The sequence below is a fragment of the Kitasatospora sp. NPDC008050 genome (assembly GCF_042957465.1).
Classification (GTDB): Bacteria; Actinomycetota; Actinomycetes; order Streptomycetales; family Streptomycetaceae; genus Kitasatospora.
Genome location: NZ_JBIBIJ010000003.1, coordinates 400907 through 516249 on the forward strand (window position 1 = coordinate 400907; position 115343 = coordinate 516249).

66 protein-coding genes and 1 pseudogene (1 of these 67 cut by a window edge) are annotated in these 115343 nt (G+C 73.9%); 32 read left to right on the forward strand and 35 right to left on the reverse strand.

Translation table 11 applies throughout. From position 1 onward, the window contains the following. Nucleotides 1-2164: CHAP domain-containing protein (locus ACFZB9_RS08695; protein WP_391444953.1), on the reverse strand; the 2164-nt coding region annotated here is incomplete at its 3' end. A 158-nt stretch (nt 2165-2322) separates the two neighbouring features. After that, complete coding sequence (locus ACFZB9_RS08700) at nt 2323-2694, reverse strand: hypothetical protein (RefSeq protein ID WP_391444955.1); 372 nt, start codon at nt 2692-2694, stop codon at nt 2323-2325. A gap of 977 nt (nt 2695-3671) precedes the next feature. Between ACFZB9_RS08700 and ACFZB9_RS08705 the strand changes: the two genes are divergently transcribed. Together ACFZB9_RS08705 and ACFZB9_RS08710 are read left to right on the forward strand one after the other, a co-directional pair. Beyond that, complete coding sequence (locus ACFZB9_RS08705; protein WP_391444957.1) at nt 3672-5081, forward strand: hypothetical protein; 1410 nt, start codon at nt 3672-3674, stop codon at nt 5079-5081. Nucleotides 5082-6282: 1201 nt separating this feature from the next. Beyond that, nucleotides 6283-7293: a quinone oxidoreductase family protein gene (locus ACFZB9_RS08710; RefSeq protein ID WP_391444959.1), complete on the forward strand. Its 1011-nt coding sequence runs from the start codon at nt 6283-6285 to the stop codon at nt 7291-7293. Between the two features lie 341 nt (nt 7294-7634). On the opposite strand, the gene ACFZB9_RS08715 is transcribed toward ACFZB9_RS08710, so the two are convergent. Then, nucleotides 7635-7913 (reverse strand): DUF4193 domain-containing protein, encoded by a 279-nt coding sequence (locus ACFZB9_RS08715; RefSeq protein ID WP_391444961.1) that lies wholly within the window; start codon nt 7911-7913, stop codon nt 7635-7637. 413 nt (nt 7914-8326) lie between these two features. On the opposite strand from ACFZB9_RS08715, the gene ACFZB9_RS08720 reads away from it, so the two are divergent. Then, nucleotides 8327-9016, forward strand: coding sequence for an Lrp/AsnC family transcriptional regulator (locus ACFZB9_RS08720; protein ID WP_391444963.1), 690 nt, complete (start codon nt 8327-8329; stop codon nt 9014-9016). 43 nt (nt 9017-9059) lie between these two features. Here ACFZB9_RS08720 and ACFZB9_RS08725 read toward each other — a convergent pair whose 3' ends face one another. Beyond that, nucleotides 9060-9272, reverse strand: coding sequence for a hypothetical protein (locus tag ACFZB9_RS08725; RefSeq protein WP_391444964.1), 213 nt, complete (start codon nt 9270-9272; stop codon nt 9060-9062). 138 nt (nt 9273-9410) lie between these two features. Then, the gene (locus tag ACFZB9_RS08730; RefSeq protein ID WP_391444965.1) at nt 9411-10616 is read right to left on the reverse strand and encodes a CopD family protein; all 1206 of its coding nucleotides are present in this window, start codon (nt 10614-10616) and stop codon (nt 9411-9413) included. Nucleotides 10617-10884: 268 nt separating this feature from the next. On the opposite strand from ACFZB9_RS08730, the gene ACFZB9_RS08735 reads away from it, so the two are divergent. Together ACFZB9_RS08735 and ACFZB9_RS08740 are read left to right on the forward strand one after the other, a co-directional pair. After that, nucleotides 10885-11538 (forward strand): transcriptional regulator, encoded by a 654-nt coding sequence (locus tag ACFZB9_RS08735; RefSeq protein WP_391444967.1) that lies wholly within the window; start codon nt 10885-10887, stop codon nt 11536-11538. Next, a complete protein-coding gene (locus ACFZB9_RS08740) occupies nt 11535-12668 on the forward strand; it encodes an aminotransferase class I/II-fold pyridoxal phosphate-dependent enzyme (protein ID WP_391444969.1) in 1134 nt (377 codons plus the stop codon). The genes ACFZB9_RS08735 and ACFZB9_RS08740 overlap by 4 nt, the downstream gene beginning before the upstream one ends. Before the next feature lie 72 nt (nt 12669-12740). Here ACFZB9_RS08740 and ACFZB9_RS08745 read toward each other — a convergent pair whose 3' ends face one another. Then, entirely contained in the window at nt 12741-13352 is a 612-nt protein-coding gene (locus ACFZB9_RS08745; protein WP_391444970.1) for a TetR/AcrR family transcriptional regulator, read from the reverse strand. 259 nt (nt 13353-13611) lie between these two features. Here ACFZB9_RS08745 and helR point away from each other — a divergent pair, with 259 nt between their 5' ends. The 3 genes and pseudogenes from helR to ACFZB9_RS08760 all read left to right on the forward strand — a co-directional run bounded on the left by helR (nt 13612) and on the right by ACFZB9_RS08760 (nt 17965). Beyond that, on the forward strand, nt 13612-15840 hold the full coding sequence (gene helR / locus ACFZB9_RS08750) for an RNA polymerase recycling motor ATPase HelR (protein WP_391444972.1): 2229 nt from the start codon (nt 13612-13614) through the stop codon (nt 15838-15840). 107 nt (nt 15841-15947) lie between these two features. Continuing rightward, nucleotides 15948-16499: pseudogene (locus tag ACFZB9_RS08755) on the forward strand (TerD family protein); the annotation flags it as partial. 887 nt (nt 16500-17386) lie between these two features. Further along, nucleotides 17387-17965, forward strand: a complete 579-nt coding sequence (locus ACFZB9_RS08760) for a hypothetical protein (RefSeq protein ID WP_391444973.1) — start codon at nt 17387-17389, stop codon at nt 17963-17965. 47 nt (nt 17966-18012) lie between these two features. Here ACFZB9_RS08760 and ACFZB9_RS08765 read toward each other — a convergent pair whose 3' ends face one another. After that, complete coding sequence (locus ACFZB9_RS08765) at nt 18013-19008, reverse strand: aldo/keto reductase (RefSeq protein ID WP_391444975.1); 996 nt, start codon at nt 19006-19008, stop codon at nt 18013-18015. Nucleotides 19009-19516: 508 nt separating this feature from the next. Here ACFZB9_RS08765 and ACFZB9_RS08770 point away from each other — a divergent pair. Further along, nucleotides 19517-20308 (forward strand): DUF3050 domain-containing protein, encoded by a 792-nt coding sequence (locus tag ACFZB9_RS08770; protein ID WP_391444976.1) that lies wholly within the window; start codon nt 19517-19519, stop codon nt 20306-20308. Between the two features lie 25 nt (nt 20309-20333). Here the strand turns inward: ACFZB9_RS08770 and ACFZB9_RS08775 are convergent, their stop codons facing one another. After that, nucleotides 20334-21722: a SulP family inorganic anion transporter gene (locus ACFZB9_RS08775; protein WP_391444978.1), complete on the reverse strand. Its 1389-nt coding sequence runs from the start codon at nt 21720-21722 to the stop codon at nt 20334-20336. A gap of 314 nt (nt 21723-22036) precedes the next feature. Next, the gene (locus ACFZB9_RS08780) at nt 22037-24100 is read right to left on the reverse strand and encodes a heavy metal translocating P-type ATPase (protein ID WP_391444980.1); all 2064 of its coding nucleotides are present in this window, start codon (nt 24098-24100) and stop codon (nt 22037-22039) included. Between the two features lie 185 nt (nt 24101-24285). Here ACFZB9_RS08780 and ACFZB9_RS08785 point away from each other — a divergent pair, with 185 nt between their 5' ends. Further along, nucleotides 24286-24894, forward strand: a complete 609-nt coding sequence (locus ACFZB9_RS08785) for a cation transporter (RefSeq protein WP_391444982.1) — start codon at nt 24286-24288, stop codon at nt 24892-24894. Nucleotides 24895-25080: 186 nt separating this feature from the next. Here the strand turns inward: ACFZB9_RS08785 and ACFZB9_RS08790 are convergent, their stop codons facing one another. Continuing rightward, nucleotides 25081-26337 carry a GNAT family N-acetyltransferase gene (locus ACFZB9_RS08790; protein WP_391444983.1) on the reverse strand — a complete coding sequence of 419 codons (1257 nt, stop codon included), beginning with the start codon at nt 26335-26337 and terminating at the stop codon, nt 25081-25083. 276 nt (nt 26338-26613) lie between these two features. Between ACFZB9_RS08790 and ACFZB9_RS08795 the strand changes: the two genes are divergently transcribed. From ACFZB9_RS08795 to ACFZB9_RS08805, 3 genes are all read left to right on the forward strand, one after another. Beyond that, a complete protein-coding gene (locus ACFZB9_RS08795; protein ID WP_391444985.1) occupies nt 26614-27468 on the forward strand; it encodes a class I SAM-dependent methyltransferase in 855 nt (284 codons plus the stop codon). Nucleotides 27469-27557: 89 nt separating this feature from the next. Beyond that, nucleotides 27558-29627, forward strand: coding sequence for a beta-galactosidase (locus ACFZB9_RS08800; protein WP_391444986.1), 2070 nt, complete (start codon nt 27558-27560; stop codon nt 29625-29627). After that, the gene (locus ACFZB9_RS08805; RefSeq protein ID WP_391444988.1) at nt 29624-31816 is read left to right on the forward strand and encodes a trehalase family glycosidase; all 2193 of its coding nucleotides are present in this window, start codon (nt 29624-29626) and stop codon (nt 31814-31816) included. Before ACFZB9_RS08800 ends, ACFZB9_RS08805 begins: the two co-directional genes overlap by 4 nt. A gap of 87 nt (nt 31817-31903) precedes the next feature. Here ACFZB9_RS08805 and ACFZB9_RS08810 read toward each other — a convergent pair whose 3' ends face one another. The 4 genes from ACFZB9_RS08810 to rfbB all read right to left on the reverse strand — a co-directional run bounded on the left by ACFZB9_RS08810 (nt 31904) and on the right by rfbB (nt 38752). Next, nucleotides 31904-33913, reverse strand: a complete 2010-nt coding sequence (locus ACFZB9_RS08810; protein ID WP_391444990.1) for an RICIN domain-containing protein — start codon at nt 33911-33913, stop codon at nt 31904-31906. Nucleotides 33914-34262: 349 nt separating this feature from the next. Next, nucleotides 34263-35174, reverse strand: a complete 912-nt coding sequence (locus ACFZB9_RS08815) for an alpha/beta hydrolase (RefSeq protein ID WP_391445197.1) — start codon at nt 35172-35174, stop codon at nt 34263-34265. Between the two features lie 1332 nt (nt 35175-36506). Continuing rightward, nucleotides 36507-37571 (reverse strand): carbon-nitrogen hydrolase family protein, encoded by a 1065-nt coding sequence (locus tag ACFZB9_RS08820; protein WP_391444991.1) that lies wholly within the window; start codon nt 37569-37571, stop codon nt 36507-36509. Between the two features lie 203 nt (nt 37572-37774). Beyond that, nucleotides 37775-38752, reverse strand: a complete 978-nt coding sequence (gene rfbB / locus ACFZB9_RS08825) for a dTDP-glucose 4,6-dehydratase (RefSeq protein WP_391444992.1) — start codon at nt 38750-38752, stop codon at nt 37775-37777. 160 nt (nt 38753-38912) lie between these two features. Between rfbB and ACFZB9_RS08830 the strand changes: the two genes are divergently transcribed. Beyond that, nucleotides 38913-39311 carry a VOC family protein gene (locus ACFZB9_RS08830; protein WP_391444994.1) on the forward strand — a complete coding sequence of 133 codons (399 nt, stop codon included), beginning with the start codon at nt 38913-38915 and terminating at the stop codon, nt 39309-39311. A 106-nt stretch (nt 39312-39417) separates the two neighbouring features. On the opposite strand, the gene ACFZB9_RS08835 is transcribed toward ACFZB9_RS08830, so the two are convergent. The 3 genes from ACFZB9_RS08835 to ACFZB9_RS08845 form a co-directional block, all read right to left on the reverse strand. After that, nucleotides 39418-40872, reverse strand: a complete 1455-nt coding sequence (locus ACFZB9_RS08835; RefSeq protein WP_391444996.1) for a DHA2 family efflux MFS transporter permease subunit — start codon at nt 40870-40872, stop codon at nt 39418-39420. A gap of 107 nt (nt 40873-40979) precedes the next feature. Then, nucleotides 40980-41549 carry a TetR/AcrR family transcriptional regulator gene (locus ACFZB9_RS08840; protein ID WP_391444998.1) on the reverse strand — a complete coding sequence of 190 codons (570 nt, stop codon included), beginning with the start codon at nt 41547-41549 and terminating at the stop codon, nt 40980-40982. A gap of 157 nt (nt 41550-41706) precedes the next feature. After that, the gene (locus tag ACFZB9_RS08845; protein WP_391445000.1) at nt 41707-42147 is read right to left on the reverse strand and encodes a hypothetical protein; all 441 of its coding nucleotides are present in this window, start codon (nt 42145-42147) and stop codon (nt 41707-41709) included. Between the two features lie 130 nt (nt 42148-42277). Between ACFZB9_RS08845 and ACFZB9_RS08850 the strand changes: the two genes are divergently transcribed. Next, nucleotides 42278-42658 (forward strand): nuclear transport factor 2 family protein, encoded by a 381-nt coding sequence (locus tag ACFZB9_RS08850; RefSeq protein ID WP_391445002.1) that lies wholly within the window; start codon nt 42278-42280, stop codon nt 42656-42658. An 11-nt stretch (nt 42659-42669) separates the two neighbouring features. On the opposite strand, the gene ACFZB9_RS08855 is transcribed toward ACFZB9_RS08850, so the two are convergent. The 3 genes from ACFZB9_RS08855 to ACFZB9_RS08865 all read right to left on the reverse strand — a co-directional run bounded on the left by ACFZB9_RS08855 (nt 42670) and on the right by ACFZB9_RS08865 (nt 46138). Beyond that, nucleotides 42670-43092 carry a phage tail protein gene (locus ACFZB9_RS08855; RefSeq protein ID WP_391445003.1) on the reverse strand — a complete coding sequence of 141 codons (423 nt, stop codon included), beginning with the start codon at nt 43090-43092 and terminating at the stop codon, nt 42670-42672. A 258-nt stretch (nt 43093-43350) separates the two neighbouring features. Further along, nucleotides 43351-45045, reverse strand: coding sequence for an FAD-binding oxidoreductase (locus ACFZB9_RS08860; RefSeq protein WP_391445005.1), 1695 nt, complete (start codon nt 45043-45045; stop codon nt 43351-43353). 160 nt (nt 45046-45205) lie between these two features. Beyond that, a complete protein-coding gene (locus tag ACFZB9_RS08865) occupies nt 45206-46138 on the reverse strand; it encodes a DUF4232 domain-containing protein (protein WP_391445007.1) in 933 nt (310 codons plus the stop codon). A 219-nt stretch (nt 46139-46357) separates the two neighbouring features. Here ACFZB9_RS08865 and ACFZB9_RS08870 point away from each other — a divergent pair, with 219 nt between their 5' ends. Beyond that, on the forward strand, nt 46358-47218 hold the full coding sequence (locus ACFZB9_RS08870; protein ID WP_391445008.1) for an SDR family oxidoreductase: 861 nt from the start codon (nt 46358-46360) through the stop codon (nt 47216-47218). 141 nt (nt 47219-47359) lie between these two features. Here ACFZB9_RS08870 and ACFZB9_RS08875 read toward each other — a convergent pair whose 3' ends face one another. From ACFZB9_RS08875 to ACFZB9_RS08905, 7 genes are all read right to left on the reverse strand, one after another. Next, entirely contained in the window at nt 47360-48235 is an 876-nt protein-coding gene (locus ACFZB9_RS08875) for a DMT family transporter (protein WP_391445010.1), read from the reverse strand. Between the two features lie 171 nt (nt 48236-48406). Beyond that, entirely contained in the window at nt 48407-49843 is a 1437-nt protein-coding gene (locus tag ACFZB9_RS08880) for a cytochrome P450 (protein ID WP_391445012.1), read from the reverse strand. After that, nucleotides 49840-50721: an esterase/lipase family protein gene (locus ACFZB9_RS08885; RefSeq protein ID WP_391445014.1), complete on the reverse strand. Its 882-nt coding sequence runs from the start codon at nt 50719-50721 to the stop codon at nt 49840-49842. Before ACFZB9_RS08885 ends, ACFZB9_RS08880 begins: the two co-directional genes overlap by 4 nt. Before the next feature lie 198 nt (nt 50722-50919). Then, nucleotides 50920-52068 (reverse strand): FAD-dependent oxidoreductase, encoded by a 1149-nt coding sequence (locus ACFZB9_RS08890; RefSeq protein ID WP_391445016.1) that lies wholly within the window; start codon nt 52066-52068, stop codon nt 50920-50922. Next, nucleotides 52065-52994 carry an SDR family NAD(P)-dependent oxidoreductase gene (locus tag ACFZB9_RS08895; RefSeq protein ID WP_391445019.1) on the reverse strand — a complete coding sequence of 310 codons (930 nt, stop codon included), beginning with the start codon at nt 52992-52994 and terminating at the stop codon, nt 52065-52067. The genes ACFZB9_RS08890 and ACFZB9_RS08895 overlap by 4 nt, the downstream gene beginning before the upstream one ends. Before the next feature lie 2 nt (nt 52995-52996). After that, the gene (locus ACFZB9_RS08900; protein WP_391445020.1) at nt 52997-54385 is read right to left on the reverse strand and encodes a short-chain dehydrogenase; all 1389 of its coding nucleotides are present in this window, start codon (nt 54383-54385) and stop codon (nt 52997-52999) included. Next, nucleotides 54382-68085, reverse strand: coding sequence for an amino acid adenylation domain-containing protein (locus ACFZB9_RS08905; protein WP_391445022.1), 13704 nt, complete (start codon nt 68083-68085; stop codon nt 54382-54384). Before ACFZB9_RS08905 ends, ACFZB9_RS08900 begins: the two co-directional genes overlap by 4 nt. Before the next feature lie 189 nt (nt 68086-68274). Between ACFZB9_RS08905 and ACFZB9_RS08910 the strand changes: the two genes are divergently transcribed. Beyond that, entirely contained in the window at nt 68275-69714 is a 1440-nt protein-coding gene (locus ACFZB9_RS08910) for a cytochrome P450 (RefSeq protein WP_391445024.1), read from the forward strand. A gap of 798 nt (nt 69715-70512) precedes the next feature. Then, entirely contained in the window at nt 70513-71325 is an 813-nt protein-coding gene (locus tag ACFZB9_RS08915) for a BTAD domain-containing putative transcriptional regulator (protein ID WP_391445027.1), read from the forward strand. A 124-nt stretch (nt 71326-71449) separates the two neighbouring features. On the opposite strand, the gene ACFZB9_RS08920 is transcribed toward ACFZB9_RS08915, so the two are convergent. Beyond that, nucleotides 71450-72844, reverse strand: a complete 1395-nt coding sequence (locus ACFZB9_RS08920) for a KamA family radical SAM protein (protein WP_391445029.1) — start codon at nt 72842-72844, stop codon at nt 71450-71452. A gap of 309 nt (nt 72845-73153) precedes the next feature. Here ACFZB9_RS08920 and ACFZB9_RS08925 point away from each other — a divergent pair, with 309 nt between their 5' ends. Genes ACFZB9_RS08925 through ACFZB9_RS08950 form a run of 6 tightly spaced genes read left to right on the forward strand, consistent with a single transcriptional unit; the run spans nt 73154 to nt 97837 of the window. After that, entirely contained in the window at nt 73154-76900 is a 3747-nt protein-coding gene (locus tag ACFZB9_RS08925; protein WP_391445031.1) for an amino acid adenylation domain-containing protein, read from the forward strand. Beyond that, entirely contained in the window at nt 76897-85209 is an 8313-nt protein-coding gene (locus tag ACFZB9_RS08930) for an amino acid adenylation domain-containing protein (protein ID WP_391445033.1), read from the forward strand. The genes ACFZB9_RS08925 and ACFZB9_RS08930 overlap by 4 nt, the downstream gene beginning before the upstream one ends. A 6-nt stretch (nt 85210-85215) precedes the next feature. Further along, nucleotides 85216-91638 (forward strand): amino acid adenylation domain-containing protein, encoded by a 6423-nt coding sequence (locus ACFZB9_RS08935; RefSeq protein ID WP_391445035.1) that lies wholly within the window; start codon nt 85216-85218, stop codon nt 91636-91638. After that, nucleotides 91625-96244 (forward strand): amino acid adenylation domain-containing protein, encoded by a 4620-nt coding sequence (locus ACFZB9_RS08940; RefSeq protein WP_391445037.1) that lies wholly within the window; start codon nt 91625-91627, stop codon nt 96242-96244. Before ACFZB9_RS08935 ends, ACFZB9_RS08940 begins: the two co-directional genes overlap by 14 nt. After that, nucleotides 96237-97577 (forward strand): MFS transporter, encoded by a 1341-nt coding sequence (locus ACFZB9_RS08945; protein WP_391445039.1) that lies wholly within the window; start codon nt 96237-96239, stop codon nt 97575-97577. The genes ACFZB9_RS08940 and ACFZB9_RS08945 overlap by 8 nt, the downstream gene beginning before the upstream one ends. 50 nt (nt 97578-97627) lie before the next feature. Beyond that, nucleotides 97628-97837 carry an MbtH family protein gene (locus ACFZB9_RS08950; protein WP_391445041.1) on the forward strand — a complete coding sequence of 70 codons (210 nt, stop codon included), beginning with the start codon at nt 97628-97630 and terminating at the stop codon, nt 97835-97837. Nucleotides 97838-97957: 120 nt separating this feature from the next. On the opposite strand, the gene ACFZB9_RS08955 is transcribed toward ACFZB9_RS08950, so the two are convergent. Further along, on the reverse strand, nt 97958-99859 hold the full coding sequence (locus ACFZB9_RS08955) for a BTAD domain-containing putative transcriptional regulator (protein WP_391445043.1): 1902 nt from the start codon (nt 99857-99859) through the stop codon (nt 97958-97960). A 679-nt stretch (nt 99860-100538) separates the two neighbouring features. Beyond that, complete coding sequence (locus ACFZB9_RS08960; RefSeq protein WP_391445045.1) at nt 100539-100946, reverse strand: PPOX class F420-dependent oxidoreductase; 408 nt, start codon at nt 100944-100946, stop codon at nt 100539-100541. A gap of 248 nt (nt 100947-101194) precedes the next feature. Here ACFZB9_RS08960 and ACFZB9_RS08965 point away from each other — a divergent pair, with 248 nt between their 5' ends. The 5 genes from ACFZB9_RS08965 to ACFZB9_RS08985 all read left to right on the forward strand — a co-directional run bounded on the left by ACFZB9_RS08965 (nt 101195) and on the right by ACFZB9_RS08985 (nt 107771). Continuing rightward, nucleotides 101195-102256, forward strand: a complete 1062-nt coding sequence (locus tag ACFZB9_RS08965) for an enolase C-terminal domain-like protein (protein WP_391445047.1) — start codon at nt 101195-101197, stop codon at nt 102254-102256. Beyond that, nucleotides 102253-103020, forward strand: a complete 768-nt coding sequence (locus ACFZB9_RS08970) for an SDR family NAD(P)-dependent oxidoreductase (RefSeq protein WP_391445049.1) — start codon at nt 102253-102255, stop codon at nt 103018-103020. The genes ACFZB9_RS08965 and ACFZB9_RS08970 overlap by 4 nt, the downstream gene beginning before the upstream one ends. A gap of 5 nt (nt 103021-103025) precedes the next feature. Further along, nucleotides 103026-103940 (forward strand): SMP-30/gluconolactonase/LRE family protein, encoded by a 915-nt coding sequence (locus ACFZB9_RS08975; protein WP_391445051.1) that lies wholly within the window; start codon nt 103026-103028, stop codon nt 103938-103940. A 184-nt stretch (nt 103941-104124) separates the two neighbouring features. Then, nucleotides 104125-105576 (forward strand): MFS transporter, encoded by a 1452-nt coding sequence (locus ACFZB9_RS08980; RefSeq protein WP_391445053.1) that lies wholly within the window; start codon nt 104125-104127, stop codon nt 105574-105576. 65 nt (nt 105577-105641) lie between these two features. Further along, complete coding sequence (locus ACFZB9_RS08985; RefSeq protein WP_391445055.1) at nt 105642-107771, forward strand: hypothetical protein; 2130 nt, start codon at nt 105642-105644, stop codon at nt 107769-107771. 165 nt (nt 107772-107936) lie between these two features. On the opposite strand, the gene ACFZB9_RS08990 is transcribed toward ACFZB9_RS08985, so the two are convergent. Together ACFZB9_RS08990 and ACFZB9_RS08995 are read right to left on the reverse strand one after the other, a co-directional pair. Then, the gene (locus ACFZB9_RS08990; protein WP_391445057.1) at nt 107937-108473 is read right to left on the reverse strand and encodes an NUDIX hydrolase family protein; all 537 of its coding nucleotides are present in this window, start codon (nt 108471-108473) and stop codon (nt 107937-107939) included. Nucleotides 108474-108542: 69 nt separating this feature from the next. Continuing rightward, nucleotides 108543-110159 carry an MFS transporter gene (locus tag ACFZB9_RS08995; protein WP_391445059.1) on the reverse strand — a complete coding sequence of 539 codons (1617 nt, stop codon included), beginning with the start codon at nt 110157-110159 and terminating at the stop codon, nt 108543-108545. A 108-nt stretch (nt 110160-110267) separates the two neighbouring features. Here ACFZB9_RS08995 and ACFZB9_RS09000 point away from each other — a divergent pair, with 108 nt between their 5' ends. The 3 genes from ACFZB9_RS09000 to ACFZB9_RS09010 all read left to right on the forward strand — a co-directional run bounded on the left by ACFZB9_RS09000 (nt 110268) and on the right by ACFZB9_RS09010 (nt 111936). Beyond that, nucleotides 110268-111122, forward strand: coding sequence for a helix-turn-helix domain-containing protein (locus tag ACFZB9_RS09000; protein ID WP_391445061.1), 855 nt, complete (start codon nt 110268-110270; stop codon nt 111120-111122). 3 nt (nt 111123-111125) lie between these two features. Further along, on the forward strand, nt 111126-111356 hold the full coding sequence (locus ACFZB9_RS09005) for a DUF397 domain-containing protein (RefSeq protein ID WP_391445062.1): 231 nt from the start codon (nt 111126-111128) through the stop codon (nt 111354-111356). A gap of 259 nt (nt 111357-111615) precedes the next feature. Beyond that, a complete protein-coding gene (locus ACFZB9_RS09010) occupies nt 111616-111936 on the forward strand; it encodes a MazG-like family protein (RefSeq protein WP_391445063.1) in 321 nt (106 codons plus the stop codon). Nucleotides 111937-111970: 34 nt separating this feature from the next. Here ACFZB9_RS09010 and ACFZB9_RS09015 read toward each other — a convergent pair whose 3' ends face one another. The 3 genes from ACFZB9_RS09015 to ACFZB9_RS09025 all read right to left on the reverse strand — a co-directional run. After that, the gene (locus ACFZB9_RS09015) at nt 111971-112678 is read right to left on the reverse strand and encodes a hypothetical protein (RefSeq protein ID WP_391445065.1); all 708 of its coding nucleotides are present in this window, start codon (nt 112676-112678) and stop codon (nt 111971-111973) included. Between the two features lie 380 nt (nt 112679-113058). Next, nucleotides 113059-114480, reverse strand: a complete 1422-nt coding sequence (locus ACFZB9_RS09020; protein ID WP_391445067.1) for an FAD-dependent oxidoreductase — start codon at nt 114478-114480, stop codon at nt 113059-113061. A 190-nt stretch (nt 114481-114670) separates the two neighbouring features. Continuing rightward, on the reverse strand, nt 114671-115343 hold the 3' portion of the coding sequence (locus ACFZB9_RS09025) for an MFS transporter (protein ID WP_391445069.1). 572 nt of this gene lie beyond the right edge of the window; 673 of the gene's 1245 nt are visible here — the last part of the coding sequence; its start codon lies off the right edge, out of view — the gene reads right to left on this strand; the stop codon is at nt 114671-114673.

Sequence of the window (115343 nt, forward strand, 5' to 3'; positions counted from 1 at the left end):
GCCAGCCGCCGTTGGCCAGGCGGATATTGTGGTAGAGCACGTGGTCCAGGCCGTAGGCGACGAGCTGTGTGTCGCCGTTCGGCATGGCCGTGATCGAGGAATGCTCATCCAGGTACGTCCACATATTTGCTGTCTGCCATCCGGTGCAGGTGATTCCTGCCGAGGTCGAGGCGCAGGCCCGGATTGCGGCGGGTTCGTTGTTGTCGGGGTTGATGCTGTTGATCCAACTGGTCGGCCAGCCGCCGCCGGTGGAGGTGGTCTTCTCGATCTGGGAGTCGAAGGCCGAGCGGTCGGTGCTGCCGTCCCAGGAGCGGTCCATCCAGACTTGGTCGCCGTTGCTGGCATTGTCCAGACCGCCACGGACCAGTCCGGTGGAGTTGGACGTGATGACCGTGACGTTCTTGCCGGTGGTTCCGATCGGTACCGATACCGCTTGGGCGGCGTCTGCTGGGGCGTTGCCGGTTCCGTCGCAGGTTCCGTTGCGGCAGATCTGTCCGATCCACGGTGTGCAGGTGATTCCCGCCGAGGTCGAGGCGCAGGTCCGGATTGCGGCGGGTTCGTTGTTGTCGGGGTTGATGCTGTTGATCCAACTGGTCGGCCAGCCGCCGCCGGTGGAGGTGGTCTTCTCGATCTGGGAGTCGAAGGCCGAGCGGTCGGTGCTGCCGTCCCAGGAGCGGTCCATCCAGACTTGGTCGCCGTTGCTGGCGTTGTCCAGACCGCCACGGACTAGTCCGGTGGAGTTGGACGTGATGACCGTGACGTTCTTGCCGGTGGTTCCGATCGGTACCGATACTGCTTGGGCGGCGTCTGCTGGGGCGTTGCCGGTTCCGTCGCAGGTTCCGTTGCGGCAGATCTGTCCGATCCACGGTGTGCAGGTGATTCCTGCCGAGGTCGAGGCGCAGGCCCGAAGAACCCCATGGCGTCCACCTGTCGGATCGTCGAAGTTGTAGTAGGTCGTTGGCCAACCCGAACCGCCTGGAGCTGTCGTCAATCCTAGTTGCGAGTCGCCGACTTGCTGACCGCCGTTCCAGGACCGATCTATCCACACTTGATCGCCAGCTCCGGCGTTGTCCAGACCTGCCCGAGCCATGTCAACAGATGTCGAACTGACGACTGTGACGTTCTTCCCGGTTGTCCCGATCGGCACGGATACGGCTTGAATGGCGTCGGCTGGTGGACCTCCCCAACCGTCGGTTTGTACGTTGTGGATTCCATTGCCGACCGTGATGGTCATGGTCTTGGTGTTGTCGATTTGGTTGGTGCTGGTCGCGTCGAAGGCTGCTGCTGTGATCGTGTGGGTTGAGCCGTTGGCCAAGCTAGTGGTGTTGAACAAGAGCTTGTGGGGCGGGGTTAACCCACCGCCGGAGTCTCCACTGCTTATCGGCGTACTCGAGCCGGTGGGGTTCGTGTTGTCGAGGTAGTACAGGACTCGGGATGCTTTGGTCTCGGTGGCGGTCAGCGTGATCGTGCCGGATACGGACTGCGGAGACGCGGTATTCACCGTGGAGCCGTTCCAGGTACCGACCTGGTCGACGGTCGCAGGCGTCGGCGGTGGCGGGGTACCCGTACCTGGGCTGATGTACCCGCGGACCCACATCTCGTAGTTGGTGTTGGGAAATAGGTGCTTGGTGGGGTCGTATGCGGTGCCGCCGTTGTCCTCGTCGATGTTGACATGGCTCGTAGACCACCAGGGAGGCGGTGGAGTGAGATTGTTCGGGTTCTTTCCGCCACCCTGGTCACCGCCGACGTCTGACAGTAGGCCGTTGGCGTAGCTGGTGACGATGGAGATATGGCTGCCCGGATTACCATTCGAGTCGTTGTAGTTGTCGTCGTTCCATATCACGGCATCGCCGGGCTGTGGAGTGTAAGTGCCGATGTTGTGGTACTGCTTGGACTGCAGCCAATCCGGTACGAAGCTTGACATCCAGGATTCTGCGGGCACGCCCTCCTGAGTCCAAACCCGTTTGACGAAGTCCCCGCACCACAGTTCGTTCCACGGGCCCATCGTATGGTCCTGGCCGATGTAGGACATTGCCTTGGCTGCGATAGCGTCACCGAGTGCGTCGGCATTAGCCGGCGATGGAGCGAGTACGGCCAGACCTGAGGCGAGCAGGGCACCGCAGGACAGGGCGGTGACAAAACTACGTATGTGTTTCAACAGCATGATTCTTCTCTCAAGCTGGGGACGTTTTCCGAGGTTGTCGCAGGCGTTCTTCCGCTGAGGGGCGTGGCTTTGCCCGGGAGGATCCGGCTGGAAAGCGCGTCCGCCGGTCGATGACCAGGAGGCGAGTGGTCTGAGGCGGCTCAGCCGCACTGGCCCCCTTATGTGGACAGGTGGGCTGCAATCGCGTGGAGCACAGCAGCGTCGCCGACCACGTCGTACGGTGCAGTGGAGGCGGAAGCGCTAGGTCCTTCGTTGAAGTCAACGACGGTGAGTACTACGCCGCGTTGCAGCACGTACCCGTGGTCAGTCTGGATTCCGGGTTCGGTTCCACCAGCCGGCGTCTCTACTCCGGTCCAGTGCCGTGACCATGACGCGCCGTCGTTGACAGAAGCAGTCTGGACGATCAATGCGTCCGTGGGGGCACCGAAGCTGGACTGCTCGCTGCGGGTCTGGCCTCGGCAGTTCTGTTCAGAAGTGAGAACAGCCTGATAGGCGTGCTGTGCAGCCTGGGCTGATGCATAGAAGAACATCCATTGGGTTGTGTCAAAGTTCTTCGCTCCTGTGAACCCCATGACCTGCTGTGCGATCGGCTCCGGCAGACCCCTGCACCATGGTGTCGGGCCGCCTCTTGTTGGCACCGCACTCGCCGAGGCGGCGACAGATGTCTGGTCCGAGAGGGAGTTCATTGACGCCGTGTCAGCAGGTATGGCCTGCGTAGCAAGCGTCGAGACCGACGTTGATGCTCCAGTCGCACGTACGTTACTGCCACAACCGCTGAGCAGGCTCAGCGCGACGATAGTGATCGCCGTGATCCCGCGTGGCGTCAGGCGGCTGGTATGGAGACTCGTGAGCATAGGGCTCCGTCTGTCCGGGAGTCGGGTTGCCGCCGACTCGGTTCCGCTGGTAGAGCGCCCGGCTGGCAGTACCAATGCGCACGTACCGCTTTCCGCCGACGGCAAGTCCCCCAGGCCCAGTTGGTCGTCTGGGCTCGACGAGCACACCAGTACCTAGCCCGGTACGCAAGACGTCGCCCATCATCGCCATGGTGAGACAATATTCACAACGTTTTGATGTATCTGGTAAATATGCAGACAAGTCCAGAAAGACTGGGCACCGCTGGTCAGTGCTTGCCACCAGGAATCAGGAAGCTCTGGGTCGGTGGCAACTACGCTGCCGCCGACCGGTTTTCCTGGCAGGAGGATGGTCTCGTCGGCCCGCCACACCGCCGCGTGGGACTCATCCCACCAGGCCAGTCCCGCGCACCAGGTGGGCTTGGCGATTCCCGTCGAACGCCTGCGCACATTCGGTCGCCGGTCCCAGGGGCTGGAGCCGCGGTCCCGTGAGCTCCAGACGGTGATTCCCGACCATGTGGAGGTTGTTCAGATGCCCGAGAAGGTCACTAAGGAGAAGGTGCTCGTCTACGTCGTGCGTCGCCCTGGACGCCGCTGACCAGTAGGGACGATGAGCCCGCTCAGGGACACCGACTTCAGGCTTCAACAGTAATTTGATGACGAATCACTATTTCGGGTGCCGCATCATGAAGTTCTCCCGCTGGGCTGTCACCACTACCACCCTGGCATCCGCCTACCGGCTCACCGGCTCGCAGACCACCACCGCCTCCGGCCGCGGGGTCCGAGAGGACACCGTGCAACCGAACAGCCCGGGGGCGTGGACCCGCCGGGTCGCGGCCGCCGCGCTGGCGCTGGGGCTCGTGGGGGCGCCGCTGCTCGCGGCCGCTCCGGCGACGGCCGCCACGACCGGCAGCCTGTTGTACTCCACGGACAACGGAGCGACCTGGTCGTCCAACCCCACTGTCCCCCCTGGCGCCACGGTGCTGGTGCGCGCTTGGTACAACAACTCCGACCCGGTCGAGCACGCCGGCGCGCAGGTTTCCACGACGCTTCCGCCCGGCTTCACTCTGTCGCCCAACTCCACCACGGTGTGCCTGAACCCGACGACTCCGGCCGGCTCCGAGGCCACGCCCACCCTGACCGAAGCCGACGGCAGGACCTCCTCGCTGATCTGCAACACCGATACGGGGCAGTCCGGAGCGATCAACGAGGCCGCCGTCTGGACCGGTTCGACGCTCACCATCTCCCCGACGGCCGGCCTGTTCGGCCAGCCCGTCGGCGCGACCAGCGGTCCCATGGAGTTCGGCAAGAAGCGCTACTTCAACATGAACAACTGCGACCGCCAGCTCTCCGCCAACGGCCCGCAGCTCATGACGAGCATCACGGCGCCGAGCCTCGGCCCGTACGTTGCGGGGTCGAACGTCTCGAACTCGGCGGATACGGTGCCGTCCTGCCCCGCCGCCCCCGGTTGGCCCGTCAACCTGCAAGGCACCCAGGCATTTGACCTGCTCGGGCGGCGCTACCTCAACATGAACAACTGCGACCGCCAGCTCTTCGCCAACGGCCCGCAGCTCACCACGAGCATCACGTCGCCGAGCCTGGGTCCGTACACGGCGGGCACGAACACGAAGAACACCATCGACACGGCGCCGTCCTGCCCGGCCGCCCCCGGCTGGCCCGTCAACATCTCCGGAACCCAGCCGCTGGACCTGCTCGGGAACCGCTACCTGAATCTGCACAACTGCGTGCGTCAGATCGCCGGTACCGGCAACGGCCCGCAGCTCACCACGACCATCACGTCGCCGAGCCTGGGTCCGTACACGGCGGGCACGAACACGAAGAACAGCATCGACACGGCGCCGTCCTGCCCTGCCGCCCCCGGCTGGCCAGTCAACATCTCCGGGACACAGGCATTCGACACCCTGGACACGGCGCGCGGAGCGGGGTTCGTGCAGTTCGCGATGATCGCCCCCACCTGCCTGGCCGCACAGACCGCGACGGTCACCGGCGCCGGATTCACCGTGCCTCCCTCGACCACCTGCCTGACCGTCGCCCCGACCCCCTGACCACTGACCGTCACCACGATGAAGTGCCAACTACGGGCACACGTAAGGCCCCTGGTGCCCAGGATGCGGCCAGGACCGCGCCCTCCCCGGGCGTCATCCCGTCGACGGCTCCGCGATCTGCACGACCTGCGCCGGCTTCTCCCAGACCTTCGACTGCTCGCGCTGCGGCTTCGAGGGCAAACTGCTGGGCGGAGGGCCCTGCGAACGCTGCACGCTCACCGACCGGCTGACCGCCCTCCTGGACGACGGCACCGGCCGCGTCCGGCCCGCGCTGACACCCTTGTTCAACCTGCTGGTGGCGATGGACGAGCCCAGGAGCGGCCTGGCCTGGCTGGCGATGCGCCGCAACCATCTCGGAAACGCCTCCCAGATGCTGCGGCGGCTCGGCCACGGACAGATCCCCCTGACCCACGACGCCTTCCACGAACTCCAGCCCTGGCGGGCAGCGGCCCATCTGGAAGAACTCCTGATGGCCAGCGGAGTCCTGCCCGCCGTCGACAAGTACATCTGCTCCTTCCAACGATGGCTGCCCGGTCACCTGGCCGGCATCGCAGAACCCGAGCACCTGAAGGCCGAGCCGGCCAGCCGGCCCGCCCCGACCACCTGTCCGCACTCCTGGGTGAGATCGGCATCCCGGTCGCCGCCGCCCGCGGCGCCGCCATCCGACAGCAACTTCTCGAACTGCCCGCCCCCGTCGTCGCGGACGCCCTCGGCTACCACGACAAGACCACCAGCCGCCTCCTCCGAGAGGCCGACGGAAACTGGAGCCGATACGCCGCCGGCGATCACACCCGGTCACCGGCGGGCTGGGCTCCTCGGGGAAGCTGCGACGGTTGAATACGCGAGCCCACCAGTACCGAGGCCGGAGTCCATGACCCGGGCGAGCGGAAGGTAGCTGAGCCGGTCCAGGACGAGCCGGAGGTCCGCGATCCGGGTGTCCACCATCGTGCGGAAGGTTGCCGGGTCCGGGGGTCCGAACAAGACGGTCGTCCGCGGCCCGTTTATGGTGGGTGGCCGTACGGCGGTGCGGAAGCGGCAGGTGGTGCCTTCGTCGACCCTTGACGGCCTCGGTCTCCTGTCCCAGACCCGGGTGCAAAGCAGGCGTCTCAGCTCTCGGCGGGGGCGGCGGGCTGGTCTGCTTGCCGGGAATCGGATCGCCATCAACGGGGTTGGCGGGGGATGAGCCGTTATAGGAGGGGTCATGCGAGCGATTCAGGTGTACGAAGTGGGCGGTCCCGAGGTGCTGCAGGAGGCCGAGGTGGACCAGCCGCGGCCGGGTCCGGGCGAGGCGCTCGTGGAGGTCGCCGCATCCGGGGTCAACTTCCTCGACGTCTACCACCGCGAAGGCCGGTACAGCCTCCCGCTGCCCTTCACCCCGGGCGCTGAGGGCGCCGGCACGGTCGTCGAAGTTGGACCCGGCGTCGCTGACGTCGCAGTCGGGGACCGGGTCGGTTGGGTGGAGGTTCCCGGCACGTATGCCGAGCGGGCCGTCGTGGACTCCTCCCGGCTCGTGCCGCTGCCCGACGATATCGGCTTCGAGACAGCCGCCGCCGTGCTCCTCCAAGGCATGACCGCGCACTACCTCGTCAAGGACGCCTACCCGGTCCAGCCAGGCGACACGGTGCTCGTGCATGCGGCTGCTGGTGGCATGGGGCTGCTTTTGACCCAGCTCATCACCCATCTCGGCGGCAGGGTGATCGGCACGACGTCGACCACGGCGAAGGCCGAGCTGGCGAAGCGTGCCGGGGCCGCTGAGGTGATCCTTTCCTCCGCAGTCGACGATCTCGCAGCCGAGGCGAGGCGGCTCAACGGCGGTCAGGGACTGCCGGTTGTCTTCGACGGCGTCGGCGCGCACACCTTCGATGCGAGCCTCGCCAGCCTGCGAACCCGCGGCCATCTCGTGCTCTTCGGCGCGGCAAGTGGTGCCGTGCCTGCGTTTGATCCGATTCGGCTCGCCCACGGCGGTTCGCTGACCCTGATCCGGCCCAGCCTCGGGGACTTCATCGCCGATCGGTCCGAACTGCTCCGACGGGCCGCCGATGTGTTCGAGTGGGTGCGCTCCAAGGCGCTTGAGGTCACCGTAACGGGCCGCTACGCATTGTCCGAGGCCGCCCAGGCCCACAGCGATCTGGAGGCTCGGCGTACCACCGGCAAGCTGCTCGTCGTACCCGATGCGGCCGCTATTGGACGCCGCGAGGAGACGCAGAGCTGATCGCGGGTGACGAGGTCGGGGATCTTGAAGACTGGGATGTCGAGGGCATGGCCGACCGTCATCGCCAAGATCCCCGACTGTGAGGATGTGCGAGGCACCGCTCAAGGGTCTGACCCGATCCCCGATTGACGCTTCGGCTGTCCTCACTCTGAATCGTCGACCTCCGAGCGATGCCATTGCGCACCGGGCACCACCTGGAGCCAGTACGCCGCCGGCGATCACCTACGGTCACCATCGGGCCGGACTCCACGGCGAACTGGCGACAGTTGAATAGGCGAGCTCACCAGTAAAGCAAGGATGGGACCGCTGCCCCAGCCCTGGTAGCTGGTGGGCTCGCGCATTCAGCCGCAGTCCTTGCAGATCGGTTGGCCGTTCCTCTCCCCTGCCAGTTCGCTGCGCTGGCGGACGAGGAAGCAGCTCATACACGTGAACTCGTCTGCGTCTTTCGGGAGTACCCGGACGGCGAGCCCTTCGTTGGAGAGGTCAGCGCCCGGCAGTTCCATGCCCTCAGCTTGGAAATCGTCGACGTCAACTGAGCTGGCCGACTTGTCGTTCCGACGGGCCTTCAGTTCCTCAAGGCTGTCCGCACCGAGGTCGTCAGCATCTGTCTCGTGCGCCACGTGGTGTCTTCTCTCGTCAGAGGGTGCAAACCAGGGTCGGCCCGAGTCTGCCCTTCCCAGGCTCTCGGGCAGCCCGTGACACAAACCCCTTCGTGGTGCCACGATCTCGGATATCGGCATGAAGCAGCGTCTATGGCGTGCACTTGTCATTCGAAAGGAGTGGCATTCGGCGCGCCTGCCGTGAGTTATGGCCTCAACTGATGTGGCGCCCAGAGGCACTGGCCTGCCCGCGGACCAGGACAGTTGAGAGGCGGAACCGCCGGTGGCGTTCCCGTGGGTAGGGGATGACTGGGGAGAGACACCCGTGAAGACGCAGGGATACGGCGACCGCCGATGAAGACCCGGTAGAGGACCGTAACTTGGCTGGAACCTCAGGCTACGAGCAAGACCCTTCACGCAGAGTCGTCTGCCTCGTGCGCACCAGCAGCGACCGGGAGCGCGATGTGCTGCTGCTCGGCAAGCTCCCGGCCACCCGCCCGGTCACCGGGATGAGCGCGCACTGCCTGCTGCGCACCTTCTGGGGCGGCCCGACCGGATGGAACGCGACAACCTCCGCACTGACTGCGGCGCAGGTCGCGGCGCTCGCACCCGAGCCCGGGCCGCCGGCCTCGTCACGGCCGCCGCAGGGCCCGATCGCGCTCGACCAGGACGACCAGGTGCTGCTGGCGGAGCTGGCCGGTGACGGACGGGTGAGCAACACCGAGCTCGCCACGGCGACCGGCTGGCACGAGGCGACGGTGCGCCGCCGGATCGAGGCCCTGCGCGCGGCGGGGGTGCTCTACTTCGACCTCGACGTCGAGAGCGGCGCACTCGGGTACGGGTGCACCGCGCTGCTGTGGATCAAGGTCGAACCCGCCGAACTCGCGGCGGCCGGGCAGGCCCTCGCCCGGCACCCGGAGATCTCCTTCGCCGCGGCCACCACCGGCCCCACCAATCTGCTGGGCACGGTCGTCTGTACGGACGTCTACGCCCTCTACGACTACATCGCCGAGCGGGCGGGCAGGCTGCCGGGGGTGCGCGAGATCGAGTCCGCGCCGGTCACCAGGACGGTCAAACGCGTCGGCGCGGTGACGGCCGCCGCACGCCCGTCGCGCCGCGGGTAGGGATCGGATCCGGGGGTCCGTCCGTCCACCCGGTCGGATCGATCTACCGGCCCGGGTCGGAGAAGGTCAGGCCGCCGGTGCCCGTGGGGCGGCGAACCGGGCTCGGCACCGGCGCCTCCTCGCCGGGCGGCTCACGGAAGTCCGCGCCCTGCTCCAGCGGCTCCGGGCGGTGCCCAGTGGACTGGGCGGGCACGGAGACTTCGGTGGCGGGCTCGGAGAAGGCGGGCAGCCCGAGGCTGCGACGGTCAGGGGTCATGATCCCCAGTCTCTCAGACCCGCCGGCCGACCGGAGCCCGAAGCCCACAGCCGGGCCTTGGCCCGGTCCCGCTTGCAACTTGCAACTTGCAACTTTCAGCGGGCGAGGGCCGCTCCCCAGGGCGACCCTCCTCGGCCGCTACGGGACCCGCGCCACGGATCCGTGACCGGCCCCCGGCACGGCGACGGTGTCCGGGCGGCGGGCCAGGGCTTCGGAGGCCTTGGCCGTGGCCCAGAGCGAGACGCCCAGCGCGAGGGCCAGCGCGGCGCCCGCGGCGAAGATGCTGCCCGAGGAGACGGCCTGCGCACTGCCGGCCTCGCCGCGGGCCGAGCCGCTGAGGAAGGGCATGACCGCGAGCACGCCCACGCCGAGCACGACCTCGCCCCAGACGACCTTCGGGAAGTGCCGCAGCGTCAGGTGCCGCAGCGAGGCGGTGTCGTCGGCGCGACGGGCCCGCACGATGCGGGGCATCAGCCAGAGCTGGTTGACCGCCCCGGCCGTGACCAGGCCCAGGACCAGCAGGATCTTCACCAGCAGGGCCAGACCGTAGCCCGTGGTCCAGAGCTGGTCGATCGCTCCGACGTGCCGCCAGCCCATCCAGAGGCCGGAGATGACGACGGCGGCGACACAGACCATCGCGACGAGGCTGAAGCGCCGCCATATGTCGGCCCACAGCGGGCCGGCGCCGTCGCCGAGCCGGCCCCGGGCGGTGGCCAGCACGACCAGCAGGGCCAGGCCGCCGAGCCACACCGTGCCGCTGATGATGTGGACCTGGTCGAAGACGAGGTCCAGCACGCTGTCGCCGTTCTTCGGCGTGGTGACGGGGACGGCGGAGATCAGGGTGGTGGCGAGGGAGAGCGGCAGGGCGGTGAGCGCGAGCGCGTCGAGCCGGCGGCGCGCGGCCGGCGCGAACAGGGCGATCAGCAGGGCGGCGGTCAGCACCAGGACCACGCTCTGGACCAGGTAGACGGTGCCCTGCGCGATCCAGGCGCCCTTGCCGGCTGGTGCGCGCAGGAAGTGCCAGATCCGTCCCGGCGCCAGCGCGTCGGCGAACGGCATGCCCTTGCCCGCGCGGGCGACGCGCGCGGCCAGCTGGAAGTAGCCGGCGACGAGCAACACCACGCCCGCCCAGGCGAGATGGAGCGCCGACCGGTGGCGCAGCACCGCGCCGTCCTCGGCCTCGCCCGCCCCGGTGCGCAGCGCCGGACGCGCGGTGGTCGCGTAGGTGGCGGTGGCGCCGATGGCGCCGCTCAGTCCGATGAAGTAGCCGGACTTGGTGAGGATCCGCCAGAGCTGGGGCGTGGTGTATCCGGCCGTGTTCGCGGCCAACTGCACACTGTTCATAAGGCAAGGCTAACCTAAATATCGGCCCCGCTGCCCACTCCCGGATCCCGTGGATTCCCTGGGAGCGGGGCCGACTTGCCGGACATCACCACAGGTCTCTGACGTCCGATCAGCTCACGCGGACGGCACGGCGGCGGCAGTCACGGCCGCGTCGCGGTCCGGTGCCGCACCGGCACCGGCGCCACTGCCGATGCCGGCACCGGCAGTGCGCCCACTCAAGCTGGTGGACTGCTTGTCCATCCTGGACGGATAGTCCAGAATGGAGGGCATGGAAGAGACCGCCGAGACCACCGACCCCCGGGTACGGCTCTGGGCACCGGTGTGCCAGGCCGTCGCACTGCTGCTCGGCCCGTACGCGGAGGTGGTGCTGCACGACCCGGACACGGACCGGATCCTGGCCATCTGGAACCCGATGACCACCCGCGGCCCGGGCGATCCCTCGCTGCTGGGCGAACTCGACGACCTCGACCCCTCGGCCCAGGACGTGTTCGGCCCCTACCCGAAGCTGCTCGCGGACGGCCGGCGCCTGTCGTCGGTCAGCGCCGTGCTGCGCGAGCCGGACGGCAGGGCCACCGCCGTCCTGTGCGTCAACCTCGACCGCACCCCGCTGGAGCAGGCCGCGGCCGTGCTCTCCGCGTTCGGCGCCGCCACCGTGGCCCGGCCGGAGCCGCTCTTCGAGCAGGACTGGAACGAGACCGTCCAGCACATCGTCGGCGGATACGTGCGCGACTGCGGCCGCCCGGTGGAACGGCTCACCCGGGCCGACCGGCTGGCCGTGCTCGGCCGCCTGGAGGAGGCCGGCGTCTTCGCCGTGCGCCGCGCCGCCCCCGTCGTCGCCGCGGCCCTGCGGGTCTCCCGCTCCACCCTCTACGGCCTGCTGGCCGAACTGCGCGCGCCGAACCCGATGGAGGACACCCCATGACCCGACTGCCCGACTTCCGTCTCGAAACCTACCTCTCCCGCTGGGAGTTCACCGCCCGCCACCACCTCACGGCCTCCGACCTCCAGACCATGACCATCGGCGAACTGCTCGCGCTGGCCGACGAGGAGGACCGCGAGGCCTTCGGGCAGCTCCCCCTGGGCTACACCGAGACCTATGGCGACCCGGCGCTGCGCGAGGTGATCGCCGGCATGTACGAGCGGGTGGACGCAGCCGACGTGCTCTGCTTCGCGGGCGCCGAGGAGGCGCTGTACGTGGCGATGAACGTCCTGCTGGACGCCGGCGACCACGCGGTCGTGGTGACCCCGAACTACCAGTCCGCCGAGACGGTGCCGCTCGCGCTCTGCGAGGTCAGCGGCGTGGCCCTGGACCCCGACCGCGACTGGGCGCTGGACCTGGACGCGGTGCGGGCGGCGATCCGGCCGAACACCCGGGTGGTGTCGGTGAACTTCCCGCACAACCCCACCGGCAAGGTCGTCTCCGCCGCCGAGTTCACCGCGCTGGCCCGGCTGTGCGACGAGCGCGGCATCCACCTGTTCAGCGACGAGGTCTACCGCGGCCTGGAACGCGACCCGGCCCGCACCCTGCCGCAGGCCGCCGACCTGTCGCAGCGCGCGCTGTCGCTGAACGTCACCTCCAAGTCGCTGGGCCTGCCCGGCCTGCGGATCGGCTGGATCGCCTGCCGTGACCGGCAGTTGCTCTCCCGCCTGGAGCGGGCCAAGCACTACACCACCATCTGCAACTCCGCCCCGAGCGAGGTGCTGGCCCGGATCGCACTCAAGGCCCGCAGCACCATCCTCGACCGCAACCGGGCGCTCATCGCGCGCAACCTGCCGCTCTTCGACGCCTTCTTCGCCGAGTTCCCCGACCTCTTCGAGTGGCGGGCCCCGGACGGCGGTTGCACCGCCTACCCCCGCTTCCTCGGCCCCGAGGGGGTGGAGGAGTTCTGCACCCGCCTGGTCGAGGAGGCCGGCGTCCTGCTGCTGCCGGCGAGCGTCTACCGCTCCGAGCTCACCCCCACCCCCACCGACCGCTTCCGGATCGGCACCGGCCGCGCCGACCCCGAGGCGGCCCTGACCGCGTTCCGCCAATGGCTGCGCACCAAGCGCTGACGCCGCTCACCCGGACGGCCCACCAGTGCGCGTCGCCGCCCACCGACGTGCCGCACACGGACGCCGACCGGTTCAGCCCCGGGAGGGTTCCTCGCACGCGGCGCGGGTGAGGGTGGTGGCCGTGTGCACGATGCTGACGACGGCCTCCTCGGGGTCGAGCCCGTGCAGGTCGGTGAGGCTGAACAGGGCCTCGGCGCTCACCACCACCGCCAGATCGCGCTTCAGTTGGGCGAGGGCGGCGGGATCGGTGGCGCCGAGGCTGTCGTCGAGGGGGGCGAGGGCGCTGTCGATCAGCCCGAAGCGCAGGCCGGGGCGGGCGTGCGGCTTGCCCGGCCGGGTGATGGTCGCCGCGATCAGGGCCCGCACCACGCCCTGTCGGCTCAGCACGTGGCGCAGCAGGAACTCGGTGGCGGCGGCGATCCGGATCACCGGGTCGTCGCAGTCCGCGACCGGTTCGAGCGCCTCGGCCGCGCTGGGCAGCTGGTCGGCGATCGCCTCGCCCAACAGGCTGGCGAGGTCGGGGAAGTAGCGGTAGGCCGTGGCCTCGGAGACCAGTGCCACCCTGGCGATCTCGGGCATGGTCACCTCGCGGCCGGTGGCGCTCAGGTCGGCCGCGGCCTGGACGATCGCCTTGCGGGTGCGGAGCTTCTGGTTGACGCGGCCCGCCGTGCTCTGTTCTGCCACCAGTGCGCCCTCCTCGGCCGAAACGGTGATCCTGCGAGTCTACTACGCTCACGCGACCGCGCTCTCACAAAGGAGCCGGGGGCGGAAACACCTGCGGAGAAGCGGAAAACACCCCGGAGAAACCGCGAAGGCAAGAGGGAGAAACCCACCTCTTGCCACTCTCAGGATATAGCACATGGGGGGCCTTGCGGCAAGGCCCCCCTGGGGGCGCAGAATCGCTGGCCGAGGCCAGAACCTGCGGAAACGGGAGATCCACCCAGTGCCTGACACCACCCCCCTGACCACCAGTGCGTTCGCTCTTCCCGACCGCCTCTCCCCCAAGGCCGACCCGGCGCTGATCGCCGGCGACGAGCGGCACTTCGCCGCCCTCGCGAACAGCCTCGACCAGTCGATCGCCGAACTCTCCGACCGGCTCGACGCCGAGCGCCGGGCGCCCGGCGGCAAGGGCCGGGACGCGATGGACCGCGACCTGGAGATCCACCGGCTGACCGGTCGCCTGAGCGCGCTGCGCCGCTTCGGACTCGACCTGTGCCTGGGACACATCGTCAGCGCGGACCACCCCGAGCCGGTGTACGTCGGACGGCTCGGCCTGACCGACAGCGCGGGCCGCCGGCTGCTGCTCGACTGGCGCTCCCCCGCGGCCGAACCGTTCTTCGCGGCGACCCACGCCAACCCGATGGGCCTGCTCAGCCGTCGCCGCTACCGCTGGACCCGCGGCCGGATCAGCGACTACTGGGACGAGGTGTTCACCACCGACCGGCTCGAAGGGCACGCCGCGCTCGACGACCAGTCCGCCTTCATCGCCAGCCTGGGCAGCACCCGCTCGCCCCGGATGCGCGACGTGCTCGCCACCATCCAGGCCGACCAGGACGCCATCATCCGGGCCGGATCACGCGGCGCCCTGGTCGTCGACGGCGGCCCCGGCACGGGCAAGACGGTGGTGGCCCTGCACCGCTCCGCCTACCTGCTCTACGCCGACCCGCGCCTGGGCCACCGTCGCGGCGGCGTGCTGTTCGTCGGTCCGCACCAGCCCTACCTGGCCTATGTCGCCGACGTCCTGCCGAGCCTGGGCGAGGAGGGCGTACAGACCTGCACCCTGCGGGACCTCGTCGCCGAGGGCTCGAAAGCGACGGTCGAGACCGACCCGCAGGCGGCGCGACTGAAGTCCTGCGCGGACATGGTGAAGGCGATCGAGAAGGCCGTGCGGTTCTACGAGGAGCCGCCCACCGAGGGGATGACGGTCAGCACCGACTGGGCCGACCTGCGGCTGAGCGCCGAGGACTGGGCCGAGGCCTTCGACGCCCCGGGGCCGGGCACCCCGCACAACGAGGCACGCGAGCAGATCTGGGAGGAGCTGCTCGCGATCCTGCTGGACCAGCTCGACGACGAGGACGTCACGCCCGAGCTGCTGCTGCGGCAGCTGCAGCGCGACGAGGAGCTGGTCACCACTCTCAACCGGGCCTGGCCGCTGATCGAGGCGGCCGACCTGGTCGGGGACCTCTGGACGGTGCCAGCCTACCTGCGGATGTGCGCGCCCTGGCTCGGCCCCGACGAGGTTCGCGCCCTGCGGCGCCCCAAGGCCGACGCCCAGGCCTGGACGGTCTGCGACCTGCCGCTGCTGGACGCGGCCCGGCAGCGGCTCGGCGACCCGCAGGCAGCCCGGCGCAAGAGCCGCCACGACGCCGCGATCGCCGCCGAGCGCGAGCGGCTGGCCGGCGTCATCGACGACATCCTCCAGGCCGACGAGGACGGCGAGGGCGCGGTGACGATGCTGCGCGGCCGGGACCTGCAGGACAGCCTGATCGACGAGAGCGCGCTGCCCGGCCCCGAACGGGACGAGCTCGCCGGCCCGTTCGCGCACATCGTGGTCGACGAGGCGCAGGAACTGACCGACGCGCAGTGGCAGATGCTGCTGCTGCGCTGCCCGTCCCGCAGCTTCACCATCGTCGGCGACCGCGCCCAGGCCAGGCACGGGTTCACCGAGTCGTGGCAGGAGCGGCTGGAGCGGATCGGGCTCGACCGGGTCGAGGTGACCTCCCTGAGCGTCAACTACCGCACGCCGGAAGAGGTGATGGCGCAGGCCGAACCGGTGATCCGCGCCGCACTCCCGGACGCCAACGTGCCGCTCTCCATCCGCAGCAGCGGCATCCCCGTCCGGCACGGATCGGTCGCGGACCTGGAGGCGATCCTGGACAGCTGGCTCGCCGAGCACGCCGAGGGCACCGCCTGCGTCATCAGCACCGGCGAACTCGACACCGGAGACCTCGGCGCCGGAGACCTCGGCACCGGAGACCTCGGCACCCGCACCTTCCCGGCGGCCTCCCGGGTCCGGTCGCTGACGCCGGAGCTGTCCAAGGGACTTGAGTTCGACCTGGTCGTCCTCATCGACCCGGAGAGCTTCGGCCAGGGCATCGAAGGGGCGGTCGACCGCTACGTCGCCATGACCCGGGCCACCCGCCAGCTCGTCATCCTCACCACCGCCTCCTGAGCATCGGTGTTCCAGGCGGCTTCGCCCGAGTCGGGAACCGTTGCGGCGGGCAGCGCGTTATCGCCGACGCAGACCGATACACGCGCGAGAGCGCTGAAGGAGGATTCATGGGCGTGGTCCTGACGAGGGGCGGCAACGTGTCCCTGGGTGAGGTGGCGCCGGGTCTGGGCACCGTGCGCGTGGGGCTGGGGTGGACCGCCCTCGACGGGTGCGAGCTCGATGCCAGCGCGCTGCTCTGCGACCGCACGGGCCGGGCCGACGACCAGAACTTCGTCTTCTTCAACAACCTGCGCAGCCCGGACGGTTCGGTGCGCCATCTCGGCGCCGCCCCGGCCGGGTCGGTGGACCGGGAGCAGATCGAGGTCGAACTGGGTGCCGTCTCCGCCGAGGTGGAGAAGATCGCCTTCGCCGTCGCCGTCTACGAGGCGGCCCAGCGCAGGCAGACCTTCGGTCAGGTCCGCAGCGCCCACATCCGGCTGACCGACCCCGCCGGCGGCGCCGAACTGGCCCGTTACGACCTGCCGCAGGCGGCCGCGGGCGAGAGCGCGATGGTCTTCGGCGAGCTCTACCGCCACCACGGCGGGTGGAAGTTCCGCGCGGTCGGCCAGGGCTACGCCTCGGGGCTGGCCGGGATCGCGGCCGACTTCGGGGTACGGGTCCTCCAGCCGGCCCCCGTGCCGAGCACCCCTGCGCCGCCGGCCCCCGCACCCGTGGCTGCGTCTGTTCCCGCGCCCGTGCCCGTGCCTGTTCCCGTGCCCGGAGCGGCCCGGTCCACGGCAGTCGGCGCCGCCGCGACGTGCTTCTTCGATCCGGTGCACGGAGTCGGCAGCAGCCGCGTCGTGTGGTCGCCGCAGTGGGGCACGGCCCGCGAGGTCCACGCGTGCGGGGCCTGCGCGCAGCGGGTGCTGACCACACCGCCGCCCTTCTACACCCCGCCCCAGCCGGCCGAAGCCGTCCACCCCCAACCCGCCTACCCGCAGCCCACCTACCCGCAGCCCATCTACCCGCAGGCCGTCCAGCCCGCCTACCCCCAGCCGGTGCAGCCCGCCTACCCCCAGGCCGTCCAGCCCGCCTACCCCCAGCCGGTGCAGCCCGCCTACCCCCAGGCCGTCGAGCCCGGGTATCCGCCCGTCGGCGGCCATCCCCAGCCGACCGGGCCGGACCAGGGACGCCGCTTCGGCACCGGAGCCCTGATCGGCGCCGCCGGGGCCGGCATCCTCGGCGGCATCCTGCTGGACGAGGCGCTGAGCGATGACCGGCCCGACGTGGTGGTCAACAACTACTACGAGGACGACGGCTTCTTCTGAGGTCTGGCGGCGACCTTGCTCGCCCGGCCGCTCCAGGATGAGCGGCACCGCGTCCTCGGTGCCACTGTCCCGATCCATCGTCGGCCGCCGGCCCCGGCTCGCTGTCACCGGCACGCTGTCACCGGCACGACCCCCCTACCCCCGCTGACCAGCCACGGGGCCCGTCGACCTGCCGTCATGGGGGCGCGGTACGGTACCGAGCCGGTTGATCGAAATGGGGGGACATGATCCTGTCGCGTATGCCGCGCAGTCGTGCCGGGTGGCTGGCCCGGGCGTGGGTGGTGCTGGTGGCAGGGGTGCTCGGGATGCTCCTGTTCGGCAGCAGTGTGCCTTTCGAGCTCGGTGATACCGGCAAGCCGGGGAAGCTGACCATCACGTCCTGCGAGACCGTTGGTGAGGGCAAGGGGCGCCACACCTATTGCGCCGGGTCCTTCACCTCGGACGACGGCACCGTGGTGGACGAGTACCACGGTGACGAGAGCGTCTACCCGGTCGGCAAGGTGATGCGCCGCCAGCGGGAGAGCTCCTTGGTGCTGGATCCGGTGGGCTGGGGTGCCGCGGCGCTGACGCTGAGCGCGGTGCTGGGATCGCTGGCCGCTGTCGGCGTCGGCTTGCAGGCCCTCTCGGCCGTCTCCCGGCGCCATCCGACCGATCGGCAGCGCGCGCAGCGGCCGCCGATCGCGGCCGCCGCCGCGCGCGGACGCACGCTGTATCCGCTCTCCCCGGCCATGCAGCGGGTCGAGTGGGCGGCCTGGGGCCTCATCGCGGTCAGCGTGGCCGGGGCAGCGGTGCTGCTCTGCGTCGGGCTGCTGGCCTGACGGGGCGCCACCGCGCCGGCCCGCGCCGGCCGGCGGCAGGCGGTGGCTCAGGCCCAGGGCAGCCCGGTGCGGGTGCGCCAGTAGGTCTCGGCGGGCTCGGCGAGTGCGGCGAGCCCGGCCAGCTCCTCCGGGGCGAGGCCGAGCCCGGCGGCGGCCAGGTTGGAGGTCAGCTGCTCCAGGGTCGCCGCGCCCGAGAGCACGATGCCGGCCCAGGGTTGGGCGGCGGCCGCGGCCAGCGCGAGCGCGTCGCAGGTGGCGCCGGTGCGGGCGGCGAGTGCGCGCAGCGCGGCGGTGTCGGGGCCGGTGGCGTTGCGGTCGGCGAGGCGGCCGTTGGCCATGCCCTCCTTCACGACCACCAGCCAACCCGCCGCGTGGGCCTCGGCCAGCGCGGGGGCGGCGGAGGTCTCCAGCAGATTCCAGGTGGCCTGGACGGCGCTGAACAGCGGCCGGCCGCCCACCGTCACCGCGAGCGCCGCCCGGATGGTCCGGGCCTGGGCGGGACCGCTGGTCGACAGGCCGACCCGGACTCCCTGCCCGGCCAGCGCCGCCAGCCGGGCGTGCAGCGCCGGGTCGGTCAGCGCCGGGCTGTCCGGGGTGACCGAGTGCACCAGGTAGACGTCCAGGTGCGGGCCCAGCAGGGCCCGGGTCTCCTGGACCTGACGGTCGAACACCGTCGCCGAGTGCTCCTTGACCTCGTGCACGGGCACCCCCGAGGCCTGCCAGTCGGCGGTGTAGGTGTAGCCCCACTTGCTGCCGACGACGCTCTCGGCCGCCGCCTCGGGCCGGGCCGCCAGCCACTCGGCCACGAACTCCTCGGCCCGGCCGTAGGACCGGGCGGTGTCGAAGTACCGCACCCCGGCGGCGTGGGCGGCATCCAGCAGGGCGTGCGTCCGCTCGCGCAGTGCCGCCACGGTGCGCTCGGCGGGCAGGTCGAGGTCCCGTCCCAGGGTGATGTAGCCGGGGCGCCCGACCGCGGCCGTCCCCAGGCCGAACCGGGTGATCGGCGAGCTGACGGAGCCTTCGGTGGCGGGTGCGGTCGGCATGCTGGGCGTCCCTTCGGTCGTTCCGGTGCTGGTGGGCGGCCCCCACCAGCACCGGAACCCTATCCGCCGTACCCGCCCCGCGCATCGTCGGCGGCTGCCGGGCGCTCGGCGCGCAGCTGTTCGGACTGGTCGGCCTCGTCAGCGGGGCTCTAGGGCTGCTCCACCGGTCCGGCGGTCCCCGCCGGGCCTGAGCAGCTCCTCGACCAGGGTGTCCACCAGCGCATCAGGCACAGGCACAGGCACACCGGAGATCATCTGACGAGTCGTCAGACTCCTTGCCAATAAGGTCATATGAACGACTTACAGCGGCATGGCGTGGCGATCGCCGCTCCCCCGTCGGCGACAACGCCTTTTCCGCCAACCGGCAGGCGACTTGGCGGAATTCCCGAGTCCGTGGTGCCAGATCCACGGGGCCCGGTCCCGTAGCCTGGATCGCGCAAGTTCGGATACGCACGCTCCGTGCCCGACACAGAACCCGCACGGAGCCGCTCACTTCGCAGGAGCCGCTATGAGTTCCGACCGGTATCACCGGGACCGCTCGCACCCGGGCCTGATCTCGCTGCGCGAGGCGATCGAGCCCGAGCGCCGGGAGGTCGTCAGCAATCCGATCTACCGGAAGCTGAACTCCCTGGAGCGGGTCCGGACGTTCCAGGAGCACCACGTGTTCGCGGTCTGGGATTTCATGTCGCTGCTCAAGTCCCTGCAGCGGCAGCTGACCTGCGTGCAGATCCCGTGGGTGCCGAGCGGGCCGACCGCCAGCCGCCGGCTGATCAACGAGATCGTGCTGGTCGAGGAGAGCGACGAACTCGGCGACGGCTACACCAGCCACTTCGAGCTCTACCTCGACGGGATGGCCAGGTGCGGGGCCGACACCCGCCGGATCGACGGCTTCCTGCGGCTGATCGGCAACCGGACCGGCGTCCTGGAGGCGACGAAGTCGGCCGAGATCCCCTCGGCGGCCGCCGACTTCGTGGCGGTCACCTGGGGCATCGTCGAGAGCGCGCCGGTGCACTGCCAGGCCGCGGCCTTCGCGTTCGGCCGGGAGGACCTGATCCCGGCGATGTTCGAACAGGTGATCCGGATCGAGGACCCGGAGGGCCGACTGACCGTCTTCAAGGACTACTTGGCACGCCACATCGAGGTGGACGGCGAACAGCACACGCCGATGGCCATGCGAATGCTGATCGACCTCTGCGGCGACGACACGGACCGCTGGACGGAGTGCGCCGACACCGTCCGCCGGGCGCTCCGCGCGCGGGTCGCGCTGTGGGACGGGATCCTCGCCGACTGCGGCGTCTGACGCACCACCTACCGGTGGCGGCCGACTACCCGGCGGCCGCCACCTTGCCGTGGTCGACGAGTCGTGCCCCCGCGCGTGCCGCTCCCGACAGCAGGCCGCCGAGCAGCAGGGCGTACTGGAGCGGCAGTTGGGTGGCCGCCAGGAAGGTGACCACCAGCAGCGAGCGTTCGCGCCAGCCCCGCCGCCAGGCCAGGGCGATCTCGGGCAGGCGCGCGACCACCAGCTTGATGCCGATCAGGATCAGCAGGGCGCCCACCACCGCCAGCGGGATGAACCCGGCCACCCGGCCGAAGAAGCACAGCAGCAGGGCCAGCACCACGCCGGAGGCGACACCGGCCCACCGGGTGCGCGCCCCGGCGGAGGCCGCGACCGCGGTGCGCGAGGGCGAGCCGCCGGCCGGCAGGGCGTGGAAGAAGGCCCCGACCGCGTTCGCGGCGGCCTGCGCGAGCACGTCGCGGCGTGCGGCCCGGCGGCCCACCGGCGCGGGAGCCGGCGGCGGAGCCTGGGCCTGGGGCGGGGCCTGGGCCGGCGGCGGAGCCTGGGCCAGGAGCGGCGCCTGGGCCGGGCCCTGTGCTCGGCCCTGCGCCGGGCCGTGTGCCGGAGCCACGGCCGAGGCCGGCACCAGGTCCTGCGCCGGGCTGCCGGGGGCGATGGCGGCGGCCTGTGCCAGGGCCACCGCCGCCACCGAACAGGCGCCGCCGACCAGATGGGGCATCACCCACCAGTTCGGCACGGTCAGTTGCGGGAGCCCACCGGGCACCGCGCCCAGCGAGGCGGCCAGCGGCACCGTGACGCCCGCGACGTGCACCAGGACCCCGGTGACCACCAGGGCCACCAGCACGGCGAGTGCGCGCAGCCGGGTGACGGCGTGCGCGAGGGCCCAGACCAGCACGGTGGCCGCCGCCACCGCCGTCATGCGATGCGACCAGGACCCCGGGTGCGCCAGCCAGGAGGCCAGCCGCAGCAGCCGGTTGTGGTGCCGGGCCCGGTAGCCGGTCGCCTCGCGCAGCGCACCCACAATGATCTGGACCGCGGTCCCCAGCGAGAACCCGGTCACCGCGCCCAGCGAGATCCCCCGCAGGGCCGAGCCGAGCCCCAGCAGCGCGAACAGGGCCATCGCCGCGGCGACCAGCAGCGTGAGTGCGGCCACGTTCGCCGGCCGCGTCGGGTCCAGGTGCGCGTGCCGCAGCGCGTTGCCCGAGGTGAGGGCGATCGCGCTGGTCAGGGTGGTGATCATCAGCGGTGTCCGGGCCAGCAGCGAGCCCACCACGGCCGGCCACACCCCGCTGCTCAGCCCGCTGCCGGGAGCCAGACCGGCGATCGCCGCGTACGCCATCCCCTCCGGCACGCTGAACAGCGCGGTGATCCCGCCCGCCAGCAGGTCGCCGAGGGCCGGCCTGGGCCCCTGTGGCACCGGCCGGGCGTCCCGTCCTGACTCCGGGCGGGCGTCCCGTCCTGACTCCGGCCGGGCGTCCCGTCCTGACTCCGGGCGGGTCCCTGGTTCGGCGTCGGCCTGGTCCACTGCGCACCTCCGGCTGTGCTTCCCGGCGCCCGCTCGCACGGCAGCCGGAGGCCAGGGTGACGGTCGGCAGGGGTGACGGGCCCGCAGGCGGCACCCGGATGTCCACCCTTCGCGTGGACTTGTCCGGATTCGTGGCATGTCGCGGCGCCGGATGCCGTAGAGGCGCCGCCACCACGCCTGCCCGAGAGGCCTACCCGCGAGGCGGCCTACCCGCGGACTTCCGCGCGCGCCTTGGTCCAGGCGGCCTCGCGCAGCAGGCGCAGGCCGTTGAGGCCCACGATGACGGTCGAGCCCTCATGGCCCAGGACGCCGAGCGGCAGCGGCAGCCGGCCGGCGAGGTCCCAGACGACCAGGCCGGTGATGAAGACCGAGGCGATCACCAGGTTCTGCACGACGAACGCGCGGGCCCGCCGGGAGAGCGCGATGACCGTGGGGACGGTGGCGAGTTCGTCGCGCACGATCACCGCGTCGGCGGTCTCCAGGGCGAGGTCGGAGCCGGCCCGGCCCATCGCGATGCCGGTGTGGGCGGCGGCCAGCGCCGGGGCGTCGTTGACGCCGTCGCCGATCACCAGCACCCGGCGGCCGGCCCGCTCCCGCTCCTGGACGGCCGCGACCTTGTCCTGCGGCAGCAACCCGGCCCGGACGTCGGTGATGCCCACCTCGGCCGCCAGGCGGGCGGCGGCCCGCGGGTTGTCGCCGGTGACCAGCATCGGCAGGGCGCCGGTCAGGTTCGTCAGCGCGCCGACGGTGGCGATGGCGTCCGGGCGCAGGCGGTCGGCGATGCCCAGCACCCCGACCGGCACGCCGTCGGCCGTGACCAGCACCGCGGTCCGGCCGCCCTGTTCCAGCTCGGCCGCGACCTCGGCGGCCGAGGCGGCGAGGTCACCGGCCGCTCCCCCGGCCGTCGGCCGGTCCCCGGCCCTCAGCCCCGCCGGCCGCGCGCCGTCTCCCAGCAGCCGGGCACCGTCCCCGAGCAGCCGGGCGGGAGCGCCCACCGCGACGGCCCGGCCCGCGACGGTGGCCCGCACGCCGACGCCGGGCGCGGAGGCGAAGTCCTCGGCGGCGGCGAGCGCCAGGCCCCGGGCGCGGGCCGCGTCCACCACGGCTCGGGCGAGCGGGTGCTCGCTCGGGTGCTCGGCCGCCGCGGCGAGCGCCAGCAGCTCCGCCTCGGTCAGACCCGAGCCGGCCAGCGGGCGGATGGCGGTGACCCGCGGCGTGCCCTCGGTGAGTGTGCCGGTCTTGTCCAGCGCGACGGCATCGACCTGCCCGAGACGCTCCATCACCACCGCGGACTTCACCAGCACGCCGTGCCGGCCCGCGTTGGCGATCGCGGAGAGCAGCGGCGGCATGGTGGCCAGCACCACCGCGCACGGCGAGGCGACGATCATGAAGGTCATCGCCCGCAGCAGGGCGGTGGTCACGTTCGCGCCGAAGGCCAGCGGGACGGCGAAGACCGCGAGGGTGGCCGCGACCATACCGAGCGAGTAGCGCTGCTCGACCTTCTCGATGAACAGCTGGGTGGGAGCCTTGGTCTCGGAAGCCTCCTCGACCAGCCGCACGATCCGGGCGATCACCGAGTCGGCGGCGTCGCGCTCGACCCTGACCCGCAGCGCGCCGGTGCCGTTGAGGGTGCCGGCGAAGACCTCGTCCCCGGGCTCCTTGGCCACCGGCAGCGGCTCGCCGGTGATGGTGGCCTGGTCGACCTCGCTCGCCCCCTCCAGCACCCGGCCGTCGGCGCCGACCCGCTCCCCCGGGCGGATCAGGATGGTGTCGCCGACCGCGAGGTCCGCGGTGGCCACGCTCTCCTCACCGCCGTCCGTCGCCAGGCGGGTGGCCGTGGCGGGGGCCAGGTCGAGCAGCCCGCGCACCGAGTCGGCGGTGCGGGCGGTGGCGAGCGCCTCCAGCGCGCCGGAGGTGGCGAAGATGACGATCAGCAGCGCGCCGTCCATCAGCTGGCCGATCGAGGCGGCGCCGATCGCCGCGACGATCATCAGCAGGTCGACGTCGAGCGTCTTCTCCTTGAGCGCCTGCAGTCCGGCCCAGGCCGGCTCCCAGCCGCCGGTGGCGTAGGCCAACGCGTAGAGCGGGCCCCAGGCCCAGGCGGGGGCGCCGGTCAGCTGGAGCGGCAGCGCGGCCAGGAACAGCAGCGTGGCCGCGGCCGCCCAGCGCGCCTCGGGCAACGCGAACACCCGCGTGCGCCGCCGGGGGGCGGAACTCGCGGCTGCGACGCCCGCCTCGGGGGCGGGGCGCTCGATCAGGGTGGAGGACATGGCAGCGGAGTTCCTTCGCGCGGGCAGGGCAGGGCGGCCTGTTCACCATACAGGAACATATGAACACTCCTTCAAGCATGCATGATGAGGATCCCCCGCCCCCGTGGACCGGACACCGACCCTGGAAGGATCACGGCTTGACATCCTCCCCGCCCTGAGGGGCGGGGTTTTCTTGGAGGTATCCGATGACCGCGACCTCTCCCGCAGTACCCCTGGACACCGCGCGCCTGCTGCGCCGGGGCTTCGCCCTGGAATGGGCCACCCTGAGCTGGAACGTGATCGGCATCGCGGTGCTCGCCGTCGCGGCGATCGGCGCGCGGTCGGTGGCACTGGCCGGTTTCGGCCTGGACTCGCTGATCGAGATCGGCGCGTCCGCCGTGGTGATCTGGGAGCTGACCGGCTCCGGCGAGGAGCGCCAGAAACGCGCGCTGCGGCTGATCGGCGCCGGCTTCGCCCTCCTCGCGCTCTACCTGGCGGCGCAGTCGACGCTGGTCCTGGTCACCGGCCTCCACCCGCGGCACTCGCCGCTCGGCATCGCCTGGACCGCGGTGACCGCCGCCGTGATGTTCGCCCTGGCCGCGGGCAAGGCCCGCACCGGCCGCGCGCTGGACAACCCGGTGCTGAGGACCGAGGGCCGGGTCACCCTGGTCGACGGTCTGCTGGCCGCGGCGGTCCTGCTCGGCCTGGTCCTCAACAGCGCGCTGGGCTGGTGGTGGGCCGACCCGGCGGCGGGCTATGTGCTGGTGTACTACGCGGTCCGCGAGGTCCGCGAGATCTTCCTCGGCGAGCACTGACCGACCCGCCCCGGGGCAGGAGCGCCCTGCCCGGTTCAGGTACCTGCCCAGGCCGCCCCCAGCCCGTCCACAAGGAGGGGAAACCCTGAACGCCTCGCTCGCGGAGGCCTGTCCATCGGCCTGCCGGCGTTGGTGCCGGCCTGTGCGGTGATCCGCCCGTGGGGCCTGCCGGAGGCGGGCCCCGGGTCAGAACTCGTCGTGGGTGAACGGCAGGAGCTCGGTGCGCAGCGCCGCATCGAGTCGCCGGGCTGCGCCGGGCGTGTTCTCGGTGACGAGTCCGGCCTGCGCGAGCGGCCACAGCCCGGTGCCGCCGAGGTAGCAGGCGGCCAGGTCGCGGACGTCGAGCACGAGGTCCGCGGGGTCGGTGGTCGGCTCGTACCGGTTGCCGTCCCGCGCGCCGTCGGGGCCGGCGGTCAGGCGGAACCGGCCGTCGTTCGACGGGACCGCCTCGTCGCGCACCTCCAGGACCAGGTCGACGGGTTCGGCCCAGGCGCGGGCGGTCAGCGCCGCGCGCACGTCCACCAGGCGCAGCCAGAGCGCCGGGAACTGCCGGGTGATCCGCACCTGGTCGCGGTCGGCGCTGATCAACGGCAGCGGATCGTCGGCGGGGCGGCCCCAGGCCCGGACCCGGCCGGTCAGGTCGATGGCGGCGAGGTAGCTCCACAGGGCGGCGGCCACCGGGGCGCTGTCGCTCTCCAGTTCCTGGACCTCGACGAGGCCGGGGGTGTTGTTGTTGTCGTTGTCGTCGCCGCCCCGGGTGCGGTAGATCGCGTAGCCGGTGCACGGGTCCTGACCCGACATCACGATCCGTGGCGGGCCGAGTTCGTCGTCGTCCTCGTCCTCCTCGGGCAGCACCTGTTCGCGCCACCAGAGACGGTCCCGGGCCGGCCGCCCGGCCCGCCGTGAACGGCTCGCCTCGTAGCGGGGACCGAGCAGGTCGGGGGCCTGGGCGGCGTCCAGCAGGCGCAGCGGCCCTGGGTCGGGGGTGAGGCGCAGGGCGAGCGGCCGGGTGGAGTCGATCTCCAGGGTGGTCAGGTGGGTGGCCGCGCCGAAACCCTGACGGCCGTAGATGGCGGCCTCCGAGGCCCAGAGCGCGGCGAGCGGGCGCCCCTGGGCGGCGCAGTCGCGCCACAGCTGCGCCAGCATCGAGGAGAGCACCCCGCGACGGCGGTGCGTGGGTGCCACGCAGACGAAGGTCAGCCCGGCGCAGGGCAGTTGACCGCCCGGGACGGAGAGCCGGAGCCGGTGGGCGGCGAGCAGGCCCACCAACTGGCCGTCCGCGTAGGCGCCGAGCCGGTCGCAGCGGCGCAGCAGCCTTCGGTACCGGTCGCGTTCTTCCTTGTCGTAGCTCTCGTGGAAGACCAGCGAGGCGAGGTCGAGGGCCCGGCCCAGGTGCGCCTCGGGGACCTCGCGGATGTCTGGTGCCGCAGGCGGGGTGCTCACCTCACGGGAGTCTAGGAGGTTCTGACGGTGGGACAGGTGTCTTCGCCCCTGCGTGGCGGCTGGCGATTCGTTCGGGACGCGCGCCGGCGCCCTGTCGGGACTTGCGTCCTGCCGAGGCTTGCGCCATGACGGGACTTGCGCGATGACGGGACTTGCGCCATGGCGGATGACACCATGAGCCGTGCGTGGCGTTGTCACGGTCGGACGGCGGTGCCGTGACGAGGGGCGGACAGGGTGACGGTGTGCCAGTAGGGCTTGGTCAGGAGGGTGTGACAGATGGCGGACGAGACCCGGCGGGACGACTGCCCCGCCATGCGGCCCGCGGTGCGGGAGACGTACGGTCCGGCCGATCTGAGCGGGCTGCAGATCTTCGCCGGAGGGTTCATCAACTTCGGGTACTGGCAAGCCGTTGATCTGGATCTCCCGCTCGACGAGGCGCAGCGGATCCGCAGCCAGGAGGACCTCTACCGGCTGGTCCTGGACACCGCCGGAGCGCTGCGCGGGCAGCGGGTGCTGGAGGTGGGCTGCGGGCTCGGCATGGGCTGCGCGCTGACGTTGCGGGAGTACGCTCCCGCCGAGGTCACCGGCATGGACATCCACCCCGAACAGCTGCGGCGGGCCCGTGCGGCGCAGGCCGGCCTGCTGGGGCGGGAGCCGGAGCGGCTGCGGTTCGTCCAGGGAGCCGCGGAGCAGATGCCTTCGGCAGCGGGCGAGTTCGACGCCGTGATCAGCGTGGAGGCCGCCCAGCACTTCCCGGATCTGGTCGCCTTCGCCGCCGAGACCGCGCGGGTGCTGCGGCCGGGCGGCCGGGCGGCGGTCACCAGCTTCTTCACCGTCGACGACGCGCCGGGCCGGCCCGGTGAACTCGCCAAGCTGCTGGAGACGTTCGCGGACGGCCTGGACATCGCCCGGCCGGTGGCGGCACTCGCGCAGGCGTTCACGGCGGCCGGGCTCACGCAGGTGCGCGTCGAGTCGATCGGGTCGCAGGTGTGGCCCGGGTGGGACAGCTGGCTCTCCCGGTGGTGGGCGCCGGGGACCTGGCCGCGCAACTTCCTGCCCGCCTACCGGAGCGGGCTGCTGGACTACTACGTCGTCACGGCCGTGAAAGAGGGGGCCGACCAGTCCCCTTGATCGGCCGGGTCGCGTAGCGTGTGACATGTACCATTCCATTGACGCTCCGCCGCCGGGCCCTGCCCGGCGGCGCGCCGAAGGGACGGCCCATGGCATCTCTCACCCGCGTTCCCGGCCTCCTGCACGGCGGGGACTGGAGCCCCGAGCAGTGGCCCGAGGCGGTCTGGGCCGAGGACCTGAAGCTGATGAACGAGGCCGGGGTGAACCTGGTCACCATCGGCGTCTTCGCCTGGGCCCGGATCCAACCCGACGCCGACAGCTGGGACTTCGGCTGGCTCGACCGGCTGCTGGAGCTCTGCCACGCGCACGCGGTCGCCGTCGACCTGGCCACCGCCACCGCCTCACCGCCCGCCTGGCTGGTCCGCGCCCACCCCGAGCTGCTCCCGCAGACCGCGGACGGGGTGCGGCTGGAGTTCGGCTCCCGCCAGCACTACTGCCCCTCCTCCCCCGTCTACCGGGCCGCCGCCGTCCGGCTCACCAAGGCGCTGGCCGAGCGCTACCACGCCCATCCGGCGCTCGCGCTCTGGCACATCCACAACGAGTACGGCGACCACGTCGCGGAGTGCTTCTGCCCCGAGTCCGCCACCGCCTTCCGCCGCTGGCTGCGCGAGCGGTACGGCGAGCGCATCGCGGAGCTCAACCGCTGCTGGGGCACGGCCTTCTGGTCGCAGCACTACGGGCAGTTCGAGGAGATCGAGCCGCCGCGCACGGCGCCGGGACCGGTCAACCCGACGCAGCTCCTGGACTGGCGCCGGTTCTGCTCGGACGCGCTGCTGGCCCTGTACCGGGCCGAGAAGGCCGTCCTCGACGAGGTCGCGCCCGGCGTGCCGGTCACCACCAACTTCATGTCGATGCTCAAGTCGCTGGACTACTGGGAGTGGAGCCGGCACGAGGACCTCGTCTCCGACGACGCCTACCCCGACCCGGCCGACCCGCGCGCCCAGGTGACCGCGGCCATGAACTACGACCTGATGCGCTCGCTCAAGGGCGGCCGGCCCTGGCTGCTGATGGAGCAGGCGCCGTCCGCCGTCAGCTGGCGGCCGGTCAACCTGCCGAAGCCGCCCGGGCTGTACCGGCTCTGGTCGCTGCAGGCGCTGGCCAGGGGCGCGGACGGGGTGCTGCACTTCCAGTGGCGCGCCTCGGTGGCCGGGGCGGAGAAGTTCCACAGCGCGATGCTGCCGCACCGGGGTACCGCCTCGCGCGGCTGGCGGGCCACCGTGCGCCTGGGCGCCGAGCTGCGCCGGCTGGGCGAGATCGCCGGCAGCCGGCTGCGCGGGCAGGCGGCCGTTCTGCTCGACTGGGACAGCTGGTGGGCGCTGGAGCTGGACGACCACCCCTCCGCCCGGATGCGCTGGCCCGAGCTGCTCGGGCCCTGGTACGCGGCGCTGCACGAGCGCGGCATCACCGTCGACTTCGTCCCGCCCACCGGCGAACTCGACGGCTACCGGCTGCTGCTGGCCCCCAACCTGTACCTGCTCGACATCGCCACCGCCGACCGGCTCACCGCCTACGTGCGGGCCGGCGGCCACCTGGTCTGCGGACCGTTCAGCGGGATCAGCGACCGGCACGACCACATCCACCCCGGCGGCCACCCGGGGCCGCTGCGCCCGCTGCTGGGCATCGTCGTGGACGAGCACCGGCCGATCCCGGACGGCGCGGCGACCGCCGTCCGGCTCGGGCCCGGCCCGGGGCCGCGCGAGCTGCGGGCCGTCACCTGGAGCGAGTGGATCGAACTGGAGGGCGCCGAGCCCCTCGCGCACTACGCCACCGGCGAGCTGGCCGGGCGACCGGCCGTCACCCGGCACCGCCACGGCCGCGGCAGCGCCTGGTACCTGAGCTGCCACCTCGGCTCGGACGTCGGCCCCGTCCTCGAACTGCCGCTCGCCGAGGCCGGGGTGACCCCGGAGCTGCCGGGCCTGCCGCCGGGCGTCGAGGCCACCCGCCGCCGGGCCGCCGACGGGACCGGCTACCTGTTCCTGCTCAACCACGGCCCGGCCGAGTGCCACGTCCCGCTGGACGGCGGGACCGACCTGCTCACCGGCGCGGAGGTCACCGGCGGCGTGACCCTCGCCCCGCTCGGCGCCGCCGTCGTCCGCATCCCCCGCGCCACCGCGCCCACGCCCGCGCCCACCCCCGAGCCCGCTGAGGAGCACCTATGAGCCCGCTGAGCCGCCGTCACTTCCTGGCCACCACCGCCGCGGGCCTCACCCTGGCCGGCGGCCTCGGCGCCCCGGCCGCCGCGGCCGCTGACGCCGACGCTGACGCCGGTACCGACGCCGCTGCCGGCGAGCGCTGGGCCGATGTGCTGGACCTGCACGGCACCCCCGCCCAGGCCTACCCCGGCGACGCCGCCGACAACAACCCGATCAACGTCTTCGCCGACCTCGGCGCCTGGCACGCCTACGCCCTGCCGCGCCCGCAGGACCCCCTCGGTGGTTTCACCGGCCCGCTCCACCTGGCCCAGGAGTACCCGTGGTGGCTCAGCGACGGCTTCAGCCGCCTGCTCCTGAGCGAGCAGGGCCGGGCGCTGGACCTCACCGCCGGCGGCGCCCCCGAACTCCAGTCGCTGCCAGGCCTGTTACGGCAGTCCTACGACCTGGGCGGCGGGCTCACGCTCACCCTTGAGCTGCGCTTCGCCGGTCATCGCACCGCCCTGGTCCGGGCCCGGCTGGTCAACGACGGCCCGGGCGAGCGGATCCTGACGATCGCCTGGAGCGGCACGCTGCTGCGCCCGGCCGACGCCCCGCAGCACGACGCACCGGCCCTGGTCACCGCCCCGCGCGGCGTCGGCGTCCGCTTCGCGCGGGTACGGCAGACCTGGGACTACCTCACCGACGGCACCGAACGCTTCGAGGTCCGCCACGCGGATCCGGTCCGCAGCACCGTCAGCGGCGACAGCTACCGCACCGAACTGGCCGACGCGGTACGGCTGCTGCCGGGCACCGGCCGCACCCTGGACTGGACCGAGAGCTACACCTTCACCGACGCCGAGCACACCCGCGCCGTCACCGAGGCGGACGCCGCGCTACGCGACCCGGAGGCGGTCGCGGTGGCGGGCGCCGCGCGCTGGGCCGGCTACCTCGCGCGGGCCACCGAGGGCCTCGCGGCCGCGCGAGCGCGCACGGCCGTCAAGTGCGTCCAGACGCTGGTCACCAACTGGCGCAGCCCGGCCGGGCAGATCCGGCACGACGCGGTCACCCCCTCGCTCTCCAACAAGTGGTTCAACGGGGTGTGGGCCTGGGACACCTGGAAGCAGGCCGTCGGCACCGCCGTCTTCGCGCCGGGCCTGGCCGCCGACCAGATCCGGGCGATGTTCGACCACCAGATCGCCCCCGGCTCGCCCGACCGCCCCGGCGACGCGGGCATGATCCCGGACTGCATCTTCTACAACGACCCGAGCACCGGCGGCGGCAACTGGAACGAGCGCAACTCCAAGCCCCCACTGGCCTCCTGGGCCGTCTGGGAGGTCTACCGGCACGGCGGCGACCGCGCCTTCCTGCGCGAGCTGCTGCCCAAGCTGACCGCCTACCAGCAGTGGTGGTACCGCGACCGGGACCACGACCGCGAGGGACTGTGCGAGTACGGCGCCACGGTGGACCCGGGCAACGCCACCCCGGAGGACTGCCGCCAGGCCGCGGCCTGGGAGTCGGGCATGGACAACGCCCCGCGCTTCGACGCGGCCCTCGGCGCCACCGTCGTCGCCAACCGCGGCCCGGACGGCACGCTGCTGGGCTGGTCCCTCACCCAGCGGTCCGTCGACCTGAACGCCTACCAGGCCGCCGACCACCGCTACCTGGCCGCCATCGCAGCCGAGTTGGGTGATGCGCCCACCGCCGACCGGCTGCGCGGCCAGGCCCAGGCGATCGACCGGGCCGTCCGCGACACCATGTTCGACCAGGCCGGCGGCTGGTTCCACGACACCGACCTGACCACCGGCGCCCGCCTCACCGCCCGCGGGCGCGGCATCGAGGGCGCGATCCCGCTCTGGTCCGGCACCGCCTCGCCCGCCCAGGCCCGAGCGGTGCGCGCACTGCTGCTCGCCCCCACCGAGTTCGGCACCGCGATGCCGTTCCCGACGGTCGCCCGCAGTTCCGCCTTCTTCGACCCGGCCGGGTACTGGCGCGGCCTGGCCTGGATCGACCAGAGCTACTTCGCGCTGGAGGGCCTGCGGCGCTACGGCTGGCAGCAGGACGCTCGCCAGGTGACGGACCGGCTGCTGGCGACCGCCGAGGGGCTCACCGGCGACGGGCCGGTGCGGGAGAACTACGACCCGCTGACCGGCGCGGGGCGCAACTCCACCAACTTCAGCTGGTCGGCGGCGCTGCTCCTGCTGCTCCTGCACGGCTGACCGGCCCCGGCACCCCGGGACCGGTCAGCCGTTCAACGGCCGGTCTCGGAGCGCCCCGAACGCAGCCGGGCCGCTGCCGCCCGGCCGTCACACACCGAGCTGGAACTTCTCGTTACCGGAGCCGGGCACGCAGTCGAAGAGGATCATCGGCGTGAGGTTGGCCCAAGTCGGCCCGGCACCCGAGACGTTCAGGCAACGGCCACTCGCCGGGTTCAGGAGCTGGCCGTCAGCCGTCAGCCGGAAGCTCTCGTTCGGCGCACCCTGCACGCAGTCGAACAGGATCATCGGCGTGCTGTTGCCCCAGGCCGGCCCGGCACCCGAGACGTTCAGGCAACGGCCACTCGCCGGGTTCAGGAGCTGGCCGTCAGCCGTCAGCCGGAAGCTCTCGTTCGGCGCACCCTGCACGCAGTCGAACAGGATCATCGGCGTGCTGTTGCCCCAGGCCGGCCCGGCACCCGAGACGTTCAGACAGCGACCACTCGCCGGGTTCAGGACCGCACCGGCCTGGGGAGCGGGGGCGTTCGGGTCGTCCGTGACCAGCAGGAACTTCTCGTTGTCCTGGCCGGGCACGCAGTCCCACAGGATCATGGGCGTGCTGTTGCCCCAGGCCGGCCCGGCACCCGAGACGTTCAGGCAACGGCCACTCGCCGGGTTCAGGAGCTGGCCGTCAGCCGTCAGCCGGAAGTTCTCGTTCGGCGCACCCTGCACGCAGTCGAACAGGATCATCGGCGTGCCGTTGCCCCAGGCCGGCCCGGCACCCGAGACGTTCAGACACCGACCACTCGCCGGATTGACGAGCTGACCGTCGGCGGAGAGCTGGAACTTCTCGTTTCCGGAGCCGGGCACGCAGTCGAAGAGGATCATCGGCGTGAGGTTGGCCCAGGTCGGCCCGGCACCCGAGACGTTCAGACACCGACCACTCGCCGGATTGACGAGCTGATAGGTCCGCTTGGTCAGGCTGCTGATCCAGTCGGCGAGGTCGTCCACCCGGGTGCTGTGGGCACCGGCCTGGGTGTCGGTGGCGCCCAGGCAGCCGCCTTGCCAGGAGCGGCTGGTGACGGCGGCGAGCTCGGAGCCGCCGTTCTTGGCGCGCAGGGCGGGACCGCCGGCGTCGCCCTTGCAGACGGTGGCGTCGGCCGGAGCGGTGGCGGCCAGGTCGACGGCGGTGGCCGCGACGGTGCCGGTGGTGAACGTCGCGTTGTGGGGCTGGTTCGGCAGCCACTCGGTCCTGGTCCGGCCGAAGCCGAGGACCTGGAGGTTCTCGCCGGTGGCGGGTGCGGTGGTGGCGACCGGAACGGGAGCCACCCCGGTGACGGACTCGGCCAGGCGGACCATCACGAGGTCGCGGTCGGTGCGGGGCGCGAGTTCGGCGACCTCGATGCCGCGGCCGGCGATGGTGGCGGTGGTCCTGCTCCTGGGCAGGCCGGCGGGAACGGTGGCGAGGTCGTCCGGCTTGTCGGTGAAGCAGCTGGCCGCCGACAGCATCCACTGCGGGGTGATCAGGGTGGCGGTGCAGGCGCGGGATCCTGGGTGGCCGGGCCGGCCGACGGTGACGGTGCCGACCGCCGGGTTGGGGTTGGCACCGGGCGAGGCGGCCGGTCCGTCGGTGGCGATCAGCTCCAGCAGCGTGGTCGCACCGGTGGCGCTGCCCTCGCCGACCGGGGTCCAGTCGTTCTTGTTGATGTCGCGACTGGTGACCGTGCCCGCCGTGTTCAGCGTGGCCGTGATCGCGTGGTCGTCGCCCTTGATGTTGTAGACCTGCGGGATCTCCATCGACAGGTAGCCGGTCCGGTCCGTGATCCTGAAGCAGACGTGGCTGGAGGTCGCCACCCGGCTGTACAGCTCCACCAAGCCCGGTCCTGACGCGCAGTCGGCGAGCACGAAGTGACCGTCACCCGACTTCAGCGTGATCCCCTGGGCGGCGAGGATCTGCGCGCTCCCCGGGTAGGAGAAGTCCTCCACCGCCGACGGCACAGCCGGTGCCGTCGCGGTCGCGGTCGCCGTCGCCGTCGCCGTCGCCGTGGCCGGGAACGAGAAGCCGGCTACGACCGGCACTGCCAGCGCCGCCACCAACGGCCATATCAGTCTTCTGCGCATCAGAGAAACGACTCCCCAGGTGATGAGATGCCCAGGGAAACATCAAGACTTCGCCAATGACCCCCGAGCCGACGAAATTCGAACCTCGCGGACCGTACTGGCCGTAATTCGCGCACGTCAAACAGGACGACTCACCTGACAGCACAGCAGACCCGCCGAGCAGGCGGCCTACCATCTGTCATGAGCGGGCGTCAATCCATCGAAGGTCCGACCACGAACCAGGTGATTCCGGGCAAGTCACAGCAAGGGGGCGGCCTGATCCGGCCGCACCACGTGACGCGCATCACGAGGGTAAAGCCGATCTATTGGATGTCCCATGCACTGGATTGCCGGTTCCCGCCGTCGCCGCTCATCGCCCGAGGAGCCGCCGCAGCCAGCGGGAGCGGGCCGCGCGGGCGTCCCGGCTGAGTACGGCCTGCGGTGCGAGTGTGTCGAAACCGTGGAACGCGCCGGGCCAGACGTGCAGTTCGGCGTCACCGCCGGCCTGCCAGATCGCGTTGGCATAGGCGACGGCCTCGTCCCGGAAGGTCTCGGCCGACCCGACCTCGACATAGGCCGGGGGCAGTCCGGACAGCTCGGTGGCGCGGGCGGGGGCCGCGTAGGGCGGCAGGTCGGCGGCGCCGTAGCGCTCGCCCAGCAGGGCCTGCCACCCGGTCGCGTTGGAGGTGCGGTCCCAGGTGTCGCGGCCTGCCATCTGGTGGCTGGAGAAGGTGCTGCCGCGGTCGTCGAGCATCGGGCTCAGCAGCAGTTGGCCGATCGGCACCGGCCCGCCGCGGTCGCGGGTCAGCAGAGCGAGCGCGGCGGTCAGTCCGGCACCGGCGCTCTTGCCCGCGAGGATGACGCGCTCGGCGTCGATGCCGAGTTCGGCCGCGTGCTCCACCGCCCGGACGAGTCCGGCGTAGCAGTCCTCCACGGGTCCGGGGTAGCGGGTCTGCGGGGCCAGGCGGTACTCGACGGAGATGACGGCCAGCCCCAGCGGCAGGGCCCATTCGCGCAGCACCCCCGGCAGGACGGACCAGGCGTTGCCCATGACCATGCCGCCGCCGTGCAGGTAGTACACGAGCGGCAGCGGCCCGGCGACCCCGGCGGGGCGGGCGCTGACCAGGGTGACCTCCCGCCCGTCCGGAGCGGCCGGCACCCGCAGCTCGGCCACCTCGAACCGGCCCTCGGCCCGCAGCTCCTCGACCGTGGGCCTGGGCCGGACCCCTGCATCCAACTGCTGCCTGGCCGCGAGGTTCTCCGGGGTGAGCGGCTCCCTCATGGCTTCCCCCAGGGCCGCCAGCACGGTATCCAGCTCCGGATCGAAGGGGGGCGCGGGCCGGGCGGACGACCCCACCGGTATTCCCTCGGCAGTCACAACAGGCCTTCCTTTCTCAAGTGCCGGATGCCGCAGGGCATTCCGGCAGGGGCGCTGGTCCGCTCCCGTGCGGCGGATCTGCTCCAGCGGGTAGGGGGTCTCCCGGTCCTCGCGCTGCAGGCGGCGGTAGAAGCCGGACATCACCGTGGCGAGCGGCGCGTGCCGGGCCAGGATCGCCGCCGCCGCGTCGGGGATGCCCTCGGCCGAGCTGCCCTCGGCGTAGGCGCGCACCAGTGCGTCACGCTCGTCCCCCCGGAGGCCGTGCAGGGTGGTGACCAACCAGTGCACCAGGTGCGTGACGGTGTAGCAGCGGTCGTAGCTGCGGTGCCGGTCGAAGAACTCGGCCTCCTGCGCGGCCAGTTCGAAGCGGGAGGAGAGGGCGAGGCCGTAGTCGGCGAAGTAGAGCCGGCGGCCGTCGGTCAGGATGTTCTCGAAGTGCGCATCGAAGTGGAGCAGCCCGCGCGCGTTCATGAACGAGGTGACGGACGCCAACTCCCGCTCCACCATGGCACAGGCGCGGTCGGCGGCCCGGCCGCCCGCCTGCAACTGTTCGCCCAGCCACTGGCCCAGGGTCTGCGGGAGGTACTCCAGGAAGAGCGCGATGCTCGCCGGTGCCTGCTGGAGGGCTTCGAGCCGGCCGCGGACCTCCTCCCGGCCGCCCCAGTAGGCAACGGCCCCTGCCACGTCGGCCAGCTCCTCCGGCAGCCCGGGCGGCGCGGTGTTCGGCAGCACGCGCCAGTGGTACGTCAGCGGGAATCCCGCGTGCTGTCCGGCGAGTACCCAGTTCGTGGTCATGGTGTGCACCGCGAGTTCGCGCCAGGCCCCGAAGCCGGGGCTGCCGATGCCGTAGTGGCAGAAGGCGGGCAGCGAGAAGAGGTTCACGGTGGACCGGGTGTGTTCCGGCAGCGTCTCCAGGGCGGTGAGCGGGACCAGCTTCACGAAGACCGGGGTGCCCGCCACCTCCAGCAGCGCCGTCCGTCCGCCGATGCCGCTGCCCAACGGAGCAGCCGCGTCGAGGAGTTCGCGCAGCTCGTGATCACTGCGCAGCGCCAGCGAGGTGGCGACGGCGCTGTGGGCGGCCAGCCGCGCATCCGGTGACCTGTCATCGTGCTTCACTCCGGCACCCACCTGGCACCGACCCCCGATCGGTTGCGACTGCGGCCAGGGTCGTCCAGGACGGGCCGGTGACGACCGCCCTGGACAACCCTCGTGAACCGCACCCTACGTGAACGATCGTCAGAAGGCCGCCGTGCGGTCCTCGCTGCGCGGATCGATCACCTGGTGCCGGGCGTGGACGCCCGCGCGCGACTCACGACGCCAGGGGCGCGCGTAGGCCACCGACTCGGCGGCGGCCTCGGAACCGTCGTCGAGGTCCACCACCGCCAGCGACGGCGAACCGTCCGCGGGGCACCGTTCGATCCAGTCGCCGTTCGGGGCGATGACCCCGGACGGCGCGGTGGCGCTGTGCTGGGTCGGCACCGAGAAGCTGACCCAGTAGCCGTTGGCCGCGGCGTGACCCTGGGCCTGGGCGCCGGCATTGCCCGGCCGGACGCCGGTGGTGGAGAACAGGACGCAGTCGACGTCGAGCTTCTCGTACTCGGCGAACAGCTCCGGGTAGTGGATCTCGATGCCGAGCAGGCAGCCGAAGCGCACGCCGTCGACCTCGAAGGTCACCGGCGAGGTGCCCGGCGAGTACAGGTAGGAGACCTTGGTGTTCGACAGCAGGCGCTCGTCGTAGCGGGTGACGACCTCGCCGTGATCGGAGATGACGTAGAGGCTGTTGTGCGGGCGGTTCGGCCCGGTCAGGCGGTGCACCGAGGCGATCACCGTCCACAGCCGCAACTCGCCTGCCAGCTGCGCGATCGCGGCCAGCTCCGCCTGCAGCACCGGCCACTGGCACCGGTCCCAGTCCGCCGGACCGACCGCGTCCGGGCCGTCGACGGACATCACGAGCTTGTGGGGGAAGCAGATCGCGCCCTCCGGGAAGTGCACGATCCTCGCGCCCCGGGCACTCGCCTCGCGCATCAGCGCGCGGACCTGACGGCCGCTGTCGCGCAGCGCCGCCACATCCCGGGGATCCTCGCGAACGGGGGTCTGCGCGACGGCGAGCCGCACGCTCGCGGAGTTGACGGCGTCCGGTACGCCCTCTCGCACGGTCACGTGCACGGCCTCCTGCCCGGCCTCTCGCACGGCCTCGCCGGACGGAGCCGGGCGGAAGTGTCGCAGGGCGGAGGTGTAGGACTCGCCGGTCTTGGCGGCGCGGGCGCGCACCTGGCGCTTGAAGTTCTTGTGGGCTGTCATCGCGGCCTTCCACGCCCAGGGCAACGGCTCCCCAGCAACCCCGCCCGAGGCGAACGGGCTGCAACAGCGAACCTGAGACGCTGGTCCCTTTGCCTCCACTGGGAGACCGTGCTGGGGACGGTCGCGGGAGGTTCGGCGTAGGCCACGCGGTTTGCCATGATGCCGCCGCCCGTCGGCGCCGTCAACCACCGCCGCCTGCGCGGTCAACTCTCCAGGGCCGCTCTCGCCTTCAGCGGCTCCCACCAGGCGCGGTTCTCGCGGTACCAGGTGACGGTGGCCGCCAGGCCGTCCTCGAAGCGGACCTGCGGCTCGTAGCCGAGCTCGGTGCGGATCTTGCCGATGTCCAGGGCGTAGCGCCGGTCGTGCCCCTTGCGGTCCTCGACGTACTCGACCCTCCCCCAGTCGGCTCCGACAGCCGCCAGCAGCAGGCCGGTGAGCTCCTTGTTGGTCATCTCGGTGCCGCCGCCGATGTGGTAGATCTCGCCCGCGCGGCCGCCGCGCATCACCAGGTCGATGCCCCGGCAGTGGTCCGAGACGTGCAGCCAGTCGCGGATGTTGCCGCCGTCGCCGTACAGCGGCACCGTGCGGCCGTCGATCAGGTTGGTGAGGAACAGCGGGACGACCTTCTCCGGGAACTGGTGGTGCCCGTAGTTGTTGGAGCAGCGGGTCACCACCACGTCCATGCCGTGGGTCCGGTGGTAGGCCAGCGCCAGCAGGTCGGCGCCCGCCTTGGCAGCGGAATACGGGGAGTTGGGGGCCGGCGGCCACTCCTCCGTCCAGGAGCCCTCGCTGATCGAGCCGTACACCTCGTCGGTGGAGATGTGCACGAAACGGCCGACACCGTGCCTGCGGGCGGCGTCCAGCAGGACCTGGGTGCCGACGACATTGGTCGTCACGAAGGGGCCCGCGCCGACGATCGAGCGGTCGACATGCGACTCCGCGGCGAAGTTCACGACCACGTCCTGGCCTGCCATGACGTGGTCGACGGCCACGGGGTCGCAGATGTCGCCCCTGACGAAGGTGAAGCCCGGCAGGCCCGCGACCGACGCGAGGTTGGCCTCGACGCCGGAGTAGGTCAGCTTGTCGAGGACCGTGATCCGGGCCGTGGCGTCGGTGGCGAACTGCCGGCGGACGAACTCCGAACCGATGAAGCCGGCACCGCCAGTGACGAGAATGTGCATAGTGTGCGAAGTGTAGCGACCGGGCGGCGGGCGGCGGCGGCCGGACACTCGACGGTGAGCGCCGGCCCGGCATAAGGTCGTGGACGCGGCATCGCGTGTCGGTCACCGACCGGGTGAGGCATGGAGGTGTCCGCGAGTGCCTTACGGAGGCATGTCGCTCATGTCAGTCGAGTTGAACCACACCATCGTTCACGCCCGGGACAAGCGGGAATCCGCCGAGTTCCTGGCAGGGATCCTCGGCCTGGAGGTCGGGGCCGAGTGGGGCCCCTTCGTTCCGGTCGCCACCGCGAACGGCGTCACGCTGGATTTCGCCAGCATCCCCGTCGAGTCGATCACCAGTCAGCACTACGCCTTCCTGCTCTCCGACGACGAGTTCGACGCGGCGTTCGCGCGGATCCGCCAGGCCGGGCTGACGTACTACGCCGATCCGCAGATGAAGCAGGCCGGCGAGATCAACCACCATCACGGCGGGCGCGGGCTGTACTTCCTGGATCCGGTCGGCCACGGCATGGAGATCATCACTCACCCCTACGGCAGCCACCCCACGACAGCCGGGTAGCGCGATCCTGCTGCTCCCTTCCGAACGGCCGCCCCGGGCCAGGCCGTTCGGAAGGGAGCCGACTCGATGGCCCGATGGGCTCAGCCCGTCCAGCACGTCAGGCACGTCAGGAGGGCAGTGCGGCCGGGCTGTCCGTTGCGGTACGTCCGGCTTCCGCCGCGTCCGCCCGTGCTGCGTCCACCTGCGCCGCACCGGCCCCGCTGCGCCGCGGCGCGACGAGGACCGTCAGCGCCGCGATGCCGATCACCGACGCACCCACCCACAGTGCCGGGACCAGGCCGTCGACGAAGCGCTCGGGGCTGGTGTAGTCCCCGTGCGCGGTGAAGACGGCGGTGAGGACGGCGACGCCGAGCGCCCCGCCCACCTCCCGCAGCGCGTTGTTGACCCCCGAGGCGACGCCCTGCTCCTGCTCCCGGACCGAGCTCATCAGCAGCGTGGCGACCGGGGCGAAGAAGAGCGCCATGCCGGCCCCGGAGAGCACCAGCGCGGGGACCTGCGCGGCGTAGCTGACGTGCGCCGTGGCGACCGACGCGAACCAGCCCAGACCGGCCGCCTGCAGGCCCAGCCCGACCGCGATGATGTTCCGGCCACCGATCCGGTCCGCCAGCATGCCGGCCAGCGGGGCGACCAGCATCGGCATACCGGTCCACGGGAGCATCCGCACGCCCGCCTGCATCGGGCTGAACCCCTGTGCCGCCTGCAGGAACTGACTGAGCAGGAAGATCGCCCCGAACATGCCCAGGGACATCAGCGTGCTCGCCGCGTTCACCGCCGAGAAGGCCCGGCTGCGGAACAGCCGCAGCGGCACCGCCGGCGCCGGGCTGCGCCGCTCCCAGAGGAGGAAGGCGATGAGCAGCGCCCCGCCGACGATCAGGCCGGCCAGCACCGGGCCGCTGGTCCAGCCGTCGTCGTTGCCCCGGATGACGGCGTAGACGATCCCGAACAGGGCGACGCTGGCCAGCGCCGTGCCCGGGATGTCGAGCCGGTTGTCGGGGCCGACGCTCTCGGTGAGCCGGAGCCGGGCCAACGGCAGCAGGAGCAGGCCGAGCGGAACGTTCAGGGCGAAGATCCACTGCCAGGACAGGTGCTCGACCACGGTCCCGCCGATCAGTGGCCCCATCGCCACCGCGATGCCGTTGACCGCGCCCCAGGCACCGAAGGCCAGTCCGCGCCTGGCCGCCGGCACCGCCGCGGTGAGCAGGGTCAGGCTGACCGGGGTGAGCATCGCGGCGCCGACGCCCTGCACGGCCCGGGCTGCGATCAGGGCGCTGATGTTCGGGGCCAGCGCGGCCGCGAGCGAGGCGAAGGTGAAGACGCCGAGCCCCGCGATGAAGACCCGGCGGCGGCCGAAGCGGTCACCGAGCGCCGCGCCGAGCAGCAGCAGGACGGCGAAGCTGAGGGTGTAGGCGTTGACCGTCCACTCCAGGTCGCTCATCCCGCCGCCGAGGTCGCGGCGTATGGAGGTCAGTGCGGTGGTGACGACCAGGTTGTCCAGCGCGGCCATGAATCCGGCGGTGCTGGCGATCGCGAAAGCCCAGACGGCCGGGTTGCCTCTGCGCATGGGGACTCCTCACAAGACACAGGTGGTGCGTGCGGACCGATGAAGGTAGTAATCACTCAATAACTTTTGCGCTCACAGAAAGCCGGGCCCGCGCGGAGCGACCCTGGTTAGGGCCTGTCCGGCAAGCCCTGGTCACACCCCTGCTCCCCCATGCCGAACCCCTCCCAGAGCCGGTGCCCGGCCGGAAAGCCCATGGCGAGCAAGGTGTTGATCAACATCCCACGGGCGAAGAACTCCGTGATCTCCTCCGTGCTCATGCCGGCGGCCACCCGCACCGAGTCCCAGAGGTCCATCCACAGCGCCCGCACCGCCTCCCCCACCTCGGCGTCCCCCTTCGCCTCCGCGGCGGCCGTGGAGACGTACATCTGCATCTGCATCAGCAGCAGGCTGCGGTCGGCCATCAGCTCGACATACGCCTCCCCCATGGCCTCGGCCCGGTCCTTCGGATCGTCCAGGCCCTCGACCGCCTTGAGGAAGGTCGCCTTGATGTCCTGCGTACAGCGGCGCACGGTCGCCTCGAAGAGCGCCCGCTTGCTGGGGAAGAGCCGGAACAGATAGGGCTGCGAGACACCGACCCGCAGGGCAATCGCCTGCGTCGACGTGCCGTTGTAGCCACGCTCGGCGAACTCGATCATCGCCGCGCGGATGACGCTCTCGCGCCGCTCCTCCGCCGACATCCGTCTACTCGCTCCTGCCATGACCCTCAAGTTATTGGCCAATCACTAACTACGTCAAGACCGACCGCCGCCAAACCCCGGACACCGCCAGGCCCCGGACACCGCCAGACCCCGGACACCGGCGCAGCACCGGATCCGGCCAGCTGCGACCAGCGGATCAGGCAGGTTCCCGCTTCTGCTGAGCCTGCCGGGCCGACTGCTCCAGGCGGTCCTGGCGGCGGGCCGTTCGGATCGCCAGGGTGGCGAGCAGGGCGGTGAGGGGGACCTCGGCGATGAGGGCGAAGGCCCAGGCCGTGTACCAGTCCGCGCCGGCGAGGGCGGTCATCGTGTCGAACCAGGCGTCGATGCCGAACAGCGTGGCCGTGGCGGCCGCCACCGGGGTCAGCAGGGCCGGGCGCCCTGGGTACAGCAGGGCCGTTCCGAGGAGCCCGATGAGCTCCAGGACGTCCAGGCCGATCCACGAGCTGGACCAGTTGCGCACCTCGGCGTGCCCTTGTGAGGCCGCGCCCATCATGAAGATCCACACCATGAGCACCACCGCCAGCGTGGCCAGCCCCAACCGCAGCCGTGCCTCGTAGCGCTCCTCGAAGATCCGCATCTGTTCCCCCAGCCTCGTCAGATGATGATCATCATATTCGAAGCAGTGAACAGGGCTACGGTGGTCAACAGGAGGCCGGGATCGTGGCGCATGGGCCTCGTCCGTCACCGCTGTGATCGGAGGAACCGCGATGGGGCACCAGGAGACCCGAGCGGCGCTGGATCGGCACTGGGCAGCGTCCGCCGCAGGGGACCAGGACACCGAGCACGCGATCTACCACGACGACGCCGTCGTGGATTACCCCCAGTCGGGCGAGCGCATCCGCGGGCGTCACAATCTGCAGGCACTCCGCTCGCACCATCCCGCCGAGCTCGATTTCACCATTCGCCGGATTCTCGGCAGCGGCGATCTCTGGGTCACCGAATACGTGATGGCCTACGACGGCAGTCCGGTGTCCGTCGTCAGCGTGATGGAATTCCGCGACGGAAAAGTCGCTCACGAGACCCAGTACTTCGCGGATCCATTCGCCCCGCCCGCCTGGCGTGCCCGCTGGGTGGAACCGGCACCGTGACGCAGCCGGGCTCAGTGGAGGTCGACCGTGAGACGGTCGGCTCGCAGGTCCAGTTGCTCGACCTCGACGGGGTCCGCGCCCGCGACGAGCCCGGGAGCGCTGAGCCGGACCGGGAAGGCGTCGACAAGGTGCCAGGTCACCAGGGGTTGGGCACCGGACTCACTGGTCAGGCTGATGGCGACGTTCCGCCGGTCGATCCGGTCGAGGAGAAAGGCGTTGAGCCAGCCGCGGAAGGCGGCCGACCTCGGCACGGCGCCGTGTCGCAGTGAGACGTCAACCGGATGGTTCTGGGCCGGCATCGGAAACACGTGGCCCATGCCGTCGTCGCATTCGACGATGTCGTGACCGATGTCGAGACCGGCGGCGGTGAGAAAGGCGACCGCCTCGCCGTCCACGGTGAGGCGGAAACGAGGGGCGAGTCGGGGACGGGACACGGAATTCCTCCGATGGGAGAACGGCAGCGGTGCAGGCGGGCCGCAGGGCCTTTCCCTCGCTGTTCCCGCTCCGTCACCCAGCCTCGCACCGCGCCCGGCCGCCCAGGGTCCACCGGTCGGAGGACGGCTCGGAGGACGGCTCCGGGAGGCAGAACATCCGGTGCGGCACGGCGAAGGAGAGGGTGGCCGGCTTGGGGCAACGGCACGTTCGCGGGCGGACGACGAACGGTCGGGCGGGAACAGTCCGGTGACGAACGGTCAGGCGGGGACGGACTGGGGGAAGTGGAAGACGCCCTGCGGGTCGTAGTGCTGCTTGACCTGGCGCAGCCGGGGCGCGTTCGTGCCGTAGTAGGCCTGTTCCCAGGAGGCCAGCTGGGGGTCGACGTAGTTCTGGTAGGCCTGCCCGCTGGCATAGGGGCGCACGGCGGTCCACAGGTCGTTCAGCCAGCTGCGCGACTGGTCCACGCCGACGCCCGAACCTGCGCCTGAGCCGGGGTAGTTGGCGGTGTACTGGGCCAGGAAGAGCGCGTCGCGGTGGACGAAGGCGGTGTCGCCCGGTGCGACCCGGTTCACCGCGCCGCCCAGCGCGTCGAAGGCCACTCCCGCGCTGCCGCCCTGGGGCGCGGTGCGGGCGTAGCGGGCCACGGCGTCGACCAGGGACGCGATGCCGGTGTCGGGCAGCGCCTCGGTGAAGAAGTCGGAGCGGGCCGCGTACGACTCGCGGGTGAGCCGGCCCTGCGGGTTCTGCCCGGGGAGCGAGCCGGGCAGGTGGGCGGCGGCCTGGGTCCAGCCCGACACTCCCCCCATCACCTGCATGGTCTCCAGGAAGGACTTGGTGTGGACCGGCGCGCTGCTCGGTTGGACCCCCAACCGGCTGATCAGGTTGGACAGTTCGCTCGCCGGACCGAGGTACACGGCGGTGCTGCTCAGCTCCAGCCGCCCGTCCGGCCAGGCCAGCAGGTGCAGATCGGCCCAGAGCTGGTCGGGGGCGGTCGGCGCCCAGGCCTGCCAGGCCCGCACCACCGCGGCCGCGGACGACCAGGGCCAGGAGAGGAAGGCGTAGGAGCAGTCGACGGCGGGCCGGGTGCGGAAGTCCAGCGAGGTGACCACGCCGAAGTTGCCGCCGCCTGCGCCGCGCAGCGCCCAGAAGAGGTCCGGCTCGCTGGACGCGTCGGCCCGCAGGATCCGCCCGTCCGCGGTGACCACCTCGGCGCCGGTCAGGCTGTCGCAGGTCAGTCCATAGGCCCGGGAGGTCACCCCGACACCGCCGCCGAGGGTCAGCCCGGTCACCCCGACGCTCGGGCAGGACCCGGCGGGTATCGCCGCGCCCTGGCCGGCCAGGCCCGCGTACACGTCGATCAGCCGGGCGCCCGCGCCCACCGTCGCGCCGCCGCCGGAGGCGGTGACCGCGTTCAGCCGCCCGACGTCCAGCACCAGCCCGGGACCCGCGGACCAGCCGCCGTAGTTGTGCCCGCCGCTGCGCAGGGCCACCGGCAGGCCGTACCGGCCGGCGAAGGCGAGTGCGGTGACCGCGTCCTGGGCGTTCGCCACATACACCACCCCGCCGGGCCGCACGCCGTCGAACTGCGGTTGGTACTGCCGGGCGGCGGCCGTGTACTGGGCGTCCCCGGGGCGGATCAGGCTGCCCTGGAGGTCCTTGGCCAGCGCGGTCCAGTCGGCGGGGCCGGCCGAGGTGGCCGGTGCGCTCGGGGATGCGCCGGGGGCGGAGGCGGCGGCAGAGGTGGCGGACCGGCTCCCGGCGGGGCCCGGTGCGGTACTCGGCGCGGGCCCGGATCCGGTGGCGGCGCGGGAGGTGCAGCCGGTCAGCGCCGCGGCCGCGGCAGCCCCGACGCCGAGCCGCAGCAGGGCGCGTCGGTCCACCGGCTGCCGGTCCAGCGGCTGCCGGTCCAACGGCTCGGGCGAGGCCGGCGAGGGTGCGGTCTGCTGGGTCATGGGCTGCTCCGCCTGCTGGGCCGCTGTTCGAGCGGTGTTCGTGTCGCGGGTACGACGCGCCGGCGAGCCGGGCCGGTTGCACGAGCGTATGCCCGCGTGGTCGGGCCCGCCGCTCCCTGCCCCACCACCGCGACCACCGCGACCACCGCGACCACCGCGACTATGCGTGCTTCCAGGCGCTGGCGCCGATCTGGCCCGTGGTTCCGAGGTCGAGTTCCGGTGTCACGATCACACTCGGCGCCCCGGTCTGTGCCGTCACCCGGACGTAGGGGACGTTCACGGGGTCGCCCGATCCGGTGGTGTTGCGCCAGGCCAGGGTGGCGGAGGCGGATTCGCCCGGCTGCAGCGTCACGGGCTGGGGCGCGGCATCGGGCACGACCCCGGTGGCGATCCGGTCGGTGCCCTGCAGGATCCGGATGCCGTCCACCGGCTTCCGCTCCTCGTCGAGCACCTGGAGCCGGGGGTAGCCGTTGACGCGGTAGGCACCGGATCCGCAGTTGGTCAGCCGGAGTCCCATCGCACGCAGTCCCATCGCGGCCTCGACCTCGCCGGCCGCCACGCGGATCCCGGAGGGCGGGCAGACTCCCGCCGCGACGGGTGCCTCGGAGGTCGGCACCGCCCGCACCTTGGCGATCCGCAGCTGTGACCCGGCCTTGGCTGTCCCGGACCCGGACGCTCCGGACCCGGACGTCACGGACCCGGCGGTCATGGACCCGGACTGCCCGGTGTCGACGGCCTGCCGGACGGTCCGGCCGGGCGCCACGGACGCCACGGTCTGCGGGATGCTGTCCAGCACCTCCCCCGCGGTGTTCAGCACGGAGAAGGTGACGGTGTAGGTGAACGGTTCGCTCTCGGTGTTGGTGACCTCGAACTCGGGCGTCGACCCCGGGGACGTGCGGCACCCGGGGCTGACGATGGTCACGTTCTCCCGCTTGGACCCGGCGGCCCCACCGGTGGGCGTCGGTACCGCGCACGTCGGCGCGGCGGAGCTGTTGGCGCTGTTGACGCTGTTGACGTCCCGCGATGCGCATCCGGTGAGGACCACGGTGCCGACGAGGACGGCGGACAGGACGAAGGGGGTGGTGTGACGCATCGGCTCAGCTCATCAGGAGTCGATCTTGCAGGGCAGTGAAGCAGACCACAGATCCTGTCACAGGCCCGTCACAGCCCGCCCAGCGGCCCAGTCGCACGGGCGGCCCGGGCACACCGGCAACCCCGCTGCCGTCCCGGGCGCGTCGCACTGGTGCGGCCGCCGACGGGTCTGGTACGGATCAGGGCAGCCACACACCCCCCACGAACGGAGCAGCCCGCCATGGCGGACGTCCCCAGCCGACCCACCCTCGCCGTCACCGGCGCCTCCGGCCGTCTCGGCGGGCGCGTTGCCCGCCTGCTGGCCGCCGCCGGCCTGCCGCAGCGGCTGCTCGCCCGCAACCTCGCCAGGGTCCCCGCGCTGCCGGGTGCCACCGCCCTGTCCTGCTCCTTCGGCGACCGCGAGGCCGTGGTCCGGGCGCTGACCGGCGCCGAGCGCGTGCTGATGGTCTCCGCCGCCGAGGCGCCCGACCGGCTTGAGCAGCACCGCACCTTCGTCGACGCGGCCGTCGAGGCGGGGGTCGGGCACCTGGTGTACATCTCGTTCTACGGCGCCGCGCCCGACGCCACCTTCACCCTGGCCCGCGACCACTGGCACACCGAGCAGCACATCCGCGCCAGCGGGCTGCCCTTCACCTTCCTGCGGGACAACCTCTACGCCGACTTCATGCCCTTCATGGTCGGCGAGGACGGCGTGATCCGCGGGCCCGGCGGTCAGGGACGCGCCGCCGTGGTCGCCCAGGACGACATCGCCGAGGCCGCCGCGGCCGTGCTCGCCCGGGCCCCCGAGCATGCCGGGGCGACCTACGACCTGACGGGTCCGCACGCGCTCACCTTCGAGGAGATCGCCGCGGTGATCGCGCACACGACCGGGCGTTCCGTCGACTACCACGCCGAGACGGTCGCGGAGGCCTATGCCTCGCGCGCCCACTACGGTGCGCCGGACTGGCAGCTCGACGCCTGGGTCTCCACCTACACCGCGGTGGCCGCCGGCGAACTCGACGGCGTCAGCGACGCCATCGAGCGGCTGACCGGCCACCCGGCGACCGACCTCACGGCCGTGCTGCGCGCCGCGCGGGGCTGAGCGCCGGCACGCGGCTCAGGTGACGCGGCTCAGGTGACGCGGCTCAGGTGACGCGGCTCAGACGGCGCGGCTCAGACGGCGCGGCTCAGGTGACGCGGCTCAGGTGACGCGGTTCAGACGGTGGGGCTCAGTCGGCGCGGCTCAGGTGGCGGCCGACGGGCGCGGGCCCAGGGCCTGCGTCTCGACGCGCGGCAGGACCATCACGCCCGCCGCCACCAGCAGCGCGCCCACCGCCTCGGGGAGCAGCCACCAGCCGGTGCGCACATGCTCGCCGTACACCAGAATGCCCAGGGCCAGGCTGGTCACCGCGTCCCCGAGGGTCAGGGCGGGCTGGGAGGCCAGCAGCGGGCCCGACTCCACCGCGTTGGAGAGCAGGAAGAGCGAGCAGCCGCCGACCGCGGCGAAGGCGTAGGTGGCCCAGCAGGTGAAGAACGCGGTGACACCGTGGCCGGCGGCGCTGACGGAGGTCTTCATCAGCGCCGCCGTCAGGGCGTAGCCGATCGCCGCCGACGCGCCGAACAGGGCCGCCCGGGCCTTGCCCCGGCCGTAGGGCAGGGCCGCCAGCACGCAGCAGACCATGGCGCCGCCGCCGGCGGCCAGGGTCAGCACCCAGACCGCGGCCGCGGCGTGGTCACGCCCGCCGGAGGGGGCGGCCGAGGCCAGGGCGAGGCCGATCCCGAGGGTGACCGCGATGATCCCGAACCAGCCCAGCGACGGCAGCCGGCGCCGGAAGACCGCGCAGGCGATCAGCAGCACGAAGGTCAGCTCGGTGACGAAGATCGGCTGGACCAGGGCCAGCGAGCCCACCGCCAGCGCCAGCGCCTGGAAGACCGCCGCACACAGGACCGTGAGCATCCCGCCCAGCCAGGCCGGATGGCGCACCAGGTCGAGCATCAGCCGCAGGCTGAACGCGTCGCTCTGCGGCACCGTCCGCGCGGCGGAACGTTGCAGCACCATGGCACTGGCGTTGCTCAGCGCCGCGAGAACGGCGAAGACCACGGTGAGCACAACCGCCACGGGCTCATCTCCCTGCCACTGGTGACACTGCTTCAGCAGCACGCTACACAGTGGTGAGCCGATCCTCCCGCTCGATCGGTGATCCGTCGCGCCGCTCCCGCCTCCTTCCGGCCGGGAATCCCACGCCCGGGCCGCCGGGCCGACGCCGTGGACGGCTCGGCCCGGGCACCCTCAGCCGCCGAGGCGGCGCACGACACGGACCCGGGCACCGCGCTGGGGCACCAGGACGATGTTGCGCATCGTCGCCGGCTCGTCGGTCCACCGGTCCGGCCGCAGCTCGACGTGGCGCAGCACCGTACGCAGGATCACCTCCATCTCGACCTCGGCGAACTGCGCCCCGAGGCACCGGTGGACGCCGCCCCCGAACGGGAGGAAGGCCCGCAGCGGCGGATCGGGCTCCAGCCAGCGCTCCGGCCGGAACGCGGCGGCGTCCGGCCCCCAGATCCCGGGGTCGGAGTGGATCGCGGCCAGCGACGGCCAGACGAAGGTCCCGGCCGGGAGCCGGTATCCGCCCAGTTCGACCGGGGCGGTGAGCCGGCGGGCGACGTTGTAGCTGGTCTGCCGCAACCGCAGGGTCTCGCGGACCACCGCCATCCGGTACTCGTCCTGCGGGTCGTCGAGGCCCTTGCGCAGCCTGACGAGCACGTGCGGGTGGCGGAGCAGCCGCTCGAACATCCAGGCCGAGGCGACCGCCGTGGTCTCGAATCCGCCGGCCAGCAGGGTGACGAGTTCGACCCGGACCAGCTCGTCGTCCACCTCGCCGGCGCCGCCGTCCAGCAGCGCGGCGAGCACGTCCGGCCGCCCCTCGCGGCCGGCGTCGCGCCGCCGGCGGCCGATCTCCTCGAACAGCAGCTCGTCCGCGTGGTCCAGGCGCCGGGCCTTCCGCCGCCAGGGCCCGACCCCGGCCAGCCGCGGCCAGACCCACATCAGCATGTCCGGCGTTTTGATGTCGACCACCTGGCGCAGCGCGGCGACGAACCGGTCCAGCCGGGCCGGCTCCTCGACGCCCAGCACGGTCCGGACGATCACCCGCAGGGTCAGCTCCCGCATCCGGTCGACCAGGGTGACCGTGCCGCCGACCGGCCAGCGCGCGACCTCCTCCGCCGCCAGCTGCTCCATCAACGGCACCACGCGGGCCAGCCGTTCGCCGTGCACGGCGGGCATCATCCGGCGGCGCTCGGAGCGGTGCATCGGGCCGTCCAGCGCCAGCACGGTCCGTTTGCCGAGCAGCGGCTCGAACAGCGCGTTGTTCTCGCCAACCGGATAGGTCTGCGGCCCGCCGAGGACGACCGTGCGGACGTCCTCCGGGGCGCAGAGCACCACGAGCCTCCCGATCGGGGCGACGCGCAGCGTGAAGGTGTCGCCGTACCTCGCCCGCACCGCCGGGAAGTAGGTGTTCCGGCCGCTCCAGACCAGCAGCGACTGCAGCGCGGCCGGGGTGCGCGGCCCCGGCGGCAGTTCCTCGCCGGGTGACGGCACGGTCGGGTGGATCTCCGGCCGCCAGCCCTGGAGCCGCTCGGCGACGGGCCGGTACGGGCAGCCGGCGGCGGTCTCGTCCACGGTCGTCGCCCCGACCGGGCCGGGCGGGGTCTCCCGGGGCGCGGTCACTTCCACCCCGGGAAGTAGGGGTCGACGGGAAAGCTGGGGACGGGTTCGGCGTGGTCCGGATCGAGCGCGTTGAGGACGTGCAGCCAGGCGCGCTCGTTGTAGATGATGCCGGCGTGCTCGGAGAGGTCCTCCGGGCAGTCGTCCTGGAGCAGGATGTTGGTGACGTTGTCGCCGTCGAGGAAGGCCTTCTTGTAGGGCGTGACGATCTGGTCGTGCTCGGTCATGATCACGGTGTACCGCGGACCGGGCCGGGTGTCGCCCTTGCCGTAGATCAGCTCGATCATCTCGGAGTCGGGGGCACCCTGGTCGCAGAGCGGGAAGATCCGGCGGGCCATCAGGTGGTACGACCGCGGGGAGGCGTTGCGGAACACGTAGGTGAGCGTGGAGAACGAGACGCCGTGGTTGGACGGCGCGATCGAGACCGCCTTCTCGACGTTGGGATACCCCTCCAGCACGTTGAGGTAGTACTGCATCAGCAGCCCGCCACCGCCGGAGTGGCCGACCAGGTCGACCTTGGGAACGCCGGTGAGCCGCTTGATCCGCTCGACCTCCTCGGCCAGTTGCTCCCCGCCCTCACGCAGGTCCGCGCACCCGTTGACGGGCACCTCGAAGCGGCCGGCCCAGCTCGGCCGCCCCCAGTTCATGGTGAACACGCAGTAGCCGTGGTTGCGCAGGAACGGCGCCCCGGCCTGGAAGTTGAAGGACTGGTTGGACATGAACGCGTGCAGCAGCAGGACGGGCCTGGGGTGCTCCTCGGTCGGCCGGACGGCCGGGTCGTTGGCACCCGGCGGGGGCTTGCCCGGCGTCCAGTAGGCCTTCACCCCGGCCCGCATGTCCCAGGGCACGGGCAGCAGGCCAGTCCCCGGACGGCGGGACACCGTGGCTCCTCGGTTGGTTCCGGCATTCACCGCTGGTCCTCCTCGTGGATGACGTCAGGTTTCTTCGGTGCGTCCGGCACGGGCCGGAGGTTCGGTCCGGCGCCGGCCGGAGGTCGGGTCCGGCCCGCGTCGCGGGTCCGGCGCGCGCCAACAGCTCGGGCGTGCTCCAACAGCTCGGGCATGCTCCAACGGCTCGGCTCAGGAAGGGAGTTCGCAGCGCATCGGGGCGATGTTCTGCCGCCGGACGACGGAGGCCGGCGCGTAGCGGAGCGCCAGGTTGCGCAGGCCCACGACGAGCGGGTTCCCGAGCTGCTCCAGCCGGCTCAGCCGCCGGGACGCCGCGACCAGGGATCGGGCGCGCTCCCGGCGCGCGGCCTCGTACCGGCGCAGCCCGGTGGCGACGTCGCCCGCGCGCGCGAGGTGGTGGGCCAGCGCGTAGCCGTCCTCGATCGCCGAACCGGCGCCCTGGCTCAGACTGGTCAGCATCGGGTGGGCCGCGTCGCCGACCAGGGTCACCGGCCCGTCGCCCCAGGACTCCAGGAAGGACCGGTCCTGTGCGGGCACGGCCGTGATGCTCTCCTGCGGGGTCCGTGCGACGACCTCGCGCACCTCCTCCGCCCAGCCCTGGTAGCTGCGCAGGATTTCCGCCCTGCCGCCGGACCACCGGCGCGCCTGCTCCGGCGGGAGGTTCTTCGTCCCCCACCAGTAGGCCTGGCCGCCGCCGATGTCGATCAGGCCGAACCGCTGCCCGCTCCCCCAGTAGTGGACGGCACCGCCGTCCGGCAGCCGGCGGTGGCGGAAGGGGACGGTCGCGATCCAGCAGACGTAGCCGTACTCGTGGACCGGCTCCGGGCCGGCCGACTGGGCCCGGACCACCGACCGGATGCCGTCCGCGCCGACCAGCAGGTCGGCGGCGAGGGTCCGGCCGTCCGCGCAGAGCACCGAGACGCCCTCGGCCTCCCGCCGGTAGCTGACCGCCTCGGCGCCGTGGCGGACCGGGGTACCGGCCAGCGAGCGGCGGAGCAGGTCGATCAGGTCGCTGCGGCGGACGTTGACCACAGGGGAGCCCAGCTCCTCGGCGATCGAGCGGATCGGCAGCTCGCGCAGCGGCCGTCCGCTCGCGGTGCACAGCCGGAAGTGCTCGCAGACCCGGCCCACGCCGGCCGCGGCGAGGTCGATGTCCAGGGCGCGCAGCACCTTGGTGGCGTTGCTGGCGATGCCGAGTCCGCCGCCCGAGGTCCGCGCCTCGGGGGCGGCCTCCAGCACCTCGACGTCGACGCCGTGGCGGCGGAGCGCGATCGCCGTCGTCAACCCGCCGATGCCGGCGCCGATCACCAGCGCCTTCACCGGGCCGCTCCCTCGTACGCGCCGGCCCGGCCCTTCTCCGGTGCCGGATCGGCGAACTGACGCTTGATCAGCGCGTCGAGCACCCGGTCCGGCAGCAGCCGGGCCGCCACGGCGGCGGCCCGGGCGTCCGGCCCGACCCGGTAGCGGGTCCGCGGCCGCCGGGCGGTCAGCGCGTGGGCGACGGCCCGGGCGACCGCCTCCGGGCGGGTCCGGCTCTGCCGGGCGCGCTCGTCGTTCAGGGCGACGAAGGCCTCGAACCGGGCCCGGTAGGGGGCGGCGACCGCCTCGGGGGCGGCCGCCAGTATCTGCCGGGCCGTCTCCTCGACCTTGGACCAGATCGGGGTGGGCACCGCGCCCGGCTCGATCACCGAGACGCTGACCGCCAGCGACGCCAGCTCGCGCCGCAGCGCGTCCGACACCCCCTCCTTGGCGAACTGCGAGGCCGCGTAGGCGCCGAGGAAGGGGGCGGCGACCCGCCCGAGGCCGGAGCTGACGGTGACGATCCGCCCGACCGGTTCTCCCGGGACGGCGGCCGAGGGCCGGGCCCGCAGCAGCGGCAGGAACTCCTGGGTCACCGCCACCGTACCGATCAGGTTCACCTCCAACTCGGCCCGGAGCTGCTCCGGCGGTACGCACTCCAGCGGCGCCGGCACGCAGGTGCCGGCGTTGTTGACCAGCCCGTGCAGCCCCGCGTCGCCGACCTCCTCGCGCACCCGCCTGCCGGCCGCCCGGATCGCGTCGGCCGAGGTGACGTCGAGCATCAGGGGCCGGATCGCCGGGTTCACCCGCAGGGCCCGGGCCGCGCTCTCCTCGGTCCGCACCCCGGCGTACACGGTGAACCCGGCTCCAGCCAGGCCCTCGGCGATCGCCGCGCCGAGCCCTGACGACGCGCCGGTGATGACTACCGCTCCCCGACTGTTGGTCATGATCAGCCTCTCGCTTCGGTGGGGGCCGGCGTTTCGGTGCGCCGCAGGCCCGCCAACAGGGTCCGCACCGCGTGGTCCGCGATCCGCCCGGCGCGCTCGGCGCCGAGCGCGCCGTCGATGTAGGTGAAGTTCCAGTGCAGCGCCGCGTGGCTGGTGTTGACCGTCGCGACCAGGTAGCCACTGACCGAGATGCCGGCGACGAACTGCGCGCCGGACAGCTCCCACCGCCCGACCCGGTCGGGGAAGTCGACCACCCCGAGGTTGGACAGGCAGACGTTCCCGGGGCCCTGCCGGTCGACCGCGGTGACCGCCCGCGCGCTGCGCGCGGCCGAGGGCGGCGACATCAGCCGCAGCAGCGACACCAGCGCCAGGTGGCGGCGGCTCCGCACGCTGCGGCGCAGGTCCCGGGTGACGCCCCGGGCCGCCGCCCAGAGCCCGGCGGCCGGGCCCACCCGGACGTAGGTGGGCACGGTCGCGACGTAGGCGCCCGCGTCCCGGGGGCCGACCGGCGGGACCAGGTGGGTGCGGAAGTCCACCGGCGAGCCGATGCAGACGGTCCGGGTCCCCGCCGGGGCCTGCGCCCCGGCGACGGCGAGGGCCAGCGCGGCGGCGAGGGCGCCGTGCACGGTGGTGCCCTCGCGGTGGCAGCGGTCGGTCAGCGCGGCCAGCTGTCCGGCGTCCAGCTCCCGGTGGAGCAGCCTGGTCCGGCGGTGCTGCGGCTGCAGCGGGACGGGCGGCGTGAGCCGCCAGGGCCGGGCGGCCAGCAGGGCGAACTGCTCGGCGGCGATGGCGAGGGCCAGGTGCGCGGCGCGGGGCAGGCCGTTGATCCGGCGCGGCAGCAGCGCCTCGGGCGGGGGCAGTGCCGGGCGGGCCGGCCCCGGAGCCGGGTCGTGCGCCGACTCGACCAGCCGGCGCAGCAGTTCCAGGACGGTGGTGCCGTCAGCGATGACATGGGAGACGGTGAGCAGCAGGTCGTGGCACTCCTCGGGGGTACCGGGGTCGTGCACGACGTCGACGATCCGGGCGAGCGGTCCCGACCGCCGGTCGAGCGGGGTGACCAGCTCGACGGCGTCGACCTCCTGCGCCCAGCGGCCGGAGCAGGGCGGCCCGTCGGCGCGCACGGTCCGCACCGGGATCCGCCCGTCCCCGGCGGCCACGAACCGCGGGCGGCTGCCGTCCGGCCGGGCGGCGACGGCGACCCGGAGCAGCGGGTTCTCCAGGACCAGCGCGGCGCCGGCGCGGTCGAGGGCGCCGGCCGGGAGAGCACCCCGCAGGTGCACCCGGGCGACGACGTTGAGCGGGGAGAGCTGGTCGCAGATCCAGTACCAGCGCTCCATCGGGCCGAGCGGCCGGCGGACCTCGCCGGCCGCACCGGGCCGGGCCCCGCTCATCGGGCCTGCTCCGGTCCGGTACCGGCGGGCGCCTGGGCGTCGCCGCGGGCCAGGGCCCGGCCCAGCTCCTCGGCGAGGCCGGCCACGTGCGGGGCGGCCATCATCGAGAGGTGGTCGCCGGGGACGTCCACCGTCTCGACCCGGTCGGCCCAGTGGCGCCAGCCGTTGGCCGGGCTCTCGAAGAGGCTGCCGAAGAGCCGGTGCGTCGAGGCCACGGCGGCCGGCAGCCCCTCCATCGCCCGCAGCACCAGCAGCGGCTGCCGCACCCGCTCCGGCCGGTGGTCGACCGTCGCCCGGTAGTGGGCCCGGAAGACCCCGTGGAGTCGGCGGAGCAGGTGCGGCGAGGCGTCGCCGGGCAGGACGCCCAGGTCGACGGTCCGCCGGAAGACGGCGTCGAACAGCTCGGGCAGCTCACGTCCAGCGGCGGCGAGCTCTTCCTCGGCCGGTTCCCGGCCGGTGGCGTCCCGGACCAGTTCCCGGAAGAAGAGCAGCACCAGCTCCCGTTCCTCGATCTCCGGCCGGGGTCCGTCGCCCAGGGCGACGGTGTCCAGCAGCGTCAGCGAGGCGAGCCGCGCCGGGTCGAGGCGGCGGGCCAGCTCCACCGCGACGTAGCCGCCGAAGGACCACCCGGCCAGGTGGACCGGGCCCTCGGGACGGACCCGCCGGATGGCCGCGAGGTACGAGTCGGCCAGCGCGTCCATGGCGGCCAGCGGTTCGGTGCCCGGCTCCGCGCCGGGCGCCTGCAGCCCGTACACCGGGCGGTCGCCGGGGAGCCGGCCGGCCAGCTCGCGGTAGCACAGGACGTTGCCGCCGATCGGGTGCACCAGGAAGAGCGGCGGCAGCGCGCCGCCCGTCCGGAGCGGGACCACCGGGTCGAAGCCGCGCCGGGCGTCCCCCGCCCGGACAGCCTCGGCCAGCCGGCGCGCGGTTGGCGCCGCCAGGAAGGCGGGCAGCGGCAGCTCGACGCCCCACCGCCGGGCGACGGTCATCGCCACCCGGGTGGCGCCGATCGACGTTCCGCCGGCGGCGAAGAAGTCCGCGTCCACGGCCAGCCGCTCGACGCCCGCGAACTCCGCCAGCAAGTCGGCGAGTTCCTCCGCCAGCCGGTCCACCGGGCCGGCCGGCGCCGCCGTTTGGGTGGCGTCGGACGACGGGCCCCGGGCGGCCAGCGCGCGCAGCACGGCGTCGGCACGCTTGCCGCTCGACGTCAGCGGCATCGCGTCGATCCACCGGTAGTGCGCGGGTACCAGGTACGACGGCAGTAGCTCGCCGAGCGCGGACCGCAGCGCCTCGGTGTCGGCCCGGTCCGGGTCGCCGACCAGGAAGGCCTGCAGCACCGCGTCCGTGCCGCCGAGCGTTCGCGGGACCACGGCGACCTGCTCGATCCCCGGGTGCTGCGCGGCGAGCCCGAGCACGGCCAGCTCAACCTCGGCGCATTCCACCCGGTGGCCTCGCACCTTGACCTGGCCGTCCGCGCGGCCCAGGCAGACGATGTCGCCGCTCGGCAGGGCGACGCCGAGGTCCCCGGTGCGGTAGCGGATCCGGCCGCCCGGCGCGGCGAGGAACCGCTGCGCGGTGAGCCCGGGCCGGTTCTCGTAGTGGAGCGCGACGCCCGGCCCCTCGACGTGGATCTCGCCCTTCACCCCCGGCGGCACCGGCCGCAGTCGCTCGTCGAGGATCGTCACGGTGGTGCCCGTGACGGGCGTGCCGACCGGCGGCAGGGGCGGGTGGTCGGCGGCGGCGCCCGGCAGCTGGTACGCCAGCACCACGTGGGTCTCGGTGGGGCCGTACTGGTTCTCCAGCACCAGGTCCGGGACGGCGGCGCAGAGCGCGCGGATCTCCGGGGTGACGCGCAGCTGTTCGCCCGAGGAGACGACGGCCCGCAGCCCGGCCGGGTACGTCCCGGTGGCGGCCGCGGCCTCGGCCAGTGCCTGCAGCGCGACGTACGGCAGGAAGAGCCGGTGGACGCGCTCGGCCTCGACGATCGCCAGCACGGCCGCGAGGTCCTGGCGCCGCTCCTCGTCGAGGAGCCGCAGGGTGCCGCCTGCGCACAGGGTGGAGAAGACCTCCTGGAAGGCGACGTCGAAGCCGAGCGGCGCGTACTGCAGGGTGGTCAGGCCCACGCAGCCGGTGGCGCGCCGGTTCTGCCACGCGATCAGGTTGGACAGCCCGCGGTGCGGCATGGTGACGCCCTTGGGCTCGCCGGTGGAACCGGAGGTGAAGAGCACGTAGGCGGCCGACTCGGGGTGGATGTGCGGGAGCGGGTGCGGCTCGCCGGCCATCGCCCGACCGTCGAGGAGCAGCTCCGCCGTGACCGCCTCCGGCTCGCCGGGCGCCGCCTCGCCGGGCGCCGCCTCGTCGGGCGCCGCCTCGTCGGTGACGGTGACGAAGGGCGCGGCGATCGCGGTCATCATCCGGATCCGGGCCTGCGGGTGCTCCGGGCCGAGCGGGACCACGGCCGCGCCGGCCCGCAGCACGCCGAGCACCACCGCCAGCTGGGCGGCCGACCGCCGCATCCGGACCGCGACCCGGGCCCCGGAGGGCATCCCCCGGCCCAGCAGCCGCTGGGCGACGGTGTCCGCGGCCTCGGAGAGCCGGTGGTAGTCCCACCGGTCCGCGTCCGTGCCGCCGGTCAGTGCGAGGGCCTGCGGGTGCTCGGCCGCCACGTGCGCGATCTGGACGGCGACGTCGCGCCGCCGCGCGGTGGCCAGGTCGACCGCGCCCTGCGGGTCCCGGACCAGCGCGGCGAGGACATCCAGCAGGGTCCGGCCGAACTCCGCGCGCTGGTCCCCGGTGAGGACGCCGCCACCCGAGCCGATCCGCAGCCGCAGCGCGCCGTCGCGCGGGTCGACCATGGCGGTGGTCAGCAGGGTGAAGTCGGTCTCCTCGCGCACCGCGAAGTCCACCAGCTCGACCCGGCCCTCGCCCAGGACCTCGCCAAGCGTGTGGTAGTCGACGAAGTTGAACGCGGTCCGGATGACCGGCCCGCCCCGCTCGGCGGTGAGCGTGGCGATCGGGTACCGCCGGTGCGGGAAGGCGTCGCGCTCCCAGCGGACCACCCGGCGGACCGTCTCCAGCCAGCTCCGGGCCCGCCCGTCCAGCCGGACCGGCACGGTGTTGAGGAAGAGCCCCGCGCACTGCTCGGCGCCGGCGCGGGCGGGCCGGGTGTGGGTCACGCAGCCGGTGACCACGTCCTCGGTGCCGGACGCCGCCCGCAGGGCGAGGCAGTGCGCGGCCAGCAGGACGGACTTCAGCGGGACCCCGTGCCGGCGGACCAGTCGGCGCAGCGCGCGCTCCAGCCAGGTGGGCAGTGTCAGCACCCGGTCGCCGTCCTGCGCCGGGCCCGGCGCGAGGTGGGCCCGCAGCGGCTCGATCACGGTGGGCCGGCTGCCCTCCAGGGCGCGCGCCCAGAACTGCCCGGACGCGGCCGAGGTGCGTGCCTCGCCCTCCGCCCGGGCGTGCTCGGCGAGCAGCAGGGTGGGGACGGGTGCCGACGCGAGGCTCTCGCCGCCGGCCAACGCCGTGTAGTCGCGCAGGAGTTCGCCGATCAGCCCGGCGACACTCCAACCGTCCAGGATCGCGTGGTGGAAGTGGAACACCAGGTCGACGCCGTCCGGCCGGACGAACACCCGCATCCCGTGCAGCGCGGCCGGCTCCTGCGGCCGGTCGTCGAGCAACGGGTACGCGACGTGGTGCATCGCGTCCAGGTAGGCGTCGAGGTCCGTGGCGTCGGGCGCGGCGACCACCACCAGTGGGTCCGGCACCTCGCGCAGGACAAGCTGCAGCGGGGTGGACCGGCCGGTGAGGTCGAAGGTCGAGCGCAGCGCCGGCTGCCGGCGCAGCAGCCGCCGGTACGCGGTGCGGAACGCCGCCTCGTCCCAGGGCATCCGCAGCCGGTACCGGAAGACGTCCTTGTACCGCGCGGAGTCGGCGCTCCGCAGACTGTGGAAGAGCATGCCGAGCTGCAGCTGCGAGGCGGGGAAGGCGTCCTCAGCCGTGCGGACGGCGGCCCGGTCGAGTAGCGGGACGAGGGCGAACGGCTCGGTCACGCCGGAATCCGCCTCCGGGACGGGGGCCGCCACCTGCTCCGCGAGGCCGGCGACGGTCGGGCGGGCGTAGAACCGCTCGACGTCGAAGGGCAGTCCGCGCCGCTCCGCCTCGGTGCGCAGCCGCAGCACCAGGATCGAGTCACCGCCGATGGTGAAGAAGTCGTCGTGGGCGCCGAACGCGTCCGTCCCGAGCACCTCGTGCCAGAGGGCGGCCACCTGTTCCTCGACCGGGCCGTCCGGCCGGGCGGAGCCCCGCTCGCGCCGGCCGAGCGCGGGCAGGGCCTTGCGGTCCACCTTCCCGCTCGGGGTCAGCGGCAGCCGGTCCAGGCGGACGAACTCCGCCGGGATCATGTACGCCGGGAGCCGCTCGGCGAGGAAGCCGACGACGGCCTTCACCAGTGCGGAGGGGCCGTCGGCCGCGGAGTCGGTGACGGGGTCGGCGGCCACCAGGTACGCGACCAGCCCGGCCCCGCCCGCCGTGGCCTCGCTGGCCACCGCCGCCGCGGCGACGGCCGGGCAGCGGGCCAGCGTGCTCTCGATCTCGCCGAGGGTCACCCGGTTGCCCCGGACCTTCACCTGGTCGTCCAGCCGGCCCAGGTACTCCAGGGTGCCGTCGGCCAGCCAGCGGGCGAGGTCACCGCTGCGGTAGCGGCGGCCCTCCGGCAGCGACTCGTCGGCCAGGAACGCCGCGGCGGTGAGCTCCGGCCGGCGGAGGTAGCCCCGGCCGACGCCGACGCCGGCGATGTTCAGCTCGCCCGGCACCCCGACCGGGCAGCGCCGCCCCGCGGCGTCCAGCACCAGCAGCGCGAGGTTGTCGATCGGCCTGCCGATCGGCACCCGTTGGACCGGGCCGGTCCGGGGCGGCTCGAAGAAGGAGACGTCGACCGTCGCCTCGGTCGGCCCGTAGAGGTTGACCAGCTCGGCCTCGGGGCGGCCGGCTTCGGCGAACACGGCACGGAAGCGCTCCACCAGCGCCGGGACCAGCGCCTCGCCGCTGCAGAAGACCCGCCGCACCGTGCGGACCTGCGCAGCGGCCCGGGGGTCCCGCTCCAGGTGGTCGAGGAACGGCCCCAGCATCGAGGGCACGAAGTGCAGCACGGTCACCCCGTGGCGTTCGATCGCCGCGCCCAGCTCGCGCGGATCACGCTCGGCGCCCACCGGCGCCACCGCCACCCGGGCGCCGGCCTGCGCCCACCAGAACAGCTCCCAGACGGAGACGTCGAAGGTCGCCGGGGTCCGGTGCAGCACGACGTCCTCGGCGCCGAGCGGGTACCGGCGCTGCATCCAGGCCAGCCGGTTGACCACCGAGCGGTGCTCGATCATCACGCCCTTCGGCGTGCCGGTGGAGCCGGAGGTGTAGAGCACGTACGCCAGATCGGTGGGCCTCGGGCCCGGCCCGCCGCCCGCCGGCGGCCGGTCGGCGTCCGCCGGCTCCACCGGGAGCGGCCGGATGCCCAGCTCGTCGAGCAGCCCGTCCGCCCGCCCGTCGGTGACGGCCAGCCGCGCGCGGCAGTCGGCCAGCACGGTCCGGGTCCGCTCGGCCGGGTGATCCGGGTCGATCGGGACATACGCGCCCCCGGCCGCGTGCACGGCGTGGACGGCGACCAGGTACTCCGGCGACCGCGGCAGCACCACCGGCACGCACTCCTCGGGCCGCAGCCCGGCCCCCCGCAGCCGGGCCGCCAGCCGGTCGACCCGCTGGAGGAACTCGGCGTAGGTCAGCGTGACCGGCCGCCCGTCGAGGCCGGTGCCGGCCACGGCCGGCCGGTCCGGGGTGCGGCGGGCCTGCTCGGCGGCGAGCCGGTCCAGCGTCGCGGTCTCGTCGAACGGGGCCCGGTGCGGGTGCTCGAACGCGGCGATCCGGGCGGCCTCGTCGGGGCCGACCGCCGTCAGCGTCCCCAGTGGCGCCTCGGCGGACCGCAGCCCCTCGTCGAGCAGCCGGATCACGTGACCGATCGCCGCCTCCACGGAGAAGTCCTCGTCGAAGACGTCGTCGGCGTAGAAGATCTCCACATCCAGCGGGCCGTCGGCCGCGTATTCGCGCACCACGATGTTGACCGCGTCCAGGGAGTAGCCGGAGGCGAGCACGGTCGACTCGGCGCCGCCGAGTCCGCCGGAGCTGCCGGGCCCGCCCTCGGGCACGGTGACGTAGGAGTAGGTGACGTCGAACAGCTCCTGTGCCGGGCGGCCCCGGTCGCGCAGCGCGGCCCGCAGGTCGCCGAGCGGGAACTGCTGACGTGCCGTCAGCTCCCAGACGTCGGAGCGGATCCGGTCGGCCAGCTGGAGCAGGGTCTGCCGCTCGTCGACCGGCACGTGGAGCGGCAGGATGTTGGTGACGTGCGACATGGTCGCCAGCTCGTCCGGGGTCTGCCGGTTGAGCAGCGGGACGCCCAGCACGATGTCACCGTCCCGGTGCACCCGGCGCAGGTAGGTGGCGAGGGCGGCGGCGGTGACGGCGAAGACCGAGCGCCCGGTGGCCCGCACCCGGTCGACGAGGTGGGCGTCCACGTGCACGGACCGCTGCCGCCGGTGGTGGCCGCTGACGGTCGCGGTGCGGGCGAACAGGGCGGGCGTCAGCGGCCCGACCGCGTCGGCCAGCGCATCCCGGTCGGCCCGCCACTGCGGCGACTCCCGGTACGCCCGGTACGTCGCGGCGGCGTCGAGGCAGCTGGGGGCCGGGGCGGGCGCGGGTCCCGCTTCGGCGGACAGGTACTGCTCGCCGATCTCCCGGACCACCAGGTTGATCCCCCACGCGTCGGCGACAACGTGGTGGAACCGGCAGTAGACCACCAGCGAACCGGGATCGTCGACCAGTATCGCCGTCTGGACCAGCGGGCCGTCCAGGGGCAGGACGGTGTCGGTGGTCCGCCGGATCCACTGGCGGCACGCCTCACGCGGGTCGGGCTCGGCGAGGAACGACACCACCTCGACGTCCGGGAGTTCGGGCCGGACCCACTGGGTGGGCTCGTCGCCGTGCGGATCCAGCCGCAGCCGCATCGCGTCGTACCGCAGGGCGGTGCGCCGCACGGCCTCCGCCAGCCGCTTCGGGTCGCTCGCGCCGGGCAGGCGCAAGTAGCCGCTGGGCTGGGCGATCGGCAGGTCGGGATGGGTCAACGCGGCCACCACGACGTCCCGCTGGTAAGCGCTCAGCGGGACCGGTCCGGTGACCGGGGCGGGCCGGGGCTCGGCGACCGGCTCGGGCGCGGGCTCGGTCACCGGCTCGGGCGCGGGCACCGGCGTCACGACGGCGGCCCGCGGCGCCGGCTCCGTCGCCGCGCCGGCCGGCTCCGCACCAGCCGTCGCCGCACCGGCCGGCGCCGCCAGGGCGGCCAGGTGCTCCGCCAGCACCGACGGCGTCCGGTGCTCGAAGACCGCGGTGGTCGCGATCGGCAGCCCGGTGATCTTCCGGAGCCGGTTGCGGAAGTCGACGGCACCGAGCGAGTCGAAGCCGAGGTCGCGGAAGTCGGCGCCCGGGTCGACCGCGTCGGGCGACTCGTGCCCCAGCACCGTGGCGGCGACGCTGCGCACCAGCCCGAGCAGGGCCGCCCGCCGCTCCTGCGCCGTCATCGCGGCGGTGTCGCCCAGGCGCGGCGTCTCCTCGGCCGGCCGGCGGCCGTGGCTCGCCGCCCGCAGGCCGGGCCGGGCGAGGCCGCGCAGCACCGCCGGCCACTCCTCGGGGTGCCCGGCCCGCCCGATCCGCCGGTCCAGCCGGGCCGGGACCAGGAGGGCCCGGCCACTGTCGAGCGCGGCGTCGAACAGGGCCAGCCCCTCCTCGGCGGACATCGCAGCGAAGCCGGTCCGGCGCAGCCGCGCGTGGTCCTGCTCCCCGAGGTGGCCGGTCATCCCGGAGGCCGACGCCCAGAGCCCCCAGGCGAGCGAGGTCCCGGGCAGGCCGCGCTGGCGCCGGTGCTCGGCGAGCGCGTCGAGGAAGGTGTTGGCGGCGGCGTAGTTGGCCTGGCCGGCCGTGCCGAGGATGCCGGCCGCGGAGGAGAACAGCACGAACGCGGCGAGGTCCAGCTCGCGGGTGGCCAGGTGGAGGTTCCAGGCCGCGTCGAGTTTCGGCCGGAGCACCCGGTCCAGCCGGTCGGCCGACAGCGCGGCGAACACCCCGTCGTCCAGGACGCCGGCGGCGTGCACGACGGCGGTCAGCGGGTGGCGCACCGGGACGTCCGCCAGCACGGCGTCCAGTGCCTCCCGGTCGGCGGCGTCGCAGGCGACGATCCGCACCTCGGCGCCCAACGCGCGCAGGTCGTCGCCGAGTTGCCCGGCGCCCGCCGCCTCCGGTCCGCCCCGGCTCGCCAGCAGCAGGTGCCGGGCGCCGTGGGCGGTGACCAGGTGGCGGGCGAGCAGCGCGCCCAGCACACCGGTGCCACCGGTGATCAGCACGGTGCCGGCCGGGTCCAGCGGCCGCGGCAGGGTGAGCGCGAGCTTGCCGGTGTGCCGGGCCTGGCCGAGCTGGGCGAGCGCGTCCGGCAGCTGCCGGACGTCGCGGACCGCCACCGGCAGTGGGTGCAGCTCCTCGCGGTCGAACAACTCGCGCAGCTCGGCCAGCAGTTCGCGGGTCTCGTCCGCGTCGACCAGGGTGAGGTCGAAGTGCGTGTACCGCACACCGGGGTGGCGCCGGGCCACCTCCGCCGCCTCGCGCAGGTCGGTCTTCCCCAGCTCGACGAAGTGACCGCCACGCGGCAGCAGGTCGAGCGAGGCGTCGACCAGTTCGCCCGCCAGCGAGTCGAGCACGACGTCGACGCCGGCTCCGCCGGTCGCGGCGAGGAAGGCGTCCCGGAACTCCGTGGTGCGCGAGCTCGCCAGGTGGTCGTCGGCGATGCCGAGGGCGCGCAGTGTGTCCCACTTCGGCGCACTGGCGGTGGCGTAGACCTCGGCGCCCAGGTGCCGGGCGAGCTGGATGGCCGCCATACCGACCCCGCCGGTTCCGGCGTGCACCAGGACCCGCTGCCCCGGGCCGAGTTCGGCGATCCCGCGAAGGGCGCACCAGGCGGTGAGGAAGACGGCCGGGGTGCCGGCCGCCTGCTCGAAGGTCCAGGCGGCCGGGAACCGGGTGAGGAAGCCGTGGTGCCGGACGACCAACGGGCCGATGCCGAAGAAGGTCCCCATCACCCGGTCGCCGGGTTTGAGGGTGCGGACGTCGTCGGCGACCTCCACCACCACGCCTGCGCCCTCGTTGCCGAGGTCGACGGCCGGGTCCGGGTAGAGCCGGTAGGCGATCATGACGTCACGGAAGTTCAGCCCGACGGCACGGACGTCGATCCGGACCTCGCCCGGGCCGAGCGGCCGGGCCGCCTCCTCCCACGGCGCCAGCGCCAGGTTGGCCGCGTCGAGGGTGCCCTCGCCGAGCGTGCGCAGCTGCCACGGCGGCTCGGCCAGCCGGTCGAGCCCGGCGACCACCGAGCCGCCGGCCCGGGCGACGCGCGGCGCGCGGGCGGCTCCCTGACGGAACGCCAGCTGCGGTTCGCCGCTCGCCAGGGCGACGGCCAGCAGCTCGTCCCGGCGCGTCCGGTCCTCGACGTCGAGGTCGAGGTCGAAGTCGAGGTCGAGGTCGAGGTCGAGGTCGAGGTCGAGGTCGAAGTCGAGGTCGGCGTCGACCAGGACGATCCGGCCGGGGTGCTCGGTCTGCGCGCTCCGCAGCAGGCCCCAGACGGGGGCGTGCACCAGGTCGGTGACGTCGTCGCCGGGGCCGGCGGAGACGGCCCGGCGGGTGAGCACCACCAGGGTGGCCTGTTCGGTGCCGGGGTCGGCCAGCCAGGCGGTGACGGCGCGCAGGACACGGTCGAGCGCCTGCCGGGCGCGCTGGGGCAGGCCGGCCGGGCCGGCGGCGGCCGGCTCGGCCGGGCAGCACAGCACCGTCGCGCCGGGGGTGCCGGGCGCGGGCACGGCGGGCCACTCGGTCCACGACCGCGGCCCGGCGGGCACCTGCGCGGCGGGCACCGGGACCGGGATCCAGTCCAGGGCGAGCAGCGCGTCGTGGCCGCCGCCGGCGGCGGCGAGCAGCCGCTCGCGGGTGATCGGCCGCAGGGTCAGCGCCTCGACGGTGCAGACCGGCTGCCCGTCCGGGTCCGCGAGCGCCAGCCGGTACGTGTCGGGTGCGGTCGCCGTGACGGTGACCCGGAGCGCGGTGGCGCCGGCCGCGTGCAGCCGCACGCCGGTCCAGGCGAACGGCAGCCGGACCAGGTCCGGGGTCGCCTCCGGGCCGGGGTCGAGCTGCCCGGGGTCGAGGTACTCAAGGGTGTGCAGGGCCGCGTCCAGGAGCGCCGGATGCGCGCCGAAGCCGTCGGCGGGGATGCCGTCCGGCAGCGCCACCTCGGCGAAGAGGTCGGTGCCGCGCTGCCACACCGCCCGCAGCCCCCGGAACGCGGGACCGTAGTGGTAGCCGCGGCCGGCCAGCCGCCGGTAGCCGTCCGAGACGTCGACCGGCTCGGCGCCCGGCGGCGGCCAGGCGGCCTGCGGCGCGGGGACGGCCGGGGGCTCCGCGGTGAGCAGCCCCTCGGCGTGCTTGACCCAGCCGGGCCGGGCGTCGAGCGGTCCGGCCGGCTCCCGGCGCGACCAGATCCGCACGGCCCGCCCGTCGGCCTCCTCCTCGGCGACGAGCACCCGGACCAGCACGGCCTCCCGCTCGGGGATCACCAGCGGCTCGTGCAGGACGAGTTCGGCCAGCGCCGGGCGGGCGGCCTGCCGGCCGGCGTGCAGGGCCAGTTCGGCCAGCGCGGCGCCGGGCAGCAGGACGACCCCGTTGACGGCGTGGTCGGCCAGCCAGGGGTGGGTGGCGAGCGAGAGCCGGCCGGTGAACCGCAGCACCTCGCTCTCGGGGTCGTCCAGTTGCCCGGCGCCGAGCAGTGGATGCGCCGCGTCGTCCGTACCCGGCCGGGGCGCGGCGGACGGAGCGCCGGTGCCCGGCGGCATCCAGTACCGACGGCGCCGGAAGGCGTAGGTGGGCAGCTCGACCAGGGCCGCGCGGTCCCCGCCGGGGCAGCCGGCCGGGTCGATCGCCCGGCCCGCCACGTGGACCTCCGCCGCCGAGGCGAGCAGCCGGCGCAGCCCGCCCTCGCCGCGCCGCAGGCTGCCGACCACCGCCACCGGGTCGTCCGGGGCGACCTCCTGCAGCGTCTCCTCGATCCCGACCGTCAGCACGGGGTGCGGGCCGACCTCGACGAAGTACCGGTGCCCGCGCGCGTACGCGCTGCGCACCGCCTGCTCGAACAGCACCGTCTGCCGCAGGTTGCGGTACCAGTAGCCGGCGTCCAGCGCCGTGCCGTCGACCGCGTCCCCGGTGACGGTGGAGAGGAAGGCGACCTCGCCGCGGGCGGGCCGGACGTCGGCGAGCACCCGGTGCAGCTCCTCCGCCAGTTCCTCGACGTGGGCGGAGTGCGAGGCGTAGTCGACGGGCAGGCGGCGCACCGGGACGGACGCGGCCTCGCAGTCCCGCACGAACTCCTCGACGGCCGCCACGTCGCCGGAGACGACGGTCGCGCGCGGCCCGTTGACGGTGGCGATCCCGAGCCGGCCCGCCCAGGGCTCCAGCCGGGCGGCCGTCTCCGCGGCGCCGAGCGCCACCGAGGCCATCGCACCGGTGCCGGCGATGGCGACGATGGCCCTGCTGCGCAGGGTGACGATCCGCGCCGCGTCCCGCAGCGGGAGCACGCCGGCCACGTACGCGGCGGCGATCTCGCCCTGCGAGTGCCCGATCACCGCGGCGGGCCGGATGCCGAGCTCCCGCCAGCAGGCGGCCAGCGCGACCATGACGGCGAACAGCACGGGCTGCACGACGTCCACCCGCTCCAGCATCGCCGCCTCCTCGCGGCCGCGGAGGACATCGGACAGGGACCAGTCGACGAACTCGGCGAAGGCCCGCTCGCAGGCCGCGATCCGCTCGGCGAAGACCGGGTGGGAGTCGAGCAGTCCGGCCGCCATCCCGGCCCACTGCGCGCCCTGCCCCGGGAAGACGAGCACCACCTCGCCGTCCACCGCGGCCCGGCCGGTGACGGTGGCGGCGCTCGGCCGGCCCTCGGCGAGCGCGGCCAGCTCCGCCAGCGCCTCGGCGCGGTCGCCGGCCACCACGACGGCGCGGTGGTCGAACGCGGTGCGGCCGGTGGCCAGGGTGTGGGCGACGTCGGCGAGGCGCAGCTCCGGACGGGCGGTCAGGCAGGCGTGCAGCCGGGCGGCCTGGGCGGGCAGGGCCTCCTCGGTGCGCGCGGAGAGGACCAGCGGGAGGATCGCCGCGGGCGTGTCCGGGGTCGCCTCGGACGGCGGCTCCGCGGGGGCCTGCTCGACGAGGACGTGGGCGTTGGTCCCGCTGATCCCGAACGAGGAGACGCCCGCCCGCCGCGGCCGGTGCGCATCGTCGCCGCCGGCCGCCGGCCAGGGCACCGGCCGGGCCGGCACCTCGACGGTGCCGGCCGACCAGTCGACCATGTCGGTCGGCCGGGTCAGGTGCGCCGTACCGGGCAGCTCGGCGCGGCGGATCGCCTCGATCACCTTGATCAGCCCGGCGACCCCGGACGCCGCCTGGGTGTGCCCGATGTTGGACTTGACCGAGCCGATCAGCAGCGGCCGTCCGGCCGGCCGGGCCGCGCCGTAGGTCGCCTGCAGCGCCCGCGCCTCGATCGGGTCGCCGACCCTGGTCCCGGTACCGTGCGCCTCGACGACGTCCACGTCGGCCGCGGTGAGCCCCGCGTCGGCCAGCGCGGCGCGGATCACCCGCCGCTGCCCGGCCTCGCTCGGCGCGCTCAGCCCCTCGGAGGCCCCGTCCTGCCCGATCGCGGTCCCGCGCACCAGGGCCAGCACCGGGTGGCCCTGCCGCCGGGCCTCCGAGAGCCGTTCCAGGACGAGGACGCCCACCCCCTCCGAGACGCCGAACCCGTCGGCGTCGGCGGAGAACGGCTTACTCAGCCCGTCCGGCGCCAGCGCGCCGAGCCGGGCGAAGCCGACCAGGATGCTCGGCGCGCAGACCACGTTGGCGCCGCCCGCGACGGCGAGCGTGCACTCGCCGGCCCGCAGCGCCCGGACCGCCAGGTGGATCGCGGTCAGCGAGGAGGAGCAGGCGGTGTCCACGGTGACCGCCGGGCCCTCCAGCCCCAGCGCGTAGGCGATCCGCCCGGAGGCCACGCTCGTCGTCGTCCCCGTCGTCAGGTGGCCGGCGTGGTCGGCCGCCGCCTCGAACACCCGGGGGCCGTACTCCTGGGCGACCACCCCGAGGTAGACGCCGGTCGGGGTGCCGGCGAGCGCGGCCGGGTCGACGCCGGCCCGTTCCAGCGCCTCCCAGGCGGTCTCCAGCAGGAGCCGCTGCTGCGGGTCCATCGCCAGCGCCTCCCGGGGGCTGATGCCGAAGAAGGAGGCGTCGAAGTCGCCGGCCGCGTCGAGGAAGGAGGCACCGCGGACGTAGGTCGCACCGGGCGCCCCCGGCTCGGGGTCGGTGAGCGTGGTGAGGTCCCAGCCCCGGTCGGCGGGGAACCCGGTGCCGGCGGCCGAGCCCCCGGACCGGGCGAGGTCCCAGAGCTGTTCCGGCGAGCCCACGGCCCCCGGGAATCGGCAGCCCATCCCCACGACGGCGATCGGGTCGGCGGCCGGGTCCGCGCCGCCGGCGCGGGCGGCGTTCCCCGGCGCGGGCACAGCGGTCTCACGATCGGATTCGGCTGACACGCTCCGGCCCCCAGATGCTCGTCGACTGTGGTCCCCACCCACCGGACCCCTGCTCCGGACGTCTCGTGCGTGGACGTCCGGGCGGCGCTCTCGGCTCCGGGGAACGTACGGTCGATCCGGTTACGAACCCGTTACGACTGGTCCCCCGGAGTGACCACGGCCCGCCGGTGTTCGGCTACAACAGCTGGCATGACGACACCGACGGAGCGGCTCCGGACCGAGAACGCCCGGCTGGTCGCCGTGGACACCTCGCACCGGCTCGACGCCCTGCTCGACCGCATCCCGCTGCGGAGCACCGCACTGGCCGCGCCGCCGCCCGGCAGCGGCCTGGCCGCCGTCACCGGCGACCGGGGGCTGCCGTTCCTCGGCCTGGGCCTGCAGACCCTGCGATACGGCCCGGCCTTCCAGCTCCAGCTGTTCCGCCGGCACGGACCGGTGTCCTGGTGGCGGGCGTTCGGCCGTGACATCGTCGCCGCCGCCGGGCCCGACGCGGTGCAGGAGGTGCTCGCCAACCGGGACAAGGCGTTCGTCAGCGGGTGGCCGGATGTGATCGGTCCCTGGTTCGACGGCGGCCTGCTCGCGATGGACGGGGCCGAGCACCTGACCGACCGCCGGCTGCTCCAGGCCGCGTACGGCGAGGAGGCACTGCGGGGCCACGTGCGGCCGCTGGCCGAGGACGCCGAGACCTTCCTGGCCCGCTGGCCCACCGGGCGGCGGTTCGAGGCCGTCCCCGCGCTACGGGAGCTGTCCGGGCAGATCACCGCCCGGGCCTTCCTCGGCCTCACCGACGAGGCGCAGGGCCGGCTGGTGATGCGCGCGGTGGAGGCCTGCATCCGCGCCGAGACGGCCGTGGTGCGGCTGCGGCTGCCCGGGACGGACTGGCGGCGCGCGCAGGACGCCCGCCGCCGGCTCACCACCCTCCTCACCCGGGCGCTGCCCGCCGCCCGGGCCCGGGAGAGCGGCGACTTCCTCTCCGTCCTGGCCCGGCTGGACGGACCGCCCGACAGCCGCCGGCTGGTCGACCACATGGTCTTCACCCTGATCGCGTCGCACGACACCACCACCTCGGCCACCGTCGCGGCGGTCTACTTCCTCGGCAAGCACCCCGAGTGGCAGCGCCGGGCCCGGGCCGAGTCGCTCGCCCACGCCGCCGCGGCGCCCGGCCTCGACCGCCTGGCCCGGCTCGACACCCTCGAACGGATCGTCAAGGAGAGCATCCGGCTGGTCTCGCCGTCGCCGATCGCCATGCGGACCGCGGTGCGGGACACCGCGATCCTGGGCCACTTCGTCCCGGCCGGGCAGCTGGTCTCGGTCTGCACCGGCGTCAACCAGCTGCTGCCCGAACTCTGGCCGGAACCGCACCGGTTCGACCCGGACCGGTTCGGCGCGCCGCGCCATGAGGACCGCGTCCACCGGATGGCCTGGGCGCCGTTCGGCGCGGGCGCCCACAAGTGCATCGGGCTGCACCTCGGGATGCTCAAGGTCAAGGCGACGCTGGACGCCATGCTGCGCCGGTTCACCTGGAGCTTGCCCGCCTCCTACGAGGCGCCCTGGCGCTTCACCTCGCTGCCGGCACCGTCCGACGGGCTGCCACTGGTCCTGCACCCGTGCCCGCCCGACCGGACGTAGCACGCAGCCGGGCGTGCCGTCCCCCGTCAGGTGCCGGAGCGTTCGGTTCCTCAACTCCCGTACCTGACGGGGGAAGCGGCGCACGGCACGTGGGCATCGCTCACCACGAGCTCGACGCCGACGCCCCGGCAACCTTCGGCTGAATCGCTTCTCTCGGCTGCGTGGTGACCTGCCGACCGGCCCGCCCGCAGGCGGCGATTCCAGCCATTGTGCGGACACCCCCTATCGGTGTCTTTCGGCAATGAGGAGACTGATCAGGTCTCACCCCATGTGTCCCTGCGTGCCAAGCCGTTTCAGGTACCACTGAAGCGTCGCACCGCACAACAGTCACGATTCTCCCACCGGGCTTCCTGGTGAAGATCGAGGGGAAAAGGAGAAGAAGACGGTGCCCGAGCACGATCCTGCCCGGATATTCACCCATCAATGGATCGACGGCGGTTGGACGGCTTGCGACGCCGATCGCTCGATCACCGCAGTCGACCGGCGGGCGCCTCCAGCCGCCGCACCGAACACCGCAGCACCGCCGACCGACGCGGCACCGACGTGGTGGACCGGACGGGGAAGGCCCGCCACCGGGTCGGTTCGGGCGGAACGGGAGATCGCCCGAACCGACGCCGGAACGAACGTGCCGGCGCCGTTCGGCGGGTTCGAGCAGTCCGCTGTCGGCCGCGGGTGCGGGGTCGACGGGCCCGTTGCCTTCCTGGAGACCACGTCGGTCCAACCGCTCCGGCAGGTCGCCGAGTCGGCCGGCCGGCGGGTGCGCGGTGCGGCCCGCTCCGACGCGGGGGGCGAGGGCAGATGACGGCTCAGGGCACGCTCACCCCGCCCAACTCCATCCAGACCCTCGGCGGCTTCCGTGTCACCCTCAACGGCACCCCTGTCCAGCGCTGGCGGGCCGGCCGGGCCCGGCAGCTCTTCCAGCTGCTGCTGGCCCACCACGGCCGGCCGATCCCCAAGGCGGACCTGATCAGCGCCGTCTGGGGCGACTCGCCGGCCCGTTCCCCCGAGGTGTCGCTCAAGGTCGCGGTCTGCATCCTCCGCGGCATCATCGCCGAGACCGGCACCCCGAACGGGGACGGCGGCGGCATCCGGATCGTCTCCCATCCGGCCAGTTACTCGCTGGAGGCCGACAGTACCTTCATCGACGTCGAGGAGTTCGAGAGCCTGGTCGCCCAGGCCACCGCCCTCGACGCGCTCGGGCGGCGGGCGGAGGCGGCCGACCACTACCGCCGGGCCGTCCACCTCTACACCGGTCCCTACCTCCCCGAGGGCCGGGAGAGCTGGGCGATGATCCGCCGCGAGCGGCTCCAGGACGCCCTGCTGCACGCCCTCGGCTGGCTCGCCGACGACGCCGAGCTGCGCGGCGACCAGCTCGCCGTCCACGACCTGCACCAGCGGATCCTGGAGGTCGACCCCTGTCGCGAGGAGAGCTACCGGGCGCTGATGCGCTACCACGCCCGGGCGCGGCAGCCCTCGCGGGTGCAGCGCTGGTACATCGCCTGCGCCACCCAGCTCAGCGACCGGCTCGGCCTGGAGCCGGACCGGCAGACCCGCAGCCTCTTCTACAAGGCCATGTCCGGGAATCCCGAGCCCCTGCACCGCGTCCACTGAGGTCCGTCGCGCCGCCTGAGAACCTCTCCCGCGCCGCCGTGCTCCCGTTCACCGTCCCGGCGAAACGCGCCGTCGGGGGCCTGCTTCGGGGTTCAGGTGGGGGGCATCGTGCGCAGCAGGTGGCTCAGTGGCCGCCCGCCGAGCGGGAACGGGCCTCCCACCAGGCGCGGCCCTCGGGCGGGAGGGTGTCGACCGGGTCGTAGGAGCGGAACTGCGCGTGCTCGTCGGCGCCGGTCCAGGACGCGATGCCGCGCACCTGGTCGTAGTCGGCCACCTGGTGGACCCAGCGCTTGCCCAGGTCGGGCACATCCGCCACCAGGCGCGGGGTGGCGAAGCCGGGCAGCCAGCCCATCAGGGCCGCCTGGAGCCGCTGGGCCTGGTGCAGCGAGGTACGCCAGTGCTCGCTGTGCGGGACCATGTCGCACAGGTAGAAGTAGTAGGGCACCACCTGGGCCTCGTCCTGGAGCGCGAAGCACAGGTCGAGCAGGGCCTCGGGCGAGTCGTTCACGCCGCGCAGCAGGACGCCCTGGTTGCGCACGTCCCGCACGCCGGTGGCCAGGACGGCGCGGGCGGCCTCGGCGGCCAGCGGGGTGATGGTCTGCACGGTGTTGGCGTGGGTATGCACGGCCAGGCCCACCCCGCGCCGACCGGCCAGCCGGGCGAGCCGGGACAGGCCGTCCAGTACCTCCTGCTGCAGCCAGTGCTGAGGGAGCGTCAGCAGGGCCTTGGAGGCCAGCCGGATGTCCCGGACCGAGTCGATGGTGAGCAGCTCGGCGACGAAGGACTCCAACCGGGGCCAGGGCAGGTTGCCGACGTCGCCGCCGGAGACCACCACGTCGCGCACCGTCGGGTTGGCCCGCAGGTAGTCGAGCATGGCGGGGTAGCGGGCGGCGGGCTTGGCCTCGAACCGGCGCTTGTCGGTGCCGGGGGTGGGCGGGCCGACCAGGTCCATCCGGGTGCAGTGCCCGCAGTACTGCGGGCAGGTGGAGAGCAGCTCGGCCAGCACCTTGGTCGGGTAGCGGTGGGTGAGCCCTTCGGCCACCCACATCTCGGCCTCGTGCAGCGAGTCGCGTTCGGCCAGTGGGTGGGAGGGCCACTGGGCGCTGCGGTCGCCCGCCAGCGGGAGCATGTAGCGGCGCACCGGGTCGGCCAGGAAGTCCTCGGTGAGCGAGCCGGGGCCGGCCGGCTCCCGGTGCGGCATCACGGTGTTGAGCATCTGCGGCGGCATCAGCAGCGGCATGGTGGCGAACTTCTGCTGGTCCAGGGCGAGATCGTCGTAGATCTCGTCGCTCACCAGGGAGCCGAGCACCTCGCGCAGCTGGCGCGGGTTGCGGATGCTGTGGGCGCGCTGCCAGCGCGGTGAGCGCCACTGCTCGGCGCTCACCGCGCGCCAGCCGGGGAAGCGTCGCCAGTCGGGCTCGACGAGTTCGCGCCGCTGGTACCGGTAGGCCGATCCCGCGATCCCGCGCGGCGGTTCGTCGACCAACTGGGCTGCGGTCAGGGTGAGGTGATCAGCCATCAGATCTCTCCACGAGGCGGTGGGAACGAGGACGGGCAGGAGCTGACGGCCCGTCCGAATTCTGCATGGTTCCGGAACTCGGTCCACGGCTCGTCCGGTCGGGGTCCAGTGCGTCCAGCAGGCGTCCAGCGGCGTCCACTCGGCGTCGGGGGCGGTCCGCCAGACTCCTGCCCGGACCGCCGTGGCGCACCGCGGGCAGCCTCAGGGCCTGCCCGGCGCCGGCCCCGCGTTTGCGCACCTCACCGCCACGGTGGGCGCACCCCGCAGCAGCCACGCCCCTGCGAGCTGCCCGAGACAAGGAGTTGGCCGATGCCGTCCACCCGGCCCGAGCACCCCGGCGACCCGAGCGGCCGCCCCGACCAGGCCGGCCTGCGCGAGCGGCTGGCGGCGCTCTGGTGCGACCTGCTCGGTCTGCCCGCCATCGGCCCGAGCGATGATTTCTTCGCCCTCGGCGGGCACAGCCTGCTGGCCACCCGGCTGGCCACCCGGATCCGCACCGAGCTGGGCCTGCCGGTCACGGTGGAGCAGGTCTTCACCCACCCCACCACCACCGAGCTGGCCCGGGCGCTGGGCGCCGAGCAGCCGGCCGGGGAGCAGGTGGCGGGCGAGCCGGCGATCCGGCACCTGCCGCGCACCGGCCGGGACCTGCCGCTCAGCTTTCCGCAGGAGCGGATCTGGCTGCTCCAGCAGCTGGTTCCGCACAACACCGCCTACAACTTCCAGTGCGCGCTGACGTTGCGCGGTCCGCTGGACGTGCCGGCGCTGGAGGCCGCGTACACCGAGGTCGTGCGACGGCACGAGATCCTGCGCACCTCCTTCCACGAGGTGGCGGGGCGGCCGGTGCAGCGGGTCCATCCGCCGTTCGCGGTGCTGCTGCCGGTGCAGCCGGTGCCCGGCGACACCGAGGACGAACGCCGCGCCGCGGTGCCGGAGTTGATCCGCCAGGCACTGGACGGCGGCTTCGACACCAGCCGGCTGCCGCTGGTGCGCTGGCGGCTGCTGCGGGTGTCGGCCACCGAGCACGTGCTGATCCAGGTCGAGCACCACTTCGTGCACGACGGCTGGTCGCTCGGGGTACTGCTCGGCGAACTGGTGGCGCTCTACCGGGCTGCGGTGGCCAGCCGACCGGCCGAACTCCCCCAGCTGGAGTACCAGTTCGGTGAACTGGCGGCGCACACCCGGGCAGTGATCGCCGGCGACCGGCTGGAACGCGAACTCGACTACTGGCAGCAGAAGCTGGCCGGCCTGCCACCGCTGCTGGAACTGCCGCTGGACCGCCCGCGCCCGCCGCGCCAGAGCTTCGACGGCGGGGTGCACAAGGAGCTGCTGGCCCCCGGCCTGTACGAGGAGTTGAAGGCGCTCGGGCGGGACTGCGGCGCGACCCTGTTCATGCTGCTCAGCGCCGCGTTCAGCACGCTGCTGCACCGGGTCAGCGGCAGCACCGACGTGCTGACCGCCACCGGGGTGGCCAACCGGCGGCTGCCGCAGAGCGAGCCGCTGCTGGGCATGTTCGTCAACACCCTTCCGCTGCGCACCGATCTCGGGGGCGACCCGAGCTTCCGCGAGCTGGTGGCCCGGGTCCGGGCCGCGACGCTGGAGCTCTACGCGCACCAGGACGCGCCGTTCGAGAAGGTGGTCGCGGTGGTCCGCCCGGACCGCGACCTGAGCTACAACCCGCTCTACCAGGTGATGTTCAGCTTCCACGACGCGGCCGTGCCGGACCTGGAGCTGGCCGCGGCCGAGCCGGACGGCGCCGAAGCCACGGCACCCGGCGGCGGGCCGGCCGCACAGGACGGCGCGCTGCGCGCCGAGTTGGAACTGCTGCACAACGGGACCGCCAAGGCCGACCTTAACGTCATCGTGGTCCCCCGCCCCGAACAGCGGGCGGGGCTGGGCGTCCAGCGGCCCGGGAGCGGGCTGGTGGGCGCGCCGGACGACGGCGTGCTGATCTGGTGGGAGTACTCCAGCGACCTGTTCGACCCCGAGACCGTCGCGGCACTCGCCGGTCACTACCAGGCGCTGCTGCGCGCCGTCGTCGCCGACCCCGACCGCCCCATCTCGCGGCTCGACCTACTGGACGAGGCGCAGACCGCGGCCGTGCGGGCGGCCGGCAGCGGACCGCTGCGGCCCTGGCCGCAGGGTGATCCGGTGCCGGCCGCGATCGCCGCGCGGGCCGCCGAGCAGCCTGGTGCCCCGGCGCTGGTCGCGGTGGACGGGACGCTCTGGAGCCGGGAGCGGCTGGACGCCGCCGCCGGGCGCGTCGCGGCGCGGCTGCGGACCCTCGGGGTGCGCCCGGAGGACCGGGTGCCGCTGGTGCTGCCCCGCGGCCCGGAGGGGATCGCCACTCAGCTGGGCGTGCTGCGCGCCGGCGCGCTCTACCTGCCGCTGGACCCGGAGCAGCCCGCCGAGCGGATCGCCGCGCTGGCCGCCGACTGCGGTCCGGCCCGCGCGGTGACCACGGCCGCGCTGCGCGGGAGCCTGGGTCCTGTCCGGGCGGGCGACTGGCTGACGGTGGAGGAGCTGCTGGCGCCGCTGGACGAGGAGCCGGGAGCGCCGGAGCCGGCGCGCCCGGCCGACCCACTGCCGGCCGACCCACTGCCGGCCGACCCGCTGCCGGGCCAGGCCGCCTACGCGATCTACACCTCGGGCTCCACCGGCCGCCCCAAGGCGGTCACCGTGACCCACGCGGGCCTGGCCAACCTGGCCGGCTGGCACCGCGAGCGGTTCCAGCTGACCGATGCCGACCGGGTCGCCCACCTGGCCGGCCTCGGCTTCGACGCCTCGGTCTGGGAGGTCTACCCGGCGCTGGCCGCCGGTGCCACGGTGGTGGCGGTGCCCGAGGCGGTCCGCCGGGACGCCGAGGCGCTGCGCGACTGGCTGGTCGAGCAGCGGATCACCGTGAGCTTCGCGCCGACCCCGCTGGCCGAGCGGCTGCTCGCGCTGCCCTGGCCGGCCGGGACCGTGCTGCGCCACCTGCTCGCCGGTGGCGACCGGCTGCGCCGCCGGCCGCCGGCCGGGCTGCCGTTCACGCTGGTCAACGCCTATGGGCCGACCGAGCACACGGTGGTGGCCAGCAGCGCCACCGTCGATCCCGACGGTGCTGGGCTGCCCTCGATCGGCACCGCGGTGGACAACACCCGGCTGCTGGTGCTGGACACCACCGGGCGCCCGGTGCCGCCGGGGCTGCCCGGTGAGCTGTACCTTGCGGGGCCCGGCGTGGCCCGCGGCTATCTCGGTGATCCGGCGCGCACCGCGGCCGCCTTCCGTCCCGAGGCCGGCGGTCCGCCCGGCAGCCGGACGTACCGGACCGGGGACCGGGTGCGGCTGCGGCGCAACGGCGAGCTCGACTTCCTGGGCCGGGTGGACCAGCAGGTGCAGTTGCGCGGGGTCCGGATCGAGCCGGGCGAGATCGAGCACGCCCTGCTGCGGCATCCGGAGGTGGCCGCGGCGGTGGTGGTGCTGCGCGGCGAGGGTGAGAGCGCGGCGCTGGCCGGATACGTGGTGCCGCGCGACCCGGCCCTGCCACCGGACCCGGCCGGGCTGCGCGGCTTCCTGACCGGGCACCTGCCGCTGCATCTGGTGCCGACCGCCTGGGCGGTGCTCGCCGCCCTGCCGCTGACGCCCAGCGGCAAGCCGGACCTGGCCGCGCTGCCCGAGCCCACCAGCGGGCAGCGGGCGGCCGAACCGCTCGGCTCGGCCGCCGAGCGGCGGGTGGCCGAGGCCTGGTCGGCGGTGCTCGGCCGGCCGGTCGAGGACCGCAACGCCGACTTCTTCGCGCTCGGCGGGCACTCGCTGGCGGGCTACCAGGTGATGGCCGCGCTGGCGCCGGGCGCACCGCTGCGCCTGCTGTTCGAGCACCCGACGGTCGCCGAGCTGGCCGGGGCACTGGCGGACGGCGCGGCCGGTGCCGTCGGCCCGGATGGCCTGGACGACGCGGCCGGTGCGGTGGGCGAGGACGGCGAGGACCCGACGGCCGGCCTGTCCGACGCGGAGATCGACGCCCTGCTGGCCGCCTGGGACGGTGCGCCGACCGAAGCGACGGAGGAGATCCAGTGACCGAGCAGCAGCCCGCCACGCCACCCGCCACGCCACCCGCGAACCCACCTGCGACCCCGCCCGCCACGCCGCCCTCGACTCCGCTCTCGGCGGCCGAGAAGCGGCGCCTGGTGGCCGCCCGGCTCGCCGGACGGTCCGGCGGTGGCCAGGTGCCGAAGGGCCCGGCGGTCTTCCCGCTCGGCGCCCAGCAGCGCGGCATCTGGTTCACCGAACAGGCCTCCCCCGGACGCTCCGCCTATCACATCTGCCGCTCGATCACCGTCGACGGTCCGCTGCGGGTGGCCGAACTACACGCCGCACTGAGTGATCTGACGGCCCGTCATGAGGCCCTGCGGACCAGCTTCACCGTCCGCGACGGCGTCCCGCTGCAGCAGGTGGCGCCGGCCGTCGAGGTGCGCCTGCCGGTGCAGCAGCTCCCCGACGAGGACCCGGCCACCCTGCGACGGATCGTCCAGGCCGAGGCCGAGCAGGCCTTCGACCTGACCGCCGGGCCGCTGCTGCGCTGCCGCCTGCTGCGCCGCGCGCCGCAGCGCCACCAGCTGGTGCTGACGCTGCATCACATCATCGCCGACGGCTGGACGGTGGGCCGACTGCTGCGCGATCTCGGGGAGCTCTACGCGGCCCGCTGCCGGGGCGAGGCGGCGCAGCTGCCGCCCGCTCCCGGGTACAGCGGCCACGCGCTGGCCCACCGCGGCTGGCTGGCCGGTCCGCAGGCCGCCCGTTCGCTCGGGTACTGGGCCGAGCGGACCGGCGACGTCCCGCTGCTGGAGCTGCCCACCGACCGCCCCCGGGTGGCCCGGGCCGGGCGCCGCGGCGCGCTGGTCCCGCTCACGCTGCCCGCCGAGGCGCTGCGCGGCCCGGGCGGCGAGGGCGCCGGCGGCACCGCGTTCCCCGCTGTCCTGACCGCCTGGGCCACCGTGCTGCACCGGTGGACCGGGCAGAGCGACTTCGCCCTCGGGGTGCCGGTGGCCGGGCGCACCGGCGCCGACTGGTGGCAGAGCGCGGGCCTGTTCGCCGACTTCCAGCCGCTGCGGGTCGACCTCTCCGGCGATCCCTCTTTCGCCACCGCGACCGAGCGGAGCCGCCAGGCCCTGCTCGCCGGCCTCGACCACCCGGGAATCCCCTTCGACCGGCTGGTGGAGGAGCTGCGCCCGGCCCGACTGCCCGGCCGCACCCCGGTCTTCGACGTGGCGTGCACCATGCTCAGCGGCCACCGCGAGGAGTTGGTGCTGCCGGGCCTGGACACCAGCGTGGCGCGGGTCTACGCGGGCGGCGCGAAGCTGGACCTGACCCTGGAGCTGGTCCAGCGGCCCGACGGCTCGGCCACCGGCCATCTGGAGTACGACCGCGACCTGTTCGAGGATGCCACCGCCCACCGGCTGGCCGATCACCTGGTGCGACTGAGCCGGGCGGCGGCCGATCAGCCGCACACCGCGCTCAGCGCCCTGGAGTTGCTCGACGCGGCCGAGCGCGGCGAACTGATCCGACTGGGCACGCCACCGGCGGTCGACTATCCGCAGGAGGCGACCGTCGCCGAGCTGTTCCGGCAGGTCGCGGCCCGGCGCGGCGAGGAACTCGCCCTGGCCTGGGCCGAGTCCGCCCAGCTCGGCACCCCCGGAGCGCTCAGCTACCGCGCGTTGGACGCCTGGTCCGATGCGGTGGCCGCCGGGCTGACCCAGCACGGCGTACGCCGTGGGCAGTTCGTCGGCGTGGCGGGCGGGCGCTCGGTGCGCTTCGTGGTGGCCGTGCTCGGCATCCTCAAGAGCGGGGCCGCCTACGTGCCGCTCGACCTCGCCCAGCCGGCCGAGCGCACCGCGCTGCTGATCGAGCAGGCCGGACTGGGCCTGGTGCTGGACAGCGGCTCGGGCGCACCGGCGACCGGCCTCGGCATCCCGGTGCTGCCGCTGCCCGAACCGCAGGACGGCGTCCGGCCGCCCGCGCTGCCCGTGCTACCCGTGCTGCCCGAACCGCAGGACGGCGTCAGGCCGCCCGGCGGCGCTCTGGACCCCGCCTACCTGATGTTCACCTCCGGCTCGACCGGTGTCCCCAAGGGCGTGGCGGTGCCGAACCGGGCCGTGGTGCGCCTGGTGCGCGGCGGCCGGTTCGCGGCGATGACCGAGGACGAGCGCTGGCTCGCGCTGGCGCCGCCCGAGTTCGACGCCTCGACGCTGGAACTGTGGGCGCCGCTGCTGGCCGGCGGCGTGCTGCTGATCGGCCCGCCCGGGGTACCCGACCTGCAGGGCCTCGGTGCACTGATCGAGCGGTCCGGCACCACCTCGCTCTGGCTGACCGCAGGCCTCTTCCACGCGATGGCGGAGGAGAACCCGCAGGGCCTGCGCCCGCTGCGCCAACTCCTGGCGGGCGGCGATGTGTTGGCGCCCCGCCAGGTGCGGGCGGCGCTGGCGGCGGTCGGCGGGCCGGTGGTGAACGGCTACGGGCCCACCGAGAACACCACGTTCACCACCTGCCAGGTGCTGCGCACGCCCGAGGAGGTGACCGACCCGGTCGCCATCGGCCGGCCGGTCGAGGGCAGCACGGTCCATCTGGTCGACGCCCACGGGAACCTGGTGCCGCGCGGGGCGGTCGGCGAGCTGTGCACCGGCGGTGACGGCGTGGCGCTCGGCTACCTCGGCCACCCGGCGCGCACCGCCGAGCGGTTCGTGCCCGACCCCTTCGATCCGCGCCCGGGGCGCCGGCTCTACCGGACCGGGGACCGGGCCCGCTGGCGGGCCGACGGCACGCTGGAGTTCCTCGGCCGGGCCGACGGCCAGGTCAAGCTGCGCGGCTTTCGGATCGAGCCGGGCGAGGTGGAGAACGCGCTCACCGAGCACCCGCGGGCGGCGCAGGCCGCCGTCGCGGTGCGTCCGCTGCCCAGCGGCGACAAGCACCTGATCGCCTGGGTGGTGCCCGCCGAGGCGACCGGACCCGAGGAGGGGCTGGCGGCCGAGCTGCGGGAGTGGCTGCTCGGCCGGCTGCCCGCCCACCTGGTGCCGGGCCGGGTCGTGCTGGTGGAGCGGCTGCCGCTGGGGCCGACCGGCAAGGTGGACCGGCGCGCACTCGTCGACCCGGCCCGCGACAGCGGCGACGCACCGGCGGGCGAGGAGCCGCGCCCGGGGACCGAGGAGCTGCTCGCCACCCTCTTCGCCCAGGTGCTCGGGGTGGCCCAGGTCAGCCGACTCGCCGACTTCTTCCTGCTCGGCGGCCACAGCCTGGCCGCGATCCGGCTGATCGGGCGGATCCGCTCCTGGTTCGGCGTCGAGCTGCCGGTGAGCACCGTCTTCGCGGCGCCCAGCGTGGCGGGCCTGGCCGTCGCGGTGGACGCCGCACGTGCGGCCGGATCGGCCACGGTGCCCGCCCTGACGGCCGGCGGCGCAGAGCTCGGACCGCTCTCGCACGCCCAGGAGCGGCTGTGGGCCGTGCACCTCAAGGACCCGTCCGACGTGGCCTACACCGTGCCGCTGGAGCTGGAGCTGACCGGGCCGCTCGACCCCGCGGCACTGGCCGCGGCGCTGCGGGCCGTGGTCGACCGGCACCCCGCGCTGCGCACCGCCGTGGCCGCCGAGGGGGCCGAGCCGCGCCAGCGCATCCTGCCGCCCGGCCTGCCCGTCCCCCTGGAGCGCGCCGACCTCGGCGCGCTGGCCGGGCGGGCCGGCGAACTGGCCCTGCAGCAGCTGCGGGAGGAGTTCCTGGCCCGGCCCTTCGATCTGACCCGGGCCCCGCTGCTGCGCGCGCTGCTGGTCGGGACCGGGCCGCAGCGGGCCAGGCTGCTGCTGACCGTCCATCACCTGGTGGTGGACGGCGCGGGGGTCGCGGTCCTGCTGCGGGACCTGGCGCGGGCCTGCGACACGGCCGGCGCGCTGCCGCCGGCCGCCGCGGGCACCCCGACCGGCATCGACCTCGCCCTCGCCGAGCAGCGGCTGCTGACCGGGCCGGCGCTCCAGGAGCTGACCGGGCACTGGCGCCGACGGCTCGCGGGCCTGCGCCGCCCGGCCGCCGCCTCCACCACCGTTTCCACCACCGCCTCCACCGCCTCCACCGCCTCCACCACCGTTTCCGCCTCCGGAGACAGCTCCGGGGAAACTCCGGCGGGCGAGCTGCTGCGGGTCGAGGTGCCCGCCGCGACGGTCGCGGCGCTGCGGGCGCGGGCGGCCGGCGCGGGTGCCACCCTGCACATGGCGGTCACCGCCGCCGCCGGGCTGCTGCTGGCCGAGGAGCACGCGGGCGAGGTGGTCCTCGGCACGCCGATGGCCCAGCGCCTCGACGAGGGCTTCGAGCGCGAGATCGGGCTCTTCCTCAACACCGTGCCGCTGCGCCTGTCGCTCGGCGACCGGCCCGCCTTCGGCGAGGCACTGGCGCTGGTCCGGCGCACCCTGCTGGACGCGGTCCGGCACGCCGCGCTGCCCTACGAGCGGATCGCCGAACTGGCCCGCGACGAGGACGGCCAGGTGCCGCAGCTGATCGACGCGCTGGTGCAGGTGCAGCCCGCGCTGCCCGCCCGCCTCGCCTTCGGCGGCGCCGAGGCGGTGCTGCGCCCCGCACACCACGGCACCGCGAAGTTCGCCCTGACCCTGTCCCTGTTCGACGACGGCACCCGGCTGACCGGCTTCTGGGAGTTCGCCACCGCGACCCGCACCGCCGCCGAGGTGAGCCGGCTGCACGAGCGGCTGCTGGCCCTGCTGGCGGCCGCCGGCGCCGACCTGACGGCTCGCCCCTCCTACGGCGGGGCAACCACGCCCGACGCCGCCACCGAGACCGAGACCGAGACCGAGACCCAGGATGCACCGGCGCACGCGGCGCACGCCGCGGACCCCGCTCTGGTCGCCGCCATCGCCGAGATCTGGCACGAGCTGCTCGGCACCCGTCCCGAGCCGTCGGACAGCTTCTTCGCCCTGGGCGGCAGCAGTATCAGCGCCACCCGAGTGGTCTCCCGGCTGCGCGTGCACACCGGTCGCGAGGTCGCGCTGCGCGAGCTCTACGACTGGCCCCAGCTCGCCGAGTTCGCCGCCCGGGTGGCCGGCGCGCCGGCCGCCGACCACCGCCCGCCGCTGACCCGCGGCGAGGCCGACCACGGGCCGCTCTCCTTCGCGCAGCTGCGGCACTGGGTGCTCGATCGGCTGAACCCCGGTACGTCGGCCAACAACATCCCGCTCACGCTGCGTCTGTCGGGCCCCCTCGACCGGCCGGCCCTGGCCCAGGCCCTCGCCCTGGTGGCCGCCCGGCAGGGCGCGCTGCGCACCGTCTTCGCCGACCACGACGGCGTGCCCGAGCAGCGGCTGCTGCCGCCGGTCCCGATCGAGCTGCCGCTCACCGAGGTGGCCGACGAGGCCGCCGCGCTGGCCGCCGCCGACCAGCAGGCCGCCCTGCCGTTCGAGTTGACCGCGGGCCCGCCCTGGCGTGCGGCTCTGCTGCGGCTGACCGAGCGGGAGCACTGGCTGCTGCTGACCTTCCACCACATCATCGCGGACGGCTGGAGCGCCTCGGTGCTGCTCGGCGAACTGGCCGCCGCCTACGCGGTGTTGTGCGAGGAACCGGGAGCCGCCCTGCCACCGGCGCCGCCCGTGCGCTACCTGGACCACGCGCGCCGCCAGCGCGAGTGGCTGCGCGGCGAGCAGCTGGCGGCCGAACTCGCGCCCTGGCGAAGCCTGCGCGGCACCCCGCCGCTGGAGTTGCCGCCACCGGCCCAGGCCGAGCCCGGCGGGGTGGGCTCCATCGCGCTGACGCTGCCCGCCCGGTGGCGCCGGGAGGCCGAGCTGCTGGCCGGCCAGGAGCGGGCCAGCCTCTACATGCTGCTGCTGGCGCTGTGGGCCGCCACGCTCGAACTCCACACCGGTCAACAGGATTTCGCGGTCGGCACGTTCACCGCCGGGCGCACCGAGCCGGCCCTGGAGCAGCTGGTCGGGTTCTTCGTCAACAACCTGGCGCTCCGCTGCGAGCTGGCCGGCGATCCCAGCTGGCGCGAGCGGATCGCCCGGGCGCGGGCCACCTGCACCGAGGCGTTCGCGCATCAGGAGGTGCCGTTCGAGAAGGTGCTGGAGGCGGCGGGGGTCGAGCGGTCCGCCGAGCGCACCCCGCTCTTCCAGACGCTCTGCGTCCTGCAGAACTACCCGGGCCGGCCTGGGAACTTGGGAGCGCTCGGGCTCGACCTGGTCCGCCGCCCCTACGACCGGGCCGACTTCGACCTGACACTGTGGCTGCGCCCGGACGAGGACGGCGGGCTGAGCGGCGGCATCGACCACGACACCGCCGCCGTCGACCGGGCGACCGCCCAGCGGATCGCGGAGACCTTCCGCCGCTTCGCCGAGGCGCTGCTGTCCGGGCCGGACGAGCGTCCGCGCCGGGCACTGCCCGCGGCGCCGCCGGTCCGCCCGGCCCTGGCACCCGCCGCGGGCCCCTGGCTGCACCAGCGCACCGCCATGGCCGCCGCCCGCACCCCGAACGCCCCGGCGCTGATCGAGTACCGCCCGGAGGACGGGAGCACCCTCGTCACCACCCACGGGGAGCTGGAGCAGGCCGCAGGCCGGCTCGCCCACCGGCTGCGGCAGGCGGGGATCGGGCCCGAGCGCGCGGTCGCGGTGCTGCTGGGCCGCTCGGCGGCGGCCGTCACCGCGTTCCTGGCCGTCCTCAAGGCCGGTGGCGGCTATGTGCCGATCGACCCCGGCTACCCGCCGGAGCGCATCCGCACCCTGCTGGAGGACTCCGGCGCCGACCTGCTGGTGGGCACCACCGAGCAGCTGGCCCGGCTCACCGCGAGCGGCGCGATCGACCTGCCACAGGCAGCGGCTCCCGGCCGGCTGCTGGCCCTGGACGACCCCGCCACGGTGCGCGAGCCGGCCGCACCGCCGGTCGGCGCTCTCGCCGAACAGCCCACCGTCGCCGACCAGTTGGCCTATGCGATCTTCACCTCCGGCTCCACCGGACGCCCCAAGGCGGTGGCGGTGAGCCACGCCAACCTGAGCGGCTATCTGGACGCCATCGGCCCGCGGCTGGCCCTCGGGCCGGGCGACCGGGTGCTCGGCTTCGCCTCGGTGAGCTTCGACGCCACCGTCGAGGAGCTGTATCCGGCGCTGGTGGCGGGTGCGAGCGTGGTGCTGCGCCCCGACGGGCTGCGCACGCCGGACAGCGGCTTCGACGCGTTCCTCGCCGCGACCCGGCCCACCGTGCTCAGCCTGCCGGTCTCGTTCTGGCACGCCTGGGTGGAGCGGATGACGGCCGAGCGGCTGCGGGTGCCGGCCGGGGTGCACACCCTGCTGCTCAACGCCGAGGCGCCCGCGCCGGCCCGCTACCAGGAGTGGCTGCGGCTGTGCGACGCACCGGTGCGCTGGATCAACACCTACGGGCCCACCGAGGCCACCGTCACCGCCACCCTGCACCAGCCCGCGGCCGACAGCGCCGCCCCGCCCCTGCGGTTCCCGATCGGCACGGCGCTGGCCAACACCACGCTGCACGTGCTGGACGGCTACGGCACTCCGGTACCGCCGGGGACACCGGGCGAGCTGTTCCTGGGCGGGCTGGGCGTGGCGCGCGGCTACCTCGGGCGGCCCGCCGCCACCGCCCGCGCCTACCCGCCGGACCCGTATGCCGCCACGCCCGGCGCCCGGCTCTACCGCACCGGCGACCGGGTCCGCCAACTGCCCGACGGTGAGCTGGAGTTCCTCGGTCGGCTGGACCACCAGCTGAAGATCCGCGGCCACCGGGTGGAACCGGGCGAGGTGGAGGCGGCGCTGGCCGGGCACCCGGTGGTGCGCCAGTGCGCGGTGTTGCCGCACGGCGCGCCGCCGGCGCTGCGGCTGGTCGCCTACGTGGCCCCGGCCGGCGAGGCGGCGAGCGAGCAGACGATCCGCCGCGACCTCGGCGCCCGGCTGCCCGAACACCTGGTGCCCGCCCGGATCCTGTTCCTGGACCGGCTGCCGCTCACCCCGAACGCCAAGGTGGACCGGGCCGCGCTGGCCGCCCGCCTGACGCAGGACCTGCGCGCCGCCGAGCAGGACGCACCCGCCGCAGATCTGACGGAACGTCAGGAGCTGCTGGCCGGAGTCTGGCGCGCGGTGCTCGGCCGCGAGCAGATCGGCCCCGGGGACAACTTCTTCGCGCTCGGCGGGGATTCCCTGCTGGCCGTCCAACTGGCCGTCCGGGCCCGGGCGGTCGGCCTGGCCCTGGAGGCCCGGGAGGTCTTCCGGTACCAGAGTCTGGCCGAACAAGCCGAAATAGCAGATCAATTGACCGAGCCGGCGGTGAGCCCGAGCACATCGGCCACCCGCCTGGACGGCCGGCAGAAAGCGGAGCTCATGGCCCGCCTGAACGGAAGGTGAGCGGCGATGACCGAGATCGTGGACGTGTACGACCTCACCCCCCTGCAGGAGGGCCTGCTCTTCCACGCCCTGCGCGGCGAGGAGCAGCCGGAGCACACCGGCTACCTCAACCACCTGGAGTTCGACCTGGTCGGCCCACTCGACCGGGCCGCCTTCGGGGCCGCCTGGCAGCAGGTGGTGGACCGCCATGACGCGCTGCGCGCCGGGTTCCACTGGGCCGAGGCGGCGAACCCCGTCCAGGCGGTGCACGCCACCGCGCCGCTGGTGCCGGCCGTGCACGACCTCAGTGCGCTGCCCGAGCAGCACCGCGCGGCCGAACTGGCGGACGAACTGGCGACCTTGCGCGCCACCCCGCTGGACCTCGCCACCCCGCCGCTGATGCGCCTGACCGTCTTCACCCTGACGCCCGAGCGGCACCGGGTGCTGTGGACGCACCACCACCTGGTGCTGGACGGCTGGAGCCTGGCCACGGTCTTCGCCGAGGCGATGGGCGCCTACCAGGCGCTGGTCACCGGCGCCGCCTGGCAGCCGGGCGAGGCGGCCTCCTTCGGCGACCACCTGCGCTGGCTGCGCGGGCGCGACCAGGCGGCGGACACCGCCTTCTGGAGTGCCGAGCTGGCGGGCCTGGCCGGCCCGACCGTACTGCCCCGCACCCCGCTCGCCGGGCAACACGGGTACGGGCGGCACGCCGTCGAGCTGACCGGCGCCGAGACGGCCGCCGTGCGCGCGCTGGCCGCCGGCTGCGGCGTCACACCGGCCGTGGTGCTGCGGGCCGCCACCGCGCTCGCCCTCAACCGCTACACCGGCTCGGGCGACGACCTGGTCTTCGGCACCACGGTGGCCGGCCGCCCAGCCGAGCTGGCCGGGGTGGAGTCGATGGTCGGACTGTTCATCAACACGGTCCCGGTGCGGGTGCGGATCGACCGCCGCCAACGCGTCCGGGAGTTCCTGGCCGAGCAGATGGCGCGCACCGCCGCACTCCAGGAGCGGCAGTACACACCACTGAGCACCGTGCAGCGGCTCGCGCAGGTCGACGACCTGTTCGACACGCTGCTGGTGGTGGAGAACTTCCCGCTCGGCGAGGCGACCAGGACCGAGTGGGGCGGGCTGCGCGTGGTCACCGGCGCCGCCGAGGAGCACACCCACTACCCGCTGACCCTGACCGCGCTGCCTGGCGAGCGGCTGCGGCTGGAGGCGGACTGGCGACGCGACCGGGTCGACGACCTGGTCGCCACCGGCCTGCTCGACCAGCTGCGCCACGTGCTGGCGGAGCTGGCCGCCGACCCCGAGCGCCCGCTGGGCCGGCTCGCCCCGCTGCCCGCGCCCACCGCCGAGCTGCTGCGCGAGTGGGGCGGCGGCCGGCCGGACGTCCCGCCGGCGCCGGCCCTGCCCGAGCAGATCGCCGCCCGGGCGGCGGCCGCGCCCCAGGCGGTGGCGGTGCGCGCCCCCGGGGCCGAACTCGGCTACGCGCGGCTGGTCGAGACGGCCAACCGGCTGGCGGCCGCGCTGCGCGAGCGCGGCGTCGGCCCCGGCGACCTGGTCGGGGTGGCGCTGGAGCGCGGCGCGCAGCTGCCGGTGGCGCTGCTGGCGGTGCTCACCGCCGGTGCCGGGTACGTCCCGCTCGACCCCGAACTGCCCGCTGCCCGGCGGGCCGCGCTGACCCAGGCGGCCGGGCTGACGGTGATCCTCGGCCCGGCGGACGTCGACCTGTCCGAGGGCGGTGCCCCATCCGTCACCGTGCCCGCCACCGGATCGCCCGACCACCCCGCCTATGTGGTCTTCACCTCCGGCTCCACCGGCACGCCCAAGGGAGTGATCGTCACCCGGGGCTCGCTCGCCCGGCACAGCCGGCTGATCGGCGAGTGCTACGGGCTCACCACGGCCGACCGGGTGCTGCTCTTCTCCCAGCCCTCCTTCGACGTCGCCGCCGAGGAGATCTTCGCCACCCTGGCCGCCGGCGCCACCGTGGTCGTCCACCCGCCCGGGCGCACCGACACCATCGAGGAGTTCCGCGACCTGCTGGAGCGCGAGGGCGTGACGGTCGCCAACCTGCCCGCCGCCTACTGGCACACCTGGCAGCGCGAGACCGAGGCCCCGGTGCCCGAAGGGCTGCGCCTGCTGGTGGTCGGCAACGAGAAGGTGTGGACCGCCGCGGCGGCCACCTGGCGCGAGCGCACCGGCTCGCGGGTCGAGCTGCTCAACGCCTACGGCATCACCGAGACCACCATCACCTCCACGCTCTACCGGCCCCCGGCGCAACTGCCCGCCACCGAGGCGCTGCCGGTCGGACGCCCGGTCCCCGGCACCACCGTCTGCCTGGTGGACGCGCACGGCGAACCGGTACCGCCGGGGGTGCCGGGCGAGCTGCAGCTGGGCGGCTCCGGCGTGGCGCTGGGCTACCTGGGCGACCCGGCCCGCACCGCCGCGCGCTTCGTGCCGGACCCGCGGGCCGCGCGCCCCGGTGCCCGGTGCTACCGCAGCGGCGATCTGGGCCGCTGGCTGGCCGGCGGCGTGCTGGTGCTGGACGGCCGGGCCGACGAGCAGGTGCAGATCCGCGGCCACCGGGTCGAGCCGGGCGAGATCGAGGCCGCGCTCTGCGCCCACCCGGCGATCGCCGCGGCGGCCGTGGTCGCCGTCCCCGGCCCGCACGGCACCCCGCTGCTGGTCGCCCACCTGGTGCCCGCCGACCCCGCCGGGCCGCCGCCGCGCTTCGCCGAGCTGGCCGCCCACCTGGCCGAGCGGCTGCCGCGGGCGATGATCCCCACCGCCTGGTCGCTGCTGACCGCGCTGCCGCTGCTGCCCAGCGGCAAGGTCGACCGCCGGGCGCTGCCGGCGGTGCGGGCAGCCGAAGGGCCGCGCAGCGCACCGCGCGGCCCGGTGGAGAGCTGGCTGGCCGAGGTCTGGCAGACGGTGCTGAACGCGGGTGCGGCGCCGGTGCGCGAGGACGACTTCTTCGCGCTGGGCGGCGACTCGCTGGCCGCCGTCCAGGTCACCGCGCGGGTACGCCGGGCGCTGCGCACCCAGGTGCCGGTCCGGCTGCTCTTCGACCAGCCGACGCTGGCCGGCTACGCCCGGGCGGTACAGGCCACCGGGCAGCCGCAGGCCCCCGCGCCGGCCCCCGCCGACCCGGCCAGGCGCGGCGAACTGGCCCCGGGCGAGGAGCGGTTGTGGTTCCTGCACCAGATGGATCCGCAGGCGACCGGCTACCACCTGCCGGTGGCCTTCCGGCTGGCCGGGGCGCTGGATGCGGCCGCGCTGCGGCGCGCGATCGCCGCGCTCTCGGCCCGGCATCCGGCGCTGCGCACCCGCTACCTGGACCACCCGGGCGGGCCGCTGGCCCTGGTGGACCCGGTGCCCGCCGACCCCGGGCCGGCCGTGGAGCCCATCGAGGCGGGCGAGTTGACGGCCGTCCTCGCGGCGGAGGCCCGGCGACCGTTCGACCTCGCGGCCGAGCACCCGGTGCGGTTCCGGCTGCTGCGGATGGCCGCGGACGACCACGTGCTCGCGCTGACGGCCCATCACATCGCGGTCGACGGCTGGTCGCTCTCACTGCTGCTGGCCGACCTCGCCACCGCCTACCGCCAGGCGCTGGAGACCGAGGCGGCCTCGGCCGGCGGATCGGCTCCGGCTCCGGCTCCGGCTCCGGCTCCGGCATCAACTCCGGTGCCGGCCCTCGACTTCCGCGACTTCGCCGTGGCCCAGCGCGACCGGCTGGCCGGCCCCGAGGCCGATCGGCTGCTCGCCCACTGGCGCGAGAGGCTGGCGGGCGCCCCGCAGTTGCTCGCGCTGCCCACCGACCGGCCGCGGCCACCGGTGCGCGGTGACGGCGCGGCCCGGCACTCCTTCACACTGCCCGCCGAACTCGCCGAGCGGGTCAAGGCGGTGGCGGCCGGGACGGGCAGCACCCCGTTCGTGCTGCTGCTGGCCGCCTACCAGCTGCTGCTGCACCGCTACAGCGGACAGGACGACCTGCTGGTCGGCGTCCCCGTGGCCGGGCGGCTGACCGAGGAGTCCGAGGCGGTGTGCGGCAACTTCGTCAACACGCTCCCGCTGCGGGCCACGATCGCCCCCGGCGCCTCGTTCACCGAGCTGCTCGGCCAGGTCCGGGGCAGTGTGCTGGACGCCTTCGACCACCAGGAGCTGCCCTTCGACCGGATGGTGGACGCGCTGGCACCGCGCCGCGACCTGAGCCACCCGCCGCTGGTCCAGACCCTGTTCGCCTTCCAGAACACCCCGGCGCCGGCCTTCAGCCTGCCCGGGCCGGCCTGTGAGCCGCTGCCCTCGGCGCCAGGCGCCCAGCTGGACCTCTCGCTGGCGATGGCCGAGCAGCAGGGCACCCTGGCCGGGCTGTGGGAGTACAGCACCGAGCTGTTCGACGCCGAGACCGTGGCCGCCCTGTCCGAGGCCCTGCTGCTCCTGCTGACGGACGTGTGCGCCGACCCGGACGCCCCGCTGGAGCGGGCCCGGCTGCTCGACTCCGCCGCCCAGCAGCGGGTGGCGCGGCTGGCCACCGGGCCCGCCGCCCAGGCCGCACCGGTCACCCTGACCACGCTGCTGGCCGAGCGGGTGGCCGCCACGCCCGCGGCGCCCGCACTGCTGGCCGATGGAGCCGACGGTGCCTCTCTGCGGCTGAGTTGGGCCGAACTGGACGCCTGGGCCGGGCGGATCGCCGAGGCGCTGGCGGCAGCCGGCATCGGCCGCGGCGACCTGGTGGGGGTGCACGCCCAGCGCGGCCCGGCGCTGGGCGCCGCGCTCTGGGGGGTGCTCAAGGCGGGTGCCGGGTACGTCCCGCTGGACCCCGACCACCCCGAGGCCCGGCTCACCGCCGTGGCCCGGGCGGCCGGGCTGCGCGTGGTGCTCACCCAGCAGGGGCTCGCCCGCCCCGACCTGACGCCGCGGCCGCGGTGGATCGAGGCGGACGGCGCACTCCCGGCGCGGGCCCAGGCGGCACCAGCCGTGCCGTCCCCGGCGGATGCCGCCTACGTGCTCTTCACCTCCGGCTCGACCGGCGTCCCCAAGGGCGTGGTGATCACCCACGCCAACGTCACCACCTACCTGCGCTGGTTCCAGTCGGTGTTCCAGGGCACCGAGGCCGACCGGCTGCTGCTGCACACCGCCTACAGCTTCGACGTGTCGGTGCCCGAGCTCTTCGGCGGGCTGCTCGGCGGCGGCGCCACCGTGCTCGTGGACCCGCGGCACCAGGCGGACGCCCGCGCCGCTCTGGACCTGGTCAGGCGGCACCGGGTCAGCTACCTGGGCGGGGTCCCGTCCTACCTGCGGCTGCTCGCCGACGACGGCACGCTCGCCGACTGCCCGTCGCTGCGGCTGATGGTCAGCTGCGGCGAGGGCCTGCCGGTGGAACTGGCCGCGTCGCTGCGGCGGCAGAGCGCGGCCGTGCTGGAGAACCAGTACGGGCCCACCGAGACCACCGTCGCCCTCACCGGCTGGCAGGACTGGGCGCACGCCCCCGCCCACGGGATCGCCCCGCTGGGCACCGGGGCCCCCGCCTGCGGGGTCCAGGTGCTGGACCGGCAGCTGCGCCCGGTGCCGCCCGGGGTGGCCGGCGAACTGTATCTGACGGGCCATCAGCTCGCCCGGGGCTACCTGGGCGACCCGGCCCGCACCGCGCGGGCCTTCCTGCCCGACCCGTTCGCCACCGAACCGGGCGCCCGGATGTACCGCTCGGGCGACCTGGGCCGCCAACGCCGCGACGGCACCGTGGAGTTCCTCGGCCGGATCGACCGGCAGACCAAACTGCGCGGCTTCCGCGTGGAGTTGGGCGACATCGAGGCCACCCTGACCGGCCACCCGCAGGTGCGGGCCGCAGCGGTGCTGCTCGACGGCGAGGGCGAACACGCCCGGCTGGTCGGCTACGTGGCCCACGCGGCCGATGCGGCCGACCTGGCACCGGCCGCGCTGCACGCCTGGTGCGCCGAGCAGTTGCCCGGCTACCTGGTGCCCGCCGTGCTGCGGGTGCTCGACGCGCTGCCGCTCAACGCCAACGGCAAGGTCGACCACCGCGCCCTGGCCGCCCTGCACCCGCCCGCCGTGCAGGGCGCCGCAGCCGTCACCGCTCCCCCCGAGGGCCCCACCGAGCAGTCGGTTGCCGCCAGTTGGGCCGAGCTGCTGGGGTGCCCGGTCCCCGGCCGGGACGAGGACTTCTTCGAACTCGGCGGCAACAGCCTGCTGGCGGCCCGCGCGGTCGCCCGGCTGCGGCGCGACCTGGGGGTGGAGCTGCCGGTGCGTACCGTCTTCGCCTCCCCCACCGTGCGCGCTCTGGCCGCCGCCGCCGACGAGGCGCTGCTGGCGACGCTCGACGAGAGCGAACTGACCACGCTGCTGGCCACCGTCGACATCACCACCGCCACCACCGCCACCACTACCGCAACCGACCACCGCGCGAAGGGCCCTGGCCATGACGGAAACTGACCCCGGGGCCCAAGCGCCCTCCCTCGATCCGGAGCGCCGGGCCGCCGTGCTCGCGCTGCTCCACCAGCGCCGCGCCGCCGAGCGGCAGAGCGTCGACGACACGATCCCCGTCCTGGCCCGCGACGGCCGGCCCGGGCCGGTCTCCTTCGCCCAGGCGCGGGTGCTCTTCCTGGAGGAGTTCGACCCGGGCACCGCCCAGCACAACATGCCGCACGCCTTCACCCTGGACGGCCCGCTGGACGAGGCCGCGCTGCAACGGGCGCTGGACCAGGTGACGGCCCGTCACGAGGCGCTGCGCACCGCCTTCCCGCGCTCGAAGGGGCAGTGGAGCCAGCTGGTCACCCATCCGGCGCCGGTGCCGCTGCCCCGGCTGGACCTGTCCGGCCAGCCCGAGCAGGAGCGGGCGGCGATGGCCCGCGCGGTGCTGGCCGAGGAGGCGCAGCGGCCCTTCGACCTGGAGCGCGGCCCGCTCTTCCGGGCCCTGCTGATCCGGCTCGCCGAGGAGCACGCGATCCTCTTCCTGGACTTCCACCACGCCGTCTGCGACGGCTGGTCGGTGGGCCGGGTGATGGCCGACCTGGCCGCCTGCTACCGGGCCTCGGTGGCCGGCGAGGGCGCGCCGGTGCTCGATCCGCTGCCCGTGCAGTACCGCGACTTCGCCGCCTGGCAGCGCGAGCGGCTCGGCGAGCCGCAGCTGCGGCGCGGGCTGGACTTCTGGCAGCAGCAGCTGACCGGCGTCCCGGCCCTGGAGCTGCCCACCGACCGGCCCCGGCCGCCGGTGCGCGGCCACCGGGGAGCGCTGGTGACGGTCGAGTGGCCGCGCGAGCTGCTGGACGGACTGACGGCGCTGGCCCGGGACTGCGAGGCCACCCTGTTCGCGGTCCTGCTGGCCGGCTACCAGTGCCTGCTGGCCCGCAGCGCCGGGCAGCGCGACTTCGCGGTGGGCACCATGGTGGCCGGTCGCGACCGTCCCGAACTCGAACCGGCGGTGGGCCTGTTCGCCAACACCGTGGTGCTGCGCGCCGACGTCGCCGGGCGGCCGGCCTTCGCCGAGCTGGTCCGCCGGGTGCGCGACCGCTCGCTGTCGGCCTGGGACCACCAGGAGGTGCCGTTCGAGCGCGTGGTGGACGCCCTGGACGTGCCGCGCGACCTGAGCCGCACCGCGCTCTTCCAGGCGATGCTGGTGCTCCAGAACACCCCGCCGGCCGCCTTCACCCTGCCGGGCCTGACGGTGGGCGCAGTCGAGCCGGACAGCCGCACCGCCAAGACCGACCTGACCCTGTATGTGACCGAGCCGGCCCCGGGCGGGAGCGAAGGCCTCACCGTGGCGGCCGAGTTCAGCGCCGACCTGTTCGAGTCGGCCTCGGTGCGCGCCCTGCTGGACCGGCTGCGCACGCTGCTCGCCGGCGCCGTGGCCGCCCCGCAGACCACCCTCGACGCGCTGCCGCTGCTCACCGCCGAACAGCTGGCGGCCCTGACCGCCGCGCCGCAGGCCTCCCCCGTAACGGAGCTGACGGTCGGTCAGCTGATCCGGCAGCGGGCCGCCGAGCGGCCCGACGCCCCGGCCGTCAGCGCCCCGGGAGCCGCCTGGCTGAGCTACGCCGAGCTGGACCGCGCCGCCGACCGGCTGGCGCACCACCTGGCCGCCCGCGGGGCCGGCCCGGGCAAGCTGATCGGGGTCGCCCTGGAGCGCGGCGCCGAGCTGCCCGTCGCGCTGCTCGCCGTGCTGCGCACCGGCGCGGCCTACGTCCCGCTCGATCCCGACTACCCGGCCGCCCGCCTCGCGGTGATGACCGAGGACGCCGGCCTCGCTCTGACCCTCACCACCGGCAGGCTCGCCGCCCGGATCCCGGTCCCGCACGAGGCGCTGGTGCTGCTGGACGAGCAGGCCGAGGCGATCGCGGCCGGGCCCGCCGGGCCGCTGCCGGTGGTCGTCTCACCCGACCACACCGCGTACGTCATCTTCACCTCCGGCTCCACCGGGCGCCCCAAGGGCGTGCGGATCGCCCACCGCTCGCTGGTGAACCTGCTGACCTCGGCGGGCGAACGCTGCGGGATCGGCGCGGGCGACACCCTGCTCGCGGTCACCTCGCTCTCCTTCGACATCGCGGGTCTCGAACTGTGGGCGCCGCTGGTGAGCGGCGGCCACCTGGTGGTCTGCGACCGCCAGTCCGCCGCCGCCGCCGACCAGTTGGTCAAGGTGCTGGCCGAGTACCGCCCCACCGTGATGCAGGCCACCCCGGCCACCTGGCGGCTGCTCACCGATGCCGGCTGGCCGGGCGATCCGGCGCTCACCGTGCTGTGCGGCGGCGAGCGGCTGCCGGAGGACCTGGGACGCGCGCTGCGCCCGCTGGTCAGGGCGCTGTGGAACATGTACGGCCCCACCGAGACCACCATCTGGTCGGCTGCCGGGCCGGTGGAGTTCGCCGAGGACGAGGACCGGGTGCCGATCGGGCCGCCGCTGGCCAACACCGACCTGCACGTGCTGGACCCGTACCTGGCCCCACAGCCGGACGGCGTGGCCGGCGAGGTGTGGATCGGCGGAGCCGGCCTGGCCGAGGCCTACCACGGCCGTCCGGCGCTGACCGCCGACCGGTTCCGCCCGCACCCCTTCGCCGCCGCCCCCGGTGCCCGGATCTACCGCACCGGCGACCTGGCCCGGCGCCGCCCCGACGGGCGCCTCGACTTCCTCGGGCGCCTGGACGACCAGGTGAAGGTGCGCGGCTACCGGATCGAACTCGGGGACGTGGAGGCGGCGTTGGCCGCCCACCCGAAGGTCGCCCAGGCGGTGGCGGCGGTGCGCGCCACCGCGGCCGGCGAGCGGCTGGTCGGCTATCTGGTGGCCGCGCCCGAGGCCGAACCCACCGTCACCGAACTGCGGGCCCACCTCAAGGAGATGCTGCCCGACTACATGGTGCCGGCGCTGTTCGCCACCGTCCCCGCCTTCCCGCTGACCCCCAACGGCAAGATCGACCGGCGCGCGCTGCCCGCCCCCGAGCAGTCCGCCACCGCCTCCGGCACCGTCTACCAGGAGCCCGAGGGCCCCGTCGAGCAGGCACTGGCCGCGATCTGGCAGGAGCTGCTCACGGTGCCCCGAGTCGGCCGCCAGGACGACTTCTTCGCGCTCGGCGGCGACTCGCTGCTGGTGGTCCGGATGGTCGGCGCGGCGGCCCAGCAGGAGATCCGGCTCACCGCCAAGCAGGCGTTCCAGCACAAGACGCTGGCCGAACTGGCCGCGGCGGCCGGCACGGTGAAGCTGCTGGCCCGTCAGGAGGAGATCACCGGCCCCAGCCCGCTGCCGGTGGCCACCCACCAGTTCTTCGAGTCCGCTCCCCCGCGCCCCGACTACCACTCGCTGAGCTTCCTGCTGCGGGCCCGCGAGCACCTGGACCCGCAGCTGCTCGACGAGGTGCTCGACCAACTGGTCGGCCACCACGACACGCTGCGCCTGCGGCTGACCGAGCAGGACGGCGAGCTCGGCCTGGCCCACGACCCGCACCGGCGCCGTCCGCTGGTCGAGCGGGTCGACCTCGCGGAGCTGGACGACGAGGCGGTCGAGCAGGAGATCCAGCGGCACACCGACCGGATGCAGACCCGCTTCACCATGACCGAGGGCGAGCTGTTCGGCGCGGTGCTCTTCGACCTGGGCCCCGGGCGCGACCAGCGGCTGCTGCTCGCCGGGCACTACCTGATCGCCGATGTGATCGGCTGGCAGATCCTGGCCGGCGACCTCGACGTGCTCTACCGCCGGCGCGCGCACGACGAGCCCTACCAGCTGCCCGCCAAGACCACCTCGCAGCACGAGTGGCTGGGGCGGCTGACCGAGTACGCCACCGGGCAGGCCGCCGGTGAGCGCGGCTACTGGCTGGATCCGGCCCGCTCCCGGGCCGTGCCGCTGCCCCAGGACCACCCCGAGGGCGACAACCGGGTGGCCGCCAACCGCCCGCTCTTCCTGACCCTGACCACCGACCAGACCGAGGCGCTGCTGCGCCGCGCCAACAAGGCCGCCAAGCTGCCGCTGGACGCGATCCTGCTGTGGGCGCTGGTCGGCGCGCTGGGCGAGTGGGCCGGCACCGAGACCCTGCCGGTGGACCTCTACGTGCCCGGGCGCGAGTCCCCCTGGGAGGACGTGGACCTGTCCCGCACGGTGGGCTGGCTCACCTACCGCTACCCGGTCTGGCTCGACCGCGCCCGTGCGCTGCCGCCGGCCGAGGCGGTGCGCGCGGTGTCCCGGCAGCTCAAGGCGGTGCCGCAGGGCGGCCTGGGCTACGGCGCGCTGCGCTACTTCGGCACCGACCGGGCCACCGCCGAGGCGCTGGCCGCCCAGCCCGTCCCCGAGCTGATGTTCAACTTCTTCGGCACGCCCGCCGGAGGGTTCCAGCTGTTCCAGCCACTGGCCGGCGACTCCGGCCACTACCACGACACCGAGTCGCGCCGGATGCGCCTGCTGATGGTCAACGGCGCGGTCGCCCACGGCCGGCTGCGGCTGGAGTGGGAGTACAGCGCGGGGCGGCACGAGGAGTCCACCATCCAACGCCTGATCGACCGCTGCACCGCCCTGCTGATCGAACTGACCGCGAACTGCCCGGAGAGCGACCGTGACTGACACCCCGTCCCCGACCAAGCGCCTGACCGGCTGGCCGGCCTTCCTGACCCTGTGGTCGGGCCAGACCGTCTCGGCGATCGGCTCCGGCATGTTCGCCTTCGCCGTGGGCCTGTGGGTCTACGAGCGCAGCCACTCGGCCACCCAGTTCGGCCTGATCATGGTCTTCGACCTGCTGCCGGGCCTGCTGCTGGCCCCCTACGTCGGCGTCCTGGTGGACCGGATCGACCGGCGCACCGCGATGATCGCCGGCAACGCCGGAGCGGCGCTCAGCAGCCTGGCCGTCCTGCTGCTGGTGCACACCCACCACCCGGCGCTCTGGCCGCTCTACCCGGCCCTGGTGCTCGGCTCGCTGGCCGGGATGGTCCAGGGCACCGCCTACGACGCGGCCCTCACACCGCTGATCGACGAGCGCCACCGCGGGCGGGCCAACGGCCTGGTCCAGGTCGGCCAGGCGGTCGCCGAGGTGCTCTCGCCGCTGCTCGCCGGCGCCCTGATGCTCACCGTCAAGGTCACCGGCGTGGTCCTGCTCGACCTCTTCTCCTTCCTGTTCGCGATCGTGACGCTGCTGCCGCTGCGGATCCCGGCGGTCCTGGACGAGGAGGACGAGGAGGACGGCCCGGCCGGCGCCGAGGACACCTTCGCCTACGGCTGGCGGTTCATCCGGCAGCGCCCGGCCCTGCTCGGCCTGCTGCTGATGTTCGCGGCGCTCAACTTCGCGGTGGGCCTGGCGGCGGTCGCGGTGACCCCGTGGGTGCTCTCCTTCTCCGGGCCCGGCTCGCTGGGCGCGGTGCTGACGGCGGGCGGGGCGGGGATGCTGATCGGCGGGGTGCTGATGACCGCCTGGGGCGGCACCCGGCGCCGGGTGCACGCGCTGCTCGGCGGCCTGCTGCTGGAGGGGCTGTGCATCGCACTGCAGGGTGTGCACCCGACGGCCGCGCTGGTCGGGGCCGGTCTGTTCGGCTTCTACCTCTTCCTGCCGGTGGTCAACGCCTCCTCGTCGGCGATCTGGCAGGGCCGGGTGCCGCCCGGCGCCCAGGGCCGGGTCTTCGCGGTGCGCCGGATGGTCGCCCAGATCACCGCCCCGCTGGCCTACTTCACCGCCGGCCCGCTGATCGACCTGGCCTTCCGGCACCTGCTCACCCCCGACAGCTGGGCGCACCACCTGTTCCCGATGCTGGGCACCGGCTCCGGGCGCGGGATCGGCGTGCTCTTTCTGTTCATGGGCGCGGCCGTGGTGGTGATCGCCCTGCTCGGCCTGGCCAGCCCGGGGCTGCGCTCGGTGGAGCAGCCCGAGACTCCGGCCGAGGCACCGACACCGGTACCGGCCGCCTGACCTGTGACCTGTCGAACCCGTTACCGACCCAACCTTCTGAGGAGACTGTCATGAGCGACCTGACCCGTTACCTGGTGGTGGCCAACGACGAGGAGCAGTACTCGATCTGGCCGACCGACCGCGAGCTGCCGCTCGGCTGGCACGACCGGGGCTTCGCCGGCACCGAGCAGGAGTGCCTGGACCACATCGAGCAGGTGTGGACCGACCTGCGCCCGCTGAGCCTGCGCCGGGCGATGGCCGCCGCCGCCCAGAACGGCTGACGGCAACGCGCCGCAGGGCCCGCCCCCAGGAATCCACCAGGATCGGGGCGGGCCCTGCGCCGTGCACGGGTGGGCCTGCTCAGCGGACTCGGTCAGCCCGGGTTCTCGCGAAGGTGCCGGTCAGAGCGGTCTTCGCGTGGGCGCGCTGTTGGCCAGCTCCGCGCCCGTCTCCCGGGCGAAGGTCCCGATCGTGCCCAGCACCCGGTAGCGGGCCTGCCCCGCCACCCGGTCCACCGCCACCAGCGACCGGTCGACCAGCCGGTTGACCAGCGCCGGCAGGTCGGCGGCCGGCACCGGCACGCCGGCGCAGCGGATCATCACCTCGCGATAGCTGACCGGCTCGCGCTGCTCCGCCAGCCGTGCCAGCACCGCCCGTTCGTCGGCGGTCAGCCGGGCGAAGCTCCACTCCAGGCAGGCGCGCAGCGTGCGGTGATGGCGCGGGCCGCCGCGCCGGACCATGGTCAGCAGCATGAACGGGTCGTCCAGGCCCGCCACCAGCTCCTCGATCGGCATGGTGCGCAGGCAGGCCGCGGCCAGTTCCAGCGCCAGCGCCAGCCCGTCCAGCAGGCGGCACAGCTGGGCCACGGCGTTGGTGTTCGCCGCCTCCAGCCGGAAGCCGCAGGCGTCCTCGGCCCGGCGGCAGAACAGCGCCACCGAGTCGACCCGGGCCAACTGGTCGACGCCCAGGGCCCCGGCGGGCGGCAGCGCGAGCGGTTCCACCTGGTGGATCGCCTCGCCCACCACGCCCAGCGGTTCGCGTGAGGTCACCAGCACCCGCACCCACGGGCAGCGCCGGACCAGCCGTTCGGCCAGCGCGGCGGCGGCCTCGGCCACCTGGTCGGCGTCGTCCAGCACCAGCAGGGCGGGGCCCTCCCGGAACAGCGCCGCGAGCCGCTCCTCCACGGTGGCGCCCGGGAGGCCGGGCGGTCCGCAGACGGCGATCAGCTGCTCGCGCAGCGCAGCGTCGTCCTGGCAGTCGGCGAGCGCCACCACCAGCACCCGCTGCCCGGCGCCCTGACCCACCGTCGCCGCGTAACGCAGTGCGAGCGCGGACTTGCCACAGCCCGGGGCGCCGACCACGGTGGTCAGCTGCCGGCGGGCGCACAGCGCGGCGAGGCGGCCGAGATCGTGCTGACGGCCGATCAGCTCCGGCAGGCCGGCCGGCGGCCCGCTCCACCGGTGGCCGCGCTCGCGCGCCCGCTCGCCGCCGGACCGGGCCTGCGGCACCTGTGGCTCGGGCGCCCGCAGCACCTGGCGGTGGGCACGGCGCAGCTCCTCGCCGGGCGAGATGCCCAGCTCGTCCCGCAGGCGGCGGCGGATCGCCTCGAAGCGGCCCAGCGCGGCGGCGGTGTCCCCGGCGCCGGCCAGTGCCAGGACGAGCCGGGCGTGCAGTGCCTCGTGCAGCGGGGCGAGCCCGGCCAGCGGTTCCAGCGCGTCGGCGACCTCGCGCGGGCGCAGCAGCGGCAGCCCGAGGTCGGCCAGCGCCAGGGCGGCGGTGAAACGCAGCCGGGAGAGCCGGGCCAGTGGCTCGGCCTCGGACCCGGTCGCCGCACAGTCGGCCGGGGCCGGGCCGCGCCACAGCGTGAGCGCGTCCCGGTAGCGGTCGAAGGCCTCCGCGTTCCAGCCCTCGCCGGCCAACGAGGCCGCCTGGCGCGCCAGTTGTTCGAACCGGAAGGCGTCGACGCACTCCTCGGGTATCCGCAGGGTGTAGCTGGTGCCGGAGGAGACCAGCAGACAGGACGGCTGCCGGGAGGGACGCTGGGGTTCCAGCAGACGGCGCAGTCGTGCCACGTAGGTCTGTACGATGTTCACCGCACTGGCCGGCGGCCGGCCTTCCCACAACGCCTCGATCAGCGACGTCCGTTGGACCGGGCGGTTGGCCTGCACGGCGAGCAGGGTGAGTAATCTGCTCTGCTGTGGCGAGCCGAGCGGGAGCACCGCGCTCCCGCGTCGGACGGACAGCGGGCCGAGCACGGCGAAACTGAGTTGCGGTTCGACAAGGGGCGGGTATGGCATGTCCATGAAGCTGCTCCTGGCGCGCGAATCCCCGGCGAGCGCGAGCATCGTGTGCGGACTCGACGGGGCCTGGTGAAGGCCTGGGTGGGGCTGAAACAGGGCGGTGAAGACCCTGTGGATTTCATGGGTCCGGCGGTACGGCGTCATTAGCGTACTGCCCGGGATAACACACGAAAGCTCGTTCCTGGCCACCGCTGGAATCCGCGTATGTCCCGCCATAGGCGGCCATTCTCCGGGCCCGGCAGAATACCGTCCGGCCATCACCGAAGAACAGCGCCCCAAACACCGCGCAAACTCTCCGTCAACAAATGGCGAGAATCGACTATTCGGACTGTGAACCACTGTGACAATGGGATGACAATGGTGGGGGCATGACAATATCGGACCGATGAACTCCCCCACCGGCCCAGGTCACCCCACCCGCCGATGCCCGCCGCCCTACACCGGACGGCCACCGCCACCGGCCCGCCCCGACCGGCGGCGACCGCCTTGCACCCGCACGCCGCACCGCGCCGCCCACCGTGCGGCGCGGCGACCGTCGCGCCCTCCGCCGGCGGCCGGAATACCGGGGCCGGGGGCCCGCGGAAAATACCCGGGCCGAGTCATTTCGACGGCCTTTCCAGGCGGGGCACGCCCGCGTCGTCCAACCGGCCCCCGGACGGCGCCGGGGGCGCGGACCCGCCGGCTACAGCGAGCCGACGACCTTGCGCGGGCTGACCCGCACGACCACGCGCTCGGCATCGTCCTTCGAAGCGGGGTTGAAGTCCGCGTAGTTCTTGCCGGTGTACTTCCGCGAGAGGGTGTCGATCAGCTCCTGGCCGCCCTCGGTGGTCATGGTGACGGTGCCGCGCACCTCGGCGTAGGTGTAGGGCGCATCGGCCGGGTTGATCATCACCGTGATCCGCGGGTCGCGGCGCAGGTTCTTCTCCTTGCGGCGGCCGACGGTGGTGGAGATCAGCAGGTCGTCGCCGTCCCGCAGGACCCAGGTGACCGAGAGCTGGGAGCTGCCGTCGGGCTGGATCGTCGCCACGGTCACGAAGGCGAGCTGATCGTCGAGGTACTTCTTCAAGTCGTCAGAGAGTGCGGCCGACACTGTCGATCACCCGTCCTTGAAAGGGGTCCGTTTGAGGTGTTAACGCACCTTATCCCCCACGGCAGTTCAGCACCGTACCCCACGCCCGGGCGCACCGGCGCAACCGGGCCGACGAGCGCCGTGCACGCTCCCGCACGGCGCATTGGTGCTTGCGGAGCCGATCGCACGCCGGTTAGTTTCTTCCTAAAATTAACCAAGACGACTGGTGGGGCGGGATGGCACAGCGAGCGGCACTCTACGGCTGCGCGGTGAGTGAGCGGACACGGTGGCTGGTGCTGGCACTGACCGACGAGGACGGGCTGACCGGGTACGGGGAGTGCTCGGACGCCGGGCCGGTGACCGCCGTCGTCGAGCGGCTGCGGGCCTGGGCCGCCGGGGCGCCGCTGCCGGGCGACTTCACCGCACGCACCGTCAGCGGCGGTCTGGCGCAGGCGCTGGCCGACCAGGCCGCCCGCCGGGCCGGCCGGCCGCTGTGGTCCTGGTACGGCGGCGCGGCCCCGCGCCCGGTGCCGCTCTACGCCAACATCAACCGGGTGCCGGGCGGCCGCGCGCCCGCCGAGGTGGCCCGCGCCGCCGGGGCCGCGCTGGCCGCCGGGCACCACACGGTCAAGCTCGCCCCCTTCGACGTCCCCGGCACCGGCGGGCTGGGCCGGCTCGGGCTGCGGCGGGTGCGGGCGGTGCGCGCCGCGATCGGGCCGGGGCCGCGCCTGCTGGTCGACTGTCACGAGCGGCTGCCGCTGCGGCAACTCAGCGCCCTGCTGGACGAGCTGGCCGCCGCCGGGGTGGACTGGCTGGAGGACGGGGTCGGCATCGACCGGCCGGCGGAGCTGCGGCTGCTGCGTGCCCGCACCGCGCTGCCGCTGGCCGGCGGCGAGTTCGCCCACGACCCCGGACAACTGGCCGCGGTGGACGGCCTGTTGGACATCCTGCTGCCGGACGTCAAACACGCCGGCGGTCCGGCGGCGGTGCGCGCACTGGCCCGCGCCGCCGGCCGGGCCCGCATCTCGCTGCACAACCCGAGCGGACCGGTCGCGGCCCTGCACAGCGCCCATCTGACCGTGGCGCTGGACGGCGACCTGCTGGAGAGCGCGGTCGGCGAGGTGCCGTGGCGGGCCGACCTGGTCGGCGGTGGCGAGCGGATCGTGCGGGGCGAACTCCACCTGCCCCCGGGCCCCGGACTCGGCGCCGACTTCGACACCGCGCACCCGAGCGGCACGCTGCTCTGGTCCGCCACCACGACCGCCGTCACCGCCACGACCGCCGTCACCGCCACGACCCTTCACACCCCTGAACCGGAGCACAGCCGATGACCACCAGTGGGCCCGCACCCGCGGGCCGGATCGCCCTCGTGACCGGCGCCGCCGGCGGCATCGGCCGTGCCGTGGTCACCGCGCTGGCCGAACGCGGCCACGCCGTACTGGCCGTGGACCTCGACCCGCGGGTCCATGCCCTGGCCGCCGCGGCGCCCGCCCCGATCGCCGCCGTGGTCGCGGACCTCGCCGACCCCGCGACCCCGCAGCGGGTGCTCGCCGCCGCCCGCGAACTGCCGGGAGACCCGCACACCCTGGTCAACTGCGCCTTCGCCGAGGAGCGCGGCCCGCTGCGCGAGGCCACCGACGAGGGTTGGGCCCGCACCTTCGAGGTGAGCCTGCACGCGGCCGTCCGCCTCGCGCGGGCCTTCGCCGACACCCTGATCAGCTCCGGCGCCCCCGGCGCGGTGGTGAACATCGCCTCGGTGCACGCCGGGCTGGCCGCGCCGGGCATGGGCCCGTACGCCGCCGCCAAGGCCGCACTGCTCGCCTTCACCCGCACCGCCGCCGTCGAGTGGGGCGGCCACGGGATCCGGGTCAACGCGGTCTCGCCGGGCTTCATCGCGGTCGAACGCAACCGTCATCTCTGGCAGGACGAGGCACAGTTGGCGCGTCGGCTGAGCCAGTACCCGCTCGCCCGGGCCGGCCGGCCGGCGGAGGTGGCCGAGGCGGTGGCCTTCCTGGCCGGGGACGGCGCCTCCTACGTGACCGGCGCGGTGCTGCCGGTGGACGGCGGTATCACCGCCCGGCTGCCGGAGCTGTGACCGCCATGGACCGATCCCCTGTCACCCACCGGGCCCACCCCGTGGTCCACATCCGCGCCGAGGTCGGCGAGTCACCGCTCTGGGACCAGCGGGCCGGCGTGCTCTGGTGGACCGACATCCCGCGCGGCCGACTGCACCGCTTCGATCCGGCGGACGGCACCGACACCGTGCCCCGCCCGGACCTGCCCGGGCCGCTCAGCGCGGTCGCGCTGCGCGCCGGGGGCGGGCTGCTGGCCGCCGTCGGGGACCAGGTGCTGGGCCTTGGGCCCGACGACGGGCGCACCGCCGCCGGACCGGCCCCCGGACCGGACCTGGTGGCCCGGGTCCCGCTGCCCTCGCCCGACCACCGGCTCAACGACGGCCGCGTCGACCCGCTCGGCCGGTTCTGGGTGGGCACCATGTCCACCACGGGCGAGCCGGGCACCAGCGCGCTGCACCGGATCGACCCCGACGGGCGCAGCACCCTCCAGCTCACCGGGGTGAGCATCTCCAACGGCCTGGACTGGTCGCCGGACGGCCGGCTGGCCTACTACGCCGACTCGCCGACCGGCGAGGTCGCGGTGCTGGACTGCGCCGATCCGGACCGCCCGCCACGCCGGGTGGGCACGCTGGCCCGGTTCGCCAACTGCGTGCCGGACGGGCTCGCGGTCGACGCGGCGGGCTGCGTCTGGGTGGCGCTCTTCAACGGCTGGGCCGTGCACCGCTACCGGCCCGACGGCACGCTGGACGCGGTGGTCCCGCTGCCGGTGGCCAAGGTGACCAGCTGCGCCTTCGGCGGTCCGGGGCTCGACACGCTCTACATCACCACCGCCGGCCGCCTGCTGGACGCGGCCGCGCTGGTGCGGCAGCCGCTGGCCGGCGCGCTCTTCGCCTGTCGGCCCGGCGTCACCGGCCTGCCCGGGCACGCCTTCACGGGCTGAGCCGCCTGCGGGCCTGGTGTGTTGCGCCGCGTGAACGGCGTGTCGCCGCGGATGGCGAAACGGCGCCCGATCTTGTCGTCCTGACGCCGGCTTACTAAATTTCCGGAAGAAATTAAGCGCCGAGCGCCGCCCGCCCCGCCGGACCGCGCTCGGCACCCGTGCCGTGCCGAGGAGCAGGAACCCCATGAGCACCCCCGTGACCACCTCGCGCGTCTCCGCGCGCACCGTGCGCAGACTCGCCCCGCCGCTGGTGGCCTTCGGCGAGTTCGTCGACGGCTACGACCTGCTGGTGATGAGCTGCGCGCTGGTCTTCCTCACCCCCGCCTTCGCGCTCACCGCGGCCGACAAGGGCGTGCTCGGCGCGGCGAGCTTCGTCGGTGCGGCCCTGGGCGCCCTGGTCTTCGGCGACCTGACGGACCGTTTCGGACGCCGGGCGATCTTCGTGCTCAACCTGGTGCTCTTCGTGGTCTCCGCGCTGGCCTCCGCCTTCGTCACCAACGTCCCCGAACTGGTCGTCGCCCGCCTGCTGGTCGGCATCGGCGTCGGCATGGACATCCCCACCAGCTCCTCGTTCCTGGCCGAGGTGGCCCCGCGCGGCCGCCGCGGCCGGATCTCCGGCACCCTGCCCAACGCGATGTGGCTGCTCGGCGCGATCACCTCGGCCGGCGTCGCGATCGCCCTCCAGGGCCACCCCGACGGCTGGCGCTGGCTGTTCGGCCTGGCGGCCGTGCCGGCCCTGCTGGTGCTGGCCGCCCGGCAGGTGCTGCCCGAGTCGCCGCGCTGGCTGCAGTCCCAGGGCCGCGAGGCCGAGGCGCAGGCCCTCTACGCGGACCTCGGCCTGGAGCCCCCGGCCCGGCCCACCCCGGCCGACCCGGCCGGCACGGCGGGCATCACGGCGGGCACGGCGGGCACGGCGGGCACGGCGGGCACGCCGCGCGGCTACCGCGCCCTGTTCGGCCGCCGCTACCGCACCCGCACCCTCGCCTTCGCCCTCTTCTTCGCCGCCAACGGCCTGGGCGGCGGCGTCAGCACCATCGCGGGCCCGCTCTTCCTGGCCGCGGCCGGGCTGGACAAGAGCCAGACCATGCGGTTCACCCTCTACGGCTTCCTGGTCGGCCTGGCCGCCGTCCTGCTCGGCGCCCTGCTGATCGACCGGATCAACCGCCGCTGGTTCGGCGTGGCCACCGCGCTCGGCGCCCTCGCCTTCACCCAACTCCTCGCCTGGGGCGGCAAGGAGAACCACACCCTGGTCTTCAGCTGCTGGCTCGCCTTCACCTTCTTCACCTGGATCGGGCCCGGCACGCTGGCCTGGGTCTGGTCGGCGGAGCTCTTCCCGACCGCGCTGCGCGGCGTCGGGGTCGGCTTCACCCAGGCCGCGGGGCGGCTCGCCATCGCCGTCACCGCCGGCTTCGGCCCCACCGTGATCAGTGCCTGGAGCCTGCACGCGGTGGCCCTGTTCTCCGCCGCCTACCTGGTCTGCGCGCTGGTCCTGGTGGCCTTCCCGTTCTTCGCCACCACCGGCGCCGAGTTGGAGGAGACCGCCGCCGAGGCACCGCTCGCCTCGCCCGCCGAGCCTGCCGCCGGTGCCGCCGGTGCCGCCGGTGCCGCCGAGCGGCTGACCGCGCTGCCCTCCTGAGCGGCCACCATCCCTGCTCCCCACTCCCCACTTCCCCGCCCCCGGTTCGCGAAGGAGGACCCCTGGTGTCACCACGCACCCGCCCCGCCCGGCTGCGCCCGCTCGCCCTGATCCTCGGCGTGCTCGCCCTCGCCCTGCCCGCCGCCCCGGCCACCGCGGCCGCGCCCGGCCCCAGCACGTACTACCTCGACTGCTCGGCCACCACCGACGGCACCGGCAGCCAGAGCGCCCCGTTCAACAGCCTGGCCGACGTCAACGCGCTGACCCTGCAACCCGGGGACGCGGTACTGCTGAACCGCGGCACCACCTGCCCGGGCACCCTGGCCCCGCAGGGCTCGGGCACCGCCGCGGCCCCCATCACCATCGACGCCTACGGCACCGGTGCACTCCCCGCGATCAACGCCAACGGCGCCACCCAGGCCGTGCTGCTGTCCGGCGAGTCCTACGTCCAGGTCCGTGACCTGTCGCTGTCCGCGCCCGGCGACAACACCACCGCCCGGCGCGGCGTCTACGTCTACGCCGCCGACACCGGCACGCTGCCCGGGATCGTGCTGCAGGGGCTGGACATCCACGACGTGCGCGGCGCCCTGCCGTCCGCCACCAAGACCGGCGCAGGCACCGGCAAGTACGCCGGCGCCTCCGGCGGCATCGTCGTCGAGGCCCAGGGCAGCACCACCCCGACCGCCTTCGCCGGGCTGCAGATCCTGGACAACCGGATCCACTCGGTGGACCGCCAGGGCATCTACACCTGGTCGAACTGGTGCCGCTCCAGCCGGCTGGCCGCCTTCTGGAACAGCCTGTGCAGCGCGCCGTGGAACCCGATGACCGGCCTGGTGGTGCGCGGCAACCTGCTCTGGGACATCGGCGGCGACGGCATCGCCCCGATGACCGGCCAGCAGACCCTGGTCGACCACAACACCCTGCAGGGCTTCAATGTGCGCTCCGGCTCACCGAACGCCGGGATGTGGACGGCGAACACGGTCAACGCCGTCTTCCAGTACAACGACACCTCCGGCGGCCGGACCACCGCCGACGGGATGGCCTACGACGTGGACCACTCCACCGACGGTGTGGTCTTCCAGTACAACCTGTCGCACGACAACCAGGGTGGCTTCTTCCTGCTCTGCCCATACAACACCCCGACCAGCGACTTCACCATCCGCTACAACATCTCGGTGAACGACGCGACCCGCGGATTCCAGGTCTGCGACGGAGCTCTGACGAACGGTCAGATCTACGGCAACACGCTCTACCTGGCCGACGGCCTCAGCCAGCAGATCGTCACCGAGAACACCAGCGCCACCCTGGACGTGCGTTTCACCGACAACGCGGTGATCCGTCACGGCTCCACCGGCACCGTCGGCTGGACACTCAACGCCCCCGCCTGGGTCAACGACCACAACCTCTTCTACGACGTCCCCGTCCCTGCCGGGGCCACCAACTCCACCACCGCGGCACCGCTGTTGAACGGCCGTGAACTGGTCGACGCCTACGGCTACCAGTACGGCGCGGGCTCCGCGGCGCTGGGCGCTGGCGTGAGCGTAGCGGGCAACGGCGGCCAGGACTACTTCGGCACCCCCGTGCCGAGCAGCGGTCCCGTCTCCGTCGGCGCCTACACCGGCGCCCCGGTCTGCGCCGCCCCGCTCGCCGACTCCTTCAACACCGACCCGGCGGGCAGCTCCCCCGCCGGCTGGACGGTCAGCGGCCCGGCCAGCGGCGCGCTCGCCGGTGCCGACCCGTCCGGCGGCTACGGCGCCGCCCTGCTGCTGACCTCGGGCACCAGCACCACCAGCGTGGTGCGCTCGTTCACCGCGCCCGGCGGCGACGTCCGGATCGACACCCGGCTGCGCGCCGCCCAGACCGGCGCGGCGCTCGGCTTCCACGTGCTGGACGCGGCCGGCAACCCGCTGGCCCAGTTCAGCCTCGCCGCCGACGGCAACGCCGCCTACACCGACGCGGGCAGCTGGACCGACGCCGCCTTCGCCTACCCCGCCGGGGTCTGGCTGCCGGTCTCGCTGGTACTGCACCCCGCCACGGGAACCTACGACATCACCGTCGCGGGCCGGCCCCTCGGCACCGCCCGCCTCACCCCGGGCGCCGGCCCCGCGGCCCAACTGCGCTACAACGTCCCGGCCGCCTCGGGCGCGGCCGCCTTCGCGGCGGACGACGCGTTCGTCCAACCGCTCAGCTGCTGACCGGCGCCCGGCACACCCACCCCACCGCACACGCCGTCGCTGCGCCCCGCCGGCTCAGCAACGGCCAGCAGCGGGTCGACTCCTTCGTCGAAGCCCCGCGCCCCGTCGGACGACGGGGCGCGGGGCACGGGGCGCGGGGCACGGGGCACGGGCGGTACGGGTGTTTCAGCTGAGGCAGCCGACATGCGCCAGGGCGCGCTTGAGCAAGGCGCCCTGCCCGTTGGGCATCTCCTGCTGCACCAGCGGCGACGCGGCCTCCTGGGGGCTGAACCAGACCAGGTCGAGCGCGTCCTGGCGCGGGCGGCAGTCGCCGGCCACCGGGATGACATAGGCGAGCGAGACCGCGTGCTGGCGGGGGTCGTGGAACTCGGTGATGCCCAGGGTGGGGAAGTACTCCGCGACCGTGAACGGCTGGAGCGAGGCCGGGATCCGGGGCAGCGCGACCGGACCGAGGTCCTTCTCCAGGTGCCGCAGCAGCGCGTCGCGGACCCGCTCGTGGTGCAGCACGCGCCCGGAGACCAGGGTGCGGCTGACCGTCCCGTCCGGCCCGATCCGCAGCAGCAACCCGACCTGGGTGACCTCCCCGGCCTCGTCGACGCGCACCGGCACCGCCTCGACGTAGAGGATCGGTATCCGGGCCCGGGTCGTCTCAAGTTCCTCGGGAGCGAGCCAGCCTGGCGTGGTTTCCGTCGTGTCAGACATTCGCTGATCGTACGTTCCCCGGCACCCCGCGCGTCGGCGCCCCGCCCGGCGGTCACATCGGGCAGGCCGCTACGGCTCTGTCGAGCGGGGCCGGCCGGTCGGGATCCGGTTCGTGAAGAACAGTGCGAGGAGAGCCATGAGCACGAGAACGGCCAGCGCGGCACGCAGGCCGTCGAGCCTGGCCGCGGCGTTCGCGTCGATCGCGGCCTCGGTCACCGCCGCGCTCGTGCCCGCCTTGTCAAGGGCTGTCCTGAGCTGGGCATCCGACAGGAAGGGCGCACCGCCCTGGAGTTGGGTGGTCGCTCGGCTCTTGACCTCGGCCGGGATCGCAGGATTCTGCTCGATGGTGGTCAGGAACGAAGTCGTCAGCGTGGCGATCAGGATCGACCCGGCGAGCGCCGTTCCGATCGAGGCGCCGAGATTGGTGACGGCGTTCTGGATGCCGCCGACCTCCGCGCTCTTCTCGTCCGGGACGGCCGACACCGTTACCGCCCCGAGCTGGGAGGCCAGCGCGCCCATGCCGAGCCCGATCAGGAGGAGAGGGATGGTGACGATCTCCGCGCCCGCATGCGCGTCGAGTGCGGCCAGCAGAACGACCGCTCCCGCGAGCAGGAAGAGGATCCCCAGCCGCACCACCCGCCGCGGTGAGATGTCGGGGAGCAGGCGCGGGATCAGGATCGCGGCAGCCAGCAGCGCCAGAGACAGCGGAAGGATGCGGGCCCCGGTTGCGAGCGCGGACAGGCCGAGCGCGACCGACAAGTAGAGCGGCACCACGAAGAACACGCCCATCTGGACGAGGTACTGGAAGAAGAACATGGTCAGGCCGCCGGTCAGCTGCCGGTTGCGCAGCAGGGCGGGGTCCACCAGCGGCTCCCTGTCCTGCTCCACGAGGCGGGCCTCCCAGCGGAGGAAGAGCCAGATCAGCAGCAGGCCCGCCAGCATCAGCCACACGGCGAGGGAGATGCCGAGCCACACGGGTGCGTGGGGCTTCGGCCGGAACCAGCCCCACTCGTTCGAGCGCAGTACGCCGAAGACGAAGATCCCGAGCCCGAGGGCGCAGAGCACGGCACCGAGGAGGTCCAGGCGCGGGCGTTGGCCGGTCCGCGTCTCGGCGATCCCGCGGGCGAGCACCAGGATGCCGAGCACGATCGCGGACTCGCCGGCGAAGACCCAGCGCCAGGAGAAGTACGTCGTCGCGACGCCGCCGATGAGCGGCCCGAGTGCGATCGCCACGGCCCCTGCGGCGGCGACGAGTCCGTAGGCGGCGGGCCGGCGTTCCGCGGTGAAGTTGCCGGCGACCAGCGCCACGATCGCGGGCAGGATGAGGGCCGCACCGATCCCTTCGAGGAACGACCAGCCGACCAGGAGCACGGGCAGGTTCGGGGCGAGCGCGGTCGTGAGGGATCCGCAGCCGTAGATGACGCAGCCGATCATGAACGCGGGCTTGCGGCCGATGAGCGCGCCGACCTTGCCGCCAGGGATCATGAACATCGCCATGACGAGCGTGTAGGTCGTGATCGCACCCTGGATCCCGGTTACGGTCGTGCCCACGTCGTCGGCCACCGTCGCGATGGAGACGTTCATGACCGAGCTGTCGAGCGCCATCAGGAACTGTCCGGCCGCGAGTGTCGGCAGGACGAGCCCAGCCGCTGCCGAACCCTCGCGCGTGCCTGCCGGGGGTGCCATGGGCGTATCGTGCCAGCGCCCCCGGAGGGCGGAGTCCCGACCCGCCACGGAGGTCAACCAGTTGGCGCTGGTCGACCGCCCCGCCTCACGGTGATCACTACGGGTTCGGTGCCCGCGCAGCAGCCGTCCGCCGAACGGGCAGGACCGTTCACCGCGCGACGGGGCACCGCCGCCGGGCTGAACCTGGAGCAGGTGGCAGAGGCCATGGGCGAGAAGTGGGACAACTCCAAGCTGTCGCGGATCGAGAACGCCAAGGCAAGGATCAGCGCCGCTGACGTGGCCCGGATCCTCCACATCTGCGGAGTTGAGGACCCGAGGACCATCGCCGCCATGGAGGCGCTGGCGAGAGACGCCGGGAAGACCGGGTGGTGGGCCAACTACACCGCAGCGCCGTACTGCCTCCAGGATCTGATCAGCGCCCAGTCAGATGCCGAGAGCATCCGGCAGTACCAGCCAAACGTGATCCCCGGACTGCTGCAGACCGGCGCCTACGCCAGGGAGATCACCGCGGCGACAGCCTTTCACCGACCGCCGGACGAGTACGCGTCCATCGCCGAGTTGCGGATGGTCCGGCAGAACATCCTCACCAGGCCAGGCAGCCCCGTCGCCTACTGGGCCGTGATCAACGAATCTCTCCTCCACCAGCGCTTCGTCTCCCACCCCTCCCTGATGCGCGAACAACTGCGCCACCTGCTTGACATGAGCGAATTGCCCAACATCACGATCCAGGTCATGCCACTGACGGCGGGAGCCCATCCTGGCGCCTCCGGTACCTTCTCGATCACTCAGTTCCCGCAGCCGTGGCCGTCGTTCGTAACCATCGAGCATCGGGTTCAAACGCAGTATGTGGAGAACCGAGAAGAAGTGCGGAACTTCGAGAACGCCTTCGACAGGATCCGGGCAGCAGCGCTCGCCGACGACCAGTCGCGGGAGACCATCAGAACGATCATGGAAGGACACTAAAAGGTGACTCCCAACCCCGACGCCAAGCCAGAGTTGTACGCCCTGGATCTAAGCAACGCCGTCTGGCGCAAGTCCCCGTTGAGTCAGACCAACTCGGACTGCCTGGAGTACACCGATCTCCCCGGCGGTGGCAAAGCCATCCGGGACTCCAAGAACCCCCACTTCCAGCCGCTGTGCTTCGATGGCGCAGAGTGGGACGCCTTCAAACGAGGTGTCCAGGAGGGACTGGTCTAGCCCCGGGCACCCGTAGCGAACGAGCCGCTTCCCCCTATTCGTGGTGGGGGGAAGCGGCTCGCGCATTGCTGCTGTTGCATCCCCAGGGCACCACAGACCGAAACCCGCTGCTCCGCCGACCCGTCCGGGTCGGCGGCCGGTCAGCAGAACCGGAGTATGGCGGTAATCGAAATCGACGGCTTCGCCCAGGGCGCGCCGGGACTCGCCCAGAACCGCCCGGCTTGAACGAACCATTCGAACACCGGCAGGATCAGCGGACATGGACGACACCTGGGAGATCATCAACTCCCTTGCCAGGCACCTTGATTCCCACTCGCCGCTGCCTGCCGGCGAGGAGCGGTGGGTGCTCCAGGCGCTCAAACTGCAGGAGGAGTGCGGCGAGGTCGCCGAGGCTGTCATCGGCGCGCTCGCGCTCAACCCCCGCAAGGGGCACAGTCACTCCTGGGACGACGTCCGGAAGGAGGCCTGCGACGTGGCGGTCAGCGCGCTGGTCCTGCTGTCCCGGATGGGCGGCGACCCGCGGTGGTTCTTCGAGGAGCACCTGCAGGCGCTGCGCCGCCGGGACCTGCCCGGGCAGTGACCCGGGCAGTGACCGGGGCAGTGACCGGCCCCGGTCACAGGACGCCGTCGGTGCCCGCGATCAGCGCGCCCGGGTGCTCCGGCACCCAGCGGGCGGCGTCGCTCCCGCCCCGCAGCAGCTGGTCGCCCCACCGGTCCAGGTAGCCGCGCACCGCGTCCGGGTCGCCGTCCAGCAGGTGGGTCAGGGCGTCGGTGGTGAGGTCGGCGATGGCCAGGAGCAGCGCGCAGGTGTCGTCGAGGAGGTGGTCGTCGCGGACGAAGCCGTCGTAGCGGCTGGTGAAGCGGTCCGCGGGGCGGTACTGGGACCGGCTCGACGGCCCGGGGACGCGCACGGCCATCGCCTCGATCCCCAGCCACACGAGGGCGAGCGCGGCCGGCTCGGGCGAGCGGGCGGCACCGGCCGCGCGGGCCGTCTGCCGGGCCGCGGCCGAGGCCTCCCCCAGCCTCGCCTTCGCAGCGGCGGTGTTCCCCTGGTGGAGCGCCACGACCAGGCCGGCGGAGCGGGCGGCCAGCCCGTCGAGCACCGCGAGCAGGCACTCGCGCGGCAGCGCACCACCGGCGCTGGGGCCGGCCAGCCAGCTCTCCAGCAGATCGAGTACCCGGCCCGCCCGCGTGCGCCGGGCCGAGGCCGTGTCGGTGCCGGCGCCGGTCAGCGGGTCGTGGGCGGCGATCCGCAGCACGCCGACCGCGACCAGCCCGGCCTCCGGACCGCCCGGCCAGGGCGGCGAGCACCGTCCGGTCATGACGATCCCCTCCCTCTCCTCCACCGGCCCCCGCCACCGCGCGCCCGCGGGGCACGGCAGAACACCGGCCATTCGTCACGTATACGAAGCCTCTGCACAGTACACGCGGGGTGCCGCTCTCGTCACCAGCCGCGATCAGATCGGCCGGTCCGCCCGGTGCGCTCCGTCCCGTGCCCGCCGCCGCCCGGCCCCGTGGAGCGCGGCTCCCGGCCCGGTCAGGACGCCACCTCACGCAGCCGCTCGGCCGCCGCCTCGGGCGTGACGTCGTCGCTCCAGCGGTGGACGATCCGGTAGTCCCCTGACCGACCCGACCACGAACGCCCCGACCTGCACCGTCCGGGCCGGGGCGTTTCGTCAACGACCGGGTGCTGCTGGTCCTGTTACGCCAGGTCGGGTCGGGCCGGTGCGCCCGGCGGCGGACCGCCGGCCCCTCGGCGGGATGCCAGCGCCTTGCGGAACACCTTGGCGGCCACGGCCGGGTGGAAGAGGGTGGTGGGCGGGGAGACCATGTTGATCACCCGGGCGAAGCGGGTCCAGACCGCCGGGTCGTGGGTGGCGACGGCGAAGAGCCAGGTGTTGTACCAGTGGGCGAAGCGGGCGGGCAACGGGTGGCGGCCGGAGTCCCACATCAGGTCGGAGTTGCCGGAGAGGGTCCACGGGGCGAGCACGATCCGGGCCACACCACGCTGGAAGGCGCGGCCGAGGGTGGCGAGGCCGTCAGGGCGGGTGCGCCGGGTGCGGAGCATGCGGTGGAGCAGGTCCGCCTCCAGGGCGGCCACGGTGAGGCCCTGGCCGTAGACCGGGTTGAACACGCAGACCGAGTCGCCCAGGGCCAGCAGGCGCCCCGGCCAGTTCCGGCAGGCGTGGAAGGGCCGCCAGCGGCTGTTGACGTTGGTGTAGCGGTGCACCGGGCCGGCCTCGGTGCGGTGGGTGAGCTGCTCGGCGAGGCGTGGGTTGCGCAGCTGGCGGGCGAAGTCGAGGTAGCCGTCGTCGTCGGTGGGCGGCACGAGGTCGCCGTAGCCGAAGAGCGAGCAGGTCCACCGGTCGTACTCGACGGCCATCAGGACGCCGCCGCGCGCGACGCCGGGTGCGAAGGTCATCTGGTAGGCGACCTGCTGGTCCGGCGGGTTCGCGGTGTCCCGGTCGAAGGTGGAGGAGGTGTAGGTGATCCGGGCCTTGATGACGCGCTCCGGCGGCACCTCGACCCCGGCCTCGCGCAGCCACCGGTCCAGCGGGCTGGAGCGGCCACCCGCGTCGACCACCAGGTCGGCGGACAACTCCCGGACGGGCTCGTCCTCGGCGGCGGTGCGGTAGCGCACGCCGGTGACGGCTCCGGTCGGGGCGAAGACCAGCCCCTCGCAGTGGGTGCCCGCGTGCTGGGTCACGTTGGGCAGGGCGAGGACCCGACGGCGCAGGCGGCGTTCCAGCTCGCCGCGGGTGAACGTCTGGATCCGCACGCCGGTGCGGCAGCGCGGCGCGTAGCCGGACGGCAGGAGGAAGCTGATCCCCTCGCCGTAGTCGAAGACCGGCGCTCCTGCCTCGTGCAACTCCGCGCGCAGGCCCGGGAAGTACCGCTCCAGGACTTCGGCGCCCTTGGCCAGCATCGCGTGGGCGTGGTGGCCCTGCGGAGTGTGCGGGTGCACCCCGGTGTCGCTGGTCACCTCGTCCCGCTCCAGCAGCACGACCTCCCGGAAGTGGTCGGCCAGGACCCGGGCGGTGACCAGGCCCGCGTAGCCGGCGCCGATGACGACGGCGGTCTGCCAGGGCGGGCGCCCGGCGGGTGGACGGGGTCGCAGTCGCAAGGGTCCTCCACGGGCACGGTGACGCTCGGTCAGATGGCCCTCACAATGATCGCCGCGTTTCTCCGTCGGGTCCAGGGAGCGTACGGGGCGCACGCCGGCTCTCGGACAGGGCCGCCGGACCGGGCGGCCGGACCGGGCGGCCGGACCGGGCGGCCGGACTGGGCGGCCGGGCAGCGCCGCCGGGCAGGCCCTAACCGAGGCTCACGGCCTGCTCCCCGGTGATCTGGGGTGCCCGATCGCGGCGGGGCAGCAGGAGGGGGGTGGCCAGCAGGAGGACGCCGGCGAGGGCGATCGCGGTGCGGGGGCTGGTGGCGGCGGCGAGCAGGCCCCACAGGGCGGTCATGGCCGCGATGCTGGCGCTGCTGCCGATCGACCACGCGGTCAGGGTGCGGGCGACGCGCTCGGAGCCGGTGTTTTCGAGCCGGTAGGTGGACAGCAGCGGGCCGAACAGGCCGCAGCAGGTCACCAGGCCGAGCTGGACGCCGATGACGAGCAGGATCCCGGGGAGACCGGGCTGCACGAATGCCAGTCCGACGGGCCAGCACGCGCGCAGCACCCCGGTGGTGAGCAGCGTCCGGCGCTGACCGAAGCGCGCCGCGAGCGGGCGCGCGAGGCGTGAGCCGATCAGTCCGCCGATGCACGGGGCCGCGAAGGCGAGGCCGTACTGCCAGGGGGCGAAGCCGAGGTGGCCCAGCATGAGGACGGCCATGAGCGGCTCGGCGGCCATGATCAGACCGTTGACCACGATCGAGTTGAAGAAGAGTGGGCGCAGCACGGGGTGGCGCAGGATGTGGCGCCAGCCTTCGAGCAGATCGCCCGCGCGCAGCCGCGGCGCGGCGCTCCGGGCGGGGTGCGGTTCGGTC

Excerpts from the sequence above, each read along its gene's own strand:
- ACFZB9_RS08895 (WP_391445019.1), bottom strand. The coding sequence starts at position 52,994 with ATGACCAACAGTCGGGGAGCGGTAGTCATCACCGGCGCGTCGTCAGGG.
- ACFZB9_RS08990 (WP_391445057.1), bottom strand. The coding sequence starts at position 108,473 with ATGTCTGACACGACGGAAACCACGCCAGGCTGGCTCGCTCCCGAGGAA.
- ACFZB9_RS08765 (WP_391444975.1), bottom strand. The coding sequence starts at position 19,008 with ATGCCGACCGCACCCGCCACCGAAGGCTCCGTCAGCTCGCCGATCACC.
- ACFZB9_RS08940 (WP_391445037.1), top strand. The coding sequence starts at position 91,625 with ATGACGGAAACTGACCCCGGGGCCCAAGCGCCCTCCCTCGATCCGGAG.
- ACFZB9_RS08975 (WP_391445051.1), top strand. The coding sequence starts at position 103,026 with ATGGACCGATCCCCTGTCACCCACCGGGCCCACCCCGTGGTCCACATC.
- ACFZB9_RS08815 (WP_391445197.1), bottom strand. The coding sequence starts at position 35,174 with ATGAGGGAGCCGCTCACCCCGGAGAACCTCGCGGCCAGGCAGCAGTTG.
- ACFZB9_RS08995 (WP_391445059.1), bottom strand. The coding sequence starts at position 110,159 with ATGGCACCCCCGGCAGGCACGCGCGAGGGTTCGGCAGCGGCTGGGCTC.
- ACFZB9_RS09010 (WP_391445063.1), top strand. The coding sequence starts at position 111,616 with ATGGACGACACCTGGGAGATCATCAACTCCCTTGCCAGGCACCTTGAT.
- ACFZB9_RS08900 (WP_391445020.1), bottom strand. The coding sequence starts at position 54,385 with ATGAGCGGGGCCCGGCCCGGTGCGGCCGGCGAGGTCCGCCGGCCGCTC.
- ACFZB9_RS08805 (WP_391444988.1), top strand. The coding sequence starts at position 29,624 with ATGAGCCCGCTGAGCCGCCGTCACTTCCTGGCCACCACCGCCGCGGGC.
- ACFZB9_RS08820 (WP_391444991.1), bottom strand. The coding sequence starts at position 37,571 with ATGACAGCCCACAAGAACTTCAAGCGCCAGGTGCGCGCCCGCGCCGCC.
- ACFZB9_RS08830 (WP_391444994.1), top strand. The coding sequence starts at position 38,913 with ATGTCAGTCGAGTTGAACCACACCATCGTTCACGCCCGGGACAAGCGG.
- ACFZB9_RS08950 (WP_391445041.1), top strand. The coding sequence starts at position 97,628 with ATGAGCGACCTGACCCGTTACCTGGTGGTGGCCAACGACGAGGAGCAG.
- ACFZB9_RS08700 (WP_391444955.1), bottom strand. The coding sequence starts at position 2,694 with ATGTTCTTCTATGCATCAGCCCAGGCTGCACAGCACGCCTATCAGGCT.
- ACFZB9_RS08845 (WP_391445000.1), bottom strand. The coding sequence starts at position 42,147 with ATGCGGATCTTCGAGGAGCGCTACGAGGCACGGCTGCGGTTGGGGCTG.
- ACFZB9_RS08735 (WP_391444967.1), top strand. The coding sequence starts at position 10,885 with ATGGAAGAGACCGCCGAGACCACCGACCCCCGGGTACGGCTCTGGGCA.
- ACFZB9_RS08810 (WP_391444990.1), bottom strand. The coding sequence starts at position 33,913 with ATGCGCAGAAGACTGATATGGCCGTTGGTGGCGGCGCTGGCAGTGCCG.
- ACFZB9_RS08935 (WP_391445035.1), top strand. The coding sequence starts at position 85,216 with ATGACCGAGATCGTGGACGTGTACGACCTCACCCCCCTGCAGGAGGGC.
- ACFZB9_RS08800 (WP_391444986.1), top strand. The coding sequence starts at position 27,558 with ATGGCATCTCTCACCCGCGTTCCCGGCCTCCTGCACGGCGGGGACTGG.
- ACFZB9_RS08860 (WP_391445005.1), bottom strand. The coding sequence starts at position 45,045 with ATGACCCAGCAGACCGCACCCTCGCCGGCCTCGCCCGAGCCGTTGGAC.
- ACFZB9_RS08870 (WP_391445008.1), top strand. The coding sequence starts at position 46,358 with ATGGCGGACGTCCCCAGCCGACCCACCCTCGCCGTCACCGGCGCCTCC.
- ACFZB9_RS08920 (WP_391445029.1), bottom strand. The coding sequence starts at position 72,844 with ATGGCTGATCACCTCACCCTGACCGCAGCCCAGTTGGTCGACGAACCG.
- ACFZB9_RS09015 (WP_391445065.1), bottom strand. The coding sequence starts at position 112,678 with ATGACCGGACGGTGCTCGCCGCCCTGGCCGGGCGGTCCGGAGGCCGGG.
- ACFZB9_RS08835 (WP_391444996.1), bottom strand. The coding sequence starts at position 40,872 with ATGCGCAGAGGCAACCCGGCCGTCTGGGCTTTCGCGATCGCCAGCACC.
- ACFZB9_RS08710 (WP_391444959.1), top strand. The coding sequence starts at position 6,283 with ATGCGAGCGATTCAGGTGTACGAAGTGGGCGGTCCCGAGGTGCTGCAG.
- ACFZB9_RS08770 (WP_391444976.1), top strand. The coding sequence starts at position 19,517 with ATGAGTTCCGACCGGTATCACCGGGACCGCTCGCACCCGGGCCTGATC.
- ACFZB9_RS08970 (WP_391445049.1), top strand. The coding sequence starts at position 102,253 with ATGACCACCAGTGGGCCCGCACCCGCGGGCCGGATCGCCCTCGTGACC.
- ACFZB9_RS08955 (WP_391445043.1), bottom strand. The coding sequence starts at position 99,859 with ATGGACATGCCATACCCGCCCCTTGTCGAACCGCAACTCAGTTTCGCC.
- ACFZB9_RS08925 (WP_391445031.1), top strand. The coding sequence starts at position 73,154 with ATGCCGTCCACCCGGCCCGAGCACCCCGGCGACCCGAGCGGCCGCCCC.
- ACFZB9_RS08850 (WP_391445002.1), top strand. The coding sequence starts at position 42,278 with ATGGGGCACCAGGAGACCCGAGCGGCGCTGGATCGGCACTGGGCAGCG.
- ACFZB9_RS08760 (WP_391444973.1), top strand. The coding sequence starts at position 17,387 with ATGCCGCGCAGTCGTGCCGGGTGGCTGGCCCGGGCGTGGGTGGTGCTG.
- ACFZB9_RS08705 (WP_391444957.1), top strand. The coding sequence starts at position 3,672 with ATGACGAATCACTATTTCGGGTGCCGCATCATGAAGTTCTCCCGCTGG.
- ACFZB9_RS08730 (WP_391444965.1), bottom strand. The coding sequence starts at position 10,616 with ATGAACAGTGTGCAGTTGGCCGCGAACACGGCCGGATACACCACGCCC.
- ACFZB9_RS08780 (WP_391444980.1), bottom strand. The coding sequence starts at position 24,100 with ATGTCCTCCACCCTGATCGAGCGCCCCGCCCCCGAGGCGGGCGTCGCA.
- ACFZB9_RS08795 (WP_391444985.1), top strand. The coding sequence starts at position 26,614 with ATGGCGGACGAGACCCGGCGGGACGACTGCCCCGCCATGCGGCCCGCG.
- rfbB (WP_391444992.1), bottom strand. The coding sequence starts at position 38,752 with ATGCACATTCTCGTCACTGGCGGTGCCGGCTTCATCGGTTCGGAGTTC.
- ACFZB9_RS08740 (WP_391444969.1), top strand. The coding sequence starts at position 11,535 with ATGACCCGACTGCCCGACTTCCGTCTCGAAACCTACCTCTCCCGCTGG.
- ACFZB9_RS08725 (WP_391444964.1), bottom strand. The coding sequence starts at position 9,272 with ATGACCCCTGACCGTCGCAGCCTCGGGCTGCCCGCCTTCTCCGAGCCC.
- ACFZB9_RS08980 (WP_391445053.1), top strand. The coding sequence starts at position 104,125 with ATGAGCACCCCCGTGACCACCTCGCGCGTCTCCGCGCGCACCGTGCGC.
- ACFZB9_RS08865 (WP_391445007.1), bottom strand. The coding sequence starts at position 46,138 with ATGCGTCACACCACCCCCTTCGTCCTGTCCGCCGTCCTCGTCGGCACC.
- ACFZB9_RS08840 (WP_391444998.1), bottom strand. The coding sequence starts at position 41,549 with ATGTCGGCGGAGGAGCGGCGCGAGAGCGTCATCCGCGCGGCGATGATC.
- ACFZB9_RS08915 (WP_391445027.1), top strand. The coding sequence starts at position 70,513 with ATGACGGCTCAGGGCACGCTCACCCCGCCCAACTCCATCCAGACCCTC.
- ACFZB9_RS08785 (WP_391444982.1), top strand. The coding sequence starts at position 24,286 with ATGACCGCGACCTCTCCCGCAGTACCCCTGGACACCGCGCGCCTGCTG.
- ACFZB9_RS08910 (WP_391445024.1), top strand. The coding sequence starts at position 68,275 with ATGACGACACCGACGGAGCGGCTCCGGACCGAGAACGCCCGGCTGGTC.